Below are 115,343 nucleotides of genomic sequence, written 5' to 3'. Positions count from 1 at the left end.
CGGCTAAATCGGCTATAGTAGTGTCTTCTGTTTCTCCCGAACGATGTGACATTACGGAAGTATATCCATTGGTTTGAGCTAAAGATACTGCATCAATGGTTTCTGTTAATGAACCAATTTGATTTACTTTTACTAAAATAGAGTTAGCTGTATGCGTATCGATACCTTTCTGCAGACGTTTCACGTTGGTCACAAATAGGTCATCACCCACCAATTGAACTTTATCTCCAATTTTTTCAGTCAGCAATTTCCATCCGTCCCAGTCATTTTCGTCCATTCCGTCTTCAATAGATATGATAGGATATTTCTGCGTTAGTTGCGCTAAATATTCAGCTTGCTCAGCACTAGAACGAACCGCGCCTTTATCACCTTCAAATTTTGTATAATCGTAGTTGCCATCTTTAAAGAACTCTGATGAAGCACAGTCGAGTGCCAAGCATATTTCTTCCCCTGGTTTATAGCCAGCCTTTTCAATTGCTTTCAAAACAGTTTCAATAGCATCTTCAGTTCCATCGAATGTAGGAGCGAACCCTCCTTCATCACCTACAGCTGTAGATAATCCGCGATCATGTAAAATAGCCTTCAAATTATGAAACACTTCAGCTCCCCAACGTAATGCTTCAGAGAATGAAGGAGCACCAACAGGCATAATCATAAATTCTTGGAAAGCAATAGGTGCATCAGAGTGCGAGCCACCATTTATGATATTCATCATCGGAATAGGCAATGTGTTGGCATTTACGCCACCTATATAGCGGTACAATGGTTGGCGACTTTCTTGTGCAGCAGCTTTAGCGACCGCTAAAGAAACACCTAAAATAGCATTAGCTCCTAGATTTCCCTTGTTTTCAGTTCCATCGAGCTCAACCATGATTTTGTCGATAGCGTTTTGCTCAAACACATCAATACCTTCTAACGCTTTGGCAATTTTTGTATTTACATTTTCTACGGCTTTTAAAACGCCTTTTCCTAAATATTTAGACTTGTCGCCATCACGTAATTCTACCGCTTCGTGCATACCAGTAGAAGCACCAGAAGGTACTGCAGCACGGCCAACAAAACCATTTTCGGTGGTTACATCTACTTCGATTGTTGGGTTTCCACGCGAATCCAATATTTGTCGCGCATGTACATCAATAATTAAACTCATTTTGAATAGTTTTTTAATATGGGTTTGAGCTATCTTCGTGTATAAAACACACGAAGTCTAATTCTACTTCAAATATATTCTTTTACAGCTAAATAACAAAATTATAACAAGCAAAATGTTTGAAAATTTAAGCTGTAAGCATGGCGGTAAAATCGTCAAATAAGTATCTAGAATCATGTGGGCCAGGTGAGGATTCTGGGTGATACTGGACAGAAAATGCCCTTTTACCTTTAACTCGTATTCCTTCTATTGATTTATCATTGAGATTTATATGCGTAATTTCAACTGTTTCAGATTTTTTAACATCATCACCTACCACGCCAAAACCATGATTTTGACTGGTTATCTCACAGCTGTCAGCAATAATGTTTTTCACTGGATGGTTGATTCCCCTGTGTCCGTTAAACATTTTTTCGGTTCTTATATCGTTTGCTAAAGCCAATAACTGGTGGCCTAAACATATTCCGAACATAGGTTTGTTCGATTTCAATATTTCCTTTACCGTTTCTAATGCATAAGGCATCGCAGAAGGATCTCCTGGGCCATTAGAAATAAAGTAGCCGTCAGGCGTCCAGTGCTCCATTTCTGCAAATGTAGTTTTCGCCGGGAATACTTTGACATATACATCTCTATCGCTAAAGTTACGCAGTATATTTTTCTTAACACCAAGATCAAGAACAGCAACTCTAAAACGAGCTTGTTCATTACCGAAATAATAAGCGTGTTCGGTGCTTACTTTTGATGAAAGCTCCAAGCCATCCATGGATGGCACCTCCTTCAACTGCGCCTTTAATTGTTCAATATCTAATGTTTCAGAAGATATAATAGCATTCATCGCCCCTTTATGGCGAATGTGCCTTACAAGAGAGCGGGTATCAACGTCAGATATACCAACTAAACTGCCCTTTTCAAAGTAATTTTGAATAGAATTATCCGCCATTTTACGGCTGAATGGAACACTGTAGTTTTTACAAACAAGTCCGGCAATTTGTATATTATGTGACTCTATTTCTTCTTCTGATGTGCCGTAGTTACCAATGTGGGCATTGGTAGTTACCATGATTTGACCAAAGTAAGATGGGTCAGTAAAAATTTCCTGATAACCGGTCATACCTGTGTTGAAGCATATTTCGCCAGTAGTGGTGCCTATTTTTCCGGCAGCTTTACCATGATAAACTGTGCCATCTTCTAGAAGTAAAATTGCAGGCAGTTTGGTGTAGTTACTCATTTCTTATATACTGATTTTATGTGTTGCACTTTGTTGAAATCCTCCCATATAAAACAAACGGCCCCTTGAGGCCGGTAATTTTCTTGAATACATGAAAAATAATGGGTGCGCCGAAAAAAATCCGGAAAAATTCGCCTGAGGGATGAAGCCAATTACTTCAATTTTCACGAGGGACAAAGGTACGTAAAAATTATCATATTCAGCAAAAATTATCTATGCTATTTAAGGAGTGCGTCGTGCACCACAACCTTATTCCAATACTTGCTGTATTTTTCTATGGCCTGTAGATGTATAGGGTGCGTGCCATAGGTTTCCAAATCTTCTAAGTTGTCAAAATATACTAATAGGGTATAAGTAAAACTATTGTCTACTACATCTCGAGGGGTGCTATTGGCAGCTCTTCCATAATGGAGTGATTTTACATTGGGTACCTTTCTCAGTTCTTCAAAGAATCCGGTAAAATTGGTGATGTCGTTTTCAGTTACATCTGGCTTCAGCCAGAATAAAACATAGTGGGAGATAAATTCGTTTTTTTTCACTGTATCTGTATTTGGAGTTATCAAATTTGCTTGCGTTATAACCGGTGCTAGTGTCACAGCAGTCAGTGTGACAGAAGATGCTTTTAAGAAATTACGTCTTTTCATTGTACATGATCATTTGTATGTTAAATTTCAGGTTCTTGTTGACTTAAACAATGCCAACTGCCTAAACCCCAGATAATATCTGTACTATCAATTCCGATTACCTTTCTAGAAGGGAAGCAATCGGTTAAAATGTCTAGCGCCTTTTGATCGTTTTTATCTCTGTAAGTTGGTACTACTACCGCTGCGTTGCTAATATAAAAGTTTGCATAAGAAGCCGGTAGCCTTTGCCCTTCATGAACGACTGCTGCTGGCATCGGTAATTCGATAATATCCAGTTGTTTACCGTTCAGCAGACGCATTTCTTTTAATAAATTTAGATTGTCTAATAGAGGCGCATAGTTTTCATCGTTCTTATTCTCTTCTATAACAGTCACAACTGTTGTTTCATTTATAAAGCGCGTAATATCATCTATGTGACCATCCGTGTCATCTCCGACTATTCCATCACCTAGCCATAACACTTGTTCAACACCGTAATAGTTGTATAGATGCGCTTCAATTTGATGCTGTTTAAGGTGTGGGTTTCTATTCGGATTTAGTAAGCAGGATGTTGTCGTTAGCACTGAGCCCGCCCCATTAAAATCAACAGAACCTCCTTCCATAATGATGTTTGGATAAAAAACGGGTTGATTAAGTGCTTTCCCTACTAGTGTTGGAATATTATCATCGAGCGCATAGGGAGGGTATTTATTACCCCAGGCATTGTAACCCCAATCTATTATTACCTTAGGAATATTGCTGCTAGGATTAATAAGAAATGCCGGGCCATGATCTCTACACCAGGCATCATCTGTAGGATGATCGTAGAATACGATCTGTTGTAGATTTACGCCCGCTTCGGTAAGATGATAAACTGCTTCCTGCTTCAATTTTTCATTTAGTATATTGATACAGACCATTTCACCCGCTGATATAGCTTTGATAAATTGACAATAAGGCTGATAAATGCTGCTTAACTTACCAGGCCAACTAGCCTCTTTATGCGGCCAGCTCAGCCAGGTAGCTCGGTGCTTATGCCATTCTGCCGGAAAAAAATATCCTTCATTCTTTGGAAAATTCATCATAATAGAAGCGTTAATCGCCGTCAATAAATCTTTTGGTGATAGGGTGATAACTATCTATTCTTCTATCTCTCAGAAAGGGCCAATGTGAACGATAATAATCTGATTGATTAAGGTCTACATCCGTAACCACAGTTTCTTCCTGATCATGAGAAGCTTTATAAATGAGTGAGCCAAAAGGATTCGAGATAAATGATCCTCCCCAAAAACGCACGCCTGCTTCCTCACCAACGCGATTAACAGATACAACGGGAATGCCATTGGCTATTGCATGAGAACGCTGGATAGTTTGCCATGCATTGTATTGCTCGGTGTTTGTTCCGGCATCCTGCGTTACAGCCCATCCAATTGCGGTTGGATAGAAAAGTAATTCAGCACCCATTAAAGCTGTTATCCTTGCTGCTTCAGGATACCATTGATCCCAGCAAATTAATACGCCAATAGAGGCGTACTTAGTTTTGAAAATTTTATAGCCTAAATCACCGGGGGTAAAGTAAAATTTTTCGTAAAAGCCAGGATCATCAGGGATATGCATTTTGCGGTATTTTCCTAAATAAGTTCCATCCGCATCAAGAACTGCAGTGGTGTTGTGATAAAGCCCTTGTGCCCTCTTTTCAAACAAAGAAGCAACAATAACTACGTTGAATTCAGCTGCAACGTTACTTAATGCGTCTGTAGAAGGCCCGGGGATTGACTCCGCTAAGGCAAAATTATCATAGTTCTCCTCGTCGCAAAAATAAAGAGAAGTGAAAAGTTCTTGAAGGCAAATAATTTGAGCCCCCTTTTTTGCCGCTTCCTTCACCTGTTCAATGGCTTTTGCTAAGTTCGTGGGCTTGTCGGCCACACAGCTCATTTGTACTGTTCCTATTTTTACTTTTGACATTATTGTAAATTCTTCGGTTATTACAGCGTAATTTACTTTATTATTATCTTAAAGCTTCTTACGTAATCTCGCAACTGGAATGTTCATCGCTTCCCGATATTTTGCTACTGTTCTACGAGCGATCGTATAACCCTTTTCTTTTAGTATTTCTGTTAGTTTTTCGTCTGCTAATGGTTTCCGCTTATCTTCATTACCAATACATTCTTCGAGAATTTTCTTTACTTCTTTGTTTGAAACCTCCTCGCCACTATCTGTTTGAATAGCTTCAGAGAAAAAAGATTTTAATAAAAATGTCCCGAATTCAGTTTGTACATATTTTGAGTTTGCAACGCGAGATACGGTAGATATGTCCATATCGATCTTATCTGCTATATCTTTCAGAATCATTGGTCTTAAGTTTCGCTCATCGCCGGTCAAAAAATAAGTGTACTGATAATTCATGATGGCATTCATCGTTTTTAATAGCGTTTGTTGCCGTTGTTTTATGGCATCTATAAACCACTTAGCAGAATCCAGCTTTTGTTTAACAAATTGCACCGCTTCTTTCATCTTCTTGTCCTTTTGCGCCGTTTTGTCATAATGGTCAAACATTTCCTGATAGGAGCGACTCACTCTTAATTCTGGAGCATTTTGAGCGTTTAAGGTTAGCACAAGAATTCCGTCGTTATTACTGATGTGAAAATCAGGTATAATATGCAGCTGTTTACCAGTAACAGAACCAGCATCTCCAGGTTTAGGGTTTAGCTTTAATATCTCATCAATGATTTTTTTTAATTCATCAGAGTCGATATTCAGGCTCCTTTCAAGTTTATCATAATGTTTACGGGTAAACTCTTCAAGGTAGTTTTCAACAACCAGTATGGCCGCTTTAATTATAGGATTGTCATGGTCCTTTTTTCTGAGCTGGATAAGTAAACATTCTTGAAGATCTCGAGCACCTACACCCGCTGGATCAAATGTTTGAATAATCTTTAAAATATCTTCAACCTCTTCTTCGGTAGCTATTACGTTTTGAGAAAAAGCTAAATCGTCTATTAACGACAAGATGGGCCTCCTAAGATATCCGTCGTCATCCAAACTTCCAATTAGCTGCTGTCCGATTAAAAAGTCCTTATCATTTAAAGCTAAGAGGTCAAGTTGTTGTTGTAGGTTTTCGAAAAAGGAATCTTGAATAGCAATTGGCATCTCCTTTCTATCCTCTTCATCATCGGAATTGTTGTTTAAACTTCCGCCATAATCACTTACATCTTCGTCTTGCAAATAATCATCTACGTTAAATTCGTCTCCCTCGCTGCTCTGTTCGTCGCTGTTAAAATTATCTTCATCCGGGTCTCTGTCGGGATATTCTTCTGTAGGCTCATTCATATTTGCTAAGCTCATGTCCTCCAAGGCGGGATTTTCTTCGAGTTCTTCTTTAATCCGCGCATCTAAGGAAACAGTTGGTACCTGCAGCAATTTTATAAACTGTATTTGCTGAGGTGATAATTTCTGAAGTAATTTTTGTTGTAAACTTTGTTTTAACATAGTGTCATTAAAATAGGCACTACAAATAAATCTCTAAAAGATAGTGCCTTTGGTGCAAAAGTACAGATTTTTTGGACGATTAAGATATATCTTAATGGGTAAATTCTATTTATTTATTTGTAAAATTTGTAATTTGACGAACAAAAAATATTACTTTAGCGTTACAAAAGAATGTTTAACTAAAAATATTTGAATATGGGCTTATTTAAAGAATTCAAAGAATTTGCCATGCGTGGCAATGTAATCGATCTCGCAGTGGGTGTTGTTATAGGTGCTGCATTTGGCAAAATAGTCACTTCTTTAGTAGACGATATTATCATGCCTCCTATAGGATATCTTACGGGCGGGGTTGATTTTACAAGCTTGAAATATGTTATTAAGCCCGCAGATGCTGCTAATGAGGTAGCGGAAGTAGCAATAAACTATGGGAATTTTATAAATGTTGTTATTCAGTTTATTATCGTTGCTTTCTGCATATTTATTTTGGTAAAAGCAATTAACAGTTTAAATAGGAAGAAAGTTGAAGCTCCAGCAGCTCCTCCAGCACCAACTAAAGAGGAAACCTTGCTAACAGAAATTCGGGATTTACTAAAGTCAAAAGCGTAATATTTGCTATAAAAAATAAGAGGATCCTTATTTCAGGAAAATAAGGATCCTTTCATTTCTCCTAAATATGTACTCATTTCGTGATGCTGGCGTCTCCTTTTAGAAATTAGATAGGTAAAATAAGCAAATTAGGCTTAATATTCGTCTATTACAACGCTGGTAGGAGGGTTTTAGAATAGATTAAGCCAATTGTTTATAAGGAAAATCAAGCGGAAATAAATTCCTTACATAATTTAAAAAATAAGTTTGATAATTTAGGAATAAGCCTTACCTTTGCATTCTTGTTTTAAAGGCATTAATCAATGTTAATCGGTATTAAGGTAATTAATCAGGTTAGCAGCAAAATATAAAATTAATTCAGATGAAAAGAACATTTCAACCTTCGCAGCGTAAAAGAAGAAATAAACATGGTTTTAGAGAGCGTATGGCTTCCGCTAATGGTCGTAGAGTATTAGCTTCAAGAAGAGCAAAAGGCAGAAAAAGGCTAAGCGTTTCTGACGAGCGTCGTCATAAAGCATAGGTTTATTTTTTCCGGTGCCTAGCTTATACCCGAAGCCTGAACCGGTTTCGATTGGCAATATCGCTTAGGTACATATGGTAAAGTATACATTAAAAAAAGAAGAACGGCTTTGTAATAAACGACTTTTAACAGGTCTTTTTCAAAGTGGTTCTTCTTTTATTTTATACCCTTACCGTTTAACCTTTACAAAAAGTCAAGATCTTCCTTCGGTCGCCCAGGTAGTTTTTTCTGTTTCTAAACGGCGTTTTAAAAAGTCTGTAGATCGTAATCTTCTAAAAAGAAGAATCCGAGAGGCCTATAGACTACAAAAACATGATGCACTGCATTCTTTTTTGTTGACAAATAAAACACACGTTTTGGTAGCAATTCAATATATTGGAAAGGTAATTGAACCATATGAGTTGATGCATAAACGTATGGGGGATGCCTTATTGAAACTACAACATGAATATAGCAGGGTTTATATGGACACAGTTAATTAAGCGGCCAATAGGTTTTTTCCTATTGCTCTTAATAAGGATGTATCAATGGCTTATTTCGCCATTATTTCCAGGTTCTTGTAGATATACACCTACCTGTTCACAATACGGTGTAGAGGCAATAAAAAAACATGGTCCGTTTAAGGGAGGTTGGTTAACTATTAAAAGAATTAGTCGTTGCCATCCTTGGGGAGGGCATGGGCATGATCCAGTTCCCTAATTTCGTCAAATTAAGTAGTTTATCAAGCAAACATTTGTCAGAATAATAAAAAAGCAATATGAATATTTTACATATAGATACTGCAACACCTGTTTGCTCTGTAGCATTAACTATTAATGGGGTCTTATCGGCTTACAGGGATCATGATGAACCGAATATTCACGCTTCTAAACTTACCGTGTTTATTGAAGAGCTATTGCTAGAAGCAAAAATAGCCATAAATCAATTAAGCGCCATTTCTGTCAGCAAAGGTCCAGGGTCATATACCGGATTACGTATAGGTGTTTCTGTTGCGAAGGGTATATGTTATGCGCTCGATGTGCCATTGATAGCAGTTAATACGCTTGATGCCATGATGCAAGGCTTTAAAGCATCTCTTTCTGAACAATCAGATCGTGGTAACGAACTAAATACTTTATTCTGTCCGATGATCGATGCACGTAGAATGGAAGTGTATACGGCTATTTACGATGCACATCTGAGCATAATAGAGCCAACAGCAGCACGTATTATTGAGGCTGATTCTTTTGACTATTTAGCAAATAAGCATCAATTAATTATGTTTGGAGAAGGGGCGAATAAGCTTTCAGATCTTTTTAGCGAGCACGGTTCTATCCAGATATACAAGGGATTTCAAAATTCTGCACGCTATTTGATCCCAGAAACACTAACAAGATTCAACAAGCAGGAATTTGAAGATATAGCATATTTCGAGCCTTTTTACCTGAAAGACTTTGTCCCTACAACTCCTAAACGCGCAATCAAAAGCTAGTCCATTCGATAGGCTGTTAGCTTACGACCATCTTTACTGAGAATGATATAACGGTGTCCGTTATTTTTTAATTTTCCATAATAGAATTCAGGGAGGCCTTCCATCGGAAATCCTTTAATAATAGAGCCATCGTCTTCAAAGGCATACAGAAGCTTAGCATCGGTAGCCATTCCTATTATAAACCGATTACTTTCTGTCGGGAAATATAGTGGGCTTGCAGTTAAATTTGCATTGAATGTATGATTGAACAATAAGGTGCTATCTTGACTGTTAAATACATATAGTTGCTTATTGTCGGTAATAATAAACTCTTTTATACTATCACCTTGGATGTTTTTTGTTTCAAAATAATGCGTGCTAGGCCACTTACCTAAACTTGTTTGACCTTTTGTTTTATCGAAATAGAAGCTTTGTAAGATGCCACTTGTATCGGTAGTGACAATGCGCGACATCTCGGGCTTGCCTGGAGTGATTTCCACACCAATTGCATTTTTATACTCATCTTTTGAGTCGCCCTCAATGAATGATGTAAGGCCCGCATTATGATTGAACAGGTAGATATTTCCCTCCTCTGTAAATGCAATTATATAATTAAAATCATTAAGTAAGGCTGTCTTCAAGCCAAATAGGATATTACCCTTAACGGTTTTATTTTTCCACTCAGGAAGCTCTTTTCCATTGTTGTCATAAGCAAAAATATGTTGTTGGCCAGGAATAAATATTTTAAAATAATTTGCGTCGCTTTGAAAAATGGTTGAACTAAAACTAGCTTTGTGAGGAAAGACTACGGGGAACCCAGGGTATGGTACACCGTCAGGTTTGAACCTATAAAGTCTTTCGTCTGTGTTTAGTAAAATTGTATGATCAGTTAACTGAACAATTTCCCCAAGTATTTTCCCTGAAAGAGAAGTTCTCCAAATTTCTTTTCCTTCAGTAGTAAAACCATACAAGGTGTTGTTTTTATCTTGCGTTACAATAAAGTTAGTGCTGTCACTATATTTCCATACTGTAGGAGCAATATTTATATCGCTACTGAGACGACTGGTTTCCCACTCGGGTTGTTTCGTTTCTTTTTCTTTAGAAATATATTTAGCGCTTAAATTACTGTAGAAATTACCGTCATATCCTGCCAGTTGAAATGAAAAAGCATAGAAATTTTTATAGCCAAAATTAGCTGTGTCGGTATAAGACTTTTTATAGACTGGTTTTAATTGCCGGCTTAAAGTATGTTTAGAATTATCGTTATTGATATAGAATGATACATTCGTTTTATTTGCTTGGAGTTTATTGAACTCTAGAAACTGGATAGTGTTAATCAATAGTTCCTTTTGTTCATGTTGTTTCCTAAACTGTTGTAAAGTACTTATTGTATTTGCACAAATCATATAATTGTTAACAACCGTGAAGTAAGGTCTTTGAAAAGGGAGCATCGGATCCCCAAAGGAATAGTACAGCAAATTTGAATTGTCGAACCTGCGAATCTCGTCAGAAACCCCCGTGCTTATTTTGCCAATCGCTTCCATAAAATGCAAGGAATCTTTTAATTTAACTATCCCGATGTTTTCCCTCGTATTAAGCTCAATAGAGGCGAATTCATTACTCCATTGGTTTAAAAGGTCCTTGTCTATATCAATTTTTTTGGAGGAACGGATCAATGTTAATTGATCCTGTATACGGTTTAGTTGTTTTCTTCTTTCCAGTAAAATGTTAAGTTCCCTGTGGAATTTCGGATAATCTGAAAAGGCGAAAGAAGCATAGGCGGCAGTATTGGCCGGCAATATCTGTTTCAGGTTACCTTCAGTAGCCGTTTGATGTGTATAAATAGCTATATAGTTTTGAGTACTATTTTCAATTGTACTCAATCCACTGAACATCAGTGCATCGCTTTTGAAATTCATATTGAGCGAAGACATGCCTTTAAGCCCCTCTAGCAGCTGGAGATTATTTCCTGCTTTTGTGCGCATGAGGCCATTAATCGTTTGAAAAAGTTGTGTGTGATTTAGATGCAGATTGAGTATTGAATTGTTGTTTTTATGTTCACTTTTTGCTAATTCTTCAACGAAAGATGCTGTTAAATGAGCGGCCTTATCATCGAGCGATTTTTTTACAAGTTCCTGTTTATAGCTTACGAAAACAATCCCATCTTTGAAACCAATAAAAAAAGGTTTTTTCAGCTCATGCAGTTGAATTTTATAGGCAAAGGAAGTTAGGGAGTCAGGTATTAGTTTTCCTAAGCCTGCCAGTGCTTTTTCCAGTGCTACCTGGGCGTCTTCAGGTTTTATTCTGGCTTTTAATGGAAGTGTTAATAGCCAATTGATTCCTTCTCTGTCGGGATGAAAAGAAAAATACAATGTTTGTTTATTACTTTGTTCATGAAAATCAGATTTCCTTAATATTTGTTTGTTAAGAAAGTTCAGTTCATGTTGTGCATCTTTGCCTATTATTGCTTCAAAGATTTCAAAGTCGCTAAAAATATTATAGAAAGATTTATCATTTTGAAAGGAAAGAAGAAAGGTTGCGTCTGCAGGTATGCTGGTTAAAAAATTATTAGAAGAGCGACTATTGTTGCTCAAGCTTCTAAAATATAATACTGCTGCAACAATAACAGCAATAAATAATATGCTTATAAGTATCAGTAACTTTCTCATGGTCTGTAAGCAAAGGTAAAAAATTAACGCCGACCAAGAGAAAATGTAATAGGTTTATTAAATTAGCGGTTAAAACTAATCCATCTGAATGAACAAACGTATTATACTTACAGCCGCAACCTTTGGTTTGATCGCGGTTGTATTAGGGGCCTTTGGGGCACACGGCCTCACTGGAAAAATAAGCGAGCAGCAGTTGGAGAATTGGCATACAGCTGTTAATTACCAGTTCTATCATACACTCGCATTACTGTTTTTAGCTACGTTCTCACGAGCAAAAAACACACTCATTATAGTAGCTTATCTAGCTTTTACGCTAGGGATACTGTTATTTTCCGGATCTTTGTATTTATTGTCAACCAGAGAGCTAACAGGTATTACAAATATTCATATTTTAGGACCTATTACCCCTTTAGGAGGTTTGTCTCTTATTTTAGGATGGGCAAGTTTGTTTTTAGCTACGTTGAAGGGTAGATAAGCGGTCAAAATAATAAGATATTTATGTTAGAATTTCAGGCTAATGTGTTTCACCAAGAAAGAGTCACTTTATTTGTGGAGGTTGTTTTACCATTAGCTATTTCAAAGACTTACACCTATCGAGTGCCGAACGAACTCGCCGAGAAAGTGGCCATAGGCAAGCGAGTAATAGTGCAGTTCGGAAAAAGCAAGATTTATACTGCCATCATTTATGAAACCTCTAATAAGGCGCCTGAGCGTTATGAAGCTAAGTATATCATTGATATATTAGATGACGTTGCTTTAGTTACTTCGACGCAATTACGTTTATGGGATTGGGTAAAGGAGTATTACCTATGCCAGCTTGGAGAGGTTATGCAGGCCGCATTACCCGCGGCGCTAAAACTTGCTTCTGAAACGAAAATTACGGCTGTTGACGATATGGAAGTAGATAAAGCTTCGCTAAATGATAAAGAATTCTTAATTATAGAGGCGTTAGAAGTAGCGGGAGAGCTCAAAATAAGTGATGTAGTTAAGCTTTTAGGGCAGAAGACGATTTTTCCGCTTTTGAAATCGTTATTAAATAAAGGGGTAATAAAAGTGTCAGAAGAGCTTCGCGAACGGTACAAACCAAAGAAGAAAGCCTTTATTTTATTGAATTCAATTTTTAAGATTGATGAGGAGAAACGTTTACTCTTAGAAAGTTTAGATAAGGCACCAAAGCAGCAAGATGCTGTTTTAGCCTATTTACAACTAAGTAAAAAACAAAGCAGTATTGCAAAAAATGATTTGTTAGAAGCCAGCGGTTGCGGACAATCAGCTTTGAAATCGCTCATCGATAAGGAAATCTTTATTGTTGAAGAAAGAGTGGTTAGTCGTTTATACGGAGAAGAGGTTGTTGAGGAAACTTTTTTTACATTAAGCAATGCACAACAAGACGCATTGAATAGTATAAACAATCAATTTCTTTCAAAAGATGTTGTTTTGTTGCATGGAGTCACCGCATCAGGAAAAACCCAATTATATATTCGTTTAATTGAAGAAACACTTAAAAAGAACGATACAATTTTGTATCTTCTACCTGAGATTGCTTTGACCTCGCAGATTGTAGATCGGTTGAGACTCCATTTCGGAACGGAAGTAGGCGTATATCACTCTCGATTCAATGACAACGAGAGAGCAGAAGTTTGGCATAAAGTTTTGAAAGGTGAGATCAAAGTAATTTTGGGCGCTCGGTCCGCAGTCTTCCTGCCTTTTAACAAGCTGGGCCTCGTGATTGTTGATGAAGAGCACGAAGTTTCATTTAAGCAATTTGACCCTGCACCACGTTATCATGCACGCGACACAGCGATCTATTTGGGGCATTTGCATAATGCAAAGGTGTTACTGGGTTCAGCAACCCCTGCTATTGAAACCTATTATAATGCAAAAGCAGGGAAATATGGTTTCGTAAGATTATCAGAACGTTATGGTGATTCTGTCTTGCCGGATGTCAGCATTGTAAGCTTAAAAGATCAGGGCAAAAATAAGGCATCGCAATCATATTTTAGCGACAAATTATTAGAAGAAATTAAAAACGCCTTTGCAAATAAAGAGCAGGTAATTCTTTTCCAAAATAGGAGGGGATATACGCCGATGCTGATTTGTCGCACTTGTGGTTATACACCTAAATGCACCAATTGTGACGTTAGTTTAACTTTTCATAAGAGCAGCGGTAAACTCCACTGCCATTATTGCGGTTTTAAAGAAGATGTTATCAATGTTTGTCCAGCATGTGGTTCTACCCATATTGAGAATAAAGGCTTTGGAACGGAACGCATAGAAGAAGAACTTTCTTTCATTATACCTGAAGCAAAAATCTGTCGCCTTGACTTAGATTCTACAAGAGGTAAGGATAGTTTTGAACGTATTATTGCAGATTTTGATGAACAGCGATTCAACGTATTGGTTGGTACACAAATGGTGGCTAAAGGCTTAGATTTTGGTAAAGTAACTGTGATCGGTATTATAAATGCGGACAGCTTGATTAATTATCCTGATTTTCGAGCTTTTGAAAGAAGTTTTTCCTTGCTCTCACAAGTGAGTGGTCGAGCCGGCAGGAGAGCTAGCGTTGGAAAAGTTATTATTCAGGCTTATGCTACACAACACAGAGTACTTGAGCAAGTTGTAAACCATGATTATGAAAGCATGTTTATGACAGAAGCACAGGAAAGAAAACACTATGCCTACCCGCCATTTTATAGACTCATCAAGATAGACATCAAACATAAAGAGCAACAGCAAGTACATGCCTGTGCAGACAGACTTGGCATTTTACTGAAAGAAGCTTTCGGACAAAGGGTGCTCGGACCAGAAGTACCCTTGGTAAGTAGAATACGTAACTATTATATAAATACGGTGTTGCTAAAAGTGGAACGTGATGGAACCAGCATTCAAAAGGTTAAAGCTGCTTTAACAGATATATTAGTTTTATTCGAAACAAATAAGCTCAATAAGGGAGCCTTTGTTCAAGTGGATGTAGACCCTTATTAGCGGTTAAACAGGGTTTAGTACAAAGACCCAAAATTAAATTGTAATGATATAATGCCTACTGGGGCAAAGAAATATTCCCAACTCTTTTTATCTGTTATATCGCTCGAAGGTGTTTCACCAAATTGATTTCTCTCCGTCTTTTGAAAGCTATAAGCTATGGTCATATTACTTTCGGCCGAAACCGTGATAGATGGTAGAATGTTTAATTTCACTCCAATAAAAGGTGAAGCGAGGGCGGCATTTTTTCGGTCAATTGTGCGATTAACTGCATCCGCGTTACTCGAATATTTTTGATTAATATAACCTAAATCAATACCAAAATAAGGCTGTATTCTTGTGTAGGTTAAATTTTTTTCAAACCCAATTTTAACAGTTGTGTTTTGAAGTTTTCCATTGATGTCCTCACAATTAATACAACTACTATTTATCGAGACATCATTATTATAATGGGATCCTGAAATTCTATAGCTTATTTGGTTGTCATTAAATTTGAACATTAAGCCATTAAAAGCCGAAGAGAAAAAATGTTCATTTGCAGTTTGGTTTAATATTCGTGGGAATTGTTCTAAAGCAAAAGATCTTACCGCGATGGAGTATAAAAAATCCGACGAATGTGACTTCTGTGCATTGCTAGGAATAACAATCGGTTTATATGAAAGCGTATCAATTCTTGTTACCTGGCTAAATGAAAGCATATAGCTACAAAGGAGTAATAGAAGACTAAGTAATCGTTTCATCAATATCTGATCTTTAAATTTTTTTTCGAAATCAGCATCAAATTTTCCTCTTTAAGGCTGATTTTGCATAGGTATTATCAAATAACTTATGGGGTAAAATTAATAAAAAACTAGCAATGACTTACCGGTGTGTAAAAAATAAAGCTCAAAATACTAATTGATTAGCTTTTTTATGCTGTTTAAACTTCTCAAATTGATTTAACAACCTTAATTTTGATGTGAAATGGCGTATAAATTTATAGATAATTATCGAGAAAAAGGTGCCAGGAAACAATTGGTAGAGACGTTGAAGAAGAGGGGAATTGAAGATCCTGCTGTTTTGAAAGCTGTAGCTAAAGTTCCCAGGCATTTTTTTTTCGATGAGACTTTTTGGATTCAGGCATATAAAGATATCGCCTTTCCTATTGGTGACGGGCAAACTATTTCTCAACCTTATACGGTAGCATATCAAACCGAAGTACTCCATATAAGAAAAGGAGATAAAGTATTGGAAATAGGTACAGGTTCCGGATACCAGACATGTATACTCCTTGAATTGGGCGCAGAAGTTTTTACTATTGAAAGACAAGAAAACTTATACAATCGTACAATTAAGGTATTGCCGTATATGGGATACAGGCCTCATTTTTTTCTTGGTGACGGATCAAAAGGATTACCGCAGTATGCACCTTATCATAAAATAATAGTAACGGCAGGGGCTCCATTTGTGCCGGAAATTATGCTAAAGCAATTAACCATTGGCGGCATATTAGTTATCCCTGTTGGAGACGAGAAAGAGCAAAAAATGGTTACCGTTATTAGAACAGGCGAACACGATTATGAAAAAATAGAGTTAGATACATTTCGCTTTGTTCCATTAGTGGGTGATCAAGCTTGGTAACTGACTGATTAAGTTTTTACGAACTTAAACTTTTACATTTTTTTATGGCTACCAAATACCGGAAGCAATGAAATTTATTAAAATTTCATTGCCCGGGAAATCTCTCGTTTAGTATCCCTTTCTTTTAATGTTTCCCGTTTATCGAAGTCCTTTTTACCTTGAGCAAGCGCAATTTCAACTTTTGCAAAACCCCGATCGCTAACGAATATTTTAAGTGGAATGATCGTAAAGCCCTTTTCCTCACCTTTTATTTTTAATTTGTTAAGCTCTTTTTTTGTTAACAGCAACTTTCTGTCTCGCTTTGATTCATGATTATAGAAGGACCCGTGCGAATATTCAGCGATGTGCATGTTTCTGATATATAAGCCATCGTTTAAAAATGCACAAAAAGCATCCCCGATATTCGCTTTTGATTGTCGAATAGATTTTATTTCCGTTCCTAAAAGCTGAACACCAGCGATGTACTTGTCCAGAATATGGTATTCGAAATATGCTTTCTTATTTTTTATATTGATGTCGGTAGACATAATTTTTTGTTTTTAAATTTTATTTGAGACATCTTGTTGTCTCCCTTATGATTTTATTTAATAAATATATTTTCCGCCACTTTTTGAGAGATGGTCGCTTGATTTCCATTTATTTCTACATCCATAGAACCATCAAAATCAAATCGATTTTTTATCGTGATATAGTTACCGATAGCAATACCAATCTGAGAAACGTATTGCAAAAATTCAGGGCTGTTGTCTTTTACAGCATACACCTTCTTTTTGCCATTCAGAGGTGCTTCTGCCAAGGTTTTTCGATGCTCAGTAATCAGCTCACCCTTAGCTGAGGGGATGATATCCCCATGAGGGTCAAATTGTGGGTGACCTAAATACTTATCCAAACGTTCAATGAGTTTTTCAGATTTAATATGCTCAAGCTGTTCCGCTACTTCATGTACTTCATCCCAGCTGAATTCGAGTTTATCATATAAGAAAGTTTCCCAGAGACGGTGTTTACGAACAACGTTGATCGCATGCGTGCGTCCTATTTCAGTAAGTGATACTTTTCCATATTTTTGATAATCAACAAGTCCTTTTTCTTTCAGCTTTTTTAGCATATCAGTAGCAGTAGCAGGCCTTACATTTAATTGTGCCGCAATTTGATTCGTTCCCGCTTCCTGCTGTTTGCTGCCATCCTCAGAAATGTGCAGCAACGCTTTAAGATAGTTTTCTTCAGTGATGGATAACATAGGGCAAAGGTAAATAAAAAGTGCCCAATTATACTTATGAAGTATTACCTTTGCTAGATGTCGGTACATAAAGAGGTAAAAAGGATTACAGTGAATAGCATCTTAGAGATGAAATCTACTGGGGAAAAAATATCTGTGTTAACTGCCTATGATTATACAATGGCTAGTATATTAGATGCTGCAGGAGTAGACATTATTCTCGTTGGAGATTCTGCTGCCAACGTGATGGCAGGATATGAAACTACCTTGCCCATAACACTCGATCAAATGATTTATCATGCCGCCAGTGTGTCTCGCGCTGTAAGAAGAGCTTTGCTCGTTGTCGATTTGCCATTTGGTACCTATCAGGGGAATCCATACGATGCGCTGAATGCAGCAATAAGGGTAATGAAAGAGACTGGAGCGCATGCCCTTAAGCTAGAGGGTGGTGTAGAAATAAAGCAAAGCATTGAACTGATTATCAATGCGGGGATTCCCGTTATGGGGCATCTTGGTTTAATGCCTCAATCGGTAAATGCTTATGGAGGCTATGGGTTAAGGGCCACAGGTGTTCGTGAAGCGCATAAATTAAATAGCGATGCACAGTTATTGCATGAATTAGGCTGTTTCTCGGTCGTGCTTGAAAAGATACCGGCTAAATTGGCTAAAGAAGTAACAGAACATTTACGGATTCCAACCATAGGAATTGGTGCGGGCATAGATACAGACGGCCAGGTGCTGGTTATCCACGATTTGCTAGGCATGAATAAAAATTTCAAACCAAAGTTCGTACGGCAATATTTAAATTTGCACGAACTTATGGAGGGGGCTGTACAGCACTTTGTATCGGATGTTAAATCAAAGAATTTCCCAGACGAAAAAGAACAATATTAATTGTTTTTAATAGATACTTAATACCCTCGAACTATTTGTTGTTCGGATACGATGAAATAAAAGTACATTCATGTTCATTATTAAACTATTAGATTAAATGGTGATTAAACTTTATACTATTGCCTTGGGGTTTTTGTGCATAACTTTTTCTTCAAAGGCTCAGCCAGATCCACCGGCAGATTCTGTTATTGCTACCAAACATACGGTGGCAATAAATAATGTAAACATTCCTTATACCGCCACTATCGGAACTCAACCAATATGGGACGAAGATGGAAAAGCTATTGCTACTATAAATTTTACTTTTTATGAGCGGTCAGATATAAAGAATAAGTCAAATAGGCCGTTAGTTATTTCTTTTAATGGTGGACCAGGCTCTGCGTCTCTTTGGATGGAAATAGGATATACAGGACCTAGAATACTTACGCTAGATGATGAAGGTTATCCTGTACAGCCATATGGTGAGATGAAAGATAACCCACATTCAATATTAGATGTAGCAGATATTGTTTATGTTAATCCTGTAAATACAGGCTATTCTCGTATCTTGGATAAAAAAACAGATAAGAATGTTTTTTTTGGGGTAAATGCTGATATAAAATATTTGGCTGCATGGATCAATACTTTTGTTACGCGAAATAACAGGTGGCAATCTCCCAAATATTTAATAGGAGAGAGCTATGGTACTACGCGTGTTTCCGGACTTGCCTTGGAGCTACAAGAGTCGCAATGGATGTACCTAAACGGGGTTGTTTTAGTTTCTCCGACTGATTTAGGACTAAAACGCGAGGGACCTGTTGATGTAGCTTTGCGGTTACCTTATTTTGCAGCTACAGCGTGGTACCACAAAGCACTTCCTGCCGATTTGCAACAAAGAGATTTGAATGATCTTTTACCAGAAGTAGAAGCCTTTACGATAAAAGAACTGCTTCCTGCAATTACAAGAGGCGGTAATTTAGAACAGGATAGTAAAACAGCAATAGCACGTAATATGGCTCGATATGCGGGTCTTACTGAAAAGACAATTCTTCAGAACAATTTTAATATTTCCACCTGGTTTTTTTGGAAGGAATTGTTGCGCGATAAAGGACTAACCATAGGTCGTTTGGATTCGAGATATCTGGGAAAAGATAAGCAAGACGCGGGAGAGAAACCCGATTACAATGCAGAGCTTACTTCTTGGCTACATTCTTTTACACCGGCTATTAATTATTATATTCGCAATGAGCTCAATTATAAGACAGATGTAAAATATAATGTATTTGGATCGGTTTTTCCTTGGGATCAGAAGGACAATAATACAGGAGAGAATTTGCAACAGGCGATGGCTCAAAACCCTTATTTACATGTAATGGTACAATCTGGTTACTATGATGGTGCTTGCGATTATTTCAATGCTAAGTACAATTTGTGGCAAATGGATCCCGCAGGTAAATTTCAAAATAGAATGTCGTTTAAAGGCTATAGAACAGGTCATATGATTTATATGAGAAAGCCTGATTTGAAAGAAGCCAATGATGATTTAAGAACGTTTATTAAAAACACCTTAGTGGAAAAGGGCGTTCCTGCTAAATACTAAGATAATTAAATACTAAAATAAAATTTAAGCCCAGTTACGTTTCTGTAGCTGGGCTTTTTTTTGCAGACGTCTATCTGCTCATAAGCTTTTGAGAATAACGGGGAGATAAGCCCTTTGTTTATTGCAATAAACAAAAGGATGATTTACTTGTTCATTAAGTGGTTTGAGTAGATGGCTAGTTTTTTCCTAATTTAATTGCTACTCATCTAATATTTAATCTATACAAATTTGATTCCTGATTGAATAGTGTGACGGTCAAAAATAATTTAAGTATGAGAAAAAAAAACTATCCTGGCCGTCCATATCCCTTGGGTGCCACCTATGACGGAAAGGGCATAAACTTTGCACTCTTTGCAAAGCATGCCGAAGGGGTGGAATTGTGCTTGTTTACTTCAGAAAGATCGGATGCGACAGAAGAACGCATTCCAATGACAGAGCGCAGTCATGACATATGGCATATTTATTTACCTGATTTGAGACCTGGACAAAAATATGGTTTTCGCGTTTATGGCCCCTACATTCCTACAGAAGGGCATCGGTTTAATCCACATAAATTGTTGATCGATCCTTATGCCAAGGCTATTGCAGGTGCGATTAAATGGCATGAATCCATTTTTGGCTATGACTTAGGAAGTGAAGAAAAAGATACCAGCTTTAATGAACAGGATAGTGCTCCCTATATTCCTAAATCGGTGGTAATAGATCATTCATTTGATTGGGGAGATGATAAAAGACCTAATACCTTATATCATGAAACAATTATTTATGAAACCCATGTGAAGGGCTTTACTATTTCACATGCAGAAATACCAGAAGATATCCGCGGGACCTATGCCGCGATAGGGCATCCTATTACTATTAAATATTTGCAAGAATTAGGTGTAACGGCTATCGAACTAATGCCAATACATCAATTTGTTAACGACGGACATTTGCAAAATAATGGACTCAATAATTATTGGGGATACAATACGATCGGTTTCTTTGCTCCCGATGTAAAGTACAGCTCAAGCGGTGTAAACGGTGAGCAAGTGATCGAATTTAAACAAATGGTTAAGAACCTACATGCGGGAGGAATAGAGGTAATTCTTGATGTGGTATATAACCATACGGCAGAAGGCAATGAGCTTGGACCAACCTTAAGTTTCAAGGGCATCGACAATGCCTCTTATTATCGACTCACAGATGATGCACGCTATTACATGGATTATACCGGTACGGGCAATACCCTCAACGCAAACCTACCCAATGTGTTGCAGTTAATTATGGATAGCTTACGTTATTGGATTTTAGACATGCATGTTGATGGTTTTCGGTTTGACCTCGCCTCAGCATTAGCGAGAGAATTCCATGACGTAAATAAACTGAGTGCTTTTTTTGACATTATTCATCAAGACCCTACCATTTCGCAGGTCAAGCTGATTGCCGAACCATGGGATGTTGGAGAAGGCGGTTACCAAGTAGGAAATTTTCCTGCTGGTTGGGTAGAATGGAATGGTAAATATCGAGATTGTATACGTGATTTTTGGCGAGGGGAAGATAGTAAATTAGGAGAATTTGCGTCACGCTTTACCGGTAGTTCCGATTTATATCAGGATGATTATAGAAAGCCAACTGCAAGCGTCAATTTTATAACCGCACATGATGGTTTTACGCTTACCGACCTTGTTTCGTATAATGAAAAACATAATGAAGCAAATGGGGAAGGGGGGCAGGATGGCGAGAGCCACAATCGTTCATGGAACTGTGGAGTGGAGGGGGTGACAGATAATCAGGATATAATGGCTTTACGAATGAAGCAAAAACGTAATTTTTTAGTGACGCTATTCTTATCTCAGGGTGTCCCCATGTTATTAGGTGGCGATGAGTTAGGTCGTACTCAAAATGGCAATAATAACGTCTATTGTCAGGATAATGAACTATCCTGGTATAATTGGAATGACGCCGATACCTCACTACTGGATTTTACAAAAAGACTCATTCATTTTAGGCAAAAACATCCAACATTTTGTAGACGTAAATGGTTTATGGGTCAGAAAATAAAAGGAGCAGGGGTAGAAGATATTGTCTGGTTTTTGCCTGAAGGAAACATAATGCCCGACGAGGCTTGGGATAACGATTATGCCAAGTCGCTTGCCGTCTATCTTGACGGTAGGGGGATTCGTTCAGTTGATCAAGTAGGTAATAAAATTTATGATGATCATTTTTATGTGATTTTTAACGCATATGATGGGACTATTGACTACAAGTTACCGGCAGAAAAATATGGACAGGAATGGACAAAGATACTAGATACTTCAAACGCGCAATTGAATGATGAAGACCAATGTAAGCCCGGCGACATAGTAAGAGTGGAAGGGCGTTCAATTGTACTGCTTCATGCCCCATTGATTGACGGATAACAATCATTAATATGCAAACAACTATTGAGCGACGTACTTTAGGTGTAACTATCAAACAAAAGAAATGTTCCATCGCTGTATGGGCCCCGAATAAGGAAAATGTAACAGTCGTGCTTGAAGAAGGGAGGAGAATACCTTTAAAAAAGAATGAGTACGGCTTTTGGACGGGCAAGACGGAGGCGCTGTTTGCCGGACAACGATATAAAATTAGTATAGATGAACAAGCGCCTTTACCAGACCCTACTTCGATTTTCCAACCGTTAGGCGTGCACGGTTACTCAGAAGTGGTTGATCTTCAGTTATATCAATGGGAAGATCAGGAATGGAAAAATCCAACGCAAGCAGCATATATTATTTACGAGCTTCATGTTGGTACGTTTACTGAAGAAGGAACATTCGATGCATTAATTTACAAACTAGATTATCTTAAAGATTTAGGTATCAACGCTATCGAGCTGATGCCTGTAGCTCAGTTTCCAGGCGAAAGGAATTGGGGATACGATGGCGTCTATCCTTTTGCCGTGCAGAATAGCTATGGAGGTCCTCGAGGTTTACAACGTTTGGTAGATGCTTGCCACAAGAAAAAAGTAGCGGTGATATTAGATGTGGTATATAATCATTTAGGGCCAGAAGGGAATTACCTGGAAGCTTACGGACCTTATTTTACAGATAAATATCATACCCCTTGGGGCAAAGCCGTTAATGTTGATGATGCATATTGCGATGGCGTACGTCAGTTTATTATTGAAAACATGCTTATGTGGTTTCGTGATTTTCATATTGATGCGCTTAGACTTGACGCTGTGCATGCGATAAAGGATTTTGGGGCCAAACATATCTTGTCGGCCATGCGAGAAGCGGCAGATGAGCTCGGTCGCTTAACTGGCCAACATTATTATTTAATTGGGGAATGCGATCTTAACGATGTCCGTTATATTCGCCATCCAAAAGATGATGGATATGGTCTGCATGGCCAATGGATTGATGAATTTCATCATGCACTGCGAGTCAGTGTCGGTGAACAACAGCTGGGGTATTATGCCGACTTTGAGCCCATCATCCACTTGGCAAAATCGTTTACCGAAACTTACGTATATAATGGAATTTATTCTCCTCATCGAAAAAAGACATTTGGTAATGCGGCTATTGGAGCAAAGGGCGAGCAGTTCATTGTCTTTTCCCAGAATCATGATCAAGTAGGTAACCGCATGCTGGGAGAAAGAAGCAGCGTCTTATATAGTAAAGGTTTGCAAAAGACGATGGTGACAGCTGTTTTGGCAGCACCCTATTTGCCAATGCTCTTCATGGGTGAAGAATATGGCGAGACGAAACCTTTTCAATATTTCGTAAGCCATACGGATGCGGAATTGGCGAAGGCTGTACAGGAAGGAAGGCGAAAAGAATTCGAACAATTTCATAGTGGAGGAGAAGCACCTGATCCCATGTCTATGGAAACATTTGATCGTTCGAAACTTAACTGGTCATTGCTTGAAAGCGAAACACATATGGCTATATTTCAGTTTTATAAAACGCTCATTGCATTGCGGAAATCACATTCAGCTTGGCGTACTTTAGATCAATTGCGCGTTAAAACTGTAGTTTTCGTAGATCAGCAATCACTTGTTGTTAATAGATGGGATGAACAGGAATCCTTGTTTTTCGTATTCAATTTCAGCTCACATATTCAACATATAACACTTCCTTTTAAAGGAAACTTAATTAGAATCTTCGATACCGAAGGCATTCTTAAGAAAACACAAACAGATTTAGGCAGATCTCCTATTGAAGAAGTCCAAATGGCTGCAGAAAGTGCTTCTGTCTTTCAAATGAAACCAGAAAAAAGCCATGAAAAAGGTATTTAATCCCGTATCCACTTATCGTTTCCAATTCCATAAAAAATTTACATTTAAAGATGCGGAACGCTTGGTTCCATACTTAGCTCAATTAGGAATAGGGAGTGTATATGCTTCACCGATTTTTAAAGCTGTCCAAGGAAGTATGCACGGATATGACGTTGTTGATCCACTAATAGTCAATCCTGAGATCGGAAGCTTAGAAGATTTAAGGCGACTCTCCGGTGCACTTCAAAAACAACAAATAGCTTGGATTCAAGATATTGTGCCGAATCATATGGCTTTCCATCCAGAAAATACTTGGTTAATGGAGTGTATGGAAAATGGAAAATATGCTCGATATGCCAACGTTTTTGATACCAGTTTTAGCAGCCATTTTTTTAATGGACCCCTTATGGTTCCTTTTTTGGGTAGGTCTTTATCTGAAGTTATTTCTCACGAAGAGTTAAAGTTAGTCCTGAAAGACAATAAGCTTAAACTGGCATATTTTGATCAGATTTATCCGGTTAATGCCGTAGGATATGCGTATTTACTACAACTGAAGCCCGGTGGAAGAAGGCCAGCAATAGTGAAAACATTACAGCAACATTTAACTCAATTAGAACTTATTCAAGATAAGGATCAATTTCAAGCGGTCTGGCAGCACATTTCAGAAATATGGACGAAGGCCTTGTCGCAGTCAGGCATACTCGGTTATTTGCAAGATTTGATAGACCAGGTAAATGAAAATAAAGAGATGTTGCGGGCTTTATGCGATAAGCAGTATTATGAATTTTGTGATTGGAAGGAGAGTAGTGCTCATATTAATTACCGTCGATTTTTTACGGTCAATAGCCTTATTTGTCTCCAAGTACAGGAGAAAGATGTTTTTGATCTTACGCACAGTTTTATCAAACAACTGGTGCAAGAGGGTGTATTCAAAGGACTGCGGATAGATCATATAGATGGATTATTCGATCCAGCGAAATACCTTTCTGACCTGCGTAATCTTGTTGGAAATGAGGTTTATATTGTAGCTGAGAAGATTTTAGAAGCGCATGAACAGTTGCTTGTAGACTGGAATATTCAAGGAACATCAGGCTATGACTACCTGGCTATGTCCAATAGGTTGTTTACAATGCGTGAAAATGAAAAAGCTTTTGATTCTTTGCATCAGAACCTTGTGCCACAGCAGACAACTGTTCAACAGCAGATTGCCCAAAAAAAATCTTTTATACTAAGGCAGCACATGAGGGGCGAGCAAGATAATTTATTTCAATTATTGAAGTCTTTGAAGCTGGTACCTAAACAAGTATGGAATGAAGTGGGTGAAAAAAATCTAGAAGAAGCAATTGCAAACATACTGATTTACTTTCCTGTCTATAGGTTTTATGGTAATAAGCTACCCTTGAGTTTTTCCGAACAGCAAGCACTCAGCACTATTTTTCATACAATAAGGAAGCGGAAACCCAAAATTGCTTCAGCTGTTAATCTTTTAGAAGACCTTTTATTAAATAAGCCTACAGTAGCAGACGGCAAGTTCAATGGTCGATTATGTTATTTCTATCAACGATTGATGCAGTTTTCAGGTCCGTTAATGGCGAAAGGAGTAGAAGATACCTTGATGTATACCTATAATCGTTTTATAGCAAGCAATGAGGTAGGGGATGCTCCAAGTGCTTTCGGTATGGCAGTGAAACAATTTCATGAAGCGATGGAGCAGCGCCAACAGTATTGGCCACTTACAATGAATAGTACGGCAACGCACGACACTAAAAGAGGAGAGGACACTCGTGCCCGACTCCATGCACTGAGCTGCTTACCAAACTGGTGGAAGGACGTAGTGAAAAAATTAGAAACTACAATAGACAATAAGCTAGATAAGGCGTGTTTACCTGATGCAAATGATCGGTATTTTATCTACCAAACACTAATTGCATCCTATCCCGCTGAATATAATGACCGACAGAACTATTATGAGCGTTTAACAGGCTATTTACAGAAAGCATTGCGAGAAGCTAAAGAACGTAGCGATTGGACTGTTCCGCATGAAGAGTACGAGCAAAGGTGCGTGAATTTTGCGTTTTTATTGATAGATGCAAAAGAAGTGTTACAGCCAATATGGTACCCGTTGTGGGAGTATGTTAACGATCAAGGCATGTTATCTTCCCTAGCTCAAATAGCTTTAAAGCTCACGACGCCGGGAGTGCCTGATCTTTATCAGGGCACAGAGGGTTGGGATCTGAGTTTAGTGGATCCCGATAATCGGCGTCCCGTTAATTATGCTATAAGGAGAAAGACCTTAAAAACCCTAATTGCCGGGCATTCCGATTTCTTGAGCTTATGGCAAGATCGGCAAAACGGAAAAGTAAAGTTATTTGTTATTCAACAGTTGTTGCATTTTAGGCGAAAGCATAATGAGCTCTTTAAGAAGGGGATATACTTACCCCTACGTGTTCGTGGCAGGTACCGCAAACATATAATGGCTTTTGCCAGAAGATATCAACATAATTGGAGTGTTTCTGTCATACCGCTGCATCTTGCTGCTTTGTGTGAAGAGCAGCATTGTTTGCCAGAAAATATCAATTGGAAGGACACGCGTTTGGATTGGCCAGTTGATTGGCCAACAAAGTTCAAAGAGTTGTTTGGTGCAGAAGAAATAAAAATTAAGCAGGATTTAAGGCTAAATGATATATTTCAAAATAGGCTACCATTAATTGTTTTACATGCAACACAAAAAGAAAAAAAACGCAGTGCAGGAATTCTAATGCCAGTATCATCTTTACCGTCTCCTTTTGGAATTGGCGACTTAGGTCCGCAAGCATTTATTTTTGCAAAGCAGTTGGCTAAGGCAGGACAAAGTTATTGGCAAATGCTTCCAATGAATCCGGCAGGGGGTAAAGAACATTATTCTCCTTACAGTGCGTTTTCAGCATTTGCGGGAAATCCATTGCTTATTAGTTTAGTCGAACTTGCCAAAGAAAATTTGTTAACGAAAAAGGATTTACGTGATGCAGTGGTAGTAAACGATGGCAAGGTAAATTATGCTAAGGTTGAGGAAGTAAAGCAAAAGTTACTACAAAAGGCTTTTGAGCATTTTTCCATCAATAAAACCTCACCAGCGTATGAAAGCTTTTTATCATTTCTAAAAGAGGAGGCCGGGTGGCTTGATGATTTTACGGCCTATTTAGTTATTAAAAGAGACCAGCAGGGTAAACCTTGGTCTGAATGGCCAAATGGTCTCAAGCATCGCCAAAAGCGATCTATAGATAGTGTGGTCAACAAAAATAAAAAACATGCTTTATTTGTTCAGTGGCAGCAGTATATTTTCTTTAAACAGTGGACAGCCTTACAGGACTATTGTCATGCTTTATCAATACAGCTTTTTGGTGATCTTCCTATATATGTGAATTATGATGCGGTAGATGTATGGGCTAACCAGCAATTATTTAAGTTGGATGATTCAGGAAGAATGCTGGGTGTTGCCGGTGTTCCACCTGATTATTTCAATACGGATGGCCAGCTGTGGGGCATGCCCGTATTTAATTGGGATGCCCACAAGAAACAGCAATATGCGTGGTGGATTGCACGAATAAATAAAAACCTCAAGTTATATGATTTGTTACGTTTAGATCATTTTAGGGCATTTTGTGATTACTGGGAAGTGCCAGCAGATGAAAAGACAGCTATTAAAGGCGAATGGAAAAATGGCCCTGGTGAACACTTCTTTCAGGTGCTGTCTAATCTATTTGATGAATTACCTTTTGTAGCAGAAGATTTGGGCGATATCCATGAAGGTATATATAAGTTGCGTGATCAGTTTAAGTTACCGGGCATGCGCGTTTTGCAATTTGCATTTGGAGAGGACTTACCTTATTCTGTACACATCCCTCATCAATATTCATATGATAGTGTGGTTTATACGGGTACACATGATAATAATACGATCAAAGGCTGGTATACAACGGAGCTTAGCCATGCTGATAGAAAGCGCCTACAACAATACATAGGGCATAAAGCCGGGAATGATACCGTTTGCAAAGAAATTATCCGGTTAGCGTATGCATCTGTTTCTAAGTTGGTTATAATACCTCTACAAGACGTGTTGGCACTTTCGGAGAATGCTCGTATGAATATTCCAGCTACTACTGGAAATAACTGGATTTGGCGTCTAAAGTCGGGCCAATTGTCTTTGGAACACATAGAATGGCTGCAAACGATGGTAAGGTATTATGGGCGATAATCTTTACATGATTAAAATATTTTTAATTTTTTTTTGAAATATAAATCTTAACTGTATTTTTGCAGTCCCGAAACAGAAATAGAATTCTTGATCGGGATAAATGGCCCGTTCGTCTAGGGGTTAGGACGTTAGATTTTCATTCTAGAAACAGGGGTTCGATTCCCCTACGGGCTACAACACCACTCTGCGATAAGCAGAGTGGTGTTTTTCTTTTAAAAAAAGCTCAAATCTATTTAGGGGTTTTGAATGTAGATTTTGATTCGACTCTCTTTAGCTAACGCTATTTCTTCGTTTATTAAATCGATATGTCATGGTTGCTCTGCATTAAATTGATAAAGGTGTCATATCTTATCTCCTTATTTCGGCAATCGTTCGCCTGTCTCACCGTTATAATCCAGTGATTCATTGCCTCCTTCAAACACGATGTGGATATCAATGTGGTTTTGTTTATAGTCCGGTGGGATACGACGGTCACGCGTTCCCCAGCGTATGCCTTTGCGAAAGCCAATGTACATGATATTCTTGAGCTCATGGTCGGTGGCAGCATTGTCTAACGCTTTTTTGAGTAGGTCATACCGGATCGACTTCAATGTGAATAGACGATCCTGATCATCAATCGTCCATGTCATAAAAGGCCATTCAACGGAGTTGCCACGAATGGTTCTACTCCGGAGATAACCGGGTTTATCTGCTGGTTCTATTGTTACTTGAGTAAAGCTCTTGTAAAAAAGCAGTGATTCGATACGCTGGTCACCTATATATCCGATGGCCTTATCATAGGCTTTTTTGAACTCTTCCGGATTAAAATTGCCTTTATCTTGAAAAATAAACTTTTGGGGGAAATGCTTTATTTTCAATAAGAGCCAGTCAACATTGCCGGAGACCATGTATGGCGAAAGAAAGCCGATGCCAAATATGGTGATAATCAATATAAAGCTTATCGATCGCGTAAACATGTTTGGGTTGCGTCCAATCAATAGCCAGAGCCCCGTTTTTTGCCGTTCGGGATAGATCTTATTTGCCTTAAAAGTTTTAACGTCTGCCCGGATTATTTCGGCTGGTGTTTTCGGCGATACGGTACCATATCCGTAGTCGCGTGTATCTTCATAAAACGTGATGACATCACCCGCGTGCAGCTGATCGATATCTTCCGCCGTCATGAATTGGCGTATTGTTGTCTGGTACGGTATCTGTAACCTCGAAAATACTGTTACTTCGATGACCATCAAATCGCGTGTTTCCATCATTCGCACACCACCAAAATAAATCGCATCTATACGTGCCGGTGCAGCGTTGTTACTGCCAGATCCGTGGTTGGGTGCTGAGACAAGTGACTGTTTGCGGTCGGTATATAGGAAAAATAACAATGCAAAAATACAGCCAAGACCGATGGAACCAAAAATATAAACAACGATGAACCAGATTGGCATAAAGCCCTGCATCAGCGCTACAAGTGAACCGATGATGACACCTAAAAAGAGCCATACAAGCACTTTATAGAAAAATATACCGAGCCGCTCCACCCGATACGCCGTGGAAGTCCGAAGTTTAGTCGGAAAATCTGGTCGTGTACTCATGATTTATTTTTCTTAAAGATACGTGTTTAGAAATAATAAGGAACCTATCCTTCCACGTTAGTTTTAATGTTGTATTCAGTTCGCGCGTATACACCTACTGCCTTTGATGTACTCGCCCTCTAAGCTTATTCCCGCGAAATCCCGATAGCGTATTTAAAGAAACCTCATTTCGAAAAAAAGTACCTAAAATGGCAAAATCAGTACGCATATGGATACAGATCTTAATAGTAAATAAACAGGTATTATATGAAGAGCGGAATTTCGCATACAGGTAATATTGACGTCCGCTTGTAAAGGGTGACAGTTGAGAAAATCTGTTGATCTCATGTTGATGATCTTTTCTTTATAAAATATCGGGTGATTTTTTCAATTCTTGTTTTAGTCCCCTTGCTCTGATATATTTGTAACATACAATTCTTAGACATATTTACATGAAAGACGATATTCTTATCCAGATAGGCAATCAAATTAAAGAGCGAAGAAAAAATAAAGGTATCACGGTGCAAGAACTTGCGGATATGGCTTCTGTGAGTAAGGGCCTGATCTCGCAGATTGAAAACAATCGGGTGGTACCCTCATTAATGGTGCTTATTGAGATTATTCGATCTTTGGATGTGGATCTAAATGTCTTTTTCAAAGATGTTGGGAGCGGGAAGGCAAATAAGACCATACTTGTGAAAAAGAAGGATGAATATAGTCATTTTGAAAAAGAAGAGGCCATCGGGTTTCACTACCATCGCATATTTACGAGAAATATCAAAAACTCTACGGTAGATATTGTCTTACTGGAATTAGAACCAAATGCTTCTCGGCCTATGGTTGAAACCTTAGCATTCGAATATAAGTATATTCTTTCTGGAGAAATTGAATATCGTTTTGAAAATGAAAACATATTAATGAGTGCCGGAGATTCGATTTTATTCGACGGCAGAATACAGCATACACCTAGAAATATAGGCTCTTATAAAGCGGTCATGCTTATTGTTTACTTTTTTGAAGAAGATATGGGATAATACCTATATCATTAAGGTATTAATATTGAGTTTCTGTTATATTTATTACGATATTCTATCGGAGAAAGGCCAGTAACCTTCTTAAAGGTCGATCTAAACGCTTTCGTGTCAGAATAGCCTATTTCATACATGAGTTCACTCACGGTTTTTCGGCTAGTTTCTAACTCTTTTTTAGCCGCTTCCATTTTTACGCGCTGTATATATTCCGTTACCGTGTTACAAGTGGCTTTCTTAAACCTACGTTCAAGACTTCTGCGCCCTAAAGCTAATAAGTCAGCCAGCTGATCTACCGTTATCTTGTCTTTGAAATTTTTTTCTATAAATTCCTGCGCTTTTATGATGAGGTTATCTTCGTGTTCTTTTTGACCTCTAAACATGATGAAGGGCGATTGGCTATGGCGATCTATATCAATCATAAACATTTTAGAGATCATAATGGCTACATCTCTACCGGCATGTTTTTCTATTAGGTATAAAAGTAAATTGGTGTAAGAATAGGCGCCACCACTGGTATATATTCCATGATCTTCGGTCATGATTTTATCATCAACCAAGTTGGCATTTGGAAACATCTTCCTGAATTCATTTGCAAATCGCCAGTGCGTGGCACATTGCTTCCCGTCTAACAAACCGGCGGCTGCTAAAAAGAAAGCTCCCACACAGAAACTAGCCACTTCTGCTCCTTGCGCATATTGCTGGATAACCCAAGGCATAAAATCTTTATTTATTTGAAGCGCGTTTTCCATATCTCCAAGCATGGCAGGCACTATTACGAGGTCGGTTTTGTTTACCTCATGGATTAAAAGATCTGGCTTGATGGTGTATACACCGTTTCGTTGGCTAGTATTCGGGTTAATTCCAACTAGTTTGATATTAAATAATGGATGCTTGCCGGCCCGTGTAAAACATTCATTGACTTCAGAAAATATATGCTGACTACCTTCAATGTTAGCTAAGCTGGTGTGGCCTTGCGGAATCAATATTGATATATGTTTCATTGGTGTGCTATTTTAATTTTAAGGGTTACAAGCTTTGTCCTATTTACCGCTTTTATCAGCTGCGAGCCGAGCTTTTATTTAGAAAATGATGTATTGGTTAGCAATAAATACCTGTTGTACTACCTGTCAAATATAAGAGATATAACTTTCGCAATCAAAGCAATTGAAGGTTATTTTTGTCGTATGTTACCTGATAATTGTCGTTTATTCCCTATAAAAAACCATAAATTGTATCTAATTTTATCAATTATAAAATCTATAGATATGAGAAAAATTATTTTTTTGGCTTTTCTATTGCTTGGAACAGGGATAACAAAAGCAAAGGTTTTTAATGATGGCAATAAAGATACGTTACTGAGCGTGTTTGATGGAGCGGATACACGTCTGCTAAACGACGTAAAGGGTTTAAGCAGCGAGCAAATTAACTTTAAGCCAAGCGCTGAAAGCTGGTCAATTGGTCAATGCATCGAGCATATAACAAAAACGGAGGGCATGTTGCTCGGTATGGTGCAAGAAATGCTTAAGAAGCCGGCAAATCCGGAAATGCGTTCAAAGATTAAGGGGGAAGATAAACAAGTGCTAACGATGATGGAAGATCGCAGTAAAAAATTTAAAGCACCTGATGCACTCCAGCCTTCAAAGACCGATTATGATTTAGATGAATTGATTAAGAATATGGAAAAACAGCGGGCTGTTACACTTGCGTTTATCAATCAAACGTCACTGGATGATCTTCGTAACCATATAACACAAACACCTAATAAGGATTATGCAGATGCGTATCGGTCTTTATTATTTATAGCTGGGCATAGTTTAAGGCATACAGAACAAATTGAGGAAGTAAAAACAGCTCAGGGATTCCCAAATAAATAAACTTTTAGACAGTGGGATTTTAAATAAATTCTGTAGCTTAAGAAATAGCCATCAGCTAACATGATTGTTCAGTTCGATGGCTATTTTCTTTTTCATCTTTATATTTTATAATATTGTTCCCAGCCTTTTCTTGGGGGCTCTCCAACTAAGAGCTCGTTGGCAATTTTGTTGTTAGTAATGATTTTCTTATCCCGATCAAACAACAATTTGGTATTTAACCGTTGTGCTAAAACACCTAAACAGAATACTTGACTAAGTGGACCCGCTATATGGAATGGTGAGCGCGTTTCCTCTTCCCCTTTACACGCCAATAAGAAATTCGCGTAATGATTGGACGGACTTACCGGAACCTCAGGTAATTTAGAAGCCATTTCTTTTGCTTTTTCTTCTGGAATAATTGACAGCGTACTACCGTGTGATCCACCTTTAAACGTTAATTCTTTGCTGTAAATGATCTTTCCTGGATTGAGTTTAGTAGACTCAAGCGCTCCATTGCTTGGCGGTGGGATATTCGGATCCAAGCCAGAGACACCGTAACCTTTTGGAATTGGGGGGAGATTGTTTATACCATCGTACCACATAACTTCTAACGCAGGCATCTTTTTGCGTTTAGGAAATTTAAATGAAAGGGTAGATGACATAGGAAAGAAAAAATCGTTATGACCTTCTAGTTTTACAGCGTTTACCTCTTCCGGTAGACCCAGGTCTAGAAATTGGTGGGCCGTATCTAAGATATGAGCGCCCCAATCTCCCAATGCCCCCATCCCGAAGTCATACCAACAGCGCCATTGCCCGTTGATGTAATCGTGATTGTAATTGTGGAAAGGCCGCGTCATTAGCCAAGTGTCCCAATCCAATGTAGAAGGAACAGTCTCAGCGGACGGTAGCGATTTGATATTTGTATCCCAACTATGCCAACGTCGAGGTGAATTCATATGAGCCGTAATTGCTGTTACATCTTTAATAATTCCAGCGTCTACCCAAGCTTTAAATTGAAAGTAGTTCGCTTCCGAATGCCCTTGATTGCCCATCTGTGTAACCACTTTTGGGTTTTTGATGGCTGCCTTCATCATTAATTCGCACTCATTAAACGTTCGCGCCATGGGCTTTTCTGTATAAATATGGATGCCCCGGCCAATAGCCTCCATTACGATCGGGAAATGCGAAAAATCAGGAACACCAGCAGTAACGGCTTCTATTTGATTGCCCATTTTGTCGAACATTTCACGAAAGTCTTTAAAACGAGGAACATCTGGAAATTGCTTTAGCGTTTCTAAGGTATGTGGGGCTCCCATGTCTACATCACAAAAGGCTACAAAATTAGCGAGTCCTGTTTTATGGAATTCACGTAAAATTTCTCCACCTCTGTTGCCAATACCGCAACACGCTAAGTTAACGCGTTCATTTGGTTTGGCTAAGATAGGCGATATAAGGGGATTTGAAGCGGCACTTATAATGCCAGGTGCTGCTGCCGTTGCGGCAGAAAGCATCATCGCTTTCTTAAGGAATAACCTTCTGGAAACTTCTTCTTTGGATTTCATTTTTTTAAGGTTTACAACCTTTTCATGAGCATCCATTCTATATATTTTCTCATGAACAAGGTTTGTATGTCTGTAATTGTTTTAGTTTATGTTCGGAATTAGGCTGTTATAAATACAGCTACCGCAAGCTATGGATGAATAATATCTATATTCTATACAGTGCGGAAAGATAAGGCTTTTGATAGGAAAATATGAAATCGTTAAATGTAACCTTTATGTTATTTTTAATTGCTTCGAGCTATTTTAGTTAAAGGATTTGGAAGAATCAATAATTTTTATGGCTTATTTTAAGTCCTCAAAACTATATTTTGCTGTGCTCCAAAATTCATCGAGTGCGATCATTCTGGACTTAAAAAAAGAGATTAATTTTGGCCAATCGTCTTGTTTAAATACGCTCACATCGTGAATTTCAGTTGAAATCCGACTGATTATTTTGTCATAATCATTCCTTGTATGTAAGTGCCATTGCCATTCTTCTTCTAAGTGATGATGAAGGATATTTCTTAATTCATAAAATTGTTCAAATAATAAGGCTTGTATATCCACATCAGGGTGTGTTATTTCGATAGCAATGGAGGCCATCCTTTTATCAGCATCCATCTTAAAAAAGATGTATTTAAAATTAGTTTTATAATTTACCCAATTAATTTTCAGGCCGTCGGCAGAAGGAACAGACACCATGTATTGACCGAAAGTTGTCCAAAATGCTTGTTTTAGTTTTGATGCTTGTTCCTTGGAATACAAAATATTATAATTTATACAGTCTGTTATGTAAAATATTAGATGATTGCCATAGCGCCGATGATCTACAAATATGGTGGAGCCAAATTAGCATTTTAATGTTAAATAGATGGTTTTAGCAGGGCAAGATTAAAAAGAACGTGCTAGATAAACAATTTGCGAGAAGTAAAATTGAAAATTACTACATTAGTGCCACCAAAAAATAATCTAATCAGCAAAAATAAATAAAACCGTAATTGTATTATAAGCCGATGAGTCGCCAAAGGATTTTACTATTATTTTTTCTTGCCAGTTGTTTTGCAATAAGTATTATTCAATGCACTGAACAGAAGAAAGAGGATGTCCGTGGCGAGCAATATGCTGGGGAGGGTACGTGTGTTCAATGTCATAAAGAAATTGCACAAAATTATATTCATAATGCCCATTTTAACACTTCGAAGGAGCTGAATGCGCCACATGCCACTGATAGCTTAGCCTTGCCAGAAGGAACTTTCGTATTTAATGAAAAGACAAAGGTCGGAGTTGAAAAGAAAGTTGACGGTTTATATCAGGTAGCTTATGTGAATGGGCAAAATATGAAGCAAGAAAAGTTATCGGTTGCTTTTGGAGCAGGTATTACTGCCTATACATTTGCCTATTGGTATGGAAATAAGATGATGCAGCTTCCCCTAAATTATTTGGTTCACGAACAGCAATGGGTTAACAGTCCGGGCTTTCCTGTCGACCAAATTTATTTCGGACGTGCCATTGTGACGCGTTGTTTAGAATGTCACAGTTCTTTTGTACAATCTAAATTGGTTTCAGCGGGAAGTTTAAAAGTTGAAGAGGAGTATGTGAAAAACTCTTTGATTGCCGGCATTGATTGCCAGCGATGCCACGGTCCTTCTGCTGCTCACGTTCAATACCATGAGGAACACCCTACAGAAAAAAGGGCCAAGCATATGATCGGTTACAATCAGCTTTCCAGATCGCAAAAAGTTGATATGTGTAGCGTATGTCATTCCGGAATTAATTTACAAATGTTAAATCCAATATTCTTTTTTAAGCCCGGTGATACACTGAGGAATCTTCCAGAATATACTTCTTATACTGGAGAAGATCCGGATGTACATGGAAAACAGAAGCAACTACTTGAAGCCAGCAAATGCTATAAACTGAGCAATATGGATTGTGGCTCCTGCCACAGTACGCATGATGACATAAAACCTGATCTAGCAGTCTATTCACAAAAATGCATAAAATGTCATACACAGGTAGAACATGTATCACTTGATAGAGGCAAGGTGAGCATGTTAGAGAAAAACTGTATTGATTGCCACATGCCTGTTAAAGTTTCAAAAGATATTGGTTTTCAAGTGAGCGGTAGCAAAGAAAAAATCCCTTACAAACAGCGAACACACCGCATCGCTGTCTATAAATAATTTATGTTATTTAAATGTCATACTCCAATTATTTTTATAAATAACATAATATTAATGTGTTAATTTAGTTTTTTTAGGTAGATACTTTTATCTTTATAGCAAGAAACATATATTTTTAAGCAGAAACTTACGTACAGATGAATAAACAATTAGTAGCAGTTTCCTTTTTTTTACTATCAGCGATCGGTTTAAAATGTACTTTAGGTCAAGAAAAAAAAGTTAATCACAATATTGTAAAAGCGAAAAACGCGAGAACAAAATATAAGGATGATACAAAATATATACAAAATCTTATAAATAAAGCTCAACCTGGCGATACGGTTAAAGTGCCTGAGGGTATTTATAATGTCAGCAGTGTTCGCTTAAAAAATGGTGTGAGCCTTTATTCTACAGGGCTCTTTAAGCAGTTACCTCCGGATACCACTGAAAATTTTTCCTTTAGTAAACAATACTCAGAATCTCCCATGTTTTATGGCGAGAAGGTGAATAATCTCAGTCTTACTTTCAATGCAGGAGTTAACAGAGAGGCTATTTATCTTAATAACTGTAAGAAAGTAACAGTTCGGGATGTTAAATTGAAAGGCGACTCCACTAAACTGCTCTCTTTTGCTGGGATATACCTATATGCCTGTGATGATGTAAATATTGTGAATGCTGAAGTATCTTATTTTGGCAAGGAACGGAATGACCCTGTCTATTACCAACGGGGTACGGGTATTCGTGCACAAACGACGCATAATTTAAGGATTGTAAATAGTAACATTCATCATAATGGAGAGAATGGTCTCTTTTTTCACGGTTGTACAGACATAGCTATTAAAGACAATTATATTCATCATAATGGGATGAGTGGCGTACAGGTGGCTTTTGGAAGCATGGGTATTGAAAGAAATTATGTGATAACAGGTAATACGTTAGAAGCGAACGCTGCGGATGCGATAGACATTAATAATCCCGATGAAAAGCGTAAGGTGGATTTACAGGCCATTATACAAGGAAATTTAAGCAAAAATAATGGCTGGGTAAAAGGTCAAAAAACACGTGACGGATCTGGTATTGCTACGTTAGTGGGGTTACGAAATGTAACAGTAAAGAATAACAGGTCTCAAGAGAGCAATAGGCCGGCGGTATATGTGAGAGAGTGCGATGCTATTGACGTACTATCAAATAATGCTGATAATGTGGCTGAAATTGTTGGTAACTTAGGTCACATCCGTTTATATAAAAACACCTTTCCTGAGGTTAGGTTATTAGCCAGTGTAAAGGCTAAAAAATTAACGCTTGATTCCAATTACATAAGGCATCTTTCATTTCCCAACGGTATTTCGGTTGATAGTCTTGTCTTGTTTGCTAATGATTTGAAAGGGAATATTAATGTCAATATGGATGGACGTCTTATATTAAAAGATAATAAGATATCTAGCAGTTCACCTAAGGGAGCCGTAACCTTATGGAAAGTTAATGAAGCTGTTTTAAGCGGGAATCAGATACAGACAAGTCATCAAGATGCTTTAGCATTATATGTTGATAATAAGGCAAATAATGTGCTGATAAAAGAGAATAAAATTGCAGCATCGCTTACCTGTATTAAAGACAGTGGTTCTCAGAATTTACAAATTATTGGTAACACACTTGCCTCAGATTTGGATAGCGTTTATGCCAGCACCGTGATTTCTGTAAATCCTAAAGACCTTCATTTAAATAACAATATTTATTATTTGGGTAAAGAAAAAACCGATCATGGAATTGGGCTAGAGGGAGAAGGCAAGGTGTTTATGGATGGAGAATCTCTGAATTTACTCTCCCCAAATCGTGATAATTAATTGTCTGGCTCCGCCATCATTTCGATGTTCACATAAATAGATACCCTGCCAAGTACCCAAGGCTAGTACGCCATTTGTAATAGGGATTGTGAGAGAACTTCCTAATAATGCAGCTTTTAAGTGGGCAGGCATATCGTCTGATCCTTCATAGTTATGCAAATAATCCGGATCATTTTCGGGCACTATTTTATTAAAGAACATCTCAAAATCTTTACGCACTGTGGGGTCGGCGTTTTCATTAATACTAAGGGAGGCGGAAGTATGTTGTATAAAAATATGACATATACCAATCTTTACTTTTTTTAATTGCCGAACAGCTTCTACAACTTCCCGTGTAATGAGATGGAAGCCCCTCTTTTTGCTTGTCAATTTTACCGATTGTTGAAATACTTCCATGAAACCTATTTCCAATTATTTTTTGCTTTTAGAGTTGTGATATGTGCGAGGTGGTGTTGGCAATGCCATGCATACAGGCCGATATTTTCATCTAGGTCATATACTTTTTTAGTCTCAGGATGTATAAAAGTGCGTTTTAAATCTACTGGACGAAGTGACTTCAACAAGAAGACCCATCTTGCATGAAGTCCTTCTAATAAGGAAAGAGAATAACTTATAGGTAAGATTTTACCATCAGGCAATTCAGCCCATTGATCCTCTTGATACGGCTTTATGGTGGGTTTATCTTCCGTTAGCGCAAGTTTAAATCTAATAATGCTATTCATATGGCTATCTGCACAATGATGCACAACCTGTTTTATTGTCCACCCCCCATCTCTATAAGGTGTATTTAATTGTTCTTCATTTAAATGTGAAACCTCTTTTGCTATGTTTGAGGGAAACATTTCAATGATGTTAATATACTGTTGAAGGTCTACCTCCGTAATGACCACAGGTCTTTCATATTGTCCGATTGGATATTTTAAGGGATCATGCATAACAGAATTTTAAACAAAAATATAAATTCTAAAACGGTTCTATTTGTTTTTTGAAAAATGCCAAATATAACAAAGCAATAAGCGCAATTACTGCAGATCCATACATGAGCAGGGGTACCCTGTGCATATTATCTTGATAGAACGATCCCGATAATAACGCACCTAAGCCAATGCCAGCTTCTAATGCTATATACATGGTTGCCATGGCTTTGCCCCTATGCTCAGGATGACTAAGATCTACGGTCCATGCGTTCGTAGCAGGAGAAAGTATGCCGGTTGCTATTCCATAAATGGCAGAACCAAAAAGAAGCCCTGATGTACTTTGTACCCAACCTATTATTAATAGTGATATTATTAGGATTATTAAACCGACTTTAATCACGTTTATTCTTCCATACTTATCGGAGGTCTTTCCTGCAATAAATCTTATAAATAAAGAGGAAATAGTGAACACCATAAAGAAGAGTCCTTTGTTGGCAATTCCTATATGTTGGCTCCAGTCTGGAATGAGCGTTAAAATTGAGCCATAAGCAAAATAAGAGAGCAGCGTAACGATGGCTGCAGGTAATACTTGTCGGTCGATTATATCATGTCTGGTAAGTTTAAGTATAGAGATTTGGAATTTTTGCTTTTTTACTAATGTCTCCTTGAGATTAAGCAAAATGGCGATAGATAGAAATGCTAATAATGAAGAAGAATAAAATAAGATATCAATGGAGAAATAAGTGCTTATGGTACTTCCGATAGCCGGCCCGATTGCCATGCCAGTGCTGAAGCAAAGCCCGTGTATACCTAGGGCTTCTCCCCATCGTGCTTGTGGTATAATGTCTGCTATATAAGCGGCAGTTGCAGTCGGTTTAAAACCAGTAGAAAAGCCATGTAATAATCTTAAGAATAGAAAACCCGATACAGTGCTTAACACCGGATAAAGAAAACCGCAGATAAAGCATATAATAGAACCTACCGCCATAATGGGTACACGGCCTACTGTATCGGTCAATTTGCCGCTAAAGGGTCTAGAGATGCCTGCAGTAAGGGTGAATAGCGCAATAATTAATCCTTTGTATTCAGCTCCTCCAATAGTACTTAAATAGGAGGGTAACTCTGGTATTAGCATGTTAAAACTTGCTGAAAAGAAAAGAGAACTTAAGCATAAGAGTATAAAATTTAAGCTATAAACATGTTGTTTCATCTGTTCCTTTTTATTCTTTCGTGTACATATTTCATGATATTTATGATTCCACTAAGTGGGTGTTTTTTTAAGAATGAGAGCGAGCCTCTAAGAAATAGATGTGCCATTCAAGATACGACTCTCTAGCGATAGAGGTGAACCCATTTTTAAATAGAAATAGAACTGCATTTACTTAAAAGAATAAAATACATAAAAAAATGGATATAAAATATACATGAAGAGTAAAATTTCGAGTAAATTTATGATTAAAAATGATGCATCAAATTAAGTCAATTCCTTTATATTGCGTATGATTTGTGGTAAATATTTTAATTGGGAGTGCTATAACCTATTATGAGAGGATTTATTCGGCAGATAATCAGGCTTTTGAATGTTAAAGAAATTTTTTTGTCAAAAGAAAAAATGTTGCTTAGGTTTATCGATTTGAGTGCGCTGCTTGTCGTGTCCTACTTTATTGTTTTTAGTTTACTCCGCAATGGCCTTCAACTATTTTTACTCTCCCTTTTCTTAATCCCTTTATTTAGTTTAAGGTTGGCTGTTATGAAGAAATGGTGGAGTTTACGTTTATCTCTTCATCTACTAATTGGTCTCATAGGCTTGGGTTTTATTACACCACTTATATATTTTACCGGGGGCCTACTTTCCCCTATTACCCCTTGGTTACTTTTACCACCTCTCGTGTCTGTTTTATTGATTGGAAATAATAAGTTTACCAAGTTTTGGTTCGGAACTGTTTTACTGATTTTAATCCTTTTTTCTGTTTTTACTCAAATTGGCTATAGGTTTCCGAATCTGATAGAAGGTTCGTTAAGAACCGAACATATGTTATTATCGAACGTAGGATTAATAATTAGCGTATTTGCGTTGGCTCTTATTGCCGAGAACTGGAAAAACAACGTGCTTCTCTCTTTGGAGCGTACGAAATTGATGCTTGAAAGGTCGAGCGAGACCGCGCGTATAGGCACATGGAGTATAGATTTTGAGACAAAAAAAATAAAGTGCAATAAACTAGCGCGGGACATTCATGGTTTGGCTAATAATGAAGAACTTTCAATAGAAGAATATATTCTTTTTTTTCAAGAGGAAGAGGCTTATATATCTCTCTTGGAGAAGGTGAAAAATTCCATATTAAATAAGGAGGAAAAAATAGATAATGAATTTCAGATTCTAACTAAAAAAAGGGATTTGATTTGGGTAAGAATAATTGGAATACCGATTTTTGAAGAAGATAAATGTGTAGGAATTTATGGTCTTATACAGGACGTTGACATTAGAAAGAGTGCTGAGATTAGTTTAATAAAAGAACGTCAACGTCTTGATTATGTTATTCAAGGAGCCAAATTAGGCACATGGGAATGGAATATACAAACGGGAGAAATAATTTTTAATGAGCAGTGGGCTCGTTTTATTGGGTATGAACCAAGTGAAATATTTCCCTGTTCTGCAGACGATCTGCAACAGTATATATATCCGGCCGATAAGAAAAAGGCAGAGGATGCTATGACTGAGTACTTTAATGGTGCTACAGATTTTTACCAGTGCGAGATGCGGATGATACATAGGGAAGGACATCTTGTTTGGTTACTTGTGCAGGGGAAAGTGCTAACGTGGACGGAAGATGGAAAACCCTTGTGGATGTATGGAACTCATAATGAGAATACGAAAGAAAAACAATTAATAGAAGAGCTTACGAAAAGTGAAGCTTATGCACGCTCGTTAATAGCCTCTATTCCTGATATGCTTTTTGTGCTCACAAAAGAAGGGATATTTTTAGATTATAAGGCCCAAGAGCAAGATTTATATTCTCAACCAAATCTGTTTTTAGGGAAGAATTTTCGGGAAGTCTTTCCGCCAGCCCTTGGGCAGCAGATAGACAAAGAAATCGCTGAAGCGATAAGGTTAAATAAATTAGTGGAATTTACTTATAGTTTAACCATTCATGATATAGAAAAATATTATAACGCAAGAATTGTTCCTTTTGAAAATGATAAAGTCATTGTACTTTGCAGAGATGAAACAACAAATGTTTTAGCTGAAAGAGAGTTATTAACTTTAAACAAGAAATTCAAGAGCATTTTTGATAACAGTCCGATCGGGATGGCCCTTACTGATTTTGAGACAGGTAGATTTGTTGAAGTAAACAGTGCTTTATTGACATTCTTAGGATACAGTAAAGAGGAAATGTTATCATTTACCTTTAAAGATCTAACACCTAGTGAATACGATAAACAGGAGCAGATTAGACGGGATAGTTTAGAGAAAAATGGTCGTTTCGATTATTATGAAAAGGAAAGTTTAACTAAGGGCGATAAGCGTATTCCCATTGCCTTAAATGGGGTTTCTATTACGGATGAATTAGGCCGTCAATTGGTTCTTTCAATAGTACAGGATATCTCGGCACAAAAGGAGTACGAGATATCGTTAAGAAAAGCTAAGGAGCAAGCTGAAATTGCCAATAATGCTAAATCAGAATTTTTAGCTAATATCAGTCATGAAATCCGAACGCCCTTAAATGCAATTATTGGATTTACTGATTTATTGCTGAAAACCTCTTTAGGGGAAACGCAGCATGAGTACATGGCAACAGTATTCCAATCAGCAAATGCCCTCTTGGAACTTATTAATGACATTTTAGACTTATCAAAAATAGAGGCGGGGAAATTAGATCTTTCGATCGAAGAGATTAATTTGCAGGATCTTAGCCATCAGGTCGTGGAAATTTTAAACTATCAGGCCTTAAAAAAGAATCTGGATTTAAAGATAGACTTGTCATCTAACTTGCCACAATGTGTATTTGGAGATATTTTGCGTCTACGACAAATACTTTTTAATTTATTAAGTAATGCAATAAAATTTACAGAAGAGGGAACAGTTGAATTAAAAATAGAGGCATTAGAAAAGGAAAGTGATAAACAGTCTCAAAAATTTAGATTTTCAGTTATAGACACCGGGATTGGCATTGCTTTAAAAAACCAACAGAAAATTTTTGAAGCATTTACGCAGGAAAATCCTACAGCGGTAAAAAAATATGGGGGGACAGGATTAGGTCTAACTATTTCAAATAGATTATTAGCCTTGATGGGAAGTAAACTATCCCTTGAAAGTAAACAAGGAGAAGGGAGCATTTTTTATTTTGATTTGATATTGGAGCTATATTTTTCCGAAGCAGGTCCTGATTCCGAAAAACCAAATGAAAAAGAAAACCTGTCTCATCGCAAGCCTCTAAAATCATCAAGCAGTGCTGGTGCCATATTAATTGCGGAAGATAACGCGACGAATATGTTGCTTATGAAATCTTATTTTAATAATATTATTCCTGGTATTCGCTTAATAGAAGCCGAAAATGGAGAAATAGCATTAAAACTCTTTAAAGAGTTCAAGCCTAAGCTGGTTATAACAGATATTCAGATGCCCAAGTTAAATGGATATGAACTAACTACTCATATTAGGAACCTTAGCTTTGGTAGAGAAGTGCCCATTATTGCAATAACTGCGGGGATTCTTAATGGGGAGCGCGAGAAATGTCTGGAATTAGGGATGAATGATTACTTAAGTAAACCTATTTTACAAGAAACTTTGAGGCAAATTTTGGAAAAATGGTTAGCAGAAGATTTAGAAGAACACAGGTTTGCCCTAAAACCGTCAACAAGCACTTTTCAATATGTTAATGAACGTTTGGCAAGGCTTTTAGAAATAAAAGTGGAAGATGCAAATGAAATTGTAGAAGTAGCCAAAGAATCTCTTGAGGAAACCTCGATCGAATTGGATCGTTTTACTGATCGGGAAGATTTAGGTGCAATAAAGCATAGCGCACATAAAGTTAGGGGTACGGCATTAATGTTTGGCTTTTCAATTCTCTATAAAATTGCCTTCGAAGTAGAAACAAACCCCTCCACTAACCTGCATTATTATATACCATTAATAAAAAAATTAAAAGAGGAATTGCGCCTCGTCATTAATAATATTTAAATCATACTTTCACTCACCTATTTCAATGCTTGATAAACAAGTGCTTTAAACTTGTCATGCAGTTCTCCATGAGAAAAAGGATATTGCTGAATAAATAATAGTGCAACAATTCCTTCTGTAGGATCTGCCCAATAAGAGGTGCCGAAGAACCCACCCCAAGCGAAAGAACCTGCTGTTTGCCCTAATTTTCCCATCCCCTTAGGAGTTGTAATTTCAAAACCTAAGCCGAACTTATTGTCTCCCAATGAAAGTTCACCTATCTGGTTCATGGTCATTATTTCTACAGTTCGACGCGAAAGAATCTGATGTCCATTATAGCTTCCACCATTTAAAAACATCTGGAGAAATGTTGCATAATCTTTTACCGTTGATACTAATCCAGCACCGCCAGCATAATAACCATTATTATTGATCGGGTAATCAATAGTAATGCCTGGAAAAACATCGCTATTCCACTCTTTTAAAGCATGCGTCGTTGGGTCTTCCGTATATACATTTGCTAATCGAGCCTGTTTTTGCTTAGGTAAATTAAAATAGGTGTCATTCATACCCAATGGCGCAAACAAACGTTTTTGTAAAAAATCATCCAGTGTTAAACCGGAAGCAACCTCAATCAGTCTGCCAAGCACATCAATACCTAAGCTATAGCTCCACTGTTCTCCGGGCTGGCGTTCTAGTGGAAGCCTCCCCAGTCTGTCAATGGCATCTGCTAATAGCATCTTATGAGGTAAAAAACCAGCCTCAATGCCTGCTTTTGCATATATAGCCTTCATTTGAGGCGAGCCTATTTGTGCATAGCCAAGTCCTGAGGTATGGGTTAATAAATCGCGTATTGTTATTTCCCTTTTTGATGGCTCAGTAGTATAAGAGCTGTCCTTTTCATTAAAAGACTTGAGAACCTTGGGTTTTGAGAAGGATGGAATATATTTAGAAATCGGATCGTCTAATAGAAATTTTCCTTCTTCGAATAAAATCATCACTGCAGCACTGGTAACTGCTTTGGTTTGCGATGCTATCCGGAAGATGACGTCACTCTTCATTTGTTTATGCTGATTGATGTTGTTCATGCCAAAGGGTTTGTCATAAACAACATTTCCTTTATGCATGATATAAGCTACCGCCCCCTTTATCCAGTTACTATCGATATACTGTTGAAGTACCTGATCGATTCTTGTTAATCGTTCTTTTGAAAATGAATTATCATCGAATTTATGGAAGGCTTGTGGCTTAGCATCTTGTGCAGAAAGTCGAAGTACGAAAAGTAACGTAATCGCAACGGAGAAAAAAAATTTGTTCATAATTTGGCTTGGTTATATAGCACAAACATAGGTAAATTTGAGATTGACATCAATAGGTTTTTCTTCTCACATTTTCTCGTTATCCTATACAGATTACCCTCAAATCAGTTGTAGAAAGCAAAAGCTGGATAAATTTACCACCAGTAATTTACATTTCAGTTTATCGCTATTAAATTTTCTTAATCATGATACGTGCTATTTGTTTCTTCATTTTATCTATTGTGTTTCTTGCTTCCTGTAAAAAAAATGCAGACATCAATGAGCTGGATGATATACCTACGGATACCCTCCAAGGGGTGATATCTACTGATATCACCTTAAAGGAAAATGCAAATTATTTATTAAAAGGACAAGTAGTTGTTCAGAACAATGCAGTATTGACGATCGCTCCCGGCGTTTCAATACTGGTTGAAAAATCAGATTCGGCGATCAACAAAGGAAGTTTAATTATTACGCAGGGTGCTAAGATAGTGGTAAATGGTACGGAGCAGCATCCCGTAGTGTTTACTTCAGCCGCAAAGGATAAGCAACCAGGCGATTGGGGCGCAATAGTCATTTTAGGAAAAGCGCCAATCAATACTAAGACATTAAATGTCCCCGGTTTAGGGAATGATAAAAAAGCTATTTGCGGAGGTAATAATGCTGAGGATAATTCGGGGAGCATACAATACTTACGAATCGAATATGGTGGTGGTTTAAATCCAAAGGCGGAAGATGAATGGGCTATTGATAAGGCTAGCGGACTATGTTTGGCTGCTGTAGGTTCATCAACCATTCTTGATCATATTATGGTAAGTCATTCTCGAGATGATGCCTTTCAATTTTTAGGCGGGACCGTAAATGCAAAAAACCTAATTGCCTATAATAATGGAGATGACGATTATGATTTTGATCTGGGATATAACGGAAGACTTCAATTCATTGTTTCTTATCGTACCGCTGTCTCAGATTGGGCATTGAGAGCAAATGGTATAGAAAGTTTAAATGATGCGGACGCCAGTAGTAGCACCCCTTATACAAGACCTATTATTTCAAATGCAACAATTATCGGCACTCAGGGTGTCGTAAAAGAGCCAACAAACCAGAACCAAGGCGTTTATATTCGAAAGAATACTCGGTTTGCGATTCAGAACTCGATTATAGCAGAGTACCCACAGGGCGGTCTAATGGTATGTAATAAGACCCGCCCCTTATTAATGGAAGCACATGCCTCATCCTTTAAATACAATCTGGTACATTGTGAAGACAATAAAAGGGCCTTTACCTGGGACAAAAACGCGCAAGTGATATCGCTAGACAAAGTAGTGCCTGATCCAGAACTCACCTCCTTTGCAACAAACCAAGAAAATCAAAATGTATTGATAGCTACTATTGCCGATTTAAAGTTCTCTTCCATTTATCCGGCACAGGGTGCTCCAATATTGAGCCTGTTGCAAGACTCTCCGGCCTTCGCTGGTGCTAACTTTACAGATGCGGATTATAGCCTGTTTTTCGAAAAGGTCTCTTTTAGAGGGGCTGCTGGACAAAATAACTGGCTTGCAGGTAACTGGGTGAATTGGGAATAACAACTATAATTCAGTATGTAGGAGGGCAACCGGAATCAGCATGCATCCTAATTATTTTTTAATGAGAGATTCTTCTAGATATTAATTAAATTGCATCTCTTATCACTGAAATTATGAAGGTTTTTGTATATTTTCTTACGCTGTTTTTTATGCCTTTTATTTATGCGCAACAAAACGATCAAATGAGTCGGCAAATTAAAACTGCTGATGGCATTTTAGAAGGGAATGATGAATCAGGTATTTACTCTTTTAAAGGTATTCCATTTGCCGCGCCGCCCGTAGGTAAATTTAGATGGAGAGAGCCGCAGCCTGTTGAGAAATGGGAGGGGGTAAGAAAAGCCAATAAATTTGGACCAAGGGCCATGCAGCGACCTGTTTTTGGCGATATGAATTTCAGGTCTAATGGAATGAGTGAGGATTGCCTGTACCTAAATGTTTGGACACCGGCCAAATCTCATGATGAAAAGCTACCGGTGTTGGTATATTTTTATGGTGGCGGCTTAATTGCTGGTGATGGTTCTGAACCTCGCTATGATGGAGAAAGTATGGCACGTAGGGGAATTGTCGCGATCACCGTTAATTACCGCCTAAATATATTTGGATTTTTCTCCCATCCCGAATTGAGCAAAGAATCTCCTAATGGTGCTTCAGGTAATTATGGTTTACTAGATCAATATGCTGCACTAAAGTGGGTGCAGCAGAATATTGCAGCATTTGGAGGCGATCCCAATAAAGTAACCATTGCAGGCGAATCTGCCGGATCGTTTTCAGTAAGTGCACAGATGGCTTCATCGCTGTCAAAAGGCCTATTCCGAGCAGCAGTAGGAGAAAGTGGCGCTTTATTAGGCAACAGACCACTACCACCATTGAAAGAAGCCGAGCAGAAAGGAAAAGCTTTTGCAACCAGCATCAATAAAGAAGACTTGACTTCTCTTCGTTCTATACCTGCCGAACAATTATTAGCGTTTACCACGAAACCTGAGGCAAGTTTTCCAGTCAATATAGATGGTTATTTTTTCAAAGAAAATCCTGTGGCTACATTCAAGCGCGGAGATCAATCTAAGGTGCCTTTATTAGTGGGATGGAATTCCGAAGAGATGAATTATCGGGCATTATTAGGGGAGATGAAACCGACGATTGCAAATTTCAAAAAGGTAGTGGAAGAACGTTTTGGGGAACAGGCGAAGGAATTGCTTCAGGTATATAAGCCACAAAGTGAAATGGATGTGGAACAAGTGGCCACGGATTTTGCTGGCGATCAATTTATCGCCTACGGCACCTGGCGTTGGGCCGACCTACATAGCCAAACAGGGAACAGTCCTGTTTATCGCTATCTTTATGCCAAACCTAGGCCAGCTATGCGAGCCGAAATGGGTAATGCTGTTGCCGGTTTAGCTGGCGGAGTTATAAAAGGCGATGACGCAAAGAAACAACAGACTCCTTTAGCGAAAGGAGCGGTACATTCAGCAGAAATTGAATATGCATTGGGCAATCTTGCGACCAATAGTGTGTATGATTGGCAGCCGGAAGATTATAAAGTTTCTACTATCATGCAAACTTATTTTGAAAACTTTATAAAAACGACTAATCCCAATGGCTTGGGTGTCCCCGATTGGCAGGCAATGGAAAAAGGAGAAGCTTCCCAAATAATGCATCTGGATGTAAATACAACGGGCGAAACCGAAAAACATCGAGACCGTTATCTTACCTTAGAAAAATTATCGGAAGGAAAATAGAGTTAAAGACATATTACCTGCCTAAGAAACAATCTAGGAATGAATAAATCGCAATCGCCCAATTTTAAAAATGGGAAATATCATAACTTATCTTTTACGCCGACGATGGCAAAGGGGGATAGTTTTTTGCGCATACTAAAGGAACAATTGCATAAACCTAAAACCGTTGTCCCGTCATATACCATACCGTCGGTGATAACACTCATTTCTTTGATTCTAATAAAAGACGGGTCATTAGGTCGAATTTTTCACGGTATAATAGGTGGAGACCACCGGTTTCATCAAAGAGATGGCCTCTTACAGCAGGTATAGAGTAGGGAAGTGTCCATGCCCGAAGCGATTTCGCGACCGCATCCATCGCATTTATTCCTTGCATCGCATGCCCACCATCTGCCCAACAAACTAATCCGATGAGTTTATTGCTCAGATAGGGTGGTGTTGATTTACTGCTAACTTCTAACCAATCGAGACAGTTTTTCATAATGCCTGTCATACCACCGTGATACAGTGGTGTAAGCCATATGTGAATATCTGCTTGGGTAAAAGTACTGACCATAATTTTGACAGACTGCGGTATATTGGGTAACGTCAGGTCAAAAAAAGGTATACTGGCATTTGCCATTTTGAATTCTGTTACATCAGCTCCTGCATTTTCAAATCGATTTTTAAAATAATTGCTGATCGTTTGAGAGGTGCTTTGATTTCTTTTTTCTAATGCCCCATTAAATATTAAAACATTCATAATTTGTCGATTTGTTTATATATAACCTTGGGCATTCCAACTTCTCCATATAGCAAGCTTAGCACTTTATTGCTGATGAGTAAAGTGGAAGCCTCCACATAGATCGTATCAGGTACCCGACTGTCGGCTTTTAATACAACCTTTTTTTCGCGATACTGTTTAAAATTTGCCTGTCTTAAATTCTTTTTCCAAAGATCTATTTCATGTTCTTTTTGATTTCCGAATGACACCGAAGAAGCATAAGGGTGTAATTTGCCAGTAATATACATATACACCCACTGGGGTATGATCGCGTCAAAGGTGCAGGATATACTTACCGCTTTATCCCTATATTTTGTCCAATCAATTTTTTCCATTCCATCCTTGAACTCCTTTTCCTTGATGATCAGTCCTTTGTAAAGATAAGGAGCAAGATCAAGCATTTCGAAACTTAATATCGGTTGATATTCAATTAAATCAATGCCAACAATTCCTGTTGCTGAAATTTTGTCTAGGGGTTTGATAACTATGTCCATTGTTCTACTTGTCTGTTGAGTTTCTTATTTAACTCTTGATAGTGAAAACAAACATACTAAAAAGTGATTAATAAACAAAGTAATTACTTTGTTTATTAAAAATATGATCAGTAGATACTTAAATAATAATGAAGTAGTGCTTTATATTGTTCATTATTTCTTCTGCTAGTATTGATCGTTACGCAATAAATTGAAGAGACCATTATAATAGGCGAAAAACGAATGGCTGAATAGCTGACTTTTTTAAACTGTCTTGATTTTTCTTGACATAATCGGTAGGAGTGGTACCCACAATTTTTTTAAAATAGAGGTTAAAGGACGATTTGGTTTTAAACCCACTTTGATAAGCAATGCTCAGTAGATTGATTTCTACATCGCTTTCTATCCTTTTATTTAGCTCTAAAATAAATTCTTCTATACGGTATTCATTGATATACCGATAAAAAGACTTAAAAAAATATGTATTTAGCGTTTCCGAAATATAACGTCTACTAATATTGGTATCCTCGCTTAGTTTATCCATATTGAAATCAATATCCAAATAAGCTTTGGTTTTCCGCATATAGGTATTGAGTATATCTGCAAAATCGGCTAATTGCTCACTGGAAAGGATGGGTTTACGATCGGAAACCGACTTTTGTTCATCATCTGCAACGATCTCAGGCGGATTCGTACCTACATATTTATGACGGACTACCAAGAAGCATATCACCATAAATAAAGAATAAGCAACATAACGTAATGCCAATAAATAGGTTGCATTGCTTTCTATCGCCATGCAAATGATTGATAATCCATTTAAAAAAATAAAAATTGCGCAGATGCTACCGATCAATTTATATTCGGCGAACGGAATATTTTTTTTCCATTTTTTTAGTAGATAAGAGGTAATAACCGCATAGACCCCATTTCCAATAACAATAAAATAGCTTGTCCAATTATTGTATATCTGTAAATGCGCATGTCCAATAACTGGGTTAACAAATAATGAGCTAATAACGGAGAAGTAGGCAACGGTTGCAATAAAGAGCGGTAAAAAGAGGAATAAGTAAGTTAGCGGTATAAAACCGGTTTTCAACTTTCTTACATATAAATAAATCAAGGGACCGTAAGCAAGTTGAATAAATGTATTCATAGCTAGCTTGACATCTTTGTCATCCACCATCGCATAAATAACCCATTTTGCAAATAGGTGAACACCTATGCAAGCTATCAGCGTGATGAGCAGATTGTCATACTGATTGCGCTTTTTATTAAGCCAGAGCAAGGCGACAGCAATGCCCGCCTGAAACATACCTGCAGCTATTATATAATCCATCACCAGTTGGTTGTGTCATACCAAATTTAGTCTTCCAATATTATCAGAATATTAAGAAATAGAATTTTCGAAAAAAAGGCTGCTCATACCACAAGTTTAACAAAAGCTTAATAAAAATTAAACACGATATAAAATACTAAAAAACAATATGTTATATATACGAATGCCGGCATTCATACGTATGCGCGTAGCTCTTCCTTCACACGGTCGATAGTTGATTTTCAGAAATACAGTTTTGCAACAAAAAAATGCAAACAAAAAAATGAAACAACTCAAAACCTTTGTGCACAAGTTTAGTAAGTTAATTTTCTTGTATATCCTATGCTCCTACGGTAAACAATCCGATGCACAAGTTATTAGAGGAACAGTAGCGGAGCAGTCCGGTAAGCTACCAGGTGTATCCCTCTTGGTTAAAGAGAATGGTAATCGCACTTCCACTAACCTAAACGGTGAATTTAGATTGCAAGGAACCAAAGTAGGGGATAGCGTTACCCTTATTACTAATTATATCGGTATGCAAGAGCGAAAAATTCGCATTCAGCTTCATGATGGTATAAACGATTTAGCTACCATTTTGCTGGAACCTGCAGAAGGTAAACTCAATGAAGTCGTTATTAATGGTACTTTTCTACCCTCTCAACGGCGTGCCTATGCTATTCAGAAAAATGCCACATCGATCATGAATGTGATCGCTTCAGATGCTATTGGAAAACTACCAGATCGAAATGCAGCAGAAGCCGTTCAGCGTGTACAGGGGGTCGCTGTAGCCCGCTATCACGGAGAAGCCGATCAAGCTACCGTGCGGGGTACACCTTTCGCGTGGACATCCACTCTCCTCAACGGAAGCAGGCTCCCGAGCTCCAGCGTTTATGGAACTCGTGCCACGGTATTAGATGTAGTGCCTTCCGAGATGATACAATATGTACAAGTAGCAAAAGCGATTACGCCCGATATAGAAGGAGATGCTATTGGCGGAAGTATTAACTTTATAACACGTACAGCACCCAATCAGAGACAGTTAGGAGCGAGCTTGGCAGGGGGCTATAACACCATCTCCAAAAATGCCACCTATAATGGTTCCATCAATTATGGCGATCGATTTTTAAAGGACAAGTTGGGTGTTATGCTCACCGGAGCTATTTGGGATCGGAATTGGGGCGCAGATTCATACGATCTTAGCTATGCGCAAGACCGATCTATCAATAATATGATGCTTAAGCGTTATATGGGTAAACGCAAAACCGTCGGTTTGAATTTGGGGTTAGAATGGAAATTTAATGAAAGTCACCGTTTATTTGGGCGAGGGATGGTGAATAAATTTGATGACGTACGTCCCGTTTATGAGTCGTACGTTGATTTTGCTCGCAGCCGCTACCAATATAACTACCGATATTCCCATTATGAAACAACGTTAAATGGTGGAGAAATTGGAGGAGAGCATCAGCTTAATAATAAAACGCAATTTCATTGGGCCTATAGTAATTTTACCTCAGAATTTGCCATTAATACTCCCCCTACAACCTCAGAAGATAGGCGTGGATTGCCCATTGCTACTTTTATACAACCGATACCAGGCGGTCTGTCAGGCTTATCAGCTGATGGCAAAAAGTATTTATTGCAAGATTCACCAGACGGCATTGGTCAAGATCCGCTATATATCACGGCACAGCCAAACAATGCTGCCGAAACTATTAACCCAAATCAATTGACGCTGTCTTCCCTTTCTATCCTTCAATTGAATAACCGGGAAAATGATCAGGTGGGGCAGCTAAATGTTACGCATCAAACAAGCGATCGGCTGAAATTGAAAGCTGGTGTCAAATATCGAAGCAAAAGTAAACGAGGTATCAACAGTGCGCAGCTGGTACAAGTTCCAGATGGTAGCAAACCGGCTATTACGTTAAGCTCTTTGCAAACAGAGAATTTTCCTAACCGTGATAATTTCTTCAGCCAACTACCCAACAACCAAAGCGCCTATATCATCAATCCGTTGACCAAGCAGCAATTGTTTGATTTGTATGATCCCGCTGTGCTGGCAGCCAATGGCTTCAGAGACGCTTCGTCTGCGAATAATCAAGCAACCATTTACCACGGTAGAGAAAACGTGTGGGCTGCATACATTATGGGAGAATACGACTTAACACCACAATTAAAAGTTATTGGTGGGTTACGTAATGAACATACTTCACTCGATATCAATAGCAATCGCGTACGCACTACCGCTGAAGGAAGTGTGGTTGAACCTGTAACGGCTAACAGCGATTATAATGCATTATTGCCAATGCTACATTTTAAATACAGTCCACATAACAAATTGAATCTTCGTGCCGCTTATACCCGTACATTTTCAAGAGCTAATTTTACGGATTTATTACCCAATGAGCGTATAGACGCTACGGGAGCCATTGTCTCTATCAGTATGGGAAACCCTAAACTCAAGCCAACTTTCTCGAACAATCTTGATTTTATGGCCGAATATTATTTTGAAGATATAGGCATATTAAGCGGCGGTGTATTTTATAAGGATTTAACGAATGTAATCTTTAACGATCGTACGCTTACCAATGAGAATGGCACACAAACCCTATTATCCCAACCGAAAAATTTAGCGTCTGCAAGTATTTTTGGTTTAGAAGGAGGTATAAACAAAAGGTTCAATTTCTTCAGCGGATTTATGAGTGGTTTTGGCGTTGAGTTTAACTATACTTACACCCATTCTAGCGCAGATCTTCCACGTTTGCAGGGGGAAGTAATCGTGATGGATAATATATCACTGCCAAACCAATCAAAAAATCTCTTCAATGCTATTCTTTATTATGAAAGAAACGGCGTAATGGTTCGTTTGGCAGGTAATTTCAGAGGTAAAAGTATCGAAACCATCGATAATACGCTTGGGCCAGGCTATTACATCTGGACTGACGACAACTTCACTATAGATGCATCGGCGACTGTAAACCTCAATAAACACCTGAAATTATTCCTCGAACTAAACAATCTTACCAACGAACCTTTGAGAACCTATATAGGCGATCAGTATCGGCCAACCATGAATGAATGGTATGGACAGCGTGGACAGGCGGGTATAAGGTGGGACTTATAGATCATCATCTGAAATTTATATACTTCAAAAACAAGCAACAACATGAACAAAAAAACAGCATTCAAAAAAATCTTCACTTTGCTTCTATTAGCTTCTTTTTTACCATTCACAGGTAAATCACAAATAGCCGACAGCAGTAGGCGCTTAGTCAAAATGGAGCGCGCGGCTAATTTTAGGGATATTGGAGGCTATATGACAGCAACAGGTAAAAAGGTTAAATGGGGGGAGATATATCGTTCAGCAGAAATTAGTAGGTTAACGGACCAGGACCTAAAGACGTTTAAGGACAGAAACATTAAACAAGTTTTTGATTTCCGTGGTAAAGAAGAGGCCGCTGCCGCTGCCGATAAACTTCCAGAAGGAACGCACTATACCCTTTGCAGTGCGGGGAGTAATCATTTAGGTAAAGATGCCATGCCTAATTTAAAAGACCTAAATAAGCTGCCAAACTTTTTAATAGACTTCTATGGTAACGTAGATTCATTGGCCATTCGCTATAAGCCGCTTTTTCAGGCAATGTTAACGTCAGCCGATAAAGAAGCAATACTTTATCACTGCACAGGTGGGCGTGACCGTACCGGTATTGCCACTGCACTCATTCTGTACAGTTTAGGTGTGCCGCAAAAAACTATTGAAGAAGATTATATTGCATCTAATTACTATTTAAAGAACAGCAATAAAGCCATGTTCAGTAAAATGGGTACATTAAGTGATGAACAAATCGAAGCAATTTCCACAGCGCTGGAATTAAAACCTGTTTATCTTCAGACTACTTTTAAAGCATTGGAAAAGCGCTATGGATCTATAGATCAATTTTTTAAGGATGGATTAGGTATTAATGAGCAAGCCCGAAAGGAATTAGTTGATAAGTATACAGAATAAGGAGAGGTACAACGCTCCGGTCCTTACTACCAAGGAGAGTATATGTTCAAGTCTGCTTTTCCAGTATGCATGAAGTGGCGATGCCATCTCCAAATATTTCAAAAAACAAAGTACCCGATGGGCGGGTACTTTGAGCTAACCAATTATAAAACCTAATATATGAGAAGAGAAGACTTAACTATGAAACAAAGGTATAAAAAGTCTACTAATTTACTATACTTTTTTAAAATATTTTTTCCTTTTTTTGGAATTTAGCTGTAAAGGACCCTTTAAAGGCCTTTTGAGGCATTTTTTATAATTTAAAAAGAAGCCCCGCTCGATGATTTTCTTATTTCCAGTTTAGAAGGCAACACAATTTTTTGCTCGTCTGCGTCAATCGTTTGGCCTTTAATAGCTTTAATTAATAGGCTTGCCGCCGTTTTACCCATTTCAAAAGCGGGTTGTGTAATCGTTGTGATGGGAGGAGCTAAAATTGCCGCATTTGCAAGATTAGAGAAAGCGGCAATTTTAATGTCTTCCGGAATAGACAATTTTGCGGCTTGACAAGCCAGATAGAGTGGTGTTATTAGCTTCTCCACAGATGCTATTATTCCATCGGGCCGGTTTTTGCGATGTAGATGTTTTTCGATTAACACTTTGTTTTCGTCTTCTTGATTAAGGCAAGCTAGCAGGTTTTTCTTCTCCATATTGAATCCGTTATCTTGAAGAGCGCTTTTATAACCATTTAGGCGTAGCATGTTAATAGATAGCGAATTGGAAAATGATAAAAAAGCAATGCTTTTACAATGCTGATTAATTAAATGTTGCGTTAATAGATAGGCTGCATTAAAGTCGTCTGTAATAACTTCTCCATTGCCGATATTCTCAAATACACGATCGAAGAAAACGATGGGTATGCCTGCATCTTTTAACTCGTTAATGTGGGAAACATCTTTACTTTGGCTCGTTACAGAGATAAGCACACCATCGACTCTACCATTAAGCAGTTCTTTTAAGATCGATTTCTCTTTTTCGTATTGTTCATGCGTTAAATAAACCAGCACATGGAAACCCGCTGCCTGTGCTACCGCCTCCACACCATTAATTGATTGTGCAAAATAACTATCGGCTACCTCTGGTATCACCATTGCCAGTGTCTTGCTTTTTTTTGCCCTCAAACTACTGGCATGTGCGTTTGGAATATAGTTGAGCTTCTTGGCCAGTTTCAGCACCCGCTGTTTGGTTTCTTCACTGATATCATAACTATCACGTAATGCTTTTGAAATAGTTGCCGTTGATAGATTAAGCTGCTTAGCCAATTCCTTCATCCCTATAGTTGCCATAGTCTGTTTCGCGGTTATCTTACTTGGTATTTACGTAAACGATTAAGTAAATATATCCATTCAAAAATGATTTTTCCTAAAGAATTTGTCGCAAATTTGGGTAAGCGATGATTTGTTAAGTAGTTAAATGGTGATTTGTTAAATAGTAAAAGACTAGCAAGGAATAACCAATAACGAACAACGAATAACCAATAACGAAATAACTAAACATTATGAACAATCAAGATATTTCAAATAATCCGCTAGCGGATTTAGATCACTGGGAAGATGATTTATTGCGCCGTTATCCAGATCCGGATACCATTGCAACAAATAAAACAAAGGAAGAATATAGAAATTATGAAGAACCTGCACGTGACAGTGTTAAGGAATTCTATCGATTAAATCACACGTATCAGTCGTATGAATTTGTTGAAAATAAGAAAAACGAATTTTTAAAGTTCGACAAGAAAGAAATGCCTGTTTGGCAGGCCTTCGATTTTCTCAATGAGTTGGTGGACGATTCAGATCCTGATACTGATTTAGATCAGTTTCAACATTTGTTGCAAACATCAGAGGCAATTAGAGCTGATGGTCATCCAGATTGGATGGTGTTGACGGGATTGTTTCACGATATGGGGAAAGTACTGTGCTTATTTGGAGAACCCCAGTGGGCAGTGGTGGGTGATACGTTTCCATTGGGATGTGCTTTTTCGGATAAGATTGTTTATTCAGAATTTTTCACATCAAACCCTGATTACGATAACGAAACATTTAACACTAAGTATGGTATCTATGAACCTAATTGCGGGCTAGATAATGTCCAGATGTCATGGGGGCATGATGAATATGTCTATCAGATGATGAAAGATTATTTACCTGAGAGTGCGCTGTATATGTTGCGCTACCATTCTTTTTATGCGCAACACCGTGAACATGCATATGACCATTTATTAAGTAAGCATGATCAGGAAATGTTCAAATGGGTGAATCTATTCAACCCATATGATCTTTATTCTAAAAATCCGGTGCCTCCTAATTGGGCAGAATTGAAACCTTATTATGAAGATTTGGTAGCAAAGTATCTACCTGCTACACTTAAATTTTAAAAGCTGTTTGCCGTTTAATTGCGGGTGAAAGATTTTTAACCGTGATTGACGTTGGTTAAATTGCATTATATAATCAATTTATCTAAGTTTGCCTTTAACAAAAATCTATGCTAATCGATTGTTTTTACCAATTGATTAGCATGGCTATATCCTTAATTATTTTATTTAATAGCTATCCATGCCAAACCAACTTGTTATTTGGGACTATCTAGTATTTGCCATATATTTAATCATCGTCATTTCCTACGGGTATTGGATTTACAGAAGAAAAAAGAAAACCGAAACAACCAGCTCTAAAAATTTCTTTCTTGCAGAAGGCTCTCTCACATGGTGGGCAATAGGTGCTTCTATTATTGCGTCTAACATTTCAGCAGAACAGTTTATTGGTATGAGTGGCGATGGTTTTTTTGCTGGTATTGCGGTGGCTATTTATGAGTGGATGGGTGCTGCGGTATTGATCTTAGTGGCAATTTTTCTTATGCCTGTTTATATCAAAAATAAGATTTATACGATGCCGCAATTCCTTACCCGGCGGTATAATGAACAGGTAGCACTTATCATGTCTATTTTTTGGTTATTTCTCTATGTCTTCGTAAATCTCACTTCCATTCTTTATTTAGGGGCTTTAGCAATTAATGGTTTGTTAGGGGGCGCTCATTTCCACGAAATCATGATGGTGTTGGCACTTTTTGCCATCTTTATTACGCTGGGAGGGATGAAGGTGATCGGCTATACCGATGCGATACAGGTGGCCGTTTTAATTGTTGGTGGTTTAGCAACTACTTATATGGCACTCACCATTGTAAGTGAAAGCTTTGGTTTTGGCAAAGATGCGATGGCCGGATTTAATGTACTGATGAAAGAAGCGCCCGATCATTTCCATCTGATGATTACCAAACCAACCGCTGGAGCTTCGCAGGATTATGTGGATAAGTATCTTATACTTCCCGCTTTTGGTATGTATGCTGCAGGACAATGGATTAGCAATCTGAACTATTGGGGCTGCAATCAATATATTACACAACGGGCACTGGGTGCGGATCTTAAAACTGCGCGGACAGGAATATTATTTGCAAGCTTGCTGAAGATTTTAATGCCCGTTATCGTCATGTTACCAGGTATTATTGCTTATGTTTTGCATCGCAAGGGTTTATTGCCGGCAATGGATGGAGGAAATAAAGACGCTGCTTATGCGGCCATTCTGACTTTCCTTCCTGCAGGTTTGAAAGGTTTGGCAGTTGCAGCACTAACGGCAGCTATTGTGGCGTCACTTGCCGGGAAGGCTAATAGTATTTCCACCATTTTTACGATGGATGTGTATAAGAAATACCTGGATAAAGACGCAGATGAAATCAAGATGGTGAAAACGGGGCGTGTAGCTGTGGTTGTTGCCATGCTACTAAGCATTGCCTTTACCTGGAATGATTTATTGGGCATTAGTGGAGAAGGAGGGTATACATTTGTACAAAAGTATTCGAGCTTTATCAGTCCGGGTGTTCTAGCCACCTTTTTGCTAGGTATGTTCTGGAAACGTACCAGCGGTACCGCTGCAGTAGTAGGTATCTTAACTGGGTTTGCCGCTTCTATATTTTTTAACCAATTGGCAGTTTCCTTATTAGGACCGGAAACTTGGTTGTATTCAGCATTTAAAAATTCGGATGGTGTTTATGAAATACCTTTCTTTATCTGTTTAGGATGGTCTTTCTTAACAACGATGCTCGTGATGGTAGGTGTAAGCTTGGCCGGGCCAAAGATCAGTGCAAAGGCTATTGAGCTGGATAAATCAATGTTTAAGCTTGAACCCTCAACCATTATATTGAGTGTTACAACGATATTATTATTAGCCGTTATCTATAGTAGATTTTGGTAAGCCGGTAGGTAGAAAATAAAAGCGGTTGAAAAGCCGCAAAACCAATTATAAACAATTCGGTCTGTAATCTCTATTACGGGTCGTGCTTAATAAAAGTTTAACATGGAATCATGTTTAAGCTTAAAGTTACCGGCTAATTTTGGGGCGTATGCAATTAATAAAGGATCTAAGCCTAGGAGATTTAAAGGCCTTTGATACCATTTATATGGAATACCATCAAAGACTTTACTTCTTTATCAAAAAAAAGACGCAATCTGATTTCCTTGCAGAGGAGGTTGTACAACTTACTTTTATTAAACTTTGGAACAATAAAGAAACATTGAAGAGCCATATTGATCTTTCTATACAACTATTTCATATGGCCAGGCAAGTAATGATTGACGAGCTTCGAAAAGAAGCGACGAGAAATAAATATGAAGGCGACAGTGCGTTTACGCCTTTTTCAGACAATTTGGTTGGCATCATTGAAGCAAAAGATTTGATGCGGATTTTTGATGAAGAGCTTTCAGAAATGCCGGTTACGCGTAAATTGATCTTTAACCTGAGTAGGGATAAGGGAATGAGCCATAAAGAAATTTCCGAGATGATGGGTATTTCAACTAAAACAGTAGAGAGCCATATCACAAAAGTACTGAGCCAGCTAAAACAGTATATGTACTCCATTTTTCTATAACTAATTCTTCTAAAATTTTCTGCAATGTTAAGTAATTGTTAAGCCTTAGGGGCTAAGCATTCGACATACGTATTACATGTAAATATGAAGGAAAGAAAAAACATAAGGCAGCGACTTTGGAATAAACCTCAAAAATTCATAGAATGGTTGTTTTCTGAAAAGGAATGGTTATCCTTTGATCAAAACGAACGGCTAGATGAGAAGATTTCTGACCAATTATTGCAAAACATAAAAGCGCAATTAAAAAGAGATTCTTCAGCTGATAAAAAAGAGAAAAGAGTAGGGATCTATTGGCCTGGAATTTTTTCGGCAGCAGCAACCTTAACGCTTTTGCTTGTCGCAATTGGATTGTGGAAAGTATCGGAGCAAGATGTGCCTCTTACTGTAAAAGAAAATCCTACCTTGATACAACATGTTCCTCAATGGAAAGTGTACCGTAATACCTCCCTCAAAAATATCAAACTTAGTTTACCGGATTCATCTTTAGTAACCTTATACCCCCAAAGTACCTTAAAGCATCTAGCACATTTTACCGACAGCTCGCGAGAAACCTATTTAGAGGGTAAAGCATTTTTTGCGGTAGTAAAAGACAAGTCCAGGCCGTTTAGCGTTTTTGCAGGAGGGTTAAAAACTATTGCTCTTGGAACCTCCTTCACCATTAATACAACAGTGAATGGGAATAAAACGATTGTAAAACTTCATACAGGGAAAGTGCAAGTGCAAATGGAGCATCCGATGGATAATGCTATGAATAAGATCTTGCTTCCGGGGGAAGCCTTTACTTTTAACCGTATCACCAATAAAGAAGTCATCAAGGCAGGAAAACCATTACGAAACGATCCAGAAAGCTCATTTGAAATAGTTGATAATACACTGCAGTTTAAGAATATAAAGCTTAATGAAGTACTCAAGATTTTAGCTGATGCTTATCAGGTGAAAATTGAAGTTGGCACCGCTGTAGGAATGGAAGATATTACATATACAGGAGACATCGATGTGAACCTGGAACGCATTGATGATGTGTTACAGAAAATATGTCTGTTAAATGATGTTGAAATACAAGGGAGCAGTAAAGACGGTTTTATTGTACAAGCAAAATAATTTTTACACCATAACCACACACAAACACTTATTAAAAAAATCAACTCAAGATGAATGTATTAAAGCAATTTAAGAATGGTATCTTATTCGCTTTCTGTTTGTTCTCTGGTCAGCAATTGCTGGCGCAACAGGAAAGACCCCTTGTAAAAGGGCTGGTGCAAGATACGCTAGGCAAGGCACTTATTGGGGTAAGTGTGCGCGCCATTAACCAAAGCACCCAAAAAAGTTTTCAGGCAAGCACTTCTGAACAAGGCTTATTTCAGTTTGTATCTATTCCCAGTGGGGGACCTTACGACTTTGTATTTAGTTACATCGGTTTTATGCCAGACACCTTACGCAACTATCAAGTAGTAGCAGGAAAACAGATTACCTTAAATGTGAAATTGAAGGAGGAACCTATGGGGCTAGGAGAGGTAGTGATTGTTGGTTATGGAACGAGCAATAAACGTGAAATAACAGGTTCTATAACTTCTGTGAGCAGTGAGGAATTCAATACGGGTGTATTTAGCACTCCGAGTCAGCTTCTACAAGGTAAGGTTGCCGGATTAAACATTACGCGCAGTGGTAATCCAAATGAGAAACCTGCGGTTGTTCTACGAGGACCTTCCACTTTACGAGCGGGGTCTCAAGAACCTTTTTATGTGATAGATGGTGTTCCTGGCGCTTCTATTGATTTAATTGCGCCAGATGATATAGAAAGTATTGATGTACTCAAAGATGCTGCTTCTACCGCTATCTATGGCTCTCGTGCTGCTAACGGAGTTATTATGGTTACCACCAAAAAAGCCAAAAGTGGGTCAACCAGGCTTTCTTATAGCACTTATGTAGCTGCCGAGCAAATCTCAAATACAATTGATATGTTGAACGGGGAGGAGCTGCGAACATATCTGAGTGAGAATGGTAAAACTGCAACGACGGATGATGGTAGTAATACAAATTGGCAGGATGAGGTAAGTCGCACGGGAATTTCGCATAATCATAATCTTTCATTTAGTGGAAGCAGTCAAAATTCTTCTTATGGTGCAAGCGTAAACTACTTAAATAATCAGGGTATCATTAAAGGGTCGTCTTTGGAACGCTTTATAGCAAGGGGCTATATGGAACAACGAGCTTTTAACGATCGGTTAAAGCTGAATTTAAATATTACGAATAGCAGCACAAACAGCCAGTTGGTGGCTGATGAAGTTTACAGTAATATGCTTATTTATCTGCCAACTGTAGCAGTAAGACAACCGGATGGCTCATATAGTGAAGATTTTTCCGTGACGCGTGGCTATCTAAACCCGGTATCGTTGATAGATAACAATGAGATTAACCAAAAAACAAAGTTATTTTTAGCCAGTGGTGGAGCGAAAGTGACTATTCTAGAGGGCTTAGATTTTACTACAAATGTATCCTATCAAGATGAGCGGATTGATAGTAATATTTATTATAACCGTTTATCTGGATTGGCTCAGAATGTGAATGGCCGTGTGATCAGAAATACGGTTACCAATACGAAGAAGATTATCGAGTCTTTTTTTAACTATGATCGCACATTTGGGGAGCATGGTCTGAAATTATTAGCTGGTTACTCCTGGCAGGAAGACCGTTTGGGAGATGGTTTTCAAACCACTAATCAGGGGTTTGTGACCGACGATCTTTCTTATAATAATCCGGGCTTGGGAAATCCTGATGAAGGGGTTGCTGTTGATTATGGAACGAAGCGTATTCAGACACTTCGCCTTATCTCTTTCTATGGAAGAGTAAATTACCAATATCAAAATAAATACCTATTACAGGCCAGCTTAAGAAGAGATGGATCATCTGCTTTTGGTGCTAATAACAAATGGGGGCTGTTCCCTGCAGCATCGATTGGATGGCTCATTGATAGAGAAGATTTTATGCAAGGGGCGCCAGTTATTAGCAGCTTAAAATTGCGTGCTGGTTATGGAGTTTCGGGTAATTCTGCAGGATTTGATGTGTTTACTTCTCGATTCCTATATGCAGGAACCGGACGGTTCTATTATGATGGGAAATTTATCAACGCAATTGGGCCCTTTCAAAATGATAATCCTGACTTGAAATGGGAACGCACGGCTACTATCAATATTGGGCTCGATTTTGGTTTGTTCAACGATGTCCTCTCTGGCTCTGTGGATATATATGATAAGCGTACATCAGATTTACTATGGACTTATCCGGTGTCTGCTACCCAGTATTTTGTACCTAGGCTTACCGCTAACGCCGGTGAAATGACTAATAAAGGTATCGAGCTATCCTTGCAGGCAACACCGGTTAACCGGAATGGATTTAGCTGGACTACCGCCATTAATTTAGCACATAATAAAAACGAAATGACCTCGCTGAGCAATGATAATTTTGAATTGCCACTTATACAAACTGCTTTTTTAGGCGGTAGAGGTCAGTCGGGGAATGCCTCTCAGCGTGTGCAGGAAGGATATGCCTTGGGGTCCATTTACACCTGGCGTTACGCGGGTAAAAATGCGGACGGCGTATCCCAATTCTATGATAAAGAAGGTAATCTAACGATTGCCCCCACATCCGATGATTTTTATTATATAGGTAATGCACAACCTAAGCTGGTTTACGGTTGGAACAATACCTTCAAATATAAAAAGTTTGATTTAAACTTCTTTTTAAGGGGAGTCACAGGGAATAAAATTATCAATGGCACATTGGCCGATATGAATGCCCCCAATAATGCAACGCAAACAAATATCCCACGCTTTACCCTAGATGAACAGGAGCCGATCAATGATAACAATGCTTATTTTTTATCAGATCGTTTTGTGGAAAGCGGCGCCTATCTACGTTTAGATAATGTTACACTGGGATATACTTTTAAAACAAACAATCGTACGCTCCGAGCATATTTGGGTGCTAATAATTTATTTGTTATTACCAATTATCGAGGCATCGATCCGGAAGTTAATATGGGTGGGATAGAGCCGGGTGTTGATAACCGTAATTATTATCCTAAAACGCGTTCGTTCATGTTGGGACTTAATGTGAATTTTTAATATTTCAAGATGATTTACATAATGAAACCATCATGATTTGCCAAACCACACAGTGTAAGGAATAAACCGAGCTTGCGAGCTCTTGAACACCTATTTAGCGAATACCCTGTGAAAAATCATGATAGCTTCATCACCTTTAAAAAATAAATTATACAGATGAAAAAGATATATATATTAAGTGCACTGATAGTTGTAATGGCAGCTAGCTGCACGAAATTAGATGTACCTGTTGAATCGGAGCTTACGCCTGATAACTTTCCCAATACGCCGGAATCGTTTGTTGCGGCAACGGGTCCTATTTATACGCAACTCAGATCAGGCTATGCTGTGAACTATTGGCGTATGCAGGAACTTTCTTCGGATGAAGCAATAATTCCTGCTCGGGACGGGAACTATGATGATGGAGGTCAGTACCGTATGTTGCATAAGCACAATTGGAATCCTGATCATCCTACGGTGAAAGCCGTATGGGAGTGGGGCTTTGGCGGCATTCAAACCTGTAACCGCTTGTTAAGTTTGTTTGAAAGCACAGAAGAAAGTGACGCTAAAACACAAACCCTGGCAGAGATCCGCACGATGCGTGCCCTGTTTTATTTTTTTATGATGGATTTATATGGTAATGTGCCAATTTCCGCTTCCTTTGGTTCCTCCGAGCAACCGGCTACGTCCACACGTACAGAAGTATTCGCTTTTATCGAGTCGGAGTTGATAGCAACAGCGCCGGACCTGTCTACTGAAACAGGGCAGTTAACCTATGGTCGTCCAACTCGTTGGTTAGCTTATGTAATATTGCAGAAGCTTTATTTAAATGCTGAATATTATATCGGAACACCAAAATATACCGAATCCGTGACCTATGCAGACAGACTTCTAACAGAATCCAATCTTGCCTTAGTTGGTGATTTTGCGGGTTTGTTTATGCCAGAGAATGGACCTAATAGTGAAACGATCTTTGCGGTTCCTTATGATGCGAATGTCGCTACAGGTAATCAATTTTCACGTTTTGGATTGCATACAGCCTTGCAGGAAAAATACGAATTACCTTTTAGGCCAAGTATCGCATTGAGCACGATTGCCGATTTTTATCAACTGTTTAATCTAAGGAGTGACAAACGTAATGACACTTGGCTGGCAGGGAAACAGGTTGATTTTAGCGGTAATCCAATTTTGATCTCCACAACCAATAAAGGGTTGGATGCGAGTTACAATGGGCCAAATCCGAATCAGGCGATTGATTGGCAGCTGGACTTTACACCGGAAATGCCGTTAAGAAATGAAGCGACTATGGACGTGGGTAACGATCAATTAGGGCAGGCACGGGGTGTCCGGTCGATCAAATTTTATCCAGACAAAAATACCCACCCGAGTAATCGCGATTCTAATAATGATGTGCCTGTATTTCGTTTAGCAGATGTTTACCTGATGAAAGCTGAGGCGATCTTGAGAGGTGCTGCAGCAACAGCTGTAAATGGTGAAATGCAAACAGCAGAAACGCTGGTGAACAAAATACGGATAAGGGCTGGAGCAGATGAAGTGAATAGTATTACGCTCGATGAGCTACTAATTGAACGTGGAAGAGAATTTGCCTGGGAAGCTTGGCGTAGAAATGATCTCATACGTTTCGGCAAGTTTGAAGGTGCCTGGGGCTTTAACCCTGGTGGCCAACCGGCAACTTATCGTATTTATCCGGTGCCAACCTCGGAAATGTTATTAAATACAAAACTGGTACAAAATCCCGGCTACTAGATAGCCTAATAATGTCAATTTTGAAGATCGCCTTAGTCAGGCGATCTTTTTTGTTACATAGAGTTTGTTAAGTGATACTAAATAAAAAATTACGCAATCGATTGATGTAGTTTGAAAAGTGATGCTGTTACTTGTTTTTAAACAAAATAAGCACTTGTGAATCAGCAATGGTTGACTTTAACGGAAATTTAACGTTACATTAGTTTACTAATAATATACAAAGTTTAATATTGCTATGTTTTTAATAAACAAAAACTGTTAAATATATTATGTTAGTTCAACCTCCAACTCATTTACAAAAGACATCTGCATTGTTCCTTCTGCTGATGATTCTCTTTTGTCATTATTCTTTTGGCCAGACCAAAACAATAAGTGGAAAAGTCACCGATTCATTGACCAATGAAACTATCCCTGGGGTTACCGTTAGGAATGTTACCAGCGGTAAAATTGCTTCCACAGATCAAAGTGGAAAGTTTAGTTTACAGGTTACACAAGGAGATTCATTGCGTGCTATGTTTATTGGTTATCAAGCCAACGATTTAATAGTAGGAACGCAGCAAGAGCTATTGATAGTACTCGCTCCTAGCCAGCAAGGGCTTAACGAGGTAGTCGTCACGGCGCTGGGCATTAAAAAAGAAAAGCAAGCTGTTGGCTACTCTATTCAAGAGGTGAAAGGACCTGATCTGGTGAAAGCCAGGGAGCCAAGTGCTATTTCAAATTTAGCAGGGCGGGTTTCGGGGTTGACGATTACACCCAGCACAAATCTCTTTGGTGACCCCGGTATAACCTTGAGAGGACGAAGCAATGTGCTTATTGTGGTAGATGGCATGCCCGTTAACACGGATTCGTGGAATTTAAGTCCGGATGACATTGAATCTTACTCCGTTCTTAAGGGTGCAAATGCCGCTGCCCTATACGGAAATAGAGGTCAAAATGGTGCCATTGTGATTACTACAAAACGAGCAAAAGCGAACGATAAGGGTTTTCAGGTAGAGTTCAATTCCAGCACACAACTGCAAACAGGCTATAATGCCATTCCGAAAATGCAAACAGAATATGGTCCGGGATCTAATTACGAATATGCATTTAAAGATGGTAGAGGAGGGGGAATTAACGACAATGATTATAACATCTGGGGTCCCCGATTTGAAGGACAATTAATTACGCAATACAATAGTCCCACAGACCCTGAAACGGGAGAACTTGTTCCCCTGCCATGGATTGCGAGAGGTAAGGATAATTTAAAGAATTTCCTTGAAAATGGGCTGCTTAGTACAAACAATATTGCGATCTCTACGAAAGGCGAGCAAGGAGATTTTAGACTTTCTGTTTCTCAAATGTTTCAAAAAGGTACGACGCCCAATACGAAATTGGGCGGTACAAATGTGAATCTGACGGGCGGTATTAATGCGGGAAGTAAGCTTCGATTTGATGCAAGTATTAACTATAACAAACAGTATTCACCAAATTATCCGAACCTATCTTATGGGCCACACAGTCCTATTTATATCCTGACACTTTGGGGTGGTGCAGATTATGATATCAATGATTTAAGAAATTATTGGCAACCCGGAAAAGAAAATGTACAACAGTTTAACAGGGAATATACCATATATGATAATCCCTGGATGACGGCCTATGAAAACCTCAGAACCTACGATAAGGATGATGTATACGGCCATGTGATGATGAACTATAAGTTGTCGGATAAGCTAACGTTTAATGCCAGAACCAGCGTAAGTACGTGGAATAGAAACAGAACTATAAAAATTCCTATATCAGCTAATCTATATGGTTACACGATTGGCGGCAGTCGGGTTGGAGGTTATCAGGAAACTTACGATACCTTTTGGGAAAATAATACCGAAGCTTCTTTCAAATACCAGGACCGCTTCTTTGATAATATAGGATTTACTGGATCGATTTATGGAAACCTACGAACAGTGGGTGTTAAATCATTATTTGCCCGAACAGATAGGGGTTTGACAGTACCAGGTGTTTATGATCTAAGTAACTCGGTTATGCCAACTATTTCCACAAACGATCGTGCGTCAAGGCAGGTAGGTAGTGTGTATGGCTTTGTTGATTTAGACTATAAGAGTATGTTGTACCTAAGTTTAACAGGGCGCGTAGATAAGTCTTCTACCATGCCGTTGAAAAACAATACATATTTTTATCCTTCAGCATCCCTAAGTGCTGTTGTTTCCGAAATGGTCACTTTGCCTAAAGTGATTTCTTCCATGAAGGTACGGGGAGCCTATGCAGATGTGGCGAGTGATTTTGTGGATGAAGATTCCCAGTACGACATTTATAAACTACTTCCTTTTTACAGTAATTATGGCCGCTGGGATAATACGTATACAGGTGTAGCCTATACTGGTGTACTTCCAAACGCTGATTTGTTGGCGGAACGCGTAAAAACATTTGAATTAGGTTTGGAAATGCGCTTTTTGGATGGACGTTTGGGCTTGGATGCTGCGGTATTTCGAAACCTGGAAGGGCCTAGCATTATCGAGCTTACCACCTCAGTAACTTCTGGCGTAAGTGCTCGTCAGATCAACGGTTTAACCTTACTCAGAAAGGGTCTGGAACTTAGCATAGATGGTACCCCTATTTCAAGTCCCAATTTTTCATGGAATGTTTTGCTGAATGCCTCTACCAATCATGCCTGGTTGCATGAAGTAGATGGTGTACAAAATCGTTATGGAAATATCTATGTAGGTGAACGATGGGACAGTTATTATGTGCGGGACTTTCAAAAAGATGAACAGGGAAAGCTTATTGTTGGAACAAATGGTTTGCCTGCTTATAACCCTTATATGACTAAAATAGGACACTCCGACAATAACTGGGCAATAAGCATGAATAATACATTCCGGTATAAAACCTTCAGCTTGAGTTTTATGTTTGATGGTCGATTTGGAGGGTTAATTAACAATGTACAAGATGCGAAGCAGTGGGGCTCGGGTACGCATCCCGAATCGGCCAATGAATACCGTTTAAAAGACTGGCAAAATAGAGATGTAGCAGATTATCAAGGGAGTGTGATGACCGACGGATTAAAAATTGTAAGCGGGCAATTGAGCGCAGATCAGGATGGGAATATTATCGCCGATACACGCGTGTTTGCACCAAATGATATACCTGTATTATGGCAGGGTTGGGCAACCAATTATTATCAGTCGGGGCCAATAGCAGCAAAGAAAAGAACCTTTGTGAAACTACGTGAAGTGGTGTTAAGCTACAATTTACCTGCAAGTATGCTACAAAGAACAAAACTCTTTAATACGGCTAGTATATCACTAGTGGGAAGGAATCTCTTTTATTTTACTGGCAAAGGAACACAAAATATGGATCTTGATCAGTTCACAGGTTCAAGCTCTGATTATCAAACACCTTCTGTTAAGAGTTTTGGTGTAAACTTAAATGCTACTTTTTAACACCTATTAATTCTTTCATTCAATACTTCAATTTATGAACGGTTTTAAATTAATAATATTTATCGGACTTGCGCTTTGCTCGATAAGTTCCTGTAAAAAAATAGAGGATTTGCAAAAAGATCCAGCTGCTGTATATGATCCGGCACCAAAGCTCATCTTTACGGGCCTGCTGATGAGAAGTTATGATGCCCCCTGGAGTCAGGATCAACGGCATAATCAATATATGACGCAAAACGAGGCCTATTATGCCGGCCAACCTTATAACTGGACGACGGGTTCTTTTGACGATCCTTATGGCGCCTTGCGTGATGTATATAGAATGGAAATAGAAGCGCAAAAGGCGGGCGATCTAGGTGCTGTTTATTTGACAATGGCCAAATTCTTTAAGGCTTACTTTTTTGCCAGGGCAACCATTATGTTTGGCGATGTTCCGATGACGGATGCCATAAAAGGAGGGTCAGAAGGAAATTTTCAGCCACGATATAATACGCAACGTGAGGTGTATGAGCAGGTGTTGAATTGGTTGGATGAAGCGAATGTGGAATTAGATGCGCATCTGGAGAATAAACAGGTGTTAGAAGGTGATTTCTTGTATAATGGGGCAATCGATAAGTGGCGTAAGCTGGTAAACGCATATAAATTAAGAATACTAATAAGTCTTAGCAAAAGAGCTGACGATACACCCGACCTTAGGATTAAAGAACGGTTTGCAGAATTGCTTACAAATGGTACTCAATTTCCTTTGATACTTTCCAATGAGGATAACTTTCAAGTTAAATATAGTACTATTAATATTTATCCACTTTGGCCATCGGATGGAATCGTTATTAAACGAGATGTACGGAATACATTGGGTGCAACCTATGTCGATATCTTAAAGGCAACGCAAGATCCCCGGTTGATGATACAGGCACTGCCTGCAGATGGTATCACACCTGATCCTGCTAATCCGTTCAGCGCTTATCAAGGAGGTAAAACCGGTGATTTGCAGAGTACGTTATTGCGTCAAGCAACAGACGGTCAGTTGTCTATGATTAATTTCGATTATTGGGTAGTTTCTCCTGCTGGCATGCCTGCCATACAATTAGGCGCATCGGAAGTTCATTTTGCATTAGCAGAGGGAATCAATAGAGGTTGGGCTAGTGGAAATGCGGCCGAACATTATGCTTTGGGAATACAAGAATCGATGAAGTTTTACGGTGTTTTTGTTGATAAGATGGATGCATTCTTGCTAAAAAACGCTTATATAGGAAATAATGAAGAAGGATTAAAACAAATTTTGACACAAAAATATGTGGCTTTCTTTGAAAATTCTGGGAGAGAAGCATTTTATGAGCAAAGGAGGACAGGGGTGCCCGCATTTAGTGTCGGACCGGCGAATGCGAATAATAATCAGATACCTAAAAGATGGGCTTATCCAACAACAGAATATAGTACAAATGAAGCCAATTTGAAGGAAGCATTGCAAAGGCAATTCAATTGGTCTGATACGCAAAATGATGTCATGTGGCTAATTAAATAAACCTAGTATGAATAATAACAGAAGAAATTTTTTAAAAGGGGCCAGCTTATTATCTGCTTCTTCATTACTTGCATTTTCGAATCTAAAAGCCTTCAGTATAGGAAAAGGCGATAAAGGTATAAAACGCCTCGTTCGGGTCGCACATTTAACAGATATCCATTTATTAGATACTCCAGCACCAAAAGAAGCTTTTGCCAAAGTTTTGAAGGAAGTAAATGCCTTGCAGGATAAGCCAGACATTATTATAAATACCGGCGATTCATTGATGGATATGAACAATCAACCAAAAGATAAAGTAAGTAAGTTGTGGTCGGCATGGGATGAAGTCATACAGCATAATCAGCTACCTATGAAAAGCTGTATAGGTAATCATGATGTTTGGTACATTTCAAAGGAAGATGCCGGCTATGCGGCTTCAAGTCAGGATCCGCTTTATGGCAAAACCTGGGTGAAGAATAAATTGGAATTACCTCATGAGTATTATGCCTTTAATCTCAAAGGGTGGAAATTTATTGCTTTAGATAGCATACATTATATTGCTGACAAGGGTGGCTATACTTTTGGAGAAGAGCAGCTTGAATGGTTAAAGAAACAGTTGGCGGAAACACCGAAAGAAACACCCGTGTTAATCTTTTCACATGTGCCCATTATTTCTGTCACCCCCTTGCTGTATGCCGCACAGCGTAAGCCAGCTAAGGAATTAGGTTTCCCCGGAGGGGACCAGCATGTAGATGTTATTGAGGTTAAAAAGATGTTGAAAGAAAGTGCGAATGTAAAAGTTGCTTTAAGTGGGCACGTGCATTATGTTGATTCGGTCAATTATTTAGGTGTCAACTATTATTGTGGTGGTGCAGTTTCGGGTAATTGGTGGGGTGGCGTGTTGGACGATTTTCCACCAGCCTATTCCATTTTGGATTTGTATGAAGATGGGTCAAGTCGATATGAAACAATTTATTATTAGCTGTAAAACAAATGCATCATGAAGAGAAGACATTTTATACGAAACTCCTTTGTGTTGGGCGCTTTAACACCGCTGTCACCAAACCCGCTTTCTGCATTAGCATCAGATCCTACAGCGCGCAATCGCACTATTCAGTTGAGCTTTGGAGTTTGTGCTGATCTGCATCATGACCTCATAAAAGATGGCGTTGAACGGATTGAAGCATTTACGCAATACATGAATACGCAAAAACCAAATTTCGTCATACAGATGGGTGATTTTTGTTCGCCTAAACAGGAGAATAAAACGCTCATCGAGGCTTGGAATAAATTTACAGGCCCCAAGTACCACGTTATAGGCAATCATGACGTGGATGGAGGTTTTACACACCAAGACGTGATTAAATTTTGGAATGCAGCCGGGGCCTATTACAGTTTCGATTTAAATGGATATCACTTTGTTGTATTGAACGGGAATGAGCGTCTTCCGCAAGATGATACATCCAGGTATCCAAGATCTATTCTAAAAGAGCAATATGATTGGCTGCATCAAGATCTGGACAGAACCTCATTGCCGGTGATCGTTTTCTGTCATCAGGGTATAGATAATGATTTGGATGGCTTAATGGAAGGGAACATAATCCGTATACTGTTCGAAAGGATAAATAAGCAGGCAGGTCATCGAAAAATTCGTTTGGTTTTGAGCGGACATCATCACGAAGACTATTTGAATTGGTATAATGATATTCCTTATTTACAAATTAATAGCATCGCGTATCAATTTGCACGCACCAAGAAAGGATATCGTTTTGTGCATACCGTGGAACCTATATGGGCTTTGGTAAATATCATGGATGATGGAACTATTATTATAAAAGGAAAAGAATCGTCCTATTCGGAAAATCTCACGGGTGAGGAACAAAGCTATTATTTGGGATATGAAACAGTACCGCATATTTCCGATCGTGTCATTCCTTATCCAGCACAGTTTTCCTATTATTAACAAAAACTTAACCTATTTTATTGTTTATTATTTATAAACATTGTTTAATATTGTGTCGTGCAGTATTAGCAGTGATATAAATGTATTTTAAAATGCTTTTAAAAAATCTTCAAGCTTATGCAAGATAAAAAATATGATCTAATTGTGGTAGGTAGCGGAATATTAGGAACCTTTCATGCTTACCATGCACTAAGAGCAGGGCTTAAAGTACTGTTATTGGAGAAAGACAATTATCCTGTGGGTGCCACCGTTCGAAATTTTGGGCAGGCAGTACCATCTGGTATGGTTGATCAGTGGTTTCGCTATGGTGTAAGAGGGCTGGAGGTTTATCAGTCGCTTCAAAAAGAGTTTGATATAAGTGTCCGCAATAATGGTAGTGTCTATATAGCTTCAGATGAAAGTGAGCAACAGCTTATTCACGAGCTGAAAGACCATTATGATACAGTTGGTTATACCTGTAAATTACTATCAGCAACAGATGTATTAGCAAAATATACGGCTTTAAAATCCTCCTATGTGAAGGAGGGGCTTTTCTTTCCACAGGAGGTAAGTGTAGAACCTGATCAAATGATCTACAAGGTGCATGCCTATATGCAAGAACAATTCAAGGAGCTTACCTTGCTATATAACTCACCCGTTATTAGCTGCGAAAACAGCACAGGTGGCGTAAGTGTGAAAACCTCAAATGGCTCTACGTATTTAGGTGAAAAGGTGGTTATCTGTAATGGCAATGAATTTAAGTTGTTATTCCCAGAGATATATAGCAAGAGTGGACAAGTAGTAAGTAAGTTGCAGATGTTGCGTACAGTGCCCATGCCGGAAGTGCAATTGGAGGGTAATATTTTAACAGGCCTCACCATAAGACGTTACGAGAGTTTTGAACATTACTGTCCGTCTTTTAATAAAATCTCCACGCCGGATCATTACAAGGAACTGCAGAAGTGGGGCATTCATATTTTATTCAAAAAAGCTGTTGACGGAAGTTTTATTATTGGCGACTCTCATGAATATGCAGATGCCAATCAATTAGACGATCTAGGTTTTCGGATCAGTGATTACATCAATCAGTTAATGTTGAACGAGGCAGCACGTATCGCTAATTTTGATGTTCATAAAATTAGTAGTAGCTGGGCAGGCTACTATCCACAACACCCCGATAAAAATATTGTCGAGATAGATGTAACTGAAAGTATATTGATTCGCACTTGTATTGGAGGAAAAGGTATGACTGCAGGAATTGGATATACAGAAGAAAGCGTAAAGAGGATTTTCAATTTATAACACAGCACCCCCTATACAATGGAAACAAAATCCAAGAATAAAGTTTCACGTTGGTTAGCAGAAACGTCTTCTCCTAGTTTCATCTTGTGGTGTGCGTTTGCAGCTTTCGGTGCTTATTTCTGCATGTATGCTTTTCGTAAACCTTTTAATATGGGGCACTATGATGGCTTAAGGTTATGGGGGATGGATTATAAATCCATCTTAATTATTGCGCAGGTATTAGGGTATATGACATCCAAATTTATTGGTATTAAGGTGATTGCAGAAATGAGGCCTAATCAAAGAGTGCAGCTTATTATTGCACTTATTCTAATCGCTGCATTAAGCCTTTTGCTATTTGCTGTGATCCCTTTTCCTTACAATTTTCTATGTTTATTTTTAAATGGGCTTCCCTTGGGAATGATCTGGGGAATTGTTTTTAGTTTTTTAGAAGGGCGGAAGTTTACCGAACTGTTAAGCTTTGGTTTAAATATCAGTATCATTGTTGCTTCTGGCGTACTTAAAACAGTCTATTTGTTTATCCAACATCTGTTGGGTGCATCGGAATTCTGGATGCCCTTTATTGTCGGTGGATTTTTCTTTCCATTCTTTTTGTTTTTCGTTTGGATGCTATCTGTAATCCCGGCTCCAAATAGTAAAGATCAGTTGTTACGAGCGGAACGTATTCCGATGGATAAAGAAGCTCGAAAAGCTGTCATGGCGGTATATGGACTTGGAGTAGCATGTATTGTTGTTATCTATGCCTTTCTTACTGTTATGAGAGACTTCAGAGATAATTTCTCGGTTGAGATCTGGGATGAAATTCAACCAGGGTATTCTGAGACGGTATTTGCCACTACAGAAATTATAAGCAGTATTATTGTGGTGCTTGCTATTGGTTTGATTGCTTTCATTCGTAATAACAATAAAGGATTTATTTTTACGCTTGCCTTGATGATGTTTGGGATATTGCTAAGCGGAACCAGTACATTTCTTTTCCAACTACATTATATCAACGCCTATAGTTGGATGTTGTTGATAGGTGTTGGGCTATTTCTAGCATATACTCCCGTTCAAACTGTTTTATTTGAAAGAATTATAGCCTTATTTAAAATTAGAGCAAATGCAGGTTTTTTTGTCTACTTATGTGATTCGGTAGGGTATTTAGGAAGTGTAGGCTTATTGTTGTTAAAAGAGTTTGCCATGCCTACCGTGAAATGGTCATCAATACTGATTTATTTTTGCTATTCAATCGTTCCTGTATGCCTAATCCTACTAGTGTTTGTATTTGTTTTTTTTGGCGGAAAGAAAAGACAGCAAAAAAATGAAGAGGCAATTTACAGGCCCTCCTGTACATAGACTTGATGATAATGAATCGCTTGTATTTGATATAGCATGCAACATAAAAAATACATATTGTATCATGAGATATAGCTAGATATTTTTAGTTTTACGCCCCGTAGCCTAAATTGTTAGGTGTCAGATCAGAAACACTAAAATAACGAGCTTAAAAATGCACAAAAAACTCTTACATTTTGCTGGGGCCATTGCCTTTGCAACCCTACTTTTTGGATGTAACTCCAAACCAACTAACCAAGCAAAATCAGCACCCCTTAAATTAGAACCGGGTTTTTCGGCTACTATCGTTGCCGATTCTTTAGGTTCTGCCCGGCATTTGGCCGTCAATAAATCAGGAGATATTTATATAAAACTTGGCGCGTTAAAAGATGGTAAAGGAATTTATTGCTTATCAGATACAGATGGCGACGGTATTGTAGATCAAACAAGTTCCTTTGGAAATTACCCGGGTACTGGTATTCTTATTAAAGATGATTATTTGTACACCTCGTCAAATACAACTGTTTACCGCTATAAACTTGATAAAAATCAAAAAGTGATTAATGATAAGCAGCCAGAAGTTATTGTAACAGGGCTTGTAGCTCGGGCTGTTGATGGCTCAAAACCCATGGTAATTGACGATAACAACAATTTATATGTTGCTGTGGCTTCTTATTCTGATGCTTGCAAAAATGAAACAACTGATGGAAAATCTTGCCCCTTGCTAGATTCGGTTGCCGGTATCTGGCAATTCAAGGCAGATAAACCCAATCAAAGCTACACCGATGCTGTACGTTTTGCGACAGGCTTAAAGGGCGTTGTCGGTTTTGCTTGGAATGATATCTCAAAATCTTTATTTGCTATGCACCATGGACGAGGCGCTTTCCATGAAAATTATCCACAATATTTTGATGCCGCTTATTCTGCTAAGTTTCCAGCGGAGACCATGTATGAGCTGACACAAGGAGCGGATGCCGGATGGCCTTACATATACTATGATCAGGTGCAACATAAACAATTGCAAGCGCCGGAATTTGGTGGTGATGGAAAAAAAGAAAGTGATCGTAAATACTTAGACCCTGTTATGGCATTTCCTGCACATTTGGGACCTAATGATATGTTGTTTTATACGGGCAACATGTTCCCTGAAAAGTACAAAAATGGGGCCTTTATAGCTTTTCACGGTCAGTCGACCGAAATTCATAAGGGTTTCTGCGTGGCTTTTGTCCCTTTCAAAGATGGCAAACCTAGTGGTGATTGGGAAATATTTGCAGATGATTTCGCCGGTGTTGATTTAGCACATCCTACCGGTCCCAGTCAGCATAAACCATGCGGACTTGCGCAGGGGCCCGACGGTGCTTTATATGTAAGTGATGATTTGCAGGGAACCGTTTACCGGATAGCCTATAAAGGAAAAAGCTAAGCTTTTAATAAAGCGTTAATAAAAACAGGTTGTATATCATATACACTGCCCCAAAAAATGTCTAACTTTTGGGGGCAGTGTATTCCAATGCTAGGACTTTCAATTGTGAGAGGGGTGCCTCTGTTGCCCAGGTTCTTTAACTAGTCATAATCCGAATACCTTACCGCAAAAACTGTTCGGTTTTCCTTATTATATTTTGCGGTTTCGTATTCAGTAAGATTCCAAAGCAAACCGGTGTTTGGTTCATGATATAAATCTTCAGCACCATGAGGCCACCTGTAGCGAGTAGCGGCAGTAGTGCCATCATTGTATCGCACCAGTCGAGCGGTTGAACCTTCATAGCTACTGTTACCAGTGGTTGTCATAATGGTCTTTGTTTGTTTGCGGTAAACGCCCTGCATTCCATAAACAGGGGTGTCATATTTGTCGAGTGGAGAAATACTTTCAACAGCGCCAACCAACTGCCCCTGGCTGTTGATAGGAAATCCGTATACCTGAGGGATTTTTCCATCAGCTGCACCTAAATATTGGCCTGTCCATAGTCGCAATTCGCTAGCGGTGCTCCCCTCACCAAGTGCAACACAAGAAAAAGGGTTCGCATTTGTGATTTTATAATAGCCTATTTGTGGTAATACATAACCATAATTAAAGGCTTTCAAACTCCCGTCCGTTTCAATACCAATGCGTTCCTCATTAGGATCACCAGCAGCACTTAAAAATTTGGTCAAATCAAATACTCTTAATCCCAACCGGGTATCGGCAACATAGATTTTGTCATTATAATAAGCAACTCCGCCCGCATGTATAGTTACCGGGGCAAACCCATTCAATTGACTATATTCATTCGAAGGCCTATAAAGTTCGCTGTTAGTCATATTTGCTTTATTCTGAACTAATAATATATGGCGATAGGTAATACTGGACATATTAGTAATGTCTACTAGACTTATACGAACTCCTTTGTGCTGGTTATATACACCTGCAATGTTGGAAGGACCTATCCCATACCAGGTAACGAGTAAGTAATTTTTTCCGTTTTTTGCAAAACCGGTAATACCCTGTGGTCTCCATTCTTTGGTGTCCTGATCACCTTTGTTCCATTTAAATCCTTTAACCTGCCTATCTGCCGGGATGTTAAAGCCGTATGTCGTGTTGTACCCGCTAGCTTGCCCTGCTCTATTTAGGCTTAGTTGATCAATACTTTTAAATCCATGACTAGCTAAATTTTGAACAAAATTGCTTTCATCGGTATACGCAACAGATACATTAGAGGCCAAGGTCAATGTACTATTTGTGTTCACTGAAGCAAGATCCTGCGCTAGATTTTGCTTTTCCAATACTTCTTTTTTTGAGCATGAACACATGAATAAAACAAGAGAGAAAAGGTAAATTGGTTTTTTCATTTTTTGTGGTTTAAAGCGTGTTTTGTTAGCATGTCATTATCTATTAATGGTGACATATCAGCAAATTAAATCAATGGAAATTTCTATAATGTTTATTTAAGATTACCAAATCTTTATGACATTGTTGTAAGACTGCCATCATATCGCGTAGAGCACGGTGTAACTAAGATATCCCAGGCATGCGGAGGCTGTCTACATCAAACGAAGTGAATCGAAGAGAGATATCTCCTAACCAAGCGCTGGGGTGGCTGACGAAGAGATTTTAAATGAATATTTTTCCTCAAAAATGATTAGGAATTATGTGCAGGTTTATCGAATTAAAGTATATTTTTGAATTCAGTATATCCGTTATTTCCGGTACCGAAAAGATAAATAATGAAGAGAAGAAACCTTTTAAGAAAATTATCATTCGCCAGTGTTGCAGGATTATTCATACAGCCTGCTCAGTTATTTGCTGGAACGAAAGATGTCGAAATTGAGAAGCTACCAAGTGGCATAGACGACCGTAAATATTGGGTCGATTTATTGGATAAAATTGCAAGTCCTCTGTTAAGTAATATGAGCAAAGGAACCTTACGAAAAAACATGGATATGCAAGTGAGTCCTATTTGGGATAATCGAGATAAGGGGGTAGGATATTTAGAAGGATTGGGCCGTTTGTCTACAGGTTTGGCTCCTTGGTTCGCTTTAGAGAATGCTAATAGGGAAGAGGATGTTATAAGAAAACGTTTAAATAAACAATTGTTAGCCAGTATTGCACATGGTGTGGATCCCGAAAGTCCAGATTATTTAAGTTGGAGCAGCGGTTCACAACCGTTGGTTGATGCGGCATTTTTAGCGCAGAGCCTTATCAAAGCGCCAAAGGCATTATGGGAACCATTAGATGATACAACAAAAAAACGGCTCGTTCATGAATTTAAACAATTGCGGAGAATAAAACCTTACGAAAGTAACTGGTTACTCTTTGCAGCGATGATAGAAAGCTTTTTACTTAGTGTTGGGGAGGACTTTGTGGAAGAACGAATAGATTATGCATTAGAAAAGATTAAAGAATGGTATAAAGGTGATGGATGGTATGGGGATGGCCCTGTTTTCAGTTTTGATTATTATAATAGCTATGTCATTCAACCCATGTTGATAGATGTACTTCGCGTAAATGTGCAGCATAAACGCAGATCAAAGGAAGAATACGATCTCGCATATAAACGTATGCAGCGGTACGCTGAATTTTTGGAGCGCATGGTTTCTCCAGAAGGTACTTATCCTATTTTTGGTCGTTCAGCAACCTACCGAACGGCCATTTTTCAACCTTTGGTCCAATTGGCATTAGAAGATGGGTTACCGGAGTGGATTAAGCCGTCGCAGGTACGATGTGCAATAACATCCGTTAAGAAAAGGATATTTATACCAGAAACTTTCGTAAAAGGCGAATGGCTAAGCCTAGGCATTGTTGGAAATCAACAGGAAGGTTTGGCTGATACCTATAGTAATACAGGAAGTATGTACTTAACATCGCTTTCGTTTCTGCCACTGGGGCTGCCTGAAAAACATTCATTTTGGTCGGAACCTTTTGAACCATGGACGATGTTAAAAGCTTGGAAAGGAGAACCTTTTAAAAAAGATTATCATGTGAATGTCTAAAATGAACGCTCTTTCGCCCCTGCTATTAATGCGTAAAAAGCATTGGGAGCCAATTTGAAGGGCAATTTTCACTAAATTTGAAGAATGTTAAAATATGTTAAAACATCTAAAATACTTGCAGGGAACGTTTCCGGTACTTATCTTTGTATCATCATAATTTAGGTTTATAATTGGTTAGTAAAGGTCTTCAATCTCCCCGATTGGAGACCTTTCGTTTTTGACGAAAATTGCATAATAACGGTAGTTTATATATGTTTGCTAATAAAAGCGTACATTTTGTTTAGTAACAGATCTATATGGCCAATGCTTATTATTTTTATCGCAATAGCTATAACACTTACCATCATCATTATATTTTTGCTTAATAAATTGCGTATTATTAAAGGTGAAAATGGTTTATTAAAACGTAACTATCAGGAACTGGAGAAGAAAACAGCTGTTGCAGATGATGAAGTACTCCGATATAAGCTCAATCCGCATCTATTTAAAAATGCACTTAATGCCATACAATCCCATGCCTATCAGAGTTATTACGCATTGGATAAATTATCAAATGTACTCGACTACATTTTGTACGAATCGAGCACCCAATATGTGAATTTGAAAGAAGAGATTGAGTTTACTAAGAGCCTCATCGAGATAAACCGATTAAAAACAAGTCCCTTATTTAATTTACATGTTAAAAATAAAATCAATGTTGAAAATCGCTTGTATGAAGAGGGGCTTATAGCACCATTGATTACTATTAATCCCATTGAAAATGCCTTTAAACATGCTAGTCTGCAACGTGAGGACGCCTTTATATCGATTGTGTTTGATTTGGTAGATGGATGGTTTCAGCTTTCTGTATCGAATAGTATTGAAGCGGGGAGTAATTTGGAGAAAGTAAAAGGCGGGTTGGGAAATCCTACCTTTAATAAGCGCTTAAAAGCTATTTACGGTCAGGATTTTAGTTATAATGAATCTGTTGGTAACGGGATATACACGACGTATTTGGAAATAAAACTACGGGAACCTTATGGTTAGATGTGTATTAATAGACGACGAGTTACCGGGGCTTACTTATTTAAGGCGCCTGTGCGAACAAATTGAATATGTCGAGGTGGTAAAAGCGTACAATGACCCAACGAAATTTTTGAAAGAAATCAATGATTTGGATTTTGACGTTTGTATTCTCGATATTGAAATGCCCGGCATAAATGGATTAGAAGTTGCTAAACACCTTCAAGGGAAATTGGTCATTTTTTCTACAGCCTACAAGCAATATGCTGCGGAAGCGTTTGATCTTGAGGCTATAGATTATATAAGGAAACCTATTAAGCAGGATCGGCTGGAAAAGGCTTTGCAAAAGGCAAAATTATATTTAGAAAAACAAGAAGCGCCTGAAGAGTTTATACATATAAACAGTAATAAAGGTAAAACCTTTCTTTATTTTAATGAATTATTATATATCACAGTGGCCGATACCGATAAGCGTGATAAGCGAGCAATGCTTCGAAACGATACCGAGATCATCCTCAAAAATATTTCTTTTGATGATCTGATGAAATTGTTGCCTAGAAGGATATTCATTCGGGTTAATAGACAAACTATACTGGCCAAACACGTTATTGCTACTTATACTTCCGAGACGATTAATACTAATATATTGGATACGGAAGGCAAGCGTTTACAATTTGCATTGAATGAACATTATCGTAAAACTTTCTTCGAAAATTATACAAGCTAGGTTTATTACAAAATTCATCTTGTTGGTTACAAAAATCTATCGTTCCTTATAAAAAAAATCTTTCGTGTGTTAATTTAGCATAAGTGAGTAGCATCGTACTCATATTTGCTATGAAGGGAATTAAAAATTTATTGTTCTATATTACGGTGATTGGTGGACTTTCTGCCTTTATCTATTTAATGATTATTAAAGGAGAGACTTTTCAAATGGGCAGACTCTCTGTTAATATGTCAAGCTCAGAATCTTCTAGCTGGAGTCATTTCCTAGCTTCGCTTTCGCATAACTTTACCTACCCCTTTGCCATTTTACTTTTACAGATCATTGCTATTATTTTGGTAGCAAGAGCTTTTGGTTTTGTTTGTAAAAAAATCGGACAACCATCCGTAATTGGGGAAATTGTAGCAGGTATCGTGTTAGGGCCTTCGGTTGTTGGAGCCTATTTTCCGGAATTTTCTTCCTTTCTTTTTCCCGCTTCTTCTTTAGGTAATTTAAGCGTAATGAGTCAAGTCGGACTTATCTTATTTATGTTCGTGGTAGGTATGGAACTTGATTTAAAAGTTTTGCGTAATAAAGCTCATGAGGCCGTTGTAATTAGCCATGCTAGCATCGTTTTTCCATTTGCATTAGGAGTGCTCTTGGCTTATTTTATCTATCAGCAATCGGCACCAGACCACGTCAGCTTTATTTCTTATGCACTTTTCATTGGGATCTCAATGAGTATTACAGCCTTCCCGGTTTTGGCAAGGATTGTTCAGGAGCGGGGTTTAACTAAAACTAAATTGGGATCGGTGGTGATTACATGTGCAGCAGCAGATGATATTACTGCGTGGTGTATATTGGCAGCAGTAATTGCGGTGGTAAAAGCCGGATCATTATTAAGTGCTGGGTATACGATACTACTTGCTATAGGATATGTCTTCCTGATGTTGAAAGTTGTTCGTCCGTTTTTGAGACGTATGGGAGATATTTATTCCAACAAAGAGGCGTTAAGCAAACCTATTGTTGGTGTGTTCTTTGTGACCCTCCTCGTGTCTGCCTGGTGCACCGAGGTTATCGGTATACATGCGCTCTTTGGGGCCTTTATGGCTGGGGTAATTATGCCTGCCAATGTCAATTTTAGAAATATTTTTATTGATAAAGTAGAGGATGTAGCACTGGTGCTATTATTACCTTTATTTTTTGTGTTTACGGGGTTGAGAACGCAAATTGGCCTCCTCAATGAAGCTGGATTGTGGCAGATGTGCGGTATTGTTATATTGGTGGCTGTGGTTGGTAAATTTGTAGGGAGCGCGGTAGCTGCCCGCTTTGTAGGACAAAACTGGCATAGTAGTTTAACGATAGGGGCATTGATGAACACAAGAGGCCTTATGGAGCTTGTCGCTTTAAATATAGGGTATGATTTAGGCGTCCTTAGTCCACAAATGTTTGCTATGCTTGTCTTGATGGCGCTCATTACTACATTTATGACAGGGCCAGCATTGGATCTGATCAATAAGTTCTTTAAAAATGAAGAGGATGAAACTTCGGTTGCGCTAAGCATGAAAGATAAATACAATATATTAATATCTTTTGGAAGTCCGGCAACAGGAAGGCTACTCGTTCGTTTGGCGCATTCAATGATTCGTAAATCTAAAGAATCTGCTACTATTACGGCTCTGCACCTTTCTCCAGGCAATGAGCTTAATAATTTTAATGTGGGAGAATATGAGAGGGAAAGTTTTGCTCCAATAAAAGAAGAAGCTAATAGCCTTAGTCAGCCAGTAATATCACTCTTTAAACCATCACAAAGTATTGACGATGAAATTGTGGAAATGGCTAATGAAGGCGATTTTGATTTATTGCTTATCGGTATTGGTCAGTCGGTTTTTGAAGGTACTTTTTTAGGTAAAATTCTAGGATTTACCACCCGGGTTATCAATCCGGAGCGCCTATATGATACGTTGACAGGCAGAGAAAAGTTATTTACAGTGGGGGTCTTTGACGAACGTACAAAGCAAATCCTAAAGGCGACTAAAATTCCTACAGGCATATTGATCGATAAGAATCTGGGGGGAATAAAAAATGTAATTGTACCCGTTTTCTCATTAAGTGATAGCTTTTTGTTGATCTATATACAGAAACTTATTCACAACGGACAGGTGAAAATCACTTTATTGGATGTGATGGGTGTGATAAAGCATGATGTCGAATTTAAAGAATCAATAAGGGCTATTCAGCAGGTTGCGCCTGAACATATTGTATGGACGCATAGTGATAAAATGAAAATGGAATCCTTGGTTCAACAGGATTTAATGATTATCAGCCTGAACAGTTGGAAAAAGTCTATTGAAACACGAAGCGTTTGGTTATCCGAAACACCTTCGGTACTGATTATAAAACCTGCATGATCCATACCCTTTTAATAGGGTCTGGGAGATATAATAAATGAGTTTATAAATAAAATTAGATTGTATGGAAACGTTAAAATTTAAAACAAGTTTAGATACTACCTCAGCTTTAAAGGTAATTGATCCGCTTTTGAAAGGTATCGAAGGTTTGAAAAAATGGACCGTAGATTTCGATTCTATTTACAATCTTTTGATCGTGGAAGGAGTGGGTTTATGTGCTTCCGAAATTGTACATTGTCTGCAATTTGCAGGCTTTAAAGTTGTCCGTCTATATGAAGAAGGATAGCATGGTTAAGTCTTGAACGAGTGGTATAGGGCGTGAATTATAATAGACAGGCATACGGTTGGATGCAATGCTGACCGTATGCCTGCTTATACTATTTAATGAATACCAAATTGGATGTGTTTCAATTAATATCCAACAGTAAAACGTTGTTTAAGATGTTTTGGATGAAGTGCTTCGTCAACGATAGCTACTGCGAGATCGTCCACTGTGATCCAGCTTCTACCATTTTGATCGGCCACCGGATAATCTGTTCCTAGTCGGTAAGTACCTGTGCGTTCTCTTGGTAAACCTTGATGCATTTCAGGGGCAGGACTTAAAAATGTCCAATCTAGTTCTTTTTCTTCTTTGAGTATATTTAAATAATCGCGTGCGGCAGTGGCTCCTGGTTTCCATTCATTGGGAAATCCTGGCGTATCAACTAGTTGTATGCCTTCTGTGGTATATAAGCTTCCGGCTCCACCAACAACAATAATACGTTTTACTCCTGCTTGTTTAACACCTTCTTGAATAGCTTTCGCACCTTCTAGAAAATCATTGTACAGGTTAGGGTTTGTCCAACCAGCATTGTAAGCGCTAATAACTACATCGTAACCTTCTACGGCTTGCGCTAACGCTGCTGTGTTTGTTACATCTACTTTAATAGTGTGGAGCTTTTCGTCTGTAACATCGAGTTTTGAAGGATCGCGTACCAAAGCTGTTACCGCTTCGTCACGTGTTAATAATTCGTTTAAAACGACTCTGCCAACAAATCCTGTGGCGCCAATTAATGCAATTTTCATCATGTTTATTTTATTTTTTTAAAGTATCAAGTATCAAGTATCAAGTATCAAGTATCAAGATATTGTTAAGTACTAAATATGTTGATGCTTTTTACTATTCTGCCGACTTAACCGTTCAACCAATCTTCACTGATGTCATGGTTAAAGATCCGCCAACGGCATAGTCATTAAAAAACTGTACGTCATCTTTTTTGCCTTGTAAGGCAAGTGTGTATATAAGCGGGAAATAATGATCGGGCGTTGGTATGGCCAGTAATGCTTCGCTTCCTAATCGATCGTATCGAATTAAATTATCATGGTGACCGTTAGCTATCAGGTCTTTAAAAATAGTGTTCATTTGAACAGCCCAATCATAACCATAGTTAACTTCATCTATATGCTGCCAGGAAACCATACGCAGGTTGTGCACCATATTGCCGCTGCCTATAATAAGTACACCTTTTTTTCTTAGCTCGTATAACTGTTTTGCTAATTCATAATGGTAACGGGCATCTTTGCTGTAGTCTATACTTAATTGAAGAACGGGTATGCTGGCATCTGGATACATGTGACGAATAACTGTCCAAGCGCCATGATCTAGTCCCCAATCATGATCGAGCACTACGTCCGTACTTTTGATTAATTTTGCCGTCTCAGCTGCTAAATTTGGGTTTCCAGGGGCCGGATATTGCACTTCGTATAATGCTTTAGGGAATCCACCGAAGTCATGTATCGTCTTTGGAAAATCCATCGCTGTTACCTGAGTTCCTTTGCTTAACCAATGTGCGGAAATGACCAACACACTTTTTGGTGTAGGGATCTTTTCTGCCATTGCTGCCCATGTTTGACTATATATATTGTTTTCGATACCGTTCATGGGTGATCCATGACCGATAAAAAGTACCGGCATTAAGTAACCATCTTGTTTTAATGAATCGGTATATTGATTAAATGCGCCTAGACTGTTCATACTTATTTCTCCTGCCAAAATGCTTAATAATTGCTTGTTTACCCATGGGAAATAATATCCCGTTTAATCATGTAGGATTTTCCAACCGGCGCGCCAGTTATAATGATTTTTTATGCCCAATTGCATAAGAAGAATCTGCATATTCTCTAATGTGCGGCTTTTCTTTATATCACCGGTGATGATTGGTTTAAATCCTACTGCTTCTACTAGCACCGCCGTTTGCTGTAAAGCCTCGTCACTGTTTCCCGCAAGAAAACAATCGGCAGTATTCCCTGCAAATACAGGCTGACCAAAATTGGCTGCAAAAGTGGTATTAAAAGTTTTTATTATTTTTGAATGTGGTAAGAGCTGCTGCAATTCTTCTCCTGCACTTGTATGATCGGGCAGTAATGACCCTGTAAAATCGGCGGTTATTGGATTGGATATACTGATCACAATTTTTCCCGTAGCTACTGCCGCTATTTTTGGTGCTAGTTCTTTCTCCGCTATATAAGGAACTGCTAGAATAATAATATCCGCTTCCCAACTGGCGTCTATAGGGCACAGTAACCAATCTGCGTCGGCGGCTGCATTCAACTGTTTTATATTATCTTGTAAGTTCTGAAGCTTATTTTCATCTGACCCCATTAATAGTAAACGGTAAGAAGCTTGAGCCAAGCATTTTGCTATGGCAGTTCCCATACTTCCGGTTGCACCGATGATAGCTATGGTCTGTTTTGTCTTCATCATGTTGCTCCTTTGATTTAACACTACAAAGGTAGCGCCCATTAGGTTTTTCTCCCTTGATATAGAATAAGAAATTTATTGATTTAGATCAAGATTTTAGTGCGGAATCTAATGACAATTCAACATATTTGACCACGCAACAATTCAACTATTTTTTAATAACTGCCTTCTTACTCTACTCAAGGTTTCAGGGGTGATGCCTAAAAAAGAAGCTAACATATGTTGGGGAACCCGTTGGGCTATATTAGGTAATGCTTTGAGCACTCCCTGATACCGTTCTTCAGCATTTGAACCTAGTGTACAGGCAATACGGTTCTGCATACTAATCAAGCTGTTTTGCATGAGTATGCGCATGTAACGTTCCATCACGGGAATAGCTTGGAGCATTTCCTCCAGAGCGGTCTGGGTAATTAGTAATACTTCGGCATCTTCCAGTACATCAATGTCGTAACTGCTGGGACTCCCTGTTAAGAAGCTGTAATTGTCGGCAATCCACCAACCTTCAGGTGCAAATTGAATAACGTGCTCATTACCTTTATCATCTACTTGAAAAGATCGGAGCATACCCTTTTCTACGAAAGCTATGTACTTACATATATCTCCTTGCTGAAGCACATATTGTCTTTTACGATACTTTTTTGGAATGAAAAACGGTGTTAATTTATTCTCTTCCTCTTTTGTAAGCGTAATTTTTTTGTCAATGTGTTCAAATAATACCTCAAACATAAGTTTCCTTGAAAAAACAGCAGCAATATATTAAAAAGCCATGAATACTAGTTTAGATAGGTGTAATAAAAACCTAATAAAGCAGGGACGAGCTTCTGCCCGTCCCCAAGAATTACCTGGCCATGCGGCTAACAGGTTCGCTCCAGTCGCTCACGCCTTTGCCATTGCGCGATCGCACTCGTACACGGCAGATGCTCCCCGCTTCTAAAGGGGCAATGATATTGTTGCGCGAGGATGTGGTCGTCAAAATGTTACCCCATTGCGGTATACCGTTATCATCTACAAATGTAGCATAGCTGTATTCGTATTCCCAAGCACTTTTTGCCATATTAAAATCAAAGCGCAGTTGTCCGCTTTGTGGAGTGTCCAAGAGACGTAGCCGTTCAGGAAACAAAGGAATATCCATTGATGTGCGCAACTGTTTTGCCGGGAAACCAGAACTTAAAACAATGTGAAGAGCACCGTTTGCTACTGTATTAACATAGAAGGCTAATTTTTTAAGTTCGCTTTCTAACAGTTGTCTACTGTGATTTTTCTCACTGGTATTCAGTGGGCTTCCTTTTCGGGTACTGGCTAACTTATCGCGAAAATCGTCAACAATTAACTGTACATCAGCCAATGCTGGTAAAGGCGTTTCAAAATGAGGGTTATCTGTCATCGCGGTGATAACTGTAACACCTAATGTGGCTAAAGTATCATCTGATATTTTGCTAAAGCCCATGTTTGCGTATCTATTGCATAATTGAAAAAATTAAAATGTTAAAAAATAAATAAGTATAAATGTTGTCTATAAGCTTCTATCTTCTTTAAGGTGGTTTGCACGGGTGTTCTCTTTTTTTTATCATATCTCTTATTCTTTTAATTGCACACCAACCGCTGGTAGATGCGTATTATGAAAATGGTAAAATGTTTGTCAGTTTTTGTAACAAAATAACCATAAAATAAAGATTCACTAAGTTGATATATGCATTATAACCTCTTTAATGGTATTAATCGGTTACCAATGCCGATTAAGGGATGAAAACACAAAGAAATCTTCATATTAACTTAACATTGGCTCATATAAATTTGCCTTTATCCTAAGAGCACAATTATTAATATCCTTCGTGTTTAATAGATCATAAAATAAAAGCAGATGAATCGTAGATCATTACTGAAAAATTTGAGTATAGGCGGCCTCACAGGCTTATTGTTGGGGAAATCGGCCTTCGCTAATGTGTTAACAGAGGACGGTAATAATGCGGGAACAGCCAAGCGTGCTTTACGTTTTGCCCACTTAACAGATGTACATATGCAACCAGAGTTAAATGCTCCAAAGGGCTTAGCCAGTTGTTTACACCATGTACAATCACAGGCAGATCGGCCAACACTCATTATCAATACGGGCGATTGTATTATGGACGCATTAAAGCAGCCAAAAGATCGGGTAGAAACGCAGTGGAAACTTTGGCATCAATTGATGACGGGAGAAAATAGTCTTCCTATCGAATATTGCATTGGCAATCATGACTGCTGGGGTTTCGGTCAGAAAATAGATCCGCTTTATGGAAAGAATTATGCGCTGGATATGATGCGCCTGCAAAAACCTTATCGTAGCTTTGATCAATCAGGATGGCATTTTGTCGTGTTGGATAGCATACAGCCACGCAGTACAGATGGACAATGGTATGCTTGCCAGCTAGACGACGCGCAATTTGAATGGTTGGAGCAGGATTTGGAAGCAAATAAAGAAAAACATACCGTTATTTTATCACATGCACCAATCTTGTCGGCAGCTCCTTTGGTAGTAGGACATCTTGGAAAAACGGATACAGGTTATCAATTGGGTGGGGGGGCCATATTAAATGATGCGGAACGTGTAGTGACACTTTTTACAAAATATCCTCAAGTAAAATTGGCTCTAAGTGGGCATATTCACTTAAATGATGAAGTCAAATATCAGGGTGTAACCTACATCAGTAATGGTGCTGTCAGCGGTAACTGGTGGAAAGGAGATCGTTATGCCACTAAAAATGGCTATGCGTTGGTAGATTTATATGAAGATGGCACCTTTGATAACATATATATACCGTACGGCTGGACTGTTTAATCTCTTAAAAGCCATCGATAGCTGTTTTTATTAGCTAAAGTAGGTTTGTCAATGGAAGAGCGAATACTATTCCATTGACAAACCTTTTTACTATTCCATTATTTTTTCTGGAAAGATATAGGCTTGCCTACATTTCCATTAGGTTCTTGTATATGAAGCATAGCCGCTAGGGTAGGTGCAATATCACACATGCTGACCACTTTATTGCTACTGCCAGCAGGAATTCCCCAGCCCATCCATAGCAGAGGTATGTGTGCATCGTAGGGGTTCCATGCACTATGGCCTGTACCGGTTTGATTTGGAGAACCATTTTTCCACTGCGGATCGAAGATGATTTGTATCACACCGCTGCGCTTATAATTATAGCTGTTTATGATCCGCTCGCGAATGGGTTGCGGTACCGAACTACTTCCTACTTTGTCCATGTCGACTGCAAAAGCTATACCGGGAACCTGTCGAAGGTAATCCACAACAAAAGAGCGGATAGTCTCTTCGTTTAGACCTTTCTGCGCAATGAGCGCGTGATTTAAATGTACCTGATCGTTTTCAAGACTTTGGATTACCTGATCGGTGCCAAATTTTGTTAATATCTGTTTGTTAAGGTTTTTTGATACCTCGTCGCTGACATACCCGCCACTGCCTTTATGATCAATATAGAAAGGATTATTGTGAGAAGCGCCATGATCGGCTGTTAGGAATAAGGTGTATTCGCCATGCCCTACCTTCTCATCTAAAAATTGCAAGAATTTGGCTATATCCTGATCTAAACGGAGGTACATGTCTTCCACCTCTAAAGCATTTACGCCATATTGATGCCCAATAGCATCCGTAGAAGACAAGCTGATAGCCAGGAAATCGGGTACATTAGCTGGATTGTGGCCCAGTTGCTCCTGATTGATGGCTTCTTTTGCAAAGTCTAAGGCGAAGGCATTACCAAAGGGTGTACTATAAATAATACGGGCACCGTTATTTTCTAACGTTTCGGCATTGACTGGGAGAATAGGGCGCGTAGTGCCTTTCATCGGTCCTTCATAAGGGTTGTCGTCCGGACTACTCTGTACATAGCTATCTGCAGGATACAGCGTGTTCCAACCATCTTTTAAATAATTGACGGCTCTTTTTTCGTCATTGAATTTTTTTACCCACTTCGGTAAATCTTGCATATAATAGCTGCTCGTAATCCAGTTAGCTTGGCTGTCAAACCAATAAGCGGCATCGGCAAAATGTCCGGCAGGCATGATGCTTGAACGATCTTTAAAGGCAATTCCAATAACTTTACTACGGAAATTAGTTGCTAATTTAAGCTCATCGGTTATAGTAGAAGCTTGCAGGTTTTTAGGCGACATCTGTCCACCTTTACCAGAAGTACCTACCCCCTGAACGGTGCTGTCTTCGGCACAATACATGTTTTTACCTGTTTCACGGACAATAAATTCATTGCCGGTAATACCGGTAATAGAAGGAACGCTTCCGGTATACACACAGCTATGTCCGATGGCGGTAACCGTAGGGAGGTGATCGATGTAGGTGTTTTCATTACTAAAGCCTTCGTTGAGCAGGCGTTTAAATCCGCCTTCTTGATAACGATCATAATAACGATAAAGATAATCCCAACGCATCTGGTCAATCATTAGTCCTACTACGAGTTTAGGACGATTTAATGGTTTGGATTCTTGCGAGTAGGCCGTCTGCAGAATTAGAAGAAGGGATACAATGGTGACATGTAGGCGTATCATCTTAAATGATTTTAATGATTTTTGAACTAAGATGCGAAGATAGGTGCGGTAAAGTACCTTTGAATGTTATTGATGTTAATTTATTGTTAATTTTCTGTCGATTGGTTTTTAGTATGCCTGAGTTTGCTGATTTATTTGAGTCTACCCGCCCCATAAGTTCATGTTACGATTTGATCTTACTTATCTGTTAATGCGTAGGTAACTCATCTCAACTTTGATATGGCATGCCTCATTTAACACTATCCCTTCCTTGCCCAAATTTTCTGTGCACTATAAATCCCTGCATGTCCGCTAAAGAAATAAGCGGTATAACATGCTACGGCAAAATAAATCAAATACTCCCCACCAAATAGTTCTACACCCATAATTGTACATGCCAAGGGTGTATTGGTAGCACCAGCAAAGACCGCAATAAACCCGAGTGCTGCAAAAAGTCCGACTGGAGCATTTAGCAAAGACGATAACGTGTTTCCGAGCGTGGCACCAATATAAAATAATGGCGTTACTTCACCTCCCTTAAATCCACTGCTCAAGGTAACACTTGTATAAATCGTCTTCCATAGCCAGCTCCAGGTGTCGGATCCGCCTTCTTTAAACGCCGAAGGGATGGTGATTGCTCCAGGATATTCGGCATCTACTCCTAAACTTAGATAATCGGGTTTTCCTAAAACAAGCGTTAAAATGATAATAATAGTCCCTCCTATTATAGGGATTATCCAGGTTTTCCGAAAAAGGCTCAAGAAAATTTTTTTTAAGCGATGAGCCATTTGTGCAAACAGCAAACTAGACAAGCCAAAGGCGATGGAAGCTATTACAACTTTTGTCAAAAGCAGGATATTTAACGAAAAATAGGTTTCAAAGTAGTTAGGTATGTCGAAGGTGTCGATGCGATAGGTGGTGTGATGCACCTGCCAGGCAGATACAGTGAGATCACCTATTAGACTCGCTATTAAACAGGGGAATATGGCAAAATACTGTATGCGTCCGATGGTTAATACCTCTAGTGCAAAGATGGCACCGGTTAGTGGTGTTCCGAATACTGCACCAAAACCAGCGGCAACGCCTGCTGTTAATAGCATACGTGTTTCTTTCGTATCAAGCTTAAACCACTTACTGAACATGTGAGCGATGCTGCCGCCAATCTGAACAGCTGTTCCTTCACGGCCAGCTGAACCCCCAAACAAATGAGTTATTACAGTACTGACCAGCACAAGCGGCCCCATTCGTTTCGGTATTCCACCTCCCGGTGTGTGAATTTCATCCAGAATAAGGTTGTTGCCTTTTTCAGAAGTTTTTCCATAAAGCTTGTAAGAAAAATGAATAAGTAGGCCAGCAAAAGGTAAAAAATATAAGAGCCATGGATGCTCAAAACGATAGTGAATGGAAAGATTCAATGCCCATAAAAAAAAAGCAACCATACTTCCTATTACAATGGAAACAGGCAAAATAATCACCGTCCATCTTAACAGATTCTTAAAAACTCGAATTTGTTCCAGTGAAAAGATTTTATTTATCATGATATATAAGCTAATAGTCTACAAAAAATCAGAGGCATATCTGCCTAAAGATCTATTCAGTAGACGCCATCAGCTTTTTTAGGGCGGTTCAGTCGGAAGGCATCATTTCCGTGAAACAAACATAAATAAAATTTGCTGATATACAAAATGCACGATAGGGCGGTAAAATACATGCAATGTATGGGAGCTGCGTTTAAGCTTTCTTCAGCGTAATTACGCTAATTTCCGGCCAGATACCAACCCTTCCCGAAAAGCCTATAAATCCAAAACCTCGATTTACATTAATGTATTTATCCTCTTTATGATACAGTCCGGCCCATTGGTTATAAATGTACTTTACAGCACTCCATCTTAATCCAGGAATTTCGATACCAAATTGCATGCCATGCGTGTGACCAGCCAGCGTTAGGTGAATGGGTTTTGGATGAAGGAGTGTTTGTGCTTCCCAATGTGTAGGGTCATGAGATAATAAGACATTGAACGCGTTGTCCTCTACAGCGAGCATGGCTTTATTAAGGTCTCCATATTGCGCAAAGCTTTTCCCCCAGTTTTGAATACCTACCAGGTTGATGTGCTGATTATTCTTCTCAATTTTGACATGTTCATCCAGAAGTAAACGGAATCCCATTTCTTTTTGCATCACTTTGAGCCGATCGAGGTTAGCACTCTTCGCCTCTGGAGAGGTCCAGGTAATATAATCACCATAGTCGTGATTACCCAAGATAGAAAATACACCTAATGGCGCCGTTAACTGTGCAAATAGAGGTTGCCATTCATCCAGTTCAATCGCCTCGTTGTTAACTAAGTCGCCCGTAAATACCAGCAGGTCACTTTTTTGTGCGTTTGCTAAGTCAATACCATGTTTTACAGCTTCACGGTCAGTGAAACTACCGCAATGAATGTCAGATAATTGCGTGATGGTAAAGCCATCAAACGCTTCGGGCAGATCTTTAAATCGGAGTGTATGACGATGAATTTTGTAATTATATTTGCCTTTAGACATGCCGTAAATGATAGAAAGAAAGGGGATCGCACTTATCCCGAGTATGAGTTGACTAACAAACCTTCGGCGACCCGGAAAACCAGTATGATCTTTATGCTGAAAGGCATAACTACCTAACCGCGATATATCTTCCAATAAAAGAAAAGGTAATACCAGCAATTTTGGTAAAATGGTTAATAACACAAAACCTACCAGAACGAAGATATATTTGTTGGGTAGCAACTTTGGATTAATAAGTATCAAGTAAAGTATAGCCAATATAAGCAATAGGTCAAATAGCCAATAAGCCCAATGAATTATATGTCTTGAACCTGGCTGCAAGGTACTGGTTACAGAGCGGAGTGATTGGAAGAAATAAAAATCCAATAAAATCCAAATAGGTATGATGAAAATGATTCTGCTTAACATATTTTAAATCAAATACAATTTAGATATGCAAAATAAAGAATTGTTGCAGTCATTTACAGAAAAGATGAGGATGGGATAGATAAATGAAATTGGGATTATAAAAACCTCTATCTATGTATATTATTATTTATAAAGAACCGATTTGTTGTTTGCCCGAAAAATAAAATTCTTGAATATTTTTCTAATTTGGCTTGGATGTTTATATTTGAAAAGGAAGTATATCTAAAACTTTTTCAAAACCAAGAAGTATTAAATTACAAATTTTTAGGGAATGTCATTTACGGAGCGTTTTTTTTAACCAGTTATGCTAACGTTGGCATTGTTAAGAATAAAAGGACTAAATATAAAACTAACAAACGAACTATAATAAATTATAATCATTATGTCGAACAATGTGTATGATGCTATCGTTATCGGTTCAGGTATCAGTGGCGGTTGGGCAGCAAAAGAGCTCACAGAAAAAGGTTTAAAAACGCTGATGTTGGAAAGGGGTCGGAATGTGGAACACGTAAAGGATTACAAATTTGCGTCTAAAAGTATTTGGGATTATCCTTACCGAAACAATCGAAGCCAGCACATGATCGAAGAACATCCCATACAAAAGCGTTATTGGCCAATGACCGAGGGAAATGTGGATTTTTTGGTAAATGAAATTGATAACCCATACGTTGAAGTAAAGCGTTTTGACTGGATTCGAGGATATCAAGTAGGTGGGAAGTCACTTATATGGGGGCGGCAAAGTTACCGTTTAAGTGATCTGGATTTCAACGCTAATCTGAAAGACGGTATTGCAGTAGATTGGCCAATTCGGTATAAGGATCTGGCCCCTTGGTATGGCTATGTAGAACGCTTTGCAGGCATTAGTGGTAATCGCGATGGTATTACCGTATTACCAGATGGTGATTTTTTACCTCCGATGGAGCTGAATGTAGTAGAAAAGGATGTAGCGGCCAGAATAAAAAAGCATTATAATAATGAGCGTAATTTGATTATTGGTCGCGTTGCCAATATTACCAAGCCTCTTCCTGGCAGAATTAATTGTCAATATCAAAACCAATGTAGCAATGGCTGTAATTTTGGTGCTTATTTTAGCACACAAACCTCCACATTGCCAGCAGCAGTTAAAACAGGTAACCTAACGGTGCGGCCATGGTCGATCGTGACGAATATTATCTATGATAAAGAAACCGGCAAGGCCAAAGGTGTCGCTGTATTAGATGCGGAAAATAATCAGACGTATGAGTATTTTGCTAAAGTTATTTTCGTCAACGCCTCCGCATTGAATTCTGCTTGGATATTAATGAATTCTGCTACGGATATCTGGGAAGGAGGATTGGGCAGCAGTTCAGGCGAATTGGGACATAATGTGATGGATCATACGCTTGGTAATGGGGCGAGAGGTATCGTGGAAGGATTTGAAGATAAATATACTTTTGGACGACGGGCAAATGGCGTTTATATACCTCGCTTTCAAAATATTAAGGGTGAAAAGCGAGATTATATAAGAGGCTTTGGCTATCAAGGCGGCGCTAGCAGAGAAGGATGGCAGCGAGATGTGGCCGAGTTAAACATAGGGATAAATCTTAAAGAGGAACTTTGTGAACCTGGAACTTGGACAATGGGTATTACTGGCTTTGGCGAAATTTTGCCTTACCATGAAAATAGAATTTATTTGGATAAAAATGTAAAGGATAAATGGGGATTGCCTGTGTTGACAATGGATGCCGAAATTAAGGAAAATGAAAAACGAATGATTGATGACATTGTGAAAGAAGGAAGAGAAATGTTGGAAGCGGCAGGTGTGAAGCAAGTGAGCGAATATAGAGCTACTTTTGCTATGGGACAGGGAATTCATGAGATGGGAACAGCACGTATGGGAAGAGATCCAAAAACCTCTGTGCTAAACGGTAATAATCAGGTATGGGATGCACCTAATGTTTTTGTAACAGATGGTGCCGCAATGACTTCCTCCGGTTGTGTTAATCCGTCTTTAACTTATATGGCGATGACGGCGAGAGCTGCTAATTTTGCTGTTGAACAGCTGAAAAAAGGTGATATATGATAGGTGTTTTGATACATTTATTTATTTGCTGATGATGCGTTCAAAAAAGGCATAACGCAATTTAAAGTTGATATGATTAACGAAAAGAAGACGCTTCGTATTTGTAGCAATGGACATCAATATTATAAAAGCAGCGACTGCCCCGTTTGTCCCGTCTGTGAGCAAGAAAATAGACCAAAGGAAGGTTTTTTAGCTACTATTAGCGCCCCCGCAAAACGGGCACTTGAACAGAAGGGCATCGTAACATTGCAACAATTAGCTACCTTTAGTGAAAACGAAATTTTGAAGCTACATGGTATGGGGCCTAGTACGCTTCCAAAACTTCGTGTGGCAATGCAGGAAGCAGGATTATCCTTTAAAAAGGACTAATATAGGATGTCCCAAATTTCTTTGTTTACCTGTTTGAATTGTTAAAGTACCGATGCCCTATTAAGATTGGTGATGTCAATTTCGTGCTTCATGAAGAGTTGTTCCAAAGCGTCGAAACCATGTTTCTCCCGATAATTACACTCCGCATCTGAAATAGGTACCAGTAGAAGAAAATAAACTTTTTTACCGGAAAGTTTCATGGAATCCAATTTTTCTTGCCACATCAATGGCTCTACAAAAAGTAGATGTTTCAGTGCTATATTTTGATGATATATGTTCACCATATTTTTAAAGACAGTACCGGGTTGGCAGTTCCATTGGTTTTTGGTAATATGAAAACCCACAGTAGATAATATATTTGCCCATTTATTGCTACTATTATTTCCACTTAGTAATAGCTCGACGGGAATGTTTTTTTCCGAACCATCGCTCATTTCTATATTATTGGGGAAATCAGACAGTCCTATTGTACAATATATGTAATTGTTTACGTCGAGTGGATCTTTACAATTAAGAATGTGTAAAGTATTCGTCTTATCATCGTCATGGTATGCGTATACCTGGGGATCTATACCAACTGCTGTTGCTACTGCGTGAGCTAACTGAATGTTATCTTGGCTTGGGCTCATTAATTAAATTATCTTTAGAAGATCGTTTTATTTGTACCTATTTGCTTAAATAGGGGTGTTTGTGAAGTAAAGAAAGTTTATTTTTCGGAAATAAACAATAGGTATAAATATACCTCTTCTTAATGTATTGGTTTTGAGAAACAATTTCTATTTTAAGCGACAAATTTGTTATAATTATAGTGATTATTGTTGCCTGGGCTTTATTTCTGTAAAATAACAAGGTTGTAATAAAAGTAAATTATACAAGATTTTGGCTTTATTAACAGTTTCCTCTATTTTTAAAAAAATGTTTGCCTATGTTGAAATGTGTTATTATTGATGATGAACGGAGCGCAATAGGAGTTTTAGAAGACTATATTGCACAGATGCCGAATTTAGAGCTTGTAATGACTTTTACCGATCCAGTGTTGGCCTTAAATGAGATTACTGGAAGTGAAAATAAATTCGATATTGTTTTTATGGATATTAATATGCCCCATTTAGATGGATTGGCATTATCAAAAACAATAAAAACGCAAGTTAAATGGTTAGTTTTAGCTACAGCTTATAATGAATTTGCCTCCGAAGCATTTGAAGTAGGAGCGTCTGCATATCTATTGAAACCATTCTCATTTCCAAAGTTTGCTGCAGCAATCACAAAATTGATTGAAAAGGAAAATAATAGTCCCATAATAAATAAGCAAGATAATTTCTTTTTTGTTAAAGTTTCCGAGAAAGAAAATAAGCAGAATGTTGTGAAGGTACATTACGATGATATTATTGCAGTAGAAAGCCTCAAAAATTATATTAATATTCACACCCTTAAGGGATCTTTGGTTGTTTATTTAACCCTGTCAGAAATAAAGAAAACGTTACTCCTTAACGAAAAATTCATTCAGGTTCATCGATCCTTTATTATTTCCAAACAGCATATTGAAGAGGTAGAAAATTATCGGATAAAGATGACTCATAAACTTCTTATTCCCATAGGAATTTCTTATAGGGATGAATTTAATGAATACATTAACAGTAGAACTGCAAAAACTGGAAGATTTTGATTATTAGATACTTATAGGCTAATTAGAGCCATTCCACTTTTATTTATAGCTAACCCAAAAAAGTAGTTACTAAAGTATGAGGATTTGCCTTAAGTGCTTTCTTGTTTCGGTTGGTATATAATTGCATCTGTCGAAGAGACTCCTTGAACTGGAAGTGAATTTTTTATCTTAAGTTGTTTGAACTTAAAAATAGTTGTTTTTTTGATTTTAACTTTCTGATAATTCATGGCTTTTTGACGTTAATTTAGGGTAAGTCGATGTTTTAGAGAAAATCTTTACACAGACATAATAAGACACTACACAAATTAAAGGATTAGCCGGATGAACAAGATTTTTGACTTTTTAAAGGAGAATAAACTTCACTTTATTGGATGGGCTCTTTTTATGACCTACGAAGTTTCAGTAGTAGCGGTCTTGACGGGTAAGTTTGGTATATTCGGAGATTATGTCACTTTTTATCTTATACATTGTTTAACGTTTTACATTCACGCTTTAATTGTTCTGCCGTATGCTTTGAGCAGGCGGAAAAATAGGATTGTAATTCTGTGCTTTATAATAGTATTAGAATGCATTTCTCATATTCTAATTATCCGTTCAGTTAGCTTATTGGGTCTAATATCGACCCGTACATTTGATCCTAAAACTTTTGCTGAAACAATTTGGAGATTTCTCTATTTTGTCGCCTTGTCCACCACTTATTATTTTCTTCGGCGACTTGATGTTGAGAATAGACGAAATATGGCGCTTGAAAAAACCCGTTTTCTAGATATTATAGAAAAAAAAGATATGGAGCAGGAGCTAATCAAATCGAACTACGCTTATCTCAGGGCACGAATTAATCCTCATTTTTTATTTAACCTACTGAACTTTATATATCAGGAAACAAAAACTACCTCAATAGAAACCTCCAAAGCTATACTTGGTCTCTCAGAAATGATGCAGTATAGTTTGGGGGGATTACAAGAAGAGTTTATTTTGGTGTCTGATGAGATTGAACAAGTCGAAAATTTTATTTACTTATTTCAACTTCAATTTGACAACAAATTACAGATAGATTTTAATTACTCTAAAGAAGTTATGCATCTGGAAATAATTCCGTTAGTTCTTTTGACTTTAGTAGAAAGCCTGTTTAAGAACGGAGATCTAACTAGCTTAAGAAGTAAGGCGGCATTAAATTTACATGTGGAGGATGATGTCTTTCATATTAAAACAATCAATTCGATTCAGGATAATAGACCCGAGGTCGAATACCACCTAGGATTTGAAAACATAAAAAAGAGACTTGCACTGGCCTATGGTAATTCTGAATTCCTAGAATATTTTGTTGATGAGCATAACTACTTTGTTGTCCAAATTAAAATTCCAATTGGTGTTTTAGCAAACCCTATGAAAGCATATATAGAACCAACAAGTAGTTGAATGAAGAATTATGGCAAGTAACGTAATTGCTTTTATCGTTGGAGATTAAAATAGAGCTGCAAATAAATAGAAATATGTTAAAACCAGATAATGAATAGAGTTGCTAGTTCTTTAAAGAAGAAGAAATATCACATTATTGGATGGACCATTTTTTTAATCTATGATATTATACTGCCCGCGTTTATATCAGGACGGTTTGGTATGCTTGGTGACTACATCTTAGTCTATATTAAAATTATTCTGTTTTTCTATTGTCATGCTTTAGTGGTTCTTCCATTTGCTTTGAAGCAGCAGAAGAATAAAGCCTTTATGCTGATACTTTTAATGGTGTTAGAATATTTTGCTTATGTTTTTGCTGTCCACGCTGTAAGACTAATTATTATCCATTTTTCGGGAACAAATTTTGTATCGATTGTTAAACTGGATACCTATTATTATGCCGGATCATTTTGGAGAATTATCTATTTTGCCATTCCGGCTTCTGCCTATTATCTTTTTCGAGAAGCTGATGCTAAGAATAAACAAAACATTGATCTTGAAAGACAGCATTTCCTCAGTGCTATGGAGAAAAAAAATATTGAAAAGGAGTTGATTAAATCTGACTATGCATACATTAGAGCACAAATAAATCCACAATTTCTTTTTAACCTGCTTGATTTCTTACAAAGAAAAACAAAAAAAACTTCTGAGCGGGGATCAAAGGCTATATCAGTTCTTACGGAAATGATACGTTATAGCTTGGACGATCTCGACAAAAAAAAGTTTGTATTGATTTCAGATGAAATTAGACAAGTTGAACATCTGATTTACTTGAACCAACTTAGGTTCGATAGCGAACTACAGGTAAGCCTTCATTACTCAAAGGAAGTTGTCTATTTGGAGATAATCCCGCTAGTGCTCTTGACTTTAGCAGAGAACATGTTTAAGCATGGTGACTTGATCACACCTGGAAATAAAGGATCGATAGAACTGTACGTCGAGAACGATGTTTTTTATATAAAAACGAAGAATGTAATAAGCAGTAACAAAAAAGTCGAAGGATATAATGCTGGTTTAGACAATATAAGCAAGAGACTGGCCTTCGCGTATAATAATTTAGGGAAGCTTGAATATTCTGTTGATACATATAATTATTTTATAGCAATGGTAAAAATCCCACTGTCATCCTTAGCAAATCCAGTTAGATTGGAAATTAAGAACGATGGCAATTGACATATTTAGCTTAACTGCTTGGAGAACGCTAAATAATGGTATGTCAATTAAATAATAGAGGATACCTAAAGCCCCTTTTCATCAAATAATGAATGTCTAAACTTTCTTGCTGAGGCTATTTTAAGCACAAGAGCTGTCAGATATTTGCTAATACAAGGTTAACGAGAGATTTGCGAAGAAATCAAATACATTAAAATATCTGACATTGTTACTCGTCTTGCTCTTTTTTCTTTTCCATTTCATTTCCGATATGGTTGGCGGTAACAAAGGAGGCAATCATATTGTTGAGCATCTCACCAGCTGCTTGCGGTGAATTAGGAAGTAAGATCAAGTTGGATTTGCCTAAGGTCCCCATTGCCTGTAGGGTGTCGTAATGTTGTGTAACAACGATCAAGGCCGAGGCCTCTTGCGAATTGATGCCCACCTTGTTCAGAACATTTACCGACTCTTCCAATCCCTTTGCAATTTCCCTGCGTTGGTTGGCGGTACCCTGACCTTGCAGGCGCTTGCTTTCCGCTTCGGCCTTGGCCTTTTCCACAGTAAGTATCCGCTGCGCATCTCCTTCATATTGTGCAGCGACTTTCGCCCGTTCTGCTGCATTTATCCTATTCATAGCCTGTTTTACCTGTTCATCGGGATCAATATCGGTGACCAACGTTTTTACGATATCGTACCCGTAATCATTCATCGCTCCCTGAAGCTCACCCTTGACAGCAACAGCGATATCGTCCTTTTTTTCAAAAACATAATCTAATTTAAGTTTTGGAACTTCTGCCCGTACGACGTCAAAAACATAGGATGTAATCTGCGTATAAGGATTGTCCAGCTGATAAAAGGCTTCGTAAACCTTGTCCTTAATGACAACATATTGGACCGAAATTTTTAGTTTAACAAAAACATCGTCCTGGGTTTTTGTTTCAACGACAACATCCAATTGCTGGATCTTAAGTGAAAGGCGGGCGGCAATCTTATCAACTATAGGAATCTTGAATTGAAATCCAGCATGACGTATATCCCGAAACTTGCCGAACCGTTCCATGATCACGGCAGTTTGCTGTTTCACTGTGAAAAATAACCCCAGAAAGCGTAACAAAAATATCCCGATAACGACATAGAAGATCCAAGAGAATGTATCTAAAAGCTCAAAAATGTTCATAGCTGTTTTTCGTAAGATAACAAAATTCTCGCCTTCTTCCAAATAAAAGGTTTAAAAGATTGTACAAGAATCATGCACTATCCATCTACAGCTTTTATAGTTGTTTCAAAAATTAAAATAATTTAAGAGTATATTAAAACCATTTATACTGCTTTAAAAGCTAATAAAGTCTCTCTTAATCCCTAATAAATAAGCATAAATGCTTTATTCAGCGATTGAAAATAAAAAAATCGAATGAAAGCAAAAAACCTGCAAATGTTTAATTTGCAGGTTTTGAATCTTTTGTCTCCTTATGTAGCCCGTAGGGGAATCGAACCCCTGTTTCTAGAATGAAAATCTAACGTCCTAACCCCTAGACGAACGGGCCTTTTATTGTTTTTACCGATTTCCTATCCGTTTTTCGGTCTGCAAAGATAGATAACCATTTTGTATTTCAAAAAATAAAATTCATTTATTTTGTTACCGGTTGAGAATCAGCTAAAAAAAATCAGGTTGTTCTCTTTTTTTCTTTTGTAGACATTGATAGTAGGAAACTACCCAACATAGCCGAGAACACGGAGCCGGTTAAAATAGAGAATTTAGCTTCCGAAAGTATGTGGGGAGAATCAGCAAAAGATAGCAAAGCAATAAAAATTGACATCGTAAAGCCAATCCCCCCTAGCATCCCGACACCCAATATATGCTTCCATTTGGCTCCCGCTGGACGATTGCTTATTTTTAGTTTTACAGCGATCCACGAAAGAGCTGTTATACCGATTGGTTTGCCAAGTATTAAACCCAATGCTATGCCAAGCCCTAACGGCGTAAACAATCCTTCTAGCATGCCTTCTTCGTAGGTAATATTGGTGTTGGCTAATGCAAATATAGGCATGATGATGAAGTTTACGGGTTTAACTAAGAGGTGTTCAAGTTTTTCTAAAGGCGACTCCGTAGCATCGGGAGTGGTGGGTAATGCGAATGCTGTTAATACGCCGGCAATAGTGGCATGTATGCCGGAATGGTGGATAAAATACCAAATGAACAATCCCGGAATAATATAAAAGGCTAGGTTCTTTACTCCGAACTTGTTGAAAAGCAGTAGCAATATAAATATTAAACCTGCGTACATTAAATAAGTATATTCTAAAGAGGAAGAGTAAAAAACAGCTATGACGAGTATGGCTATCAGATCATCAACAATAGCCAAGGCAGCAAGAAATATCTTTAAAGAAGAAGGTACTTTATTTCCCAATAGCGTAATAATAGCTAAGGCAAAAGCAATATCAGTTGCCATCGGGATACCCCAGCCGCCTTCGAATTCCGTCCCCTTATTAAAAGAAAAGTAAATCAAAGCCGGCACAATAACGCCTCCAATAGCTGCAAATACCGGCAGGCTGGCCTTTTTTATAGTGGCTAGCTCACCTTCTACAAGTTCGCGTTTTATCTCTAAACCTACAAGCAAAAAGAATATAGCCATTAATCCGTCATTAATCCATAGTATGATGGGGTATTCAAGATGGACCGCAGTTGAATGATAGCCTATTTTTGTTTCCAGTAATTGATTGAAAGCAGTGTTCCAGCCGGAATTAGCAATAGAGAGAGAGATAAGTACACATAGTATTAGTATGATTCCACCTGCTGTACCAGACCTTAGAAACTCTTGGAACGATTTAATGTTGATGAGTTTTGCCATACTTGCGAAAATAAAAAAAAAATGGATAGGGGGAAGACATTCTGAGTTGTCTTAGCTAAGAATTAAAATTAAAATATTTTATGAAAATGTTCAAAATGTTCGCAGCAGCTCTTCTAATGATGATTGCTGTAAATGGAGTGACGAAAGCACAAACTGATGGTTTGACGTTTGGTATCAAGGCAGGAGCCAATTATGCTAATTTGCCTTCTGGATTAAAAGAGCTGAAAGAGGAAACAGGTAAGGTAGGTTTTTCGGCCGGCGCCTTCGCGAGGATTGGTCATCAAATATTTTTGCAGCCTGAAATTAACTTTGTGCATTTTTCAGGAGAGTTTGAGCACCAAGGTAAAAAATTCGATCCTAAATTTAATCAGCTTAACGTACCGCTTATGGTAGGGTATAAAGTAATCGATACAGAAAATCTAAATTTTAGGCTTTCGATCGGGCCCGACTTAAATTATAACTTAAGCGAACCGAATCAACTGAAAGATCTTGATTTTAAAAAGTTCAACCTTGGAGGTGTATTGAATGCAGGAGTCGATTTAGGGAGCATCACAATTGATGCGCGCTATAGTAGAGGCTTCACGGATTTAAACAAAGGGCTCGAGCAAAAAACAGGAATCTATACTTTATCAGTTGGTTTTAAAATTTTATAACTGTTTATGAGACATTTATCTTTTTACGTTTTTTTAAAAAGATACGCGTCTTTTGGTAATATTTGTTTTTTCAATTTTTATTGCTAATTTTGTGCTTTCATAATTTAGGTTTATAATTGGTTAAACAGGCCTCTAATCTCCCCGATTATTGGCCTGTTTTTTTTGGATAATGGTTGATTATTTTTAACTTTATCTTAACCGATTATAATACTTGTTAAAATGCGCATCTTCCTTGCTTTTGTATGCTTAACTTATTTGATAGTTTCGCACAATTCTACATTTGCGCAAGAGGAAATTGTGCCATCTCCATCAGAGGTGCTCTGTAAATTACCGTTTAAGACCTTAACAGGAGGAGTAGTAGTTGTACAGGCTACTTTGAACAATGAGATCGATTCTCTTAATTTTATTCTGGATACAGGAAGTGGTGGCATTTCGCTCGATTCATCAACAGTTGTATACTTAGGGTTAGACCCAACGCCAACTTCTGTAAGAATAAGGGGGGTAGCGGGCATTAAGCAGGTTAGCTTTCTTTATAATCAGCACCTTAATTTTCCAGCGTTTACGGTAGACAGCTTAAATTTTCATATTAATGATTATTCTTTCTTATCCAGTGTATATGGCATTAGGGTAGATGGCATTATCGGTTACTCTCTCTTTAGCAGATATATCATAAAGATCAATTATGATGAAAGTGTCATAGAAATCTGCTCTAAGGGTACAATACGATATCCAAAAGGAGGCTTTCTGTTGAAACCTAATATTAAAAGTTTAGTTGTGCACGGAGCTTCACTAAAAGATAAAAGGCCGATTAATGCCCGGTTTTTACATGACATTGGCGCAGGGGTTTGTGTGATGCTTTCGAAGGAATTTGTTGAGGATAGTAGTTTATTGGCGTGGAATAGAAAACTTTGGCCAAAAGAGGGGCATGGTTTGGGCGGAAAAATTCAAATGGACCTTACCGTAATAAAAGAACTAAAATTCGGTCCTTATAAATTTAAACACGTTCCCACCTTAATATTTGATGATGTTTTTGATGTCACATCATACCCCTATTTAGGGGGGCTTATTGGTAATGATATTTTTAGACGTTTTAACATTATTTATAACTATGCCAAGGGAGATATCCACCTCACACCTAACAACAGTTTTAGGGATCGTTTTGACTACGCTTATTCAGGACTAGATCTGCAACTTATCCAAGGTAATATTGAGGTTGGAGGAGTTGCGGAAGGTTCGCCCGCTGCGCTAGCAGGGTTAAAGGAGGATGATTTGTTGCTAGCTGTGAACGGCGACTTTAGTCTGGATTTTGCAAAATATAAAAAAGCACTGCAGCGGCCTAAGAAGGAAGTTTCTCTCTTAATTAGGCGAGGAGAAGAGCTAATAATTTTTAAATTCAAAATCAAAAGTATTAAGCAGGTGTTTTAACGAATTCACCATTTCCTGCATTACTAAGGCAACGTTTACCTATATTTGCGATCAGTTAGTCCCATATTGGGCGTTTAGATCTTTACCATTAGATGCTGTAAATGATTATTACATGTAGGATATTGGTAGCTGCATTACTCGTTTTTTTAGGCAATGTTCCACAACTAATTGCGCAAGAAAAGATATCGGCTAGGAAAGCTTTAACCGCTCTTAACCAAATATTTAAATACAAAAATCCTGCAGCACTCAAGCCACTTCTTTCTACAGATTTTAGTATAGCTGCATACCATATGAATGCGACAGATGGAATGCTCAAACAAATACTAAAAAACTATCCTGCCGACTCAATAGCTTTAATCTCTATACAGCAAAAGCGTGATTTAACCTTCGTAAAAATTGGCTTTTATAATCGTAACAAATTGTTAGATACGAACGATATGGTATTGGATAAGGGTGGTAGCATACTTTATCTTGAACAGTTTGATAGGTTATTTGGCATGGATAGAAGTGTCATTGCTAAGCATAGAATTACAATTCCCTTTGAGAATGATAATGGTGCAATCATATTAAAAGTTACCTTGAATAGCCATAAGCGTATGGTGCGGTTATTGTTTGACACTGGTGCCGACGGCATGGTTTTATCTAAAGATTTAGCCGATTCGTTAGGTATAGTCGCTAATAAAACGAAACAAGTCACCGTATTAGGGGGGCATAGGCAGGCTTATGTATCTACAGAAAATACGGTATATCTAGGCAAGTTGGCTTTAACTGGCCAACGCATTGCACTTGTTAATGATTATCATAAACGCACAGACGGTATTATTGGCAATACATTAACCAAACGCTTTATCGTAAAAGTGAATTATGATAAAAATGAACTGTCATTGTATGATTTTGGATATTATGAACCCGAAGAAAATGCTATTGCTATACCTGTTAAGGTCCCAGGCAATATATTATTACCGGTAGAATTGAATATCGCTCGACGTAAAAATGTACGGGGAAGCTTTTTCTTTGATACAGGAGCTCGTTATAATCTATTAGTATTCCCATCCTTTGTAGTAGCGAATAATCTGCTAACAAATGGCTTCAGGCCACTTTATACCAGTCTTGTTACAAGCATGGGCGTAACTTCAACTGCTTTTGGAGGAATCGCTAGCGGCCTCACTTTAGGCTCAAATTTGCCGTTGGAAAATATTCCAATAAATTTAATGGATACAAAAAACCTTGATAGAAATTGGAAAACCATTGCCGATGGCTCGATAGGTGCCCGTCTCATCGGTCGTTATAATTTTGTAATAGATCTCTTAAAGAAAGTAATCTATTTATCACCTAATCATACTTTTAATTACCCACAAGATTTTATCCTTGGAGGGCTAATGATGGGATTCGATCATGCTGGGCACTTGAGAGTTAAGTTTTCGATTTCGCCTAGCATGAGGGGGAAAATTAAGGAGGAAGCCATTGTTGAAAGAATTAATGGTATTGCGTCTGAAGATCTGTTAAAAGATATTAAGAAATTAAATAAGCTGCTGCACTTATCAAAGAGAAAAAGATTGGTGTTAGAAGCTAAGGATGAAAGAAATAATTTGTTTAGTATACGATTGATGCGACAATAGAAAAATCTTCTCTGGTGGGAAATTAACTTGGTACCCACGAACAATTGATGGTTCAAGACAAAAATACGCTATAGAATTTAATAAAGATGGCACGTCCAAATCTTACAGACGAGAATAGTGTTGCGTTGTATTTTTCAGTGTTTATTTAAAATAATAAAAACTAACTGTTTATAGCTTGCCAAACAAGGTCTTTTAGCTGAGAAATTCCTTTTTGAGCAACAGACGATATAAAAATATGTTTGATGTCTTTAGGTAACTCCTTTTCCATTTCGTTTTGGAGCTCTTCATCCAATAAATCAGATTTTGTTATCGCTAATAAGCGCGGTTTGTCTAGCAGCTCCGGATTATAAGCAGTGAGTTCATGGAGTAATATCTGATATTCTTCTGCAATAGTTCGATTCGTGTCTGAAGGAACCATAAAAAGCAGCACGGAGTTTCGCTCAATATGCCGTAAAAAACGATACCCCAAACCTTTCCCCTCAGAAGCCCCTTCTATTATGCCTGGTATATCTGCCATAACGAATGACTTATTATCACGGTAAGATACAATGCCTAAATTTGGTACGATAGTAGTAAAGGGGTAATCAGCAATTTCAGGTTTAGCTGCGGAAACAACCGACAAGAGCGTTGATTTTCCGGCATTTGGGAAGCCCACGAGACCCACATCAGCCAAAATTTTAAGCTCTAAAATCATCCATTCTTCTTTACCTGGCTCACCGGGTTGCGCAAAACGGGGTGTTTGTTGGGTAGGACTTTTAAAGTGCCAATTTCCTAGTCCGCCACGGCCGCCGGCAGTAAGGATCTTTATTTCGCCATCTTCGGTAATATCAAAGAGGATCTCGCCTGTCTCCGCATTTCTGGCAATCGTTCCCAACGGAACCTCTAAGATCTCATCCTCTCCATTTTTACCATGCTGAAGCGCTGCCAAACCTGGGCCTCCTTGTTCGGCAATAATATGTTTACGGTATTTGAGATGTAAAAGCGTCCATAGTTGGCTGTTGCCTTTAAGTATAATATGGCCACCTCTTCCGCCATCTCCACCATCAGGACCGCCTTTAGCAGTATGCTTATCGCGGTGTAGGTGTGCGGAACCCGCCCCTCCATGACCCGAACGGCAACAGATTTTAACGTAATCAACAAAATTTGAACCCTGAGCCATGGATTGGTAGTACTATTTATAATTATCAATTACTTGACATATGTTGCTGAATATTTCTTCAATCGAACCTACGCCATTAATATTTTTGAGCTTCCCTTGTTCTTCATAATAGTTAGCTACTGGAGCTGTCTTGCTGTTATATTCAACGATGCGCTTTTTTATAATTTCCGGATTTGCATCATCGGGGCGGCCAGATTCTTTTCCTCTTAATAGCAAACGCTTTTCTAGCTCTGCTTCCTCTACCTGTAGTGCAATCATACCCGAAATCTGAGCCTTTTTAGAAGCCAATAAGGAATCAAGCGCTTCTGCCTGTGCAACGGTACGCGGAAAACCATCGAAAATAAATCCCTTGGCGTCACTGTTGTTATCTAGTTTGTTACTGATCATGCCAATTACAACTTCATCAGGGACTAACTTACCCTCGTCCATTAATTTCTTGGCTTCGATGCCAAGTGAGGTTCCTTGGGTGATTTCTCCACGCAAAATATCTCCCGTAGATAGGTGAATCAGTTGATACTTTTCAATGAGCTTCTGAGATTGTGTGCCTTTTCCGGCTCCTGGAGGACCAAATAAAACTAAATTTAGCATGCTTGTAATTTTAAATATCCTAATCGTTAATGGATTAGGTTTTGACATAAATGAATGTATTCTGCGGAGCCTCAATTCAAGCTTATCCGCACCTGGATCATCGCTTCTTCGTAAGTCATACCTTGCGATGCTTGTAAAAATAACGGTCGCAAAGGTAGTAGTTATTTTCCTTTTTTAAGAATTTTGCCGAATTATAAAGTGAATACCATGTTGCTTCTCTCAAACAACATCTAAAAAATTCTACTGCGAAAACGATTAAGTAAAAAAATAATAAACATTACTTTGACAGATAGCAAGTATCAATACATTTGTAATAATTACTAATTCTTAATGCATAATAATTGTTTCAAGTATATCCATTAATCTATAAATATTTTAATAAGCCATAATGTTGTTTAATTGAAAACATAAGGCCAATAACAAAAAGATAACCTATAATATCACCTAGCCATATCCCGAAAAGGAATCGATTATTTACAGACTATTCTCATGAAGATCCGACATTTTTTTTATATTTTCTTAACAGCTGTTATAAGTAGCTCACCCTGTTTTGCCCAAGAAGATGCATCGCTGGTAAATTATGTACAACCAATGGCAGGAACGGCTGCAAGTACCACTTCAGCGTCTCAGAAGCATATTGAAGCTAGTTCCGAGCAATATGCTAATACAATTCCATCTGTGGCTCCGCCCTTTGCTATGACACAGTGGACTGCTCAAACAAGAAAAACCGAAGGGAAATGTATAGCACCTTATTATTATACCGATTCACTTATTAATGGTTTTCGCGGTACACATTGGTTAAGTGGTTCTTGTACACAAGATTATGGGAGTTTCAGTGTTATGCCCATTAGCGGGCCGTTAGCATTGGCTTTAAAAGACCCGCAAAGTACTTTTACCCATGATAATGAGATGAGTAGTCCCGCTCACTACAAGGTTAAATTAGACCGCTACAACTTGAAGGTTGAGATGACAGGAAGCGCAAGAGTGGGAATGATACAAATAACTGCGCTGACTTCTGATAGTGTCTATTTGTTGATAAATGCTAATAGTGATGAAGAAGCAGGTGAATTAACGTTAAATGATGAGGCTGCAGTAATCGGAACCAATCCTGTACATCGTATTTATCAAGGATCGGGAGAATACGCCGGGTTTGATGGACACCTTTACATGGTTACTGATAGAAAAACAACTATCAATGGCGTTTTTAAAGAAGGTAAGATTATCCAATCGAAAAAGGTGATAGGAGACGGAAATGTAGGCGTTTATCTCGGTTTTTATCTTAAAAAAGGTGAACGTCTCCATATAAAGATGGGTACGTCTTTTACAAGCGCACAAAACGCGTATAAAAACTTGGTGAACGAGGTTCCTGACTGGGATTTCTCAGGTATTCAGCAAAAGACAAAGCAAGCATGGGAGCTTGCTTTGGGCAAAGTAATGATTGAACAGGCTACTAATCAGCAAAAGCGTGTTTTTTATACTAGCTTATACCACGCTATGCAACACCCTAGATTGTTTAGTGATGTGGATGGTCAGTATCCTGCATTTGCTTCGCAGAATAAGCTCAGAACCAGTAAAGGGGATTATTACGATGATTTTTCGATGTGGGACATTTATCGTGCACAAATACCATTACTCGAAATTTTAAAACCTACGTTAGTGAATGACTTGGTTTCTTCTCTTGTAGATAAAGGCCGGCAAGGCGACTGGTTGCCCATATTTCCATGCTGGAATAGTTATACGGCAGCGATGATTGGTGATCATGCCACTTCGGTTATCGCTTCTGCTTATTTAAAAGGAATAAGAGATTTCGATGCGCAAGAAGCTTATCGTCTAATGTACAAAAATGCATTTGTGGTAGCCGATTCTTTAGATTATTATCAAGGAAAGGGTAGACGGGGATTACAATCTTATTTAAAATATGGTTATATCCCTATGGAAGATAGCGTGCCTATCGCTTTCCATAAAAAGGAGCAGGTAAGCCGAACATTGGAATATGCATACGATGATTATGCATTGGCTATGTTTGCCAAGGCTTTGGGGAAATCTGAGGATCATGATAAATTATTAAAGCGCGCCAAGAACTATCAACTGGTTTTTGATAAACAGGTTGGAATGGTCAGGGGGCGCTATGTGGATGGCTCTTGGTATAAACCCTTTCATGGAGAGGCGCGAGAGCCCTACATTACAGAAGGAACCCCTCATCAATATACCTTTTATGTGCCCCAAGATATACCTGGCTTAGCTAAACTGATGGGAGGGCAGCAGGTTTTAGAAAAGAGCCTTGATCAGTTGTTTGCTAATGGGGGCTATTGGCACGGGAATGAGCCTGGTCATCAAATTCCATTCCTCTATAATTATACGAATGCGCCATGGAAAACACAGGAGCGAGTGCGTCAAATTCTAAATGAGGAATATAGCGATGGGCCGGGCGGTTTAAGTGGCAATGATGACGCTGGCCAGATGTCTGCATGGTACGTTTTTGCGGCTTTGGGGTTTTATCCAGTGAATCCTATCGCTGGAGAATACCCGTTAACTACCCCTCTTTATCAGCGTTATGAAATTCATCTTCCGGATAACAAAGTTTGGAAAGTAAGATGCGATCAGTCGCCTGATGATTACCCTTACATTCAGTCAATACAGCTTAATGGTGCTTCCTTAACAAGAAATTACATCACCTATGAAGAGTTGATGAATGGGGGAGAATTAGCGTTTAAACTCGGTAAAGCGCCCAATAAGCAGTGGGGAATTAACAAAAATCAGCAATCGAAAGGTTTCTGATGACCAAAAATTATTTTTAGTACTACATGTTGAAAATATTCATTTCTGGCAATTAAGACTTGGATTCTACGAAAAAACAAGCGTTATTACATTCTTCTATTTTCTGGTCACGACCTGGTTAAATGTTGGCGTATAAATCCATCTTTATACGCATATTCTTTAAACTGAAAATTAGCATTCAATTCATTGCTATTTACTAATATTCCCCCAGTTCCGGTGATTATAGGGTTAATATTTAAATAAACATCCGTTACCAAATCTTTGTCAATAAAAGCATTGAACGTGCCAGTTCCACCGCCAATTGCGATTTCGTGTAAGCCCTTTGCTTTCATATAGTCAATTGCTTCTTCAGGGCTATTGACGATTTTGTAATCTTCTGTCGTGGCTACCACATTAGATAATACCACGATTTCTATCCCCTCAAAAAGAGCTTTTGTTTCCTTGGGGAAATTCTGAAAATTCTCAAAGGTTTTAAATCCTATAACAAGGTTTCCTGCCTGCTTTGCAAATTCTAAATAAAAATTCATTGCTTCTGGTGGTAATTGATAGTGAGGATGATCAGAAAGCAATACTCTTCCATTGACCGAAATGTTCGCTATTAATGTAACTTTCATTTTTGATATTTTATTTGGGTGTAAAAGTAAGGGGTGTTTACTTTATATTTGTTATTCATTACCTTTAGGAAAGTGACTATATTTATGAGAGACAAAAAAAGTGATGTTAAAAAAGAAGAAATATTGGCTCTAAAAGACGCCATTCAGTTATTAGGGGGTAAATGGAAATTTTGTATTCTACATAATTTACATGCCTATGAAACAATGAGATTTAAAGACTTACAAGAAAGGGCTACGGGTATAACACCGAAAGTTTTGTCAAAAGAGTTGCAGGAATTGGAAGAAAACTTACTGATTATACGGACCGTTAATAACACAAAACCCGTTACAGTTTCTTATACACTTACAAAACACGCCTCTGAAACAAGACTTGTCCTTGACGCTTTAATTCAATTTGGACTGAAGCATAGAGATAAGATTAAGACACAATGATATTCCATATTCTTTAACACTGTTACTCTTTCTAAAAAGTATTTAAGCCATTGAAATTTTAAGTTGCTATAGATGTTGGGATTTAATACTTGGACAAATTGATGAGTTGAATGCCCGAATGAGCAAGGCTAGGGAGTTGTTAGTAACCGATAACATGGAAGCAAATGACTATCAGGAGATAAAAAGAGAACTGGAACGAAAGATTGCAAATATAGAAATTAAGGATCAAGTGGAATTCTTGGGGGGAAATTTAAATAATTCTTAGTTTAGCGTTATTAAAGAATATATACCTTGCAAGACGCCGAACGTAAACTTTTGACTTTATTAATGCCCGAGGGGCTATTAGATTATTTCGATATCATGGAAGTAGTCCAGAAGGACAAAGGGCTCCAGATCCACCTTGATGAAAAGAATATCGCCCCATCTGGATATGAAAGTGTCCAATTGGAATCAAAAGGCTTTATGCCACCTTCGGAGATCAAAGACTTTCCTATTCGCGGTCAGAAAGTTACCCTTCATATTAGACGAAGACGCTGGCTGGTTCTGGAAAGCGGGAAAATCATTACCAGAGACTGGAACCTGGTTCGCCAGGGCGCTCGAATGACTACGGAATTCGGGCTTTTTTTAAAGGGGATATTTGGATAACTATCCCATCAGTGCCCATCTTTTAGGGCTTTTCTTCCAGTTGGATGGCAAACAGCTTCAGGAACAATATAAGAACCATCTTAGCGACTTTCATGACTGGGACCAGAAACCCCATGCTGAACACTGGACCGTGTTCCCGGGGAATATATCAGAAAAGCTGAGTATCGATGAGACCAGTTTCAGCAATGGCGAACTCTATACCATTGTAAGCAGCAAAGCCGCCAAAGGAAGAAAAGGAACCGTGCTGGCGACCATTAGGGGAACAAAGGCGGAAGATATCATCCATGCCCTGGAACGTATCCCTTTGAGAATGAGGAACAGGGTCAGGGAGGTTACTATGGATATGGCTCCCAATATGGCAAAGGCAATCCGTCGATGTTTCAGGAACGCCAGACGGGTGATAGACAGGTTTCATGTACAGAAACTTGCTTATGATGCCGTTCAGGAATTGCGCATCAGATACCGTTGGGAAGTGTTGGATGATGAAAGCAGGAAGATCGCAAAGGCACGTAAGGAGGGTGTTCCCTACGATCCTGAGCTGCTACCCAACGGGGATACGCTCAAACAGCTCCTGGCCAGGTCGAGACATCTGCTGTTCAGGCATCCTACAAGATGGACAGAAAGCCAGAAACATCGTGCAGAGCTGCTTTTCTTACGCTTTCCCCTACTTAAAAAGGCATATGATCTGGGGATAGCATTGGGAGATATCTTCAATAAATGCAAGAGTAAAGAGGGCGCTTTTACCAAACTCGGCCTATGGCACAATCAGGTGGAAAATTCCGGAATAGCATCTTTCCAAAGCGTGGCCAGATCTATTGCGGCACATCATCCCAATATCCTGCATTACTTTGATAACAAGAGTACCAATGCCTCTGCCGAATCTTTCAATGCTAAATTGAAAGCTTTCAGAAGCGTATTCCGAGGTGTCAGAGATACTAAATTCTTCCTATATCGGGTAATGAAATTGTATGCTTAAAGTATCCCCCCAAGAATTCGGTATGATCC

Annotated in this window: 91 protein-coding genes, 2 tRNA genes and 1 riboswitch (1 of these 94 running past the window's edge); of the genes, 55 read left to right on the top strand and 38 right to left on the bottom strand. The window is 38.4% G+C overall.

Annotated features, from left to right (window positions below):
- The 6 genes from eno to rpoN all read right to left on the bottom strand — a co-directional run.
- Positions 1 to 1,150, bottom strand: the 5' portion of a protein-coding gene (eno, locus tag BMY50_RS25510) for a phosphopyruvate hydratase (protein WP_093331684.1). Its footprint begins 143 nt before the window's first position; 1,150 of the gene's 1,293 nt are visible here — the first part of the coding sequence; it begins with the start codon at positions 1,148 to 1,150; its stop codon lies off the left edge, out of view.
- Positions 1,151 to 1,277: 127 nt separating this feature from the next.
- Positions 1,278 to 2,378: a glutamine-hydrolyzing carbamoyl-phosphate synthase small subunit gene (gene carA, locus BMY50_RS25505; RefSeq protein WP_093331680.1), complete on the bottom strand. Its 1,101-nt coding sequence runs from the start codon at positions 2,376 to 2,378 to the stop codon at positions 1,278 to 1,280.
- Positions 2,379 to 2,596: 218 nt separating this feature from the next.
- Complete coding sequence (locus BMY50_RS25500) at positions 2,597 to 3,022, bottom strand: Dabb family protein (protein ID WP_093331676.1); 426 nt, start codon at positions 3,020 to 3,022, stop codon at positions 2,597 to 2,599.
- Between the two features lie 20 nt (positions 3,023 to 3,042).
- A complete protein-coding gene (locus BMY50_RS25495; protein ID WP_093331791.1) occupies positions 3,043 to 4,083 on the bottom strand; it encodes an agmatine deiminase family protein in 1,041 nt (346 codons plus the stop codon).
- A 13-nt stretch (positions 4,084 to 4,096) separates the two neighbouring features.
- Entirely contained in the window at positions 4,097 to 4,966 is an 870-nt protein-coding gene (locus BMY50_RS25490; RefSeq protein ID WP_093331671.1) for a carbon-nitrogen hydrolase, read from the bottom strand.
- A 48-nt stretch (positions 4,967 to 5,014) separates the two neighbouring features.
- Positions 5,015 to 6,490 carry an RNA polymerase factor sigma-54 gene (rpoN, locus tag BMY50_RS25485; RefSeq protein ID WP_093331664.1) on the bottom strand — a complete coding sequence of 492 codons (1,476 nt, stop codon included), beginning with the start codon at positions 6,488 to 6,490 and terminating at the stop codon, positions 5,015 to 5,017.
- Between the two features lie 195 nt (positions 6,491 to 6,685).
- Here rpoN and mscL point away from each other — a divergent pair, with 195 nt between their 5' ends.
- From mscL to tsaB, 5 genes are all read left to right on the top strand, one after another.
- Entirely contained in the window at positions 6,686 to 7,096 is a 411-nt protein-coding gene (mscL, locus tag BMY50_RS25480) for a large-conductance mechanosensitive channel protein MscL (protein ID WP_093331657.1), read from the top strand.
- A 361-nt stretch (positions 7,097 to 7,457) separates the two neighbouring features.
- A complete protein-coding gene (gene rpmH / locus BMY50_RS25475) occupies positions 7,458 to 7,616 on the top strand; it encodes a 50S ribosomal protein L34 (protein WP_093331654.1) in 159 nt (52 codons plus the stop codon).
- 74 nt (positions 7,617 to 7,690) lie between these two features.
- A complete protein-coding gene (locus tag BMY50_RS25470) occupies positions 7,691 to 8,098 on the top strand; it encodes a ribonuclease P protein component (protein WP_093331650.1) in 408 nt (135 codons plus the stop codon).
- Entirely contained in the window at positions 8,061 to 8,315 is a 255-nt protein-coding gene (gene yidD, locus BMY50_RS25465; protein ID WP_093331646.1) for a membrane protein insertion efficiency factor YidD, read from the top strand. Before BMY50_RS25470 ends, yidD begins: the two co-directional genes overlap by 38 nt.
- A 58-nt stretch (positions 8,316 to 8,373) precedes the next feature.
- Positions 8,374 to 9,087 (top strand): tRNA (adenosine(37)-N6)-threonylcarbamoyltransferase complex dimerization subunit type 1 TsaB, encoded by a 714-nt coding sequence (gene tsaB, locus BMY50_RS25460; RefSeq protein WP_093331641.1) that lies wholly within the window; start codon positions 8,374 to 8,376, stop codon positions 9,085 to 9,087.
- On the opposite strand, the gene BMY50_RS25455 is transcribed toward tsaB, so the two are convergent.
- The gene (locus BMY50_RS25455) at positions 9,084 to 11,735 is read right to left on the bottom strand and encodes a PQQ-binding-like beta-propeller repeat protein (RefSeq protein ID WP_093331637.1); all 2,652 of its coding nucleotides are present in this window, start codon (positions 11,733 to 11,735) and stop codon (positions 9,084 to 9,086) included. The two genes, tsaB and BMY50_RS25455, sit on opposite strands and share 4 nt — an antisense overlap.
- A gap of 88 nt (positions 11,736 to 11,823) precedes the next feature.
- Here BMY50_RS25455 and BMY50_RS25450 point away from each other — a divergent pair, with 88 nt between their 5' ends.
- Together BMY50_RS25450 and priA are read left to right on the top strand one after the other, a co-directional pair.
- The gene (locus BMY50_RS25450; protein ID WP_093331634.1) at positions 11,824 to 12,210 is read left to right on the top strand and encodes a DUF423 domain-containing protein; all 387 of its coding nucleotides are present in this window, start codon (positions 11,824 to 11,826) and stop codon (positions 12,208 to 12,210) included.
- A gap of 23 nt (positions 12,211 to 12,233) precedes the next feature.
- Positions 12,234 to 14,720 (top strand): replication restart helicase PriA, encoded by a 2,487-nt coding sequence (priA, locus tag BMY50_RS25445; protein ID WP_093331631.1) that lies wholly within the window; start codon positions 12,234 to 12,236, stop codon positions 14,718 to 14,720.
- 14 nt (positions 14,721 to 14,734) lie between these two features.
- Here priA and BMY50_RS25440 read toward each other — a convergent pair whose 3' ends face one another.
- Positions 14,735 to 15,457, bottom strand: coding sequence for a hypothetical protein (locus BMY50_RS25440; protein WP_139202332.1), 723 nt, complete (start codon positions 15,455 to 15,457; stop codon positions 14,735 to 14,737).
- Between the two features lie 223 nt (positions 15,458 to 15,680).
- Here BMY50_RS25440 and BMY50_RS25435 point away from each other — a divergent pair, with 223 nt between their 5' ends.
- The gene (locus tag BMY50_RS25435; protein ID WP_093331623.1) at positions 15,681 to 16,337 is read left to right on the top strand and encodes a protein-L-isoaspartate(D-aspartate) O-methyltransferase; all 657 of its coding nucleotides are present in this window, start codon (positions 15,681 to 15,683) and stop codon (positions 16,335 to 16,337) included.
- 77 nt (positions 16,338 to 16,414) lie between these two features.
- On the opposite strand, the gene smpB is transcribed toward BMY50_RS25435, so the two are convergent.
- Together smpB and BMY50_RS25425 are read right to left on the bottom strand one after the other, a co-directional pair.
- The gene (smpB, locus tag BMY50_RS25430) at positions 16,415 to 16,864 is read right to left on the bottom strand and encodes an SsrA-binding protein SmpB (protein WP_093331618.1); all 450 of its coding nucleotides are present in this window, start codon (positions 16,862 to 16,864) and stop codon (positions 16,415 to 16,417) included.
- 53 nt (positions 16,865 to 16,917) lie between these two features.
- The gene (locus BMY50_RS25425) at positions 16,918 to 17,574 is read right to left on the bottom strand and encodes a metal-dependent transcriptional regulator (RefSeq protein WP_093331612.1); all 657 of its coding nucleotides are present in this window, start codon (positions 17,572 to 17,574) and stop codon (positions 16,918 to 16,920) included.
- A gap of 57 nt (positions 17,575 to 17,631) precedes the next feature.
- Here BMY50_RS25425 and panB point away from each other — a divergent pair, with 57 nt between their 5' ends.
- The 6 genes from panB to BMY50_RS25395 all read left to right on the top strand — a co-directional run bounded on the left by panB (position 17,632) and on the right by BMY50_RS25395 (position 28,677).
- Positions 17,632 to 18,447: a 3-methyl-2-oxobutanoate hydroxymethyltransferase gene (gene panB / locus BMY50_RS25420; protein WP_093331607.1), complete on the top strand. Its 816-nt coding sequence runs from the start codon at positions 17,632 to 17,634 to the stop codon at positions 18,445 to 18,447.
- Between the two features lie 97 nt (positions 18,448 to 18,544).
- Positions 18,545 to 20,026 (top strand): S10 family peptidase, encoded by a 1,482-nt coding sequence (locus tag BMY50_RS25415; RefSeq protein WP_093331603.1) that lies wholly within the window; start codon positions 18,545 to 18,547, stop codon positions 20,024 to 20,026.
- A gap of 272 nt (positions 20,027 to 20,298) precedes the next feature.
- Positions 20,299 to 22,428: a glycogen debranching protein GlgX gene (gene glgX, locus BMY50_RS25410; protein ID WP_093331598.1), complete on the top strand. Its 2,130-nt coding sequence runs from the start codon at positions 20,299 to 20,301 to the stop codon at positions 22,426 to 22,428.
- An 11-nt stretch (positions 22,429 to 22,439) separates the two neighbouring features.
- A complete protein-coding gene (gene treZ, locus BMY50_RS25405) occupies positions 22,440 to 24,290 on the top strand; it encodes a malto-oligosyltrehalose trehalohydrolase (protein ID WP_093331594.1) in 1,851 nt (616 codons plus the stop codon).
- Positions 24,274 to 28,503 (top strand): malto-oligosyltrehalose synthase, encoded by a 4,230-nt coding sequence (treY, locus tag BMY50_RS25400; protein WP_093331591.1) that lies wholly within the window; start codon positions 24,274 to 24,276, stop codon positions 28,501 to 28,503. Before treZ ends, treY begins: the two co-directional genes overlap by 17 nt.
- 102 nt (positions 28,504 to 28,605) lie before the next feature.
- Positions 28,606 to 28,677: transfer RNA gene (locus BMY50_RS25395), tRNA-Glu, on the top strand.
- A 182-nt stretch (positions 28,678 to 28,859) separates the two neighbouring features.
- Here the strand turns inward: BMY50_RS25395 and BMY50_RS25390 are convergent.
- Positions 28,860 to 30,080, bottom strand: a complete 1,221-nt coding sequence (locus BMY50_RS25390) for a hypothetical protein (protein ID WP_093331587.1) — start codon at positions 30,078 to 30,080, stop codon at positions 28,860 to 28,862.
- 431 nt (positions 30,081 to 30,511) lie between these two features.
- Here BMY50_RS25390 and BMY50_RS25385 point away from each other — a divergent pair, with 431 nt between their 5' ends.
- The gene (locus tag BMY50_RS25385; RefSeq protein ID WP_093331583.1) at positions 30,512 to 31,093 is read left to right on the top strand and encodes a helix-turn-helix domain-containing protein; all 582 of its coding nucleotides are present in this window, start codon (positions 30,512 to 30,514) and stop codon (positions 31,091 to 31,093) included.
- A gap of 11 nt (positions 31,094 to 31,104) precedes the next feature.
- On the opposite strand, the gene BMY50_RS25380 is transcribed toward BMY50_RS25385, so the two are convergent.
- A complete protein-coding gene (locus tag BMY50_RS25380; RefSeq protein WP_093331578.1) occupies positions 31,105 to 32,091 on the bottom strand; it encodes a GlxA family transcriptional regulator in 987 nt (328 codons plus the stop codon).
- Positions 32,092 to 32,355: 264 nt separating this feature from the next.
- On the opposite strand from BMY50_RS25380, the gene BMY50_RS25375 reads away from it, so the two are divergent.
- Positions 32,356 to 32,964 (top strand): DinB family protein, encoded by a 609-nt coding sequence (locus tag BMY50_RS25375; protein ID WP_162276675.1) that lies wholly within the window; start codon positions 32,356 to 32,358, stop codon positions 32,962 to 32,964.
- Between the two features lie 98 nt (positions 32,965 to 33,062).
- On the opposite strand, the gene BMY50_RS25370 is transcribed toward BMY50_RS25375, so the two are convergent.
- Entirely contained in the window at positions 33,063 to 34,505 is a 1,443-nt protein-coding gene (locus BMY50_RS25370) for a Gfo/Idh/MocA family oxidoreductase (protein ID WP_093331785.1), read from the bottom strand.
- 282 nt (positions 34,506 to 34,787) lie between these two features.
- Positions 34,788 to 35,249 (bottom strand): DUF4268 domain-containing protein, encoded by a 462-nt coding sequence (locus BMY50_RS25365; RefSeq protein ID WP_093331569.1) that lies wholly within the window; start codon positions 35,247 to 35,249, stop codon positions 34,788 to 34,790.
- A gap of 248 nt (positions 35,250 to 35,497) precedes the next feature.
- Between BMY50_RS25365 and BMY50_RS25360 the strand changes: the two genes are divergently transcribed.
- Positions 35,498 to 36,667 carry a cytochrome c3 family protein gene (locus tag BMY50_RS25360; protein ID WP_093331564.1) on the top strand — a complete coding sequence of 390 codons (1,170 nt, stop codon included), beginning with the start codon at positions 35,498 to 35,500 and terminating at the stop codon, positions 36,665 to 36,667.
- A 137-nt stretch (positions 36,668 to 36,804) separates the two neighbouring features.
- On the top strand, positions 36,805 to 38,490 hold the full coding sequence (locus tag BMY50_RS25355) for a right-handed parallel beta-helix repeat-containing protein (RefSeq protein WP_093331560.1): 1,686 nt from the start codon (positions 36,805 to 36,807) through the stop codon (positions 38,488 to 38,490).
- On the opposite strand, the gene BMY50_RS25350 is transcribed toward BMY50_RS25355, so the two are convergent.
- Genes BMY50_RS25350 through BMY50_RS25340 form a run of 3 tightly spaced genes read right to left on the bottom strand, consistent with a single transcriptional unit; the run spans position 38,464 to position 40,617 of the window.
- A complete protein-coding gene (locus tag BMY50_RS25350) occupies positions 38,464 to 38,886 on the bottom strand; it encodes a secondary thiamine-phosphate synthase enzyme YjbQ (RefSeq protein ID WP_093331555.1) in 423 nt (140 codons plus the stop codon). The genes BMY50_RS25355 and BMY50_RS25350 overlap by 27 nt on opposite strands.
- Positions 38,887 to 38,891: 5 nt before the next feature.
- Positions 38,892 to 39,425, bottom strand: a complete 534-nt coding sequence (locus BMY50_RS25345) for a YfiT family bacillithiol transferase (RefSeq protein ID WP_093331550.1) — start codon at positions 39,423 to 39,425, stop codon at positions 38,892 to 38,894.
- Between the two features lie 28 nt (positions 39,426 to 39,453).
- Positions 39,454 to 40,617 (bottom strand): MFS transporter, encoded by a 1,164-nt coding sequence (locus BMY50_RS25340; RefSeq protein ID WP_093331545.1) that lies wholly within the window; start codon positions 40,615 to 40,617, stop codon positions 39,454 to 39,456.
- Between the two features lie 540 nt (positions 40,618 to 41,157).
- Between BMY50_RS25340 and BMY50_RS25335 the strand changes: the two genes are divergently transcribed.
- Positions 41,158 to 44,586: a PAS domain-containing hybrid sensor histidine kinase/response regulator gene (locus BMY50_RS25335; protein WP_162276674.1), complete on the top strand. Its 3,429-nt coding sequence runs from the start codon at positions 41,158 to 41,160 to the stop codon at positions 44,584 to 44,586.
- Between the two features lie 17 nt (positions 44,587 to 44,603).
- Here BMY50_RS25335 and BMY50_RS25330 read toward each other — a convergent pair whose 3' ends face one another.
- Complete coding sequence (locus tag BMY50_RS25330; protein ID WP_093331534.1) at positions 44,604 to 45,884, bottom strand: serine hydrolase domain-containing protein; 1,281 nt, start codon at positions 45,882 to 45,884, stop codon at positions 44,604 to 44,606.
- 185 nt (positions 45,885 to 46,069) lie between these two features.
- Here BMY50_RS25330 and BMY50_RS25325 point away from each other — a divergent pair, with 185 nt between their 5' ends.
- Both BMY50_RS25325 and BMY50_RS25320 read left to right on the top strand, forming a co-directional pair.
- The gene (locus BMY50_RS25325; protein ID WP_093331530.1) at positions 46,070 to 47,449 is read left to right on the top strand and encodes a hypothetical protein; all 1,380 of its coding nucleotides are present in this window, start codon (positions 46,070 to 46,072) and stop codon (positions 47,447 to 47,449) included.
- A 113-nt stretch (positions 47,450 to 47,562) separates the two neighbouring features.
- Positions 47,563 to 49,185, top strand: a complete 1,623-nt coding sequence (locus BMY50_RS25320) for a carboxylesterase/lipase family protein (protein WP_093331526.1) — start codon at positions 47,563 to 47,565, stop codon at positions 49,183 to 49,185.
- Positions 49,186 to 49,387: 202 nt separating this feature from the next.
- Here the strand turns inward: BMY50_RS25320 and BMY50_RS25315 are convergent, their stop codons facing one another.
- The 3 genes from BMY50_RS25315 to BMY50_RS25305 form a co-directional block, all read right to left on the bottom strand.
- The gene (locus tag BMY50_RS25315) at positions 49,388 to 49,927 is read right to left on the bottom strand and encodes an NADPH-dependent FMN reductase (protein ID WP_093331522.1); all 540 of its coding nucleotides are present in this window, start codon (positions 49,925 to 49,927) and stop codon (positions 49,388 to 49,390) included.
- Positions 49,924 to 50,442 carry a DUF2480 family protein gene (locus BMY50_RS25310; RefSeq protein ID WP_093331518.1) on the bottom strand — a complete coding sequence of 173 codons (519 nt, stop codon included), beginning with the start codon at positions 50,440 to 50,442 and terminating at the stop codon, positions 49,924 to 49,926. The genes BMY50_RS25315 and BMY50_RS25310 overlap by 4 nt, the downstream gene beginning before the upstream one ends.
- Positions 50,443 to 50,644: 202 nt before the next feature.
- On the bottom strand, positions 50,645 to 51,760 hold the full coding sequence (locus BMY50_RS25305) for a helix-turn-helix domain-containing protein (RefSeq protein ID WP_093331514.1): 1,116 nt from the start codon (positions 51,758 to 51,760) through the stop codon (positions 50,645 to 50,647).
- 262 nt (positions 51,761 to 52,022) lie between these two features.
- On the opposite strand from BMY50_RS25305, the gene BMY50_RS25300 reads away from it, so the two are divergent.
- Positions 52,023 to 54,860 carry a TonB-dependent receptor gene (locus BMY50_RS25300; RefSeq protein WP_093331509.1) on the top strand — a complete coding sequence of 946 codons (2,838 nt, stop codon included), beginning with the start codon at positions 52,023 to 52,025 and terminating at the stop codon, positions 54,858 to 54,860.
- Between the two features lie 42 nt (positions 54,861 to 54,902).
- Positions 54,903 to 55,742 (top strand): tyrosine-protein phosphatase, encoded by an 840-nt coding sequence (locus BMY50_RS25295; RefSeq protein WP_093331505.1) that lies wholly within the window; start codon positions 54,903 to 54,905, stop codon positions 55,740 to 55,742.
- Between the two features lie 299 nt (positions 55,743 to 56,041).
- On the opposite strand, the gene BMY50_RS25290 is transcribed toward BMY50_RS25295, so the two are convergent.
- A complete protein-coding gene (locus BMY50_RS25290) occupies positions 56,042 to 57,064 on the bottom strand; it encodes a LacI family DNA-binding transcriptional regulator (RefSeq protein WP_093331500.1) in 1,023 nt (340 codons plus the stop codon).
- A gap of 212 nt (positions 57,065 to 57,276) precedes the next feature.
- Here BMY50_RS25290 and BMY50_RS25285 point away from each other — a divergent pair, with 212 nt between their 5' ends.
- From BMY50_RS25285 to BMY50_RS25225, 13 genes are all read left to right on the top strand, one after another.
- Positions 57,277 to 58,152, top strand: a complete 876-nt coding sequence (locus tag BMY50_RS25285; protein ID WP_093331496.1) for an inositol oxygenase family protein — start codon at positions 57,277 to 57,279, stop codon at positions 58,150 to 58,152.
- Between the two features lie 178 nt (positions 58,153 to 58,330).
- Positions 58,331 to 60,022 carry a sodium:solute symporter family transporter gene (locus BMY50_RS25280; protein WP_093331491.1) on the top strand — a complete coding sequence of 564 codons (1,692 nt, stop codon included), beginning with the start codon at positions 58,331 to 58,333 and terminating at the stop codon, positions 60,020 to 60,022.
- A gap of 148 nt (positions 60,023 to 60,170) precedes the next feature.
- Positions 60,171 to 60,695, top strand: coding sequence for an RNA polymerase sigma factor (locus BMY50_RS25275; RefSeq protein ID WP_093331488.1), 525 nt, complete (start codon positions 60,171 to 60,173; stop codon positions 60,693 to 60,695).
- 84 nt (positions 60,696 to 60,779) lie between these two features.
- Positions 60,780 to 61,796 (top strand): FecR family protein, encoded by a 1,017-nt coding sequence (locus BMY50_RS25270; protein WP_093331483.1) that lies wholly within the window; start codon positions 60,780 to 60,782, stop codon positions 61,794 to 61,796.
- Positions 61,797 to 61,846: 50 nt separating this feature from the next.
- Complete coding sequence (locus tag BMY50_RS25265) at positions 61,847 to 64,819, top strand: SusC/RagA family TonB-linked outer membrane protein (RefSeq protein WP_093331478.1); 2,973 nt, start codon at positions 61,847 to 61,849, stop codon at positions 64,817 to 64,819.
- A gap of 156 nt (positions 64,820 to 64,975) precedes the next feature.
- Complete coding sequence (locus tag BMY50_RS25260; protein ID WP_093331469.1) at positions 64,976 to 66,565, top strand: RagB/SusD family nutrient uptake outer membrane protein; 1,590 nt, start codon at positions 64,976 to 64,978, stop codon at positions 66,563 to 66,565.
- A gap of 269 nt (positions 66,566 to 66,834) precedes the next feature.
- Positions 66,835 to 70,005 carry a SusC/RagA family TonB-linked outer membrane protein gene (locus BMY50_RS25255; protein ID WP_093331464.1) on the top strand — a complete coding sequence of 1,057 codons (3,171 nt, stop codon included), beginning with the start codon at positions 66,835 to 66,837 and terminating at the stop codon, positions 70,003 to 70,005.
- Positions 70,006 to 70,039: 34 nt separating this feature from the next.
- Positions 70,040 to 71,527: a SusD/RagB family nutrient-binding outer membrane lipoprotein gene (locus BMY50_RS25250; protein ID WP_093331460.1), complete on the top strand. Its 1,488-nt coding sequence runs from the start codon at positions 70,040 to 70,042 to the stop codon at positions 71,525 to 71,527.
- A gap of 7 nt (positions 71,528 to 71,534) precedes the next feature.
- On the top strand, positions 71,535 to 72,488 hold the full coding sequence (locus BMY50_RS25245) for a metallophosphoesterase family protein (protein ID WP_093331456.1): 954 nt from the start codon (positions 71,535 to 71,537) through the stop codon (positions 72,486 to 72,488).
- An 18-nt stretch (positions 72,489 to 72,506) separates the two neighbouring features.
- Positions 72,507 to 73,469: a metallophosphoesterase family protein gene (locus BMY50_RS25240; RefSeq protein ID WP_093331451.1), complete on the top strand. Its 963-nt coding sequence runs from the start codon at positions 72,507 to 72,509 to the stop codon at positions 73,467 to 73,469.
- Between the two features lie 117 nt (positions 73,470 to 73,586).
- The gene (locus BMY50_RS25235) at positions 73,587 to 74,750 is read left to right on the top strand and encodes a TIGR03364 family FAD-dependent oxidoreductase (protein WP_093331447.1); all 1,164 of its coding nucleotides are present in this window, start codon (positions 73,587 to 73,589) and stop codon (positions 74,748 to 74,750) included.
- 18 nt (positions 74,751 to 74,768) lie between these two features.
- Positions 74,769 to 76,088: a DUF5690 family protein gene (locus BMY50_RS25230; protein WP_093331442.1), complete on the top strand. Its 1,320-nt coding sequence runs from the start codon at positions 74,769 to 74,771 to the stop codon at positions 76,086 to 76,088.
- A 154-nt stretch (positions 76,089 to 76,242) separates the two neighbouring features.
- Positions 76,243 to 77,490 (top strand): PQQ-dependent sugar dehydrogenase, encoded by a 1,248-nt coding sequence (locus tag BMY50_RS25225; protein ID WP_093331437.1) that lies wholly within the window; start codon positions 76,243 to 76,245, stop codon positions 77,488 to 77,490.
- A gap of 140 nt (positions 77,491 to 77,630) precedes the next feature.
- On the opposite strand, the gene BMY50_RS25220 is transcribed toward BMY50_RS25225, so the two are convergent.
- The gene (locus BMY50_RS25220; protein WP_093331432.1) at positions 77,631 to 78,893 is read right to left on the bottom strand and encodes a hypothetical protein; all 1,263 of its coding nucleotides are present in this window, start codon (positions 78,891 to 78,893) and stop codon (positions 77,631 to 77,633) included.
- Between the two features lie 375 nt (positions 78,894 to 79,268).
- Here BMY50_RS25220 and BMY50_RS25215 point away from each other — a divergent pair, with 375 nt between their 5' ends.
- From BMY50_RS25215 to BMY50_RS25195, 5 genes are all read left to right on the top strand, one after another.
- Positions 79,269 to 80,534, top strand: a complete 1,266-nt coding sequence (locus tag BMY50_RS25215) for a DUF2264 domain-containing protein (RefSeq protein WP_093331429.1) — start codon at positions 79,269 to 79,271, stop codon at positions 80,532 to 80,534.
- Between the two features lie 303 nt (positions 80,535 to 80,837).
- A complete protein-coding gene (locus BMY50_RS25210) occupies positions 80,838 to 81,560 on the top strand; it encodes a sensor histidine kinase (RefSeq protein ID WP_093331424.1) in 723 nt (240 codons plus the stop codon).
- On the top strand, positions 81,553 to 82,263 hold the full coding sequence (locus BMY50_RS25205; protein WP_093331420.1) for a LytR/AlgR family response regulator transcription factor: 711 nt from the start codon (positions 81,553 to 81,555) through the stop codon (positions 82,261 to 82,263). Before BMY50_RS25210 ends, BMY50_RS25205 begins: the two co-directional genes overlap by 8 nt.
- Before the next feature lie 110 nt (positions 82,264 to 82,373).
- Positions 82,374 to 84,650, top strand: a complete 2,277-nt coding sequence (locus BMY50_RS25200; protein ID WP_093331415.1) for a cation:proton antiporter domain-containing protein — start codon at positions 82,374 to 82,376, stop codon at positions 84,648 to 84,650.
- 64 nt (positions 84,651 to 84,714) lie between these two features.
- Positions 84,715 to 84,936 carry a hypothetical protein gene (locus BMY50_RS25195; protein WP_093331410.1) on the top strand — a complete coding sequence of 74 codons (222 nt, stop codon included), beginning with the start codon at positions 84,715 to 84,717 and terminating at the stop codon, positions 84,934 to 84,936.
- 125 nt (positions 84,937 to 85,061) lie between these two features.
- Here the strand turns inward: BMY50_RS25195 and BMY50_RS25190 are convergent, their stop codons facing one another.
- The 5 genes from BMY50_RS25190 to BMY50_RS25170 form a co-directional block, all read right to left on the bottom strand.
- Positions 85,062 to 85,718, bottom strand: coding sequence for an NAD(P)-dependent oxidoreductase (locus tag BMY50_RS25190; RefSeq protein WP_093331404.1), 657 nt, complete (start codon positions 85,716 to 85,718; stop codon positions 85,062 to 85,064).
- A 112-nt stretch (positions 85,719 to 85,830) separates the two neighbouring features.
- The gene (gene ygiD / locus BMY50_RS25185) at positions 85,831 to 86,664 is read right to left on the bottom strand and encodes a 4,5-DOPA-extradiol-dioxygenase (protein WP_093331399.1); all 834 of its coding nucleotides are present in this window, start codon (positions 86,662 to 86,664) and stop codon (positions 85,831 to 85,833) included.
- A 63-nt stretch (positions 86,665 to 86,727) separates the two neighbouring features.
- Entirely contained in the window at positions 86,728 to 87,393 is a 666-nt protein-coding gene (locus tag BMY50_RS25180; protein WP_238383890.1) for an NADPH-dependent F420 reductase, read from the bottom strand.
- A gap of 141 nt (positions 87,394 to 87,534) precedes the next feature.
- Entirely contained in the window at positions 87,535 to 88,116 is a 582-nt protein-coding gene (locus tag BMY50_RS25175; RefSeq protein WP_093331395.1) for a Crp/Fnr family transcriptional regulator, read from the bottom strand.
- Positions 88,117 to 88,228: 112 nt separating this feature from the next.
- Positions 88,229 to 88,774: a fibronectin type III domain-containing protein gene (locus tag BMY50_RS25170; RefSeq protein ID WP_139202331.1), complete on the bottom strand. Its 546-nt coding sequence runs from the start codon at positions 88,772 to 88,774 to the stop codon at positions 88,229 to 88,231.
- 477 nt (positions 88,775 to 89,251) lie between these two features.
- Between BMY50_RS25170 and BMY50_RS25165 the strand changes: the two genes are divergently transcribed.
- Positions 89,252 to 90,205 carry a metallophosphoesterase family protein gene (locus tag BMY50_RS25165; RefSeq protein WP_093331385.1) on the top strand — a complete coding sequence of 318 codons (954 nt, stop codon included), beginning with the start codon at positions 89,252 to 89,254 and terminating at the stop codon, positions 90,203 to 90,205.
- 98 nt (positions 90,206 to 90,303) lie between these two features.
- On the opposite strand, the gene pafA is transcribed toward BMY50_RS25165, so the two are convergent.
- The 3 genes from pafA to BMY50_RS25150 form a co-directional block, all read right to left on the bottom strand.
- A complete protein-coding gene (gene pafA / locus BMY50_RS25160) occupies positions 90,304 to 91,941 on the bottom strand; it encodes an alkaline phosphatase PafA (protein WP_093331381.1) in 1,638 nt (545 codons plus the stop codon).
- Positions 91,942 to 92,180: 239 nt separating this feature from the next.
- A complete protein-coding gene (locus BMY50_RS25155; RefSeq protein WP_093331377.1) occupies positions 92,181 to 93,458 on the bottom strand; it encodes a voltage-gated chloride channel family protein in 1,278 nt (425 codons plus the stop codon).
- Positions 93,459 to 93,511: 53 nt separating this feature from the next.
- Positions 93,512 to 93,577: riboswitch (Fluoride riboswitch) on the bottom strand.
- A 74-nt stretch (positions 93,578 to 93,651) separates the two neighbouring features.
- Positions 93,652 to 94,869: a metallophosphoesterase gene (locus BMY50_RS25150; RefSeq protein WP_093331373.1), complete on the bottom strand. Its 1,218-nt coding sequence runs from the start codon at positions 94,867 to 94,869 to the stop codon at positions 93,652 to 93,654.
- A gap of 382 nt (positions 94,870 to 95,251) precedes the next feature.
- On the opposite strand from BMY50_RS25150, the gene BMY50_RS25140 reads away from it, so the two are divergent.
- On the top strand, positions 95,252 to 96,931 hold the full coding sequence (locus tag BMY50_RS25140; RefSeq protein ID WP_093331363.1) for a GMC oxidoreductase: 1,680 nt from the start codon (positions 95,252 to 95,254) through the stop codon (positions 96,929 to 96,931).
- A 72-nt stretch (positions 96,932 to 97,003) separates the two neighbouring features.
- Entirely contained in the window at positions 97,004 to 97,300 is a 297-nt protein-coding gene (locus BMY50_RS25135; RefSeq protein ID WP_093331359.1) for an RNA polymerase alpha subunit C-terminal domain-containing protein, read from the top strand.
- Between the two features lie 41 nt (positions 97,301 to 97,341).
- Here BMY50_RS25135 and BMY50_RS25130 read toward each other — a convergent pair whose 3' ends face one another.
- On the bottom strand, positions 97,342 to 97,929 hold the full coding sequence (locus BMY50_RS25130) for a suppressor of fused domain protein (protein ID WP_093331355.1): 588 nt from the start codon (positions 97,927 to 97,929) through the stop codon (positions 97,342 to 97,344).
- A 296-nt stretch (positions 97,930 to 98,225) separates the two neighbouring features.
- Between BMY50_RS25130 and BMY50_RS28685 the strand changes: the two genes are divergently transcribed.
- The 3 genes from BMY50_RS28685 (at position 98,226) to BMY50_RS25115 (ending at position 101,597) form a co-directional block, all read left to right on the top strand.
- Positions 98,226 to 98,966, top strand: a complete 741-nt coding sequence (locus BMY50_RS28685; RefSeq protein WP_093331350.1) for a LytR/AlgR family response regulator transcription factor — start codon at positions 98,226 to 98,228, stop codon at positions 98,964 to 98,966.
- A gap of 321 nt (positions 98,967 to 99,287) precedes the next feature.
- Positions 99,288 to 100,385, top strand: a complete 1,098-nt coding sequence (locus BMY50_RS25120; RefSeq protein WP_093331346.1) for a sensor histidine kinase — start codon at positions 99,288 to 99,290, stop codon at positions 100,383 to 100,385.
- A 90-nt stretch (positions 100,386 to 100,475) separates the two neighbouring features.
- The gene (locus tag BMY50_RS25115; RefSeq protein WP_093331341.1) at positions 100,476 to 101,597 is read left to right on the top strand and encodes a sensor histidine kinase; all 1,122 of its coding nucleotides are present in this window, start codon (positions 100,476 to 100,478) and stop codon (positions 101,595 to 101,597) included.
- 208 nt (positions 101,598 to 101,805) lie between these two features.
- Here the strand turns inward: BMY50_RS25115 and BMY50_RS25110 are convergent, their stop codons facing one another.
- From BMY50_RS25110 to nhaA, 3 genes are all read right to left on the bottom strand, one after another.
- Complete coding sequence (locus BMY50_RS25110; RefSeq protein WP_093331776.1) at positions 101,806 to 102,753, bottom strand: SPFH domain-containing protein; 948 nt, start codon at positions 102,751 to 102,753, stop codon at positions 101,806 to 101,808.
- Between the two features lie 295 nt (positions 102,754 to 103,048).
- Positions 103,049 to 103,120, bottom strand: a tRNA-Glu gene (locus BMY50_RS25105).
- Positions 103,121 to 103,240: 120 nt separating this feature from the next.
- Complete coding sequence (gene nhaA, locus BMY50_RS25100) at positions 103,241 to 104,425, bottom strand: Na+/H+ antiporter NhaA (protein WP_093331336.1); 1,185 nt, start codon at positions 104,423 to 104,425, stop codon at positions 103,241 to 103,243.
- Between the two features lie 80 nt (positions 104,426 to 104,505).
- Here nhaA and BMY50_RS25095 point away from each other — a divergent pair, with 80 nt between their 5' ends.
- The 3 genes from BMY50_RS25095 (at position 104,506) to BMY50_RS25085 (ending at position 108,122) form a co-directional block, all read left to right on the top strand.
- Entirely contained in the window at positions 104,506 to 105,078 is a 573-nt protein-coding gene (locus BMY50_RS25095) for a porin family protein (RefSeq protein ID WP_093331332.1), read from the top strand.
- Between the two features lie 219 nt (positions 105,079 to 105,297).
- Positions 105,298 to 106,503, top strand: a complete 1,206-nt coding sequence (locus tag BMY50_RS25090) for a pepsin/retropepsin-like aspartic protease family protein (protein WP_093331328.1) — start codon at positions 105,298 to 105,300, stop codon at positions 106,501 to 106,503.
- Positions 106,504 to 106,604: 101 nt separating this feature from the next.
- Positions 106,605 to 108,122 carry a retropepsin-like aspartic protease gene (locus BMY50_RS25085; protein WP_093331323.1) on the top strand — a complete coding sequence of 506 codons (1,518 nt, stop codon included), beginning with the start codon at positions 106,605 to 106,607 and terminating at the stop codon, positions 108,120 to 108,122.
- Between the two features lie 160 nt (positions 108,123 to 108,282).
- Here the strand turns inward: BMY50_RS25085 and obgE are convergent, their stop codons facing one another.
- The gene (obgE, locus tag BMY50_RS25080) at positions 108,283 to 109,281 is read right to left on the bottom strand and encodes a GTPase ObgE (RefSeq protein ID WP_093331318.1); all 999 of its coding nucleotides are present in this window, start codon (positions 109,279 to 109,281) and stop codon (positions 108,283 to 108,285) included.
- 12 nt (positions 109,282 to 109,293) lie between these two features.
- Positions 109,294 to 109,869 carry an adenylate kinase gene (locus BMY50_RS25075; RefSeq protein WP_093331772.1) on the bottom strand — a complete coding sequence of 192 codons (576 nt, stop codon included), beginning with the start codon at positions 109,867 to 109,869 and terminating at the stop codon, positions 109,294 to 109,296.
- Positions 109,870 to 110,358: 489 nt separating this feature from the next.
- Between BMY50_RS25075 and BMY50_RS25070 the strand changes: the two genes are divergently transcribed.
- A complete protein-coding gene (locus BMY50_RS25070; RefSeq protein ID WP_093331314.1) occupies positions 110,359 to 112,647 on the top strand; it encodes a GH92 family glycosyl hydrolase in 2,289 nt (762 codons plus the stop codon).
- 107 nt (positions 112,648 to 112,754) lie between these two features.
- On the opposite strand, the gene BMY50_RS25065 is transcribed toward BMY50_RS25070, so the two are convergent.
- Positions 112,755 to 113,261 (bottom strand): dihydrofolate reductase family protein, encoded by a 507-nt coding sequence (locus BMY50_RS25065; protein WP_093331310.1) that lies wholly within the window; start codon positions 113,259 to 113,261, stop codon positions 112,755 to 112,757.
- 84 nt (positions 113,262 to 113,345) lie between these two features.
- Here BMY50_RS25065 and BMY50_RS25060 point away from each other — a divergent pair, with 84 nt between their 5' ends.
- The 4 genes from BMY50_RS25060 (at position 113,346) to BMY50_RS25050 (ending at position 115,314) form a co-directional block, all read left to right on the top strand.
- Positions 113,346 to 113,693, top strand: a complete 348-nt coding sequence (locus tag BMY50_RS25060) for a winged helix-turn-helix transcriptional regulator (RefSeq protein ID WP_093331307.1) — start codon at positions 113,346 to 113,348, stop codon at positions 113,691 to 113,693.
- A 118-nt stretch (positions 113,694 to 113,811) separates the two neighbouring features.
- Positions 113,812 to 113,958 (top strand): hypothetical protein, encoded by a 147-nt coding sequence (locus BMY50_RS28250; protein WP_162276673.1) that lies wholly within the window; start codon positions 113,812 to 113,814, stop codon positions 113,956 to 113,958.
- Between the two features lie 95 nt (positions 113,959 to 114,053).
- Positions 114,054 to 114,338 carry an ISAon1 family transposase N-terminal region protein gene (locus BMY50_RS25055; RefSeq protein ID WP_238383730.1) on the top strand — a complete coding sequence of 95 codons (285 nt, stop codon included), beginning with the start codon at positions 114,054 to 114,056 and terminating at the stop codon, positions 114,336 to 114,338.
- Positions 114,331 to 115,314, top strand: a complete 984-nt coding sequence (locus tag BMY50_RS25050; RefSeq protein WP_202907815.1) for an ISAon1 family transposase — start codon at positions 114,331 to 114,333, stop codon at positions 115,312 to 115,314. Before BMY50_RS25055 ends, BMY50_RS25050 begins: the two co-directional genes overlap by 8 nt.
- Positions 115,315 to 115,343 lie beyond the last annotated feature (29 nt).

It is taken from the genome of Olivibacter domesticus (genome assembly GCF_900109575.1).
GTDB lineage: Bacteria > Bacteroidota > Bacteroidia > Sphingobacteriales > Sphingobacteriaceae > Olivibacter > Olivibacter domesticus.
The sequence above is the reverse complement of the archived record's forward strand: the minus strand, read 5'-3'. Positions and strand labels throughout refer to the sequence as shown.

Coding starts and splice junctions, on each gene's coding strand:
- BMY50_RS25285 (WP_093331496.1), top strand. CDS start 57,277: ATGAACAATCAAGATATTTCAAATAATCCGCTAGCGGATTTAGATCAC.
- BMY50_RS25385 (WP_093331583.1), top strand. CDS start 30,512: ATGAAAGACGATATTCTTATCCAGATAGGCAATCAAATTAAAGAGCGA.
- BMY50_RS25190 (WP_093331404.1), bottom strand. CDS start 85,718: ATGATGAAAATTGCATTAATTGGCGCCACAGGATTTGTTGGCAGAGTC.
- BMY50_RS25380 (WP_093331578.1), bottom strand. CDS start 32,091: ATGAAACATATATCAATATTGATTCCGCAAGGCCACACCAGCTTAGCT.
- BMY50_RS25200 (WP_093331415.1), top strand. CDS start 82,374: ATGAAGGGAATTAAAAATTTATTGTTCTATATTACGGTGATTGGTGGA.
- BMY50_RS25415 (WP_093331603.1), top strand. CDS start 18,545: ATGGTGATTAAACTTTATACTATTGCCTTGGGGTTTTTGTGCATAACT.
- BMY50_RS25065 (WP_093331310.1), bottom strand. CDS start 113,261: ATGAAAGTTACATTAATAGCGAACATTTCGGTCAATGGAAGAGTATTG.
- BMY50_RS25215 (WP_093331429.1), top strand. CDS start 79,269: ATGAAGAGAAGAAACCTTTTAAGAAAATTATCATTCGCCAGTGTTGCA.
- BMY50_RS25095 (WP_093331332.1), top strand. CDS start 104,506: ATGAAAATGTTCAAAATGTTCGCAGCAGCTCTTCTAATGATGATTGCT.
- BMY50_RS25275 (WP_093331488.1), top strand. CDS start 60,171: ATGCAATTAATAAAGGATCTAAGCCTAGGAGATTTAAAGGCCTTTGAT.
- smpB (WP_093331618.1), bottom strand. CDS start 16,864: ATGTCTACCGACATCAATATAAAAAATAAGAAAGCATATTTCGAATAC.
- BMY50_RS25295 (WP_093331505.1), top strand. CDS start 54,903: ATGAACAAAAAAACAGCATTCAAAAAAATCTTCACTTTGCTTCTATTA.
- BMY50_RS25225 (WP_093331437.1), top strand. CDS start 76,243: ATGCACAAAAAACTCTTACATTTTGCTGGGGCCATTGCCTTTGCAACC.
- BMY50_RS25170 (WP_139202331.1), bottom strand. CDS start 88,774: ATGACAGATAACCCTCATTTTGAAACGCCTTTACCAGCATTGGCTGAT.
- BMY50_RS25265 (WP_093331478.1), top strand. CDS start 61,847: ATGAATGTATTAAAGCAATTTAAGAATGGTATCTTATTCGCTTTCTGT.
- priA (WP_093331631.1), top strand. CDS start 12,234: ATGTTAGAATTTCAGGCTAATGTGTTTCACCAAGAAAGAGTCACTTTA.
- BMY50_RS25115 (WP_093331341.1), top strand. CDS start 100,476: ATGAATAGAGTTGCTAGTTCTTTAAAGAAGAAGAAATATCACATTATT.
- BMY50_RS25370 (WP_093331785.1), bottom strand. CDS start 34,505: ATGAAATCCAAAGAAGAAGTTTCCAGAAGGTTATTCCTTAAGAAAGCG.
- BMY50_RS25075 (WP_093331772.1), bottom strand. CDS start 109,869: ATGCTAAATTTAGTTTTATTTGGTCCTCCAGGAGCCGGAAAAGGCACA.
- BMY50_RS25120 (WP_093331346.1), top strand. CDS start 99,288: ATGAACAAGATTTTTGACTTTTTAAAGGAGAATAAACTTCACTTTATT.
- BMY50_RS25155 (WP_093331377.1), bottom strand. CDS start 93,458: ATGATAAATAAAATCTTTTCACTGGAACAAATTCGAGTTTTTAAGAAT.
- BMY50_RS25130 (WP_093331355.1), bottom strand. CDS start 97,929: ATGAGCCCAAGCCAAGATAACATTCAGTTAGCTCACGCAGTAGCAACA.
- BMY50_RS25070 (WP_093331314.1), top strand. CDS start 110,359: ATGAAGATCCGACATTTTTTTTATATTTTCTTAACAGCTGTTATAAGT.
- BMY50_RS25305 (WP_093331514.1), bottom strand. CDS start 51,760: ATGGATTATATAATAGCTGCAGGTATGTTTCAGGCGGGCATTGCTGTC.
- BMY50_RS25335 (WP_162276674.1), top strand. CDS start 41,158: ATGAAGAAATGGTGGAGTTTACGTTTATCTCTTCATCTACTAATTGGT.
- BMY50_RS25090 (WP_093331328.1), top strand. CDS start 105,298: ATGCGCATCTTCCTTGCTTTTGTATGCTTAACTTATTTGATAGTTTCG.
- BMY50_RS25255 (WP_093331464.1), top strand. CDS start 66,835: ATGTTAGTTCAACCTCCAACTCATTTACAAAAGACATCTGCATTGTTC.
- glgX (WP_093331598.1), top strand. CDS start 20,299: ATGAGAAAAAAAAACTATCCTGGCCGTCCATATCCCTTGGGTGCCACC.
- BMY50_RS25205 (WP_093331420.1), top strand. CDS start 81,553: ATGGTTAGATGTGTATTAATAGACGACGAGTTACCGGGGCTTACTTAT.
- ygiD (WP_093331399.1), bottom strand. CDS start 86,664: ATGAACAGTCTAGGCGCATTTAATCAATATACCGATTCATTAAAACAA.
- BMY50_RS25300 (WP_093331509.1), top strand. CDS start 52,023: ATGAAACAACTCAAAACCTTTGTGCACAAGTTTAGTAAGTTAATTTTC.
- BMY50_RS25435 (WP_093331623.1), top strand. CDS start 15,681: ATGGCGTATAAATTTATAGATAATTATCGAGAAAAAGGTGCCAGGAAA.
- BMY50_RS25490 (WP_093331671.1), bottom strand. CDS start 4,966: ATGTCAAAAGTAAAAATAGGAACAGTACAAATGAGCTGTGTGGCCGAC.
- BMY50_RS25150 (WP_093331373.1), bottom strand. CDS start 94,869: ATGTTAAGCAGAATCATTTTCATCATACCTATTTGGATTTTATTGGAT.
- BMY50_RS25450 (WP_093331634.1), top strand. CDS start 11,824: ATGAACAAACGTATTATACTTACAGCCGCAACCTTTGGTTTGATCGCG.
- BMY50_RS25495 (WP_093331791.1), bottom strand. CDS start 4,083: ATGAATTTTCCAAAGAATGAAGGATATTTTTTTCCGGCAGAATGGCAT.
- BMY50_RS25110 (WP_093331776.1), bottom strand. CDS start 102,753: ATGAACATTTTTGAGCTTTTAGATACATTCTCTTGGATCTTCTATGTC.
- BMY50_RS25315 (WP_093331522.1), bottom strand. CDS start 49,927: ATGAATGTTTTAATATTTAATGGGGCATTAGAAAAAAGAAATCAAAGC.
- BMY50_RS25210 (WP_093331424.1), top strand. CDS start 80,838: ATGCTTATTATTTTTATCGCAATAGCTATAACACTTACCATCATCATT.
- nhaA (WP_093331336.1), bottom strand. CDS start 104,425: ATGGCAAAACTCATCAACATTAAATCGTTCCAAGAGTTTCTAAGGTCT.
- BMY50_RS25230 (WP_093331442.1), top strand. CDS start 74,769: ATGGAAACAAAATCCAAGAATAAAGTTTCACGTTGGTTAGCAGAAACG.
- yidD (WP_093331646.1), top strand. CDS start 8,061: ATGAATATAGCAGGGTTTATATGGACACAGTTAATTAAGCGGCCAATA.
- BMY50_RS25195 (WP_093331410.1), top strand. CDS start 84,715: ATGGAAACGTTAAAATTTAAAACAAGTTTAGATACTACCTCAGCTTTA.
- BMY50_RS25270 (WP_093331483.1), top strand. CDS start 60,780: ATGAAGGAAAGAAAAAACATAAGGCAGCGACTTTGGAATAAACCTCAA.
- BMY50_RS25180 (WP_238383890.1), bottom strand. CDS start 87,393: ATGATGAAGACAAAACAGACCATAGCTATCATCGGTGCAACCGGAAGT.
- BMY50_RS25240 (WP_093331451.1), top strand. CDS start 72,507: ATGAAGAGAAGACATTTTATACGAAACTCCTTTGTGTTGGGCGCTTTA.
- BMY50_RS28685 (WP_093331350.1), top strand. CDS start 98,226: ATGTTGAAATGTGTTATTATTGATGATGAACGGAGCGCAATAGGAGTT.
- rpmH (WP_093331654.1), top strand. CDS start 7,458: ATGAAAAGAACATTTCAACCTTCGCAGCGTAAAAGAAGAAATAAACAT.
- treZ (WP_093331594.1), top strand. CDS start 22,440: ATGCAAACAACTATTGAGCGACGTACTTTAGGTGTAACTATCAAACAA.
- BMY50_RS25235 (WP_093331447.1), top strand. CDS start 73,587: ATGCAAGATAAAAAATATGATCTAATTGTGGTAGGTAGCGGAATATTA.
- tsaB (WP_093331641.1), top strand. CDS start 8,374: ATGAATATTTTACATATAGATACTGCAACACCTGTTTGCTCTGTAGCA.
- BMY50_RS25140 (WP_093331363.1), top strand. CDS start 95,252: ATGTCGAACAATGTGTATGATGCTATCGTTATCGGTTCAGGTATCAGT.
- BMY50_RS25135 (WP_093331359.1), top strand. CDS start 97,004: ATGATTAACGAAAAGAAGACGCTTCGTATTTGTAGCAATGGACATCAA.
- obgE (WP_093331318.1), bottom strand. CDS start 109,281: ATGGCTCAGGGTTCAAATTTTGTTGATTACGTTAAAATCTGTTGCCGT.
- BMY50_RS25440 (WP_139202332.1), bottom strand. CDS start 15,457: ATGAAACGATTACTTAGTCTTCTATTACTCCTTTGTAGCTATATGCTT.
- BMY50_RS25350 (WP_093331555.1), bottom strand. CDS start 38,886: ATGGAAGTATTTCAACAATCGGTAAAATTGACAAGCAAAAAGAGGGGC.
- BMY50_RS25340 (WP_093331545.1), bottom strand. CDS start 40,617: ATGAAACAACATGTTTATAGCTTAAATTTTATACTCTTATGCTTAAGT.
- BMY50_RS25425 (WP_093331612.1), bottom strand. CDS start 17,574: ATGTTATCCATCACTGAAGAAAACTATCTTAAAGCGTTGCTGCACATT.
- BMY50_RS25245 (WP_093331456.1), top strand. CDS start 71,535: ATGAATAATAACAGAAGAAATTTTTTAAAAGGGGCCAGCTTATTATCT.
- BMY50_RS25470 (WP_093331650.1), top strand. CDS start 7,691: ATGGTAAAGTATACATTAAAAAAAGAAGAACGGCTTTGTAATAAACGA.
- BMY50_RS25360 (WP_093331564.1), top strand. CDS start 35,498: ATGAGTCGCCAAAGGATTTTACTATTATTTTTTCTTGCCAGTTGTTTT.
- BMY50_RS25310 (WP_093331518.1), bottom strand. CDS start 50,442: ATGGACATAGTTATCAAACCCCTAGACAAAATTTCAGCAACAGGAATT.
- BMY50_RS25355 (WP_093331560.1), top strand. CDS start 36,805: ATGAATAAACAATTAGTAGCAGTTTCCTTTTTTTTACTATCAGCGATC.
- carA (WP_093331680.1), bottom strand. CDS start 2,378: ATGAGTAACTACACCAAACTGCCTGCAATTTTACTTCTAGAAGATGGC.
- BMY50_RS25175 (WP_093331395.1), bottom strand. CDS start 88,116: ATGTTTGAGGTATTATTTGAACACATTGACAAAAAAATTACGCTTACA.
- BMY50_RS25250 (WP_093331460.1), top strand. CDS start 70,040: ATGAACGGTTTTAAATTAATAATATTTATCGGACTTGCGCTTTGCTCG.
- BMY50_RS25345 (WP_093331550.1), bottom strand. CDS start 39,425: ATGCATGATCCCTTAAAATATCCAATCGGACAATATGAAAGACCTGTG.
- BMY50_RS25280 (WP_093331491.1), top strand. CDS start 58,331: ATGCCAAACCAACTTGTTATTTGGGACTATCTAGTATTTGCCATATAT.
- BMY50_RS25290 (WP_093331500.1), bottom strand. CDS start 57,064: ATGGCAACTATAGGGATGAAGGAATTGGCTAAGCAGCTTAATCTATCA.
- mscL (WP_093331657.1), top strand. CDS start 6,686: ATGGGCTTATTTAAAGAATTCAAAGAATTTGCCATGCGTGGCAATGTA.
- BMY50_RS25500 (WP_093331676.1), bottom strand. CDS start 3,022: ATGAAAAGACGTAATTTCTTAAAAGCATCTTCTGTCACACTGACTGCT.
- BMY50_RS25165 (WP_093331385.1), top strand. CDS start 89,252: ATGAATCGTAGATCATTACTGAAAAATTTGAGTATAGGCGGCCTCACA.
- treY (WP_093331591.1), top strand. CDS start 24,274: ATGAAAAAGGTATTTAATCCCGTATCCACTTATCGTTTCCAATTCCAT.
- BMY50_RS25085 (WP_093331323.1), top strand. CDS start 106,605: ATGATTATTACATGTAGGATATTGGTAGCTGCATTACTCGTTTTTTTA.
- BMY50_RS25330 (WP_093331534.1), bottom strand. CDS start 45,884: ATGAACAAATTTTTTTTCTCCGTTGCGATTACGTTACTTTTCGTACTT.
- pafA (WP_093331381.1), bottom strand. CDS start 91,941: ATGATACGCCTACATGTCACCATTGTATCCCTTCTTCTAATTCTGCAG.
- BMY50_RS25325 (WP_093331530.1), top strand. CDS start 46,070: ATGATACGTGCTATTTGTTTCTTCATTTTATCTATTGTGTTTCTTGCT.
- BMY50_RS25455 (WP_093331637.1), bottom strand. CDS start 11,735: ATGAGAAAGTTACTGATACTTATAAGCATATTATTTATTGCTGTTATT.
- BMY50_RS25375 (WP_162276675.1), top strand. CDS start 32,356: ATGAGAAAAATTATTTTTTTGGCTTTTCTATTGCTTGGAACAGGGATA.
- rpoN (WP_093331664.1), bottom strand. CDS start 6,490: ATGTTAAAACAAAGTTTACAACAAAAATTACTTCAGAAATTATCACCT.
- BMY50_RS25260 (WP_093331469.1), top strand. CDS start 64,976: ATGAAAAAGATATATATATTAAGTGCACTGATAGTTGTAATGGCAGCT.
- BMY50_RS28250 (WP_162276673.1), top strand. CDS start 113,812: ATGAGCAAGGCTAGGGAGTTGTTAGTAACCGATAACATGGAAGCAAAT.
- BMY50_RS25060 (WP_093331307.1), top strand. CDS start 113,346: ATGAGAGACAAAAAAAGTGATGTTAAAAAAGAAGAAATATTGGCTCTA.
- panB (WP_093331607.1), top strand. CDS start 17,632: ATGTCGGTACATAAAGAGGTAAAAAGGATTACAGTGAATAGCATCTTA.
- BMY50_RS25320 (WP_093331526.1), top strand. CDS start 47,563: ATGAAGGTTTTTGTATATTTTCTTACGCTGTTTTTTATGCCTTTTATT.
- BMY50_RS25390 (WP_093331587.1), bottom strand. CDS start 30,080: ATGAGTACACGACCAGATTTTCCGACTAAACTTCGGACTTCCACGGCG.
- BMY50_RS25055 (WP_238383730.1), top strand. CDS start 114,054: ATGGAAGTAGTCCAGAAGGACAAAGGGCTCCAGATCCACCTTGATGAA.
- BMY50_RS25220 (WP_093331432.1), bottom strand. CDS start 78,893: ATGAAAAAACCAATTTACCTTTTCTCTCTTGTTTTATTCATGTGTTCA.